This window comes from uncultured Arthrobacter sp. (assembly GCF_947493765.1).
Classification (GTDB): Bacteria; Actinomycetota; Actinomycetes; order Actinomycetales; family Micrococcaceae; genus Arthrobacter_D.
The window spans coordinates 113,286-228,628 of the sequence record NZ_CANLSZ010000004.1; the positions used below are offsets into that span (position 1 = coordinate 113,286).

Here is a 115,343-nt window from a genome sequence, read left to right on the forward strand (position 1 = left end):
GCGTGATGACGAGCCGGCCGGTCTTCCGCACGGAGGCCTCGACGGTCGCGAAGTCGATCGGGGCGAGGGAGCGCAGGTCGATGACCTCGATGGAGATGCCCTCGTCGGACGCCGCGACGGCGGCGTCGCGCGCCGTCGGGACCAGCGGCCCGTAGGTGACGAGCGTGACATCGGTGCCACGGGCGACCACGCGTGCCGTCCCCATGTCCGACGCCGAAGCGTCGCCGGTCTCGTCGACCTCGCCCTTGACGTGGTACCGGCGTTTGGGCTCGAAGTACAGCACGGGGTCGTCGCTGGCGATGGCCTGCTGGATCATCGTGTACGCGTCCTGCGGGTCGGAGACGCTCACCACGCGCAGCCCGGAGGTGTGGGTGAAGTAGGCCTCGGGGGACTCCGAGTGGTGCTCGGGTGAGCCGATGCCGCCACCGAACGGCACCCGGATGGTGATGGGCATCCTCACGGCGCCCTGCGTCCGGTAGTGGAGCTTGGCCACCTGGCAGACGATCTGGTCGAAGGCCGGGTAGATGAAGCCGTCGAACTGGATCTCCACCACGGGACGGTAGCCGCGGTAGGCCATGCCGACGGCGGTCCCGAGGATCCCGGACTCGGCCAGGGGGCTGTCCAGCACGCGGTGCGCCCCGAAATCCTTCTGCAGCCCGTCGGTGATGCGGAAGACACCGCCGAGCTTGCCGATGTCCTCGCCCATGAGGATCACCTTCGGATCGTCCTCCATGGCGCGTCGCAGGCCGGCGGTGATGGCTCGGCCGAAGGTCATGGTGGTCATCAGCGGGATCCTTCCTGGGGTGCCTGCTCGAACGAGGCGAGATAGCGCTCGTAGTGGTCCTGCTGGCGGTCGAGCCACGAGTTCGGCGCACTGTAGACGTGCTTGAAGACGTCCATCGGCTCCGGCTCGGGCATGGACAGGCAGCCCTGCCGCAGCTCGGCGGCGACGGCGTCCGCCGTGGCCTTCACGGAGTCGGTGTAGTCGGCGTCGAGCAGCCCGAGCGAGTCCAGGAGCGTGGCGAGGCGGGCCAGCGGATCGCGGGAGGCCCAGTCCTCGAGCTCGTTGGCATCGCGGTACCGCTTGGGATCGTCGGCCGTGGTGTGCGGGCCCATGCGGTAGGTCACCGCCTCGATGAAGGTGGGGCCGCCGCCCGAGCGGGCGCGCGCCAGTGCCTCACGCGTGACGGCGAGGCAGGCCAGGACGTCGTTGCCGTCCACGCGGACCGACGGGATGCCGAAGCCCGGTGCCCGGCGTGCGATCGGCACGTGGGCCTGCAGGCCCACGGGCTCGGAGATGGCCCAGTGGTTGTTCTGGCAGAAGAAGACCACCGGCGCCTGGTAGCTCGCGGCGAAGACCATGGCCTCGTTGACGTCGCCCTGGCTCGTGGCCCCGTCGCCGAAGTAGGTCATCGCGACGGCGTCGTCGCCGTCCTGCAGGATGCCCATGGCATACCCGGTGGCGTGCAGGGTCTGCGCCCCGATGATGACCTGGGGCGTGGCCATGTTGATGGAGTAGGGGTCCCAGCCGGAGGACGCATTGCCGCGCCAGACGCGCAGCAGGTCCGTGAGGTCGACGCCGCGGCAGTAGGCGACGGCGTTCTCCCGGTAACTGGAGAAGACGAAGTCGTCCTCGCGCAGCGCACGTCCGGAACCGATCTGGGCGGCCTCCTGGCCGAGGAGCGGCGGCCACAGCGCCAGTTCACCCTGCCGCTGGAGCGCCGTCGCCTCGGCGTCGATGCGCCGCACCACCACCATGTCCTCGTAGAGCTTCCGCAGGGCGGCGCCGTCGACGTCGGCCACCAGGGCGTCGTAGTGCTCGTGCGCGTGGCGGACACCGAGGTGATCGAGGAGCTGGACCGGCTCGTCCGCGCCGTCGTGGGCCGGCCCGGGCAGGACCGCACCGGTCGCCGTCCCGGCAGCCGGGACGCGGGTCCCGCCGTCGAACTCCGATCCTTGCAGGGCGTGGTCCTGGGTCATATCACTCAACCTTCACGTGGGAGCAGCTCCTCCGCCCGGAGGACGAGGCGCAGGTGGGCTCCGGACACCCTTGTCCGGAGTTGCTGTGACCCTACTCACACGGCGCAGGTAGCACAACCGTTTCTGCTTTCACTGAGCAGAGTGCCCTATCCGAGGAGAAGTACCCCTGCTAGCGTTGGGCACTATGCAACCCCTGGATCTCACCGACATGCGTCTGTTGCTGGCGATGGCGAAGGACCCCCGGCGTACCGTCGTCGCGCTCGCCCAGCGTCTGGGCCTGTCGCGGAACACGGTGCAGGCCAGGATGGCCCACCTGGAGAAGAAATCGGTGTTCCTCTCCTTCGAGCGGCGCATCAACACCGTCTCGCTGGGATATCCGCTCACTGCCTTCATCCATGTGCACGTCCAGCAGCAGAAGCTCGCCGCGATCGCCGCGAACATCGCCGCGATCCCGGAGGTCATCGAGGCGTTCGGCGTGACGGGTCAGGCCGACATCCTGGTGCGCGTGGTCGCCGTCGACGCCGAGGATCTGTTCCGCATCAACGGGACGGTCCTCGCCTGCGACGGCGTGGAGCGGTGCGACACCTCCCTGGCGATGGGCGAGCTCGTGCCCTTCCGCGTGGAACCACTGCTCGAACGAGGTCCCCTGCCCCCGAGGTGAGCACGCACTCCGCTCCCCGGACGCGACCGAGGCCGCCCCCGGGAGGGGACGGCCTCGGTGCGTGGAACGGGTCGGCGTCAGTGGTCGGTGGCCTTCTCGGCGCCGACACCCGTGAGCGAACGGACCTCCATCTCCGCCTGCTTCATGGGGTCCTCCGCGGTCCGCGAGAGCACCGTGCCCAGCCAGCCGAGGAGGAAGGCCAGCGGGATCGAGACGATGCCGGGGTTGCTGAGCGGGAAGACCGAGAAGTCGGCGCCGGTGATCATCGACTTCTCCCCGCCGGAGACCACGGGCGAGAGCGCGATGAGCAGGATGGCCGAGCCGAGACCGCCGTACATGCTCCAGACCGCGCCCTGGGTGTTGAACCGCTTCCAGAACAGCGAGTAGAGAATGGTCGGCAGATTGGCACTGGCCGCCACGGCGAAGGCGAGCGCCACGAGGAACGCCACGTTCTGGCCCTGGGCACCGATGCCGCCGGCGATGGACAGGAGCCCGATCACGATCACGGTGCGGCGTGCCACCTTCACCTCGCCGTCAGGGTTCACCTTGCCCTTGCGGATGACGCTCGCGTAGATGTCGTGGGCGAAGGAGGCCGCGGCCGTGATGGTCAGACCGGCCACCACGGCGAGGATGGTCGCGAAGGCCACGGCCGAGATCAGTCCGAGCAGGATCGAGCCGCCGAGTTCGTAGGCGAGCAGCGGAGCGGCCGAGTTGACGCCGCCGGGTGCCGCCGTGATGCGATCGGCCCCGATGAGTGCACTGGCGCCGTAGCCGAGCACGAGGGTGAAGAGGTAGAAGGCGCCGATGAGCCAGATGGCCCAGACCACCGAGCGGCGGGCCTCCTTGGCGGTGGGCACGGTGTAGAAGCGCATGAGGACGTGGGGCAGGGCCGCGGTGCCGAGGACCAGTGCGAGCGCCAGGGACAGGAAGTCCAGCCGCGTGATGGCACTGACGCCGTACTGCAGTCCCGGGCTGGTGATCGCGGCGTTCCCGGAGGTCTCGATCGCCGCACCGAGCAGGGTGGAGAGATTGAAGCCGTGCAGGGCGAGGACCCAGATGGTCATGATGAACGCGCCGGCGATCAGCAGGCAGGCCTTGATGATCTGCACCCACGTGGTGCCCTTCATGCCGCCGATCAGGACGTACATGATCATGAGCACGCCGACCACGGTGATGACGAGGGACTGGCCGAGGCGGTCGTTGATGCCCAGCAGGAGCGAGACCAGGCCGCCGGCGCCCGCCATCTGCGCGAGGAGGTAGAAGAAGCAGACCGCGAGCGTGGTGATGGCCGCGGCGATACGCACCGGGCGCTGCTTCAGGCGGAAGGACAGCACGTCCGCCATCGTGAACTTGCCGGTGTTGCGGAGCAGTTCCGCCACGAGGAGCAGCGCCACGAGCCAGGCCACGAGGAAGCCGATGGAGTAGAGGAAGCCGTCGTAGCCGTTGATGGCGATGGCGCCCACGATACCCAGGAAGGATGCGGCCGAGAGATAGTCCCCGGCGATCGCCGTCCCGTTCTGACCGCCGGTGAACGAGCGGCCGGCGGCGTAGTAGTCCGCCGCCGTCTTGTTGTTCCGGCTGGCGCGCAGCACGATCACGAGGGTGATCGCCACGAACGCGCCGAAGATGGAGATGTTGAGGACCGGGGAGCCGACACTCGTCGCCTCGGCGGTCTGGAGCGGTACGCGGAGCGCCGCACTGCCGATGGTGGTCATTTGGTTCCGCCTGCCGGATCGATGAATGCTTCTGGTGCTGCTTCCTCGAGCTCGTGGCGCAGCTCGGCCGCGATCGGGTCGAGGCGCCTGTTGGCGTAGCTCACGTACCACATGGTGATGATGAACGTGGTGGCGAACTGCAGCAGTCCGAGGATGATGCCAATGTTGATGTTGCCGACGACCGGTGTCGCCATGAAGTCGTGCGCGTAGTCGGCCAGCAGCACGTAGGCGAAGTACCACAGCAGGAAGAACACCGCCATGGGGAAGACGAAGCTGCGATGGCGCTTGCGCAACTCCCTGAACTGCTCGGTCTGCTGGACCTCGGTGAAGTCCACGGCAGCACCGGAGCCGGCCACCGGCTCTACTGGGTGGGAACCCATGATTGCTCCTTCGATTGGGACGTCACCCTCGCCGCGAGGGCGGCATCCCCGCCGGTCGGCAGGGTGCATCGGTGTGACTGTCATCACTCTGGGGTACGCCCCGGGTGGGCACCAGCAGCACCGGCCGTCACGTCGGTGAGCGTGCAGCACGCTGCGGTGAACGGTAGGACGAGCGGTCCGTGCGCGGCGACTAGTCTGGAGCGATGGTCAGCGCCGCCGTCGACACCGCCCTGGTGTTCGCCGTCGCCGTCATCACCCTCGCCGTCGTCGCCTCGCTCGGCTTCCGCCTCTCGCGCTCCTCGCGGGATCTCGGCTCCGACGCCGACCGCGCCACCTACGCGACCCTCCACACCGCGGCCCTGGCCTCCGAGCACCTCCGCGAGGGCCTCACCCCGTCCGGTGCCCGCAGGGCGAGCCGCCATCTGCGCGGGCTCCTGCGCTGCGACGTCCTGCTGATCAGCGACGACGCGGGCGTCCTGGCCTGGGAGGGCGCACGCGGGTCGGAGCCGGAGGTCATGCCGCTCGTGCGGCAGGTCCTCGAGAGCGGACGCACCCAGATCTTCCGGCGCCAGGCGGTGCGCGACGTCGGACTCGCCGAGCTCGGCGAGCTCGTCCTGTCGCCGGTGCGCGTGGAGAACCGGGTGGTGGGCACCGTCGGGGCGTTCGTGGGCGTGGTCGACGCCGGTCTCGTGCGTGCCACCAACGAACTCGCCGGCTGGGTCTCCACGCAGGTGGAGCTGGCGGAACTGGACTCGTCCCGACGCCTGCTCGCCGAGGCCGAGCTCCGTGCGCTCCGCGCCCAGATCAGCCCCCACTTCATCTACAACTCGCTGAACGCGATCGCCTCCTTCATCAACACCGATCCCCAGCGGGCCCGCGAGCTCGTGGTCGAGTTCGCCGACTTCACGCGCTACTCCTTCCGGCGCCACGGCGACTTCACCACCGTCGCGGAGGAACTGCTGAGCATCGACCGCTACCTCCTGCTGGAGCGTGCCCGGTTCGGGGACCGGCTCAGGGTCAGCCTGAACGTGGGGCCGGAGGTGCTCGGCACCGTGATCCCGTTCCTGAGCCTCCAGCCGCTCGTGGAGAACGCCGTCCGCCACGGCCTGGACTCGAAGGACGGCATCGGCAACATCACCATCACGGCGCACGACGCCGGCCCGTACGCCGAGGTGACCATCGAGGACGACGGCGTGGGGATCGACCCGGAGCACCTGCGCTCCGTCCTCGCGGGCCACACGGAAGGCGTGCACGTAGGACTGCGCAACGTGGACTCCCGCCTGCGCCAGGTCTACGGGGACGACCACGGACTCGTCATCGACACCGCCCCCGGCGCGGGCACGCTGATCACCATGCGCGTGCCGAAGTCGCAGCCCGGGCACCGCGTGTGAGGCGCGTAGCCTAGGTCCCATGGTCAATGTTGTCGTCGTCGATGATGAGCTCCCAGCCGTCGAGGAACTGGCGTTCCTGCTGGGGAAGGACCCCCGGATCGGCACCATCCACCGGGCGTCGAGCGGGGCAGAGGCCCTCCGGGCGCTCGAGCAGCATCCCGTGGACGCCCTGTTCCTCGACATCCACATGCCGACCCTGTCCGGACTGGACATCGCCCGCGTCATCTCCCGCTTCAGCCGGCCGCCCGCCGTCGTCTTCGTCACGGCGGACGAGGACCGCGCCCTGGAGGCCTTCGACCTGCGGGCCGTGGACTACCTGCTCAAGCCCGTCCGGGTCGAGCGGCTCGCCGAGTCCGTCCGGCGGATCAGCGAGCTGATGGACGGCTCGCCTGCCGCGCCGGAGGTCATCACGGTGGACCAGGGCGGGGTCAGCCGGATGATCAGGCGTGACGAAGTGCGCTACGTCCAGGCGCAGGGTGACTACGCCCGCCTGCACACCGTGGCGGCCAGCTATTTGATCCGCATCCCGCTGAACGACCTCGAGCGGCAGTGGGCCCGGTCCGGCTTCCTGCGCACGCACCGCTCCTATCTCGTGGCGATGGACCAGGTGCGCAAGGTCCGCATCAGTGCCGGGCGTGCAAGTCTCTTCGTCGGGGACGCGGAGCTGCCGGTCAGTCGCCGCCATCTCCCCGACGTCCGGGAGAAGCTGGAAGCCACCCGGCTCCGTCCGGGCCACTGACCGTGGGCCGGCGACAGCGCCTCCCGCCACCCCCGGTGGCCACCCGATGAGCGGAGAGCCACCGCAGGGTCCCCGGCGCGTCCGCGTGACGGCCCCCAGGACCGCCGCCCGCGCCACGGGAGCCTCCTTCCCGGTGGCACGCGAGATGGCCGAGCAGTCCGAGGTGGGTCAGCTCTTCGTCGCGTCGCTCATCAGATCGCAGCTGCGCCTGGCCCTCGTGGTCGCCGCGGGGTTCCTCGTGATCCTCATCGGCATCCCGGTCCTGCTGGCCGTGTTCCCGGACATCGACCGCGTGACCATCGCGACGATCCCCCTCCCCTGGCTGCTCCTGGGGCTCGGGGTCTACCCGCTCGTGATCGGGAGCGCCGTCCTGTTCGTGCGCAGCGCCACCCGCAACGAACGGCGCTTCCAGGATCTCGTGGACGATGACTGAGGCCGTGGTGGAGCTGAACCCCGCCGTCGGCTATACGGCGCTCGTGCTGGTGGCCCTGAGCACCGTGCTGATCGGGATCTACGGTCTGCGCGTCTCCCGCACCACGGACGACTTCTACGTGGCGTCGCGGACGGTCCCGCCGTGGTGGAACGCCTCCGCGATCGGCGGCGAGTACCTGTCGGCGGCGAGCTTCCTGGGGATCGCCGGACTGATCCTCATCTCCGGCGTGGACGCCCTGTGGTTCCCCATCGGCTACACGGCCGGCTATCTCATGCTCCTGCTGTTCGTCGCCGCACCACTGCGCCGGTCGGGCGCCTACACCGTCCCCGACTTCGCGCAGTCCCGGCTCGATTCCCTCCTGGTGCGCCGGGTGACCAGTGTGCTGGTCATCGTGGTCGGCTGGCTGTACATCGTGCCGCAACTGCACGGGGCCGCCCTGACCGTCCTCATCACCACCGGGCTGCCGTCCTGGGCGGGCCCGGTCGCCGTCGTCGTGGTGGTGTATCTCAGCGTGGTCACCGGAGGGATGCGGTCCATCACGTTCGTCCAGGCGTTCCAGTACTGGCTCAAGCTCACGGCCCTCGCCGTGCCCGTGGTCCTCATCCTCCTCCGGCTCGGCCTCGACGGCGGCCCGGTCACCGACGGCGGCGCCGCCTTCACCGCCGAGCTGGACACGACGGCGGACGCCTCCCTCTACGGGACCATCTCGCTGGTCATCGCGCTCCTGTTCGGTACGCTCGGCCTGCCCCACGTCCTCGTGCGGTTCTACACGAATCCCGACGGCGACTCGGCGCGCAGGACCACGCTGATCGTTCTGGGGCTCCTGTCCGTCTTCTACCTCTTCCCCACCGTGTACGGGATCCTGGGGCGCATCCACACGCCCGACCTGGCCTCCGGAGGGATGGCCGATGCCACGGTCCTCCTCCTGCCCGGGCGCATCCTGGACGGCGCGACGGGCGACATCCTCTCCGCCCTCGTGACCGCCGGGGCGTTCGCCGCCTTCCTCTCGACGACGAGCGGACTCGTGGTCTCCCTCGCCGGTGTGGTCAGCCAGGAGTTCTTCCAGGGCAGTGTCCTGGGCTTCCGCCGGGCCGCGCTCCTGTCCGCGCTCGTCCCGCTGGGCGTGGCGCTCCTGACGGACAGTTCGGCCCTGGCCGGCAGTGTGGGCTCGGTCTTCGCCTTCACGGCCTCGACCATCTGCCCCCTGCTGCTGCTCGGGATCTGGTGGCGGGGTCTCACCGATGCCGGAGCGGTGGCCGGCATGCTCGCGGGGGCGGTGCTGTGCGGTGGGGCGATCGCCGCGAGCGCCGTGCTGGGACCGGGGGCGGGATGGGTCTGGCTGGCACAGCCGGCCCTGTGGACGGTGCCGGCGGCCTTCGCCACGATGGTGCTGGTCTCCCGCGCCACCGCCCGACGGCGACCGGCCTCGGCCTCGCGCGTCCTCGCCAGGCTGCACACGCCCGAGCAGCGCTAGGCCCGGGGTCGAGCAGCCTCAGGCGATGGACTTCAGGAGATGGACTTCAGGAGATCGATCACGCGGTCCAGGAACGCGTCGACCTGGTTCTCCTCGTAGCCGTCCGCTCCCCGCGCCTCACGGAACACCGCACCACGGACGTCGTCCACGCCGAGGGGCACGTCGTGGTCGAGGTACTGCAGGATCTCCTCGCACAGGCTGTCGACGTCGCCGACGTCGTAGCTGCGGGTCCTCTCCTTCGCAGGGCGGCGGAAACGCTTGCCCGGGCCCCGCCGCAGACGTCGATGGAGCACGGCGACGGTCCCCTCGAGCTCGTGGAGCCAGGCGTCCGCCCCGCGCGCGGCGATGACCCGGTCGCGCTCGTTTCGTGCGAGCCCGTCCTCGATCCGATCCAGTTCGGCGTCGACGGCCTGCGGATCGTACCCTCCCCTCGCCGGGTCGAACACGATGGTTCGTACCTCGCTGCTCGCGAGGCCGCCGGTGTTTCCGGTGTCCCCTGTGTCCCCGGTGTCCCCGGTGTCCCCGGCGTCGTCCCGCCCCGCGGTCCGGTCGACCGGCACCCTCGCCAGGAAGCGCTCCACCTGGCGCGGCGCGTAGCCGAGCGTGGCCCGGTCGACGCGCGTGAAGGCGGTGCCGCGTGGGCGAGCCGTGACCATACTGTCCTCCTGCTGGTGGTGTCCTGGGATGTCCTGGGGTGTCCCGTGGGGTCCTGCCTGCTCCCGCATGTCCCTCGTCCCGTCCAGGGGCCGGAGCAGGGGTCAGATCAGTCCCGGGACGAGGGTGGCGGACAGCAGGTACGCTGTCGGCGCGGCGAAGACGATCGAGTCGAGCCTGTCCATGACCCCGCCGTGGCCGGGCAGGATGTTGCTCATGTCCTTGACGCCGAGCTCGCGCTTGATCATCGACTCGGCGAGATCGCCCGCGGTCGCGGCCGCCACGACGGCGACGGCCAGGGCGAAGCCGAGCCAGACGGGCTGCCCGAGCAGGAACACCGAGCAGAGCCCGCCGACCACGAGCGCCCCGCCGATCGATCCGCCGAAGCCCTCCCACGACTTCTTGGGACTGATCTTCGGAGCCATGGCGTGCTTGCCGAAGGACGCTCCGATCAGATAGCCGAACGTGTCATTCGCGACCACCAGCAGCAGCAGGGTGGCGATCACCAGGAAACCGCCGTCCGCGCGCATGAGGACCATGGCGAAGCTGAGCATGAAGGGCACCCACAGGAGGGCGAACGTCCCGGCGACGATGCCCTGGGCGCTCCCCGGAGCCGGGTCGAGGCACCGCCACAGGAACAGTCCGAGCAGCGCTCCCACCGTGGCCGCGGCGAGTCCCTCACCCCCGCCGGCGTAGGCCGCGAAGGGCATGGCCAGCGATCCCGCCATCGCGGGGACGAGCGGTATCCGGATGTGCCGGATCGCCAGGGCGCGGCGGAGCTCCCAGACACCGACCACCCCGAACAGGGCCACGATGCCCACGAAGACGAGTGGGAAGAACAGCAGGCCCACCAGGACCGGCAGCAGGAGCGCCACGCCGACGCCGGTGGCCGCGGGGAGATTGCGTCCCGCGCGCGACGTGCGCCCCGTGTCCCTCGTGAGCCTGCGACGGGGCGGATCGAGAGCAGGCATCAGACCTCGAGCAGCTCGGTTTCCTTGCGCTTGAGCAGCTCGTCGACCAGATCCACGCGCGACTTGGTCAGGGCGTCGAGTTCCTTCTCGGCACGCGAGCCCTCGTCCTCGCCCGTGTCGCCGTCCTTGACCGCGCGGTCGATGCCGTCCTTCGCCTTACGGCGGATGTTGCGGATGGAGATCTTGGCGTCCTCGGCCTTCGTCTTCACCAGCTTCACGTACTCCTTGCGGCGCTCCTGCGTCAGCTCGGGCAGGACCACCCGGATCACATTGCCGTCGTTGGACGGGTTGGCGCCGAGATCGGACTCGCGCAGCGCCTTCTCGATGTCGTTCATGGCCCCGCGGTCGAAGGGCGTGATGAGCAGGGTCCGCGCCTCCGGGTTCTGGAAGGAGGCCAGCTGCTGCAGCGGGGTCGGCGCCCCGTAGTACATCACCACGACCTTGGAGAACATGGACGCGTTCGCCCGCCCCGTCCGGACGGTCGCGAAGTCGTCCTTCGCCACCTCCACGGCCTTATCCATCTTGTCGGTGGCTTCCAGCAGGGTCTCTTCGATCACAATGTCTCCTTGGTACGCGCTCGGTCGCCGGGCGACCTCTCCAGTGCACAATCCTAGTTCACGGGCCCCTGCCCCCGGCCGTGTCCGGCCAAAGCCCCGGGGCCCCGGACCCGGCTACCGCGTGATCACGGTGCCGAGCTTCTCCCCGCGGATAGCGCGGGAGACATTACCGTCGCCCTCCATCCCGAACACCACCATGGTGAGATCGTTGTCCTTGCACATGGTCATGGCGGTCTGGTCCATGACGCGGATGTCGCGCCGCAGCGCGTCGTCGTAGGACAGCGTGTCCAGCTTCTCGGCCGTCGGATCCCGGTGCGGGTCCGCCGTGTACACACCGTCCACACCGCTCTTGGCCATCAGCACCTCGTCGGCGTGCACCTCGAGCGCGCGCTGGGCCGCCACGGTGTCCGTGGAGAAGTACGGCAGGCCCGCGCCGGCGCCGAAGATCACCACGCGGCCCTTCTCGAGGTGGCGGATGGCCCGCCGGGGGATGTACGCCTCGGCCACCTGCCCCATCGTGATGGCGCTCTGCACGCGGGTCTCCACGCCGGCCTGCTCGAGGAAGTCCTGCAGTGCCAGGCAGTTCATCACCGTCCCGAGCATGCCCATGTAGTCGGCCCTGGACCGGTCCATGCCGCTCTGGGAGAGTTCGGCGCCCCGGAAGAAGTTGCCGCCCCCCACCACGATCGCCACCTCGACGTCGTCGACCGTCGCCGCGATCTGTCCGGCGACCGCCCGGACGGTCTCCGGATCGACGCCCAGCTTGCCGCCGCCGAAGACTTCTCCGGAGAGCTTGAGCAGAACGCGCCGCCTGCTGCCGGGAGCACCTGTCGGAGCCGTGGTTGAACTGTCCATGAAGTGCCTCCCGGGCATAGTGCTGTTCACCGTTCCTCGTGGGACGGCGGAGGGGGTTCGGGTGCCGGACCCGTTACAGGATACGGCGTGCCGCGCGGGCGCACAGAAAGGGCGGCCACCCTGTCGGCGGCCGCCCTTCCCCGTACACCTGTGGATCCGGTCTCAGGCTCCGACGCGGAACCGTGCGAAGGCGGTGGCCTTCGCGTCGGCCTCGGAGAGGACCGTGGCGACGGACTTCTTGGCGTCCTTGGCGAACGCCTGGTCGAGCAGCACGCCCTCCTTGAAGAAGCCGGTGAGGCGCCCCTCCACGATCTTGGTCAGGGCCTGCTCGGGCTTGCCCTCGGCGCGAGCCGTCTCGTCCGCGATGCGGCGTTCGGACTCGACGAGCTCCGCGGGGACGTCCTCGCGGGTCAGGTACGTGGGTGAGTAGGCCGCGATGTGCACGGCGACGTCGTGCGTCGTCTGGGCGGCGGCGTCCCCGGAGCCTTCGACGGCGAGGAGAACGCCGACCTGGGCGGGCAGGTCCTTGGACGTCTTGTGCAGGTAGGCGTCCACGAGCTGGCCCTCCACGCGGGCGATCCGGCGGATGTCCACCTTCTCGCCGAGCAGCGCGCCGGCCTCGATGACGTGCTCGGAGACAGGCTTGCCGTCGAGCTCGAAGGACAGGAGCGACTCCACGTCGGTCGCTTCGGAGCGGATCGCCGCATCGAGGACCTTGTTCGAGAAATCGATGAAGGGTCCGGCCTTGGCGACGAAGTCGGTCTCGCAGTTGACCTCGACCATGACGCCCACGCCGCCGTCCACCCGAGCGGCGACGAGGCCCTCGGCGGTCGAGCGGCCCTCGCGCTTCGTGGCGCCCTTGAGTCCCTTGATCCGGATCAGTTCCAGGGCCTTGTCGGCATCGCCGTCGGCCTCGTCGAGGGCCTTCTTGACGTCCATCATGCCGGCGCCGGTGCGCTCGCGTAGGGCCTTGATGTCAGCGGCAGTGAAATTTGCCATTCGTACTCCTAAGTTGATGTGGTTCTACGAAGCGCCCCGCCCGGGCACAGCGGGCAGCGGGGAGGAGCTCTGCGGACATCCGTGCCGGGGGCGTCGTCGGACCCCCCCGGCACGATGGGCCTACTCGCCGGCGGGTGCTTCCCCGGTGGTGTCCGGGACGTTCTCGGCGGCACCGGGAACCTCGTCGGCGGGCACCTCGGCCGTCGCGGGGGTCTCTGCCGCGAGCGTCTCGGCCTCGGCCGGAGCCTGGTCCGCGGCGGGCGACTCGGAGGTGGCCGGTGCGGTCTCCTCGGCAGCCTTGCCCTCGAGCAGTTCGCGCTCCCACTCGGCCATGGGCTCCTCCGCCGCGGAGGCATCGGAGGAGTTGGAGCGGTTGTTGCGGGCGATCAGGCCGTCGGCCACGGCGTCGGCGATCACACGCGTGAGGAGATTCACCGCGCGGATGGCGTCGTCGTTGCCGGGGATCGGGAAGTCGACCTCGTCTGGATCACAGTTCGTGTCGAGGATGGCGACGACCGGGATGTTCAGCTTCTTCGCCTCGTCGATCGCGAGGTGCTCCTTCTTGGTGTCCACCACCCAGACGGCCGAGGGGGCCTTCGTGAGATTGCGGATGCCGCCGAGGTTGCTCTGCAGCTTGGTGAGCTCGCGGCGCAGGAGCAGCAGCTCCTTCTTGGTGTGGCTCGATCCGGCGACGTCGTCGAAGTCGATCTCCTCGAGTTCCTTCATCCGCTGGATCCGCTTGGAGACCGTCTGGAAGTTGGTGAGCATGCCACCGAGCCAGCGCTGGTTGACGTAGGGCTGGCCCACGCGGGACGCCTGATCGGCGATGGCTTCCTGGGCCTGCTTCTTCGTGCCGACGAAGAGCACCGTGCCGCCGTGCGCCACCGTGGCCTTGACGAACTCGTACGCGCGGTCGATGTAACCCAGCGACTGCTGGAGATCGATGATGTAGATGCCGTTGCGCTCGGTGAAGATGAAGCGCTTCATCTTCGGGTTCCAACGGCGGGTCTGGTGACCGAAGTGGACGCCACTGTCGAGCAGCTGGCGCATGGTTACTACTGGCATGTCATGCCTTTCTTCAGCCTCGGCTCGAGCGCAGGGCGCTGCCTGAAGCTTGTTGACGGTTCTCGTAGTAGGACCGGGGTGGCCGCTACATCCTGGTGCCGCCTCGTCGCGATGGACGTCCCCGTCCCCACCGGATTCCTCCGGACCGTTGGACGGGCACCCCGGCGCCATGGGCAGGCGACGGGCAGATGGCACGCGTAGTCAGCCTGCAGCTTCCGTGACCGATCTGCGCCGAAGCACACACAGGGGAAAGCAGCAGACTGCTGGTCCGAGTGTACTACAGCCGTGCGCAGCACTGCTGCCCGACGACGGCCGCCGATGCGGCTCCGCGCGGGTCGATGTGCGCCTGGCGATGTCCACATACCTCTGGGCGACCCGACGCCGATCGGAGGCCACCGGCTCAATGGGGTGATGGACGCTGCACCACTCATCCCGCGGCTCACGCCCGACTGCGGTCCGCTGCGCGACCGGGCACGGAGCCGGACAAGGAGCCCAGCTCGGCATCGAGCGCCGGCACGATGCGTGGTCGCCGTGCTCCTCCTGCTCCTCGGCGCTCAGGGCGTGTCCTCCGGCGCACCTGCGGTGGCAGGCCCCCGGGATCAGCCGGGTTCCCGGACCCATCCGTTCGTCGGGGATCAGGCAGTCGTCCGGGATCAGCCGGTCCTCCCGAGATGGTCCTGGCCCCTGCGGCCCACCCCCGGGGTGGTGCGTCCCTTCGACAGGCCTGCGCAGCGATGGGAGCGCGGGCATCGCGGGGTGGATCTCTCCCCCGGTGCGGGCCGGCCCCTCCCGGTGCACAGCCCGGACGACGGCGTGGTCTCCTTCGCGGGGACGGTGGTGGACCGGGGTGTGGTGTCGATCGATCACGGCGACGGACGGATCAGCAGTTTCGAGCCGGTCACCACGACCCTCGTCCGCGGAGACCGGGTGTCGAGGGGTCAGGAGGTGGCTGAGCTGACGACTCCGGGCGGTACGCACTGTGCAGACGGCTGCCTGCACTGGGGCGTGCGGGTCCACGGGGAGTACGTCGATCCCCTTCTCTTCGTCCTGGACCCCCGCCCCTCGGTACTCCTGCCCCTGCATGCGGAGTAGGAGAACCGGAGTAGGAGAACCGGAGTAGGAGAACCGGTGCGAATTCCTAGACGAAGGCGGCGATGCCCGTGATCGACCGGCCGGCCACGAGCGTGTTGATCTCCTGCGTGCCCTCGTACGAGTAGATCGCCTCGGCGTCGGAGAAGATCTTCGCCATCCCGTAGTCGGCCACGATCCCGTTGCCCCCGAGGACGTTGCGTCCCGCAGCGACGCTCTCACGCATGCGCGCGGTGGTGAACGCCTTGGCGAGCGCGGAATGCTCGTCCTTGGCCTTGCCCGCATCCTCGAGCTGGGACAGGCGCACCATCATGCCCATGGAACTCATCGCGTTCCCCAGGATCTGGACGAGCTGCTGCTGGACGAGTTGGAAGCTCGCGATGGGCCTGCCGAACTGCTCGCGCTCGACGGCGTACTTGCGTGCCACGTCGAAGGCCGCGAGCTGCTGGCCCACCGCCTGCCAGGCGACGGCCAGGCGGGTCACCTTGAGCACCTTGTTCGTGTCGCGGAAGCTGTTGGCCCCCTTGAGGTGGAAGTCGTCCGAGATGACGACGTCCTCGAGGACGATGTCCGCGTTCTCCACGGTGCGCAGCGCGATCTTGTTCTCGATCTTCGTGGAGGTGAACCCCGGTGTGGAGGTGTCCACCATGAAGCCCTTGACCTGGTTGTCCTCGACGTCCCGGGCGTAGATGACCACCCAGTCCGAGAAGGTCGCGTTCCCGATCCAGCGCTTGGCTCCGTTGAGGATCCAGGTGTCCCCGTCGCGGCGGGCCGTGGTCCGGGTCCCCCCGGCCACGTCGGACCCGCCCAGCGGTTCGGTGAGACCGAACGCGCCGATCTTCTTCATGGCGTAGATGTCCGGGAGCCATGCCTCCTGCTGCTCCTTCGAGGCCAGTGCCTCGATCGAGCCCGTGAAGAGACCGTCGTGCACACCGAGGAAAGTGGCGATCGAGGCATCGGCGCGGGTGAACTCCGCGTGGCAGATCCCGGCGAAGAGGTTCGAGTAGCCCTGCCGGTGGACCGGACTCATCGGGTCCAACTCGGCGATCTTCGGGATGAGCTCCTGCGGGAACACCCCCTGGTTCCACCAGTCGACGGCGTGCGGGCGGACCTCCCGTGCCAGCCAGCCACGGATCTCCTCCAGGCGCGCACGCTCCTTGTCGCTCAGGAGCTCCTCGAAGGCATAGAAGTCCCCGCCGGCGTAGGGGAGATTGTCTGCATCGATGTTCGTCTTGCTCATGGGAATTGCCTCACTCCGGTCGGCGGCCACCAGTGCTCCTCGATCACGCGGATCGCGTGAGAGGAGCACTGCACTCGTAGCCTCATGTTACCCACGAGTAACTTAGGGCGCCAGTACCGACCCGGCGAAGAGCGCGGCGCCGGTCGGCGTAGGGCTGCTGGGGCTTGAACCCAGGACAAACGGATTATGAGTCCGCTGCTCTAACCAGCTGAGCTACAGCCCCCGGGATGCATGACCCCTGGTGGCGCGGCTCGGGAGACCGTGGCAGCCGCACGCACGCTTCATTGTATGCGGAGCACGGGATCCCTCGTGCTCGTCGATGGCCCGCCGAGCACCTCGGTGCCGGAGCCGTCGGTCGCGCCGCCACCCGGGGTGTGCGCCCCGTGGTACAGGGCCTCGAAGGTCCGCAGGGTCGCCTCGATGCCGTGCCGGCCCACCAGCTCCCGACTCGCCGCCCCCATGCGTCGCCGCTCCTCGGCCGGCATTTCGATGATCTCGGCGATGCGGCGCGCCAGCGCATCCGCGTCGCCCGGCGGGAACAGGTAGCCGTTCTGGCCCTCGACGACGAGGTGGGGCAGGGCCATGGCATCGGCGAGGAGCACCGGGGTGGAGGCGGACATGGCCTCGAGCGTGACCAGCGACTGCAGCTCCGCCGTACCCGGCTGGCAGAACAGATCAGCGGAGAGATAGCGCCTGCGCAGCTCGGCGTCGCTGACCAGACCGAGGAAGGTCACCCGGTCCTCCAGCCCGAGCCGTGCCACCTGGGCCTGCAGTGCGGCCTTGACCTCGCCACCACCGACGATCTCGAGCTTGACCCGCAGCTGCTCGGGCACCCTGGCCACGGCGTCGATGAGCACGTCCACGTGCTTCTCCTCCGCCAGCCGGCCCACGAAGAGGACCGTCGGGTCGGGGTGCGGCTCGACCCGCTCCCCCGGCTTCAGTTCGTAGGAGGCCGAGTCGACGCCGTTCGAGACCGGCAGCACACCGGGGAGGAAAGCCTTCTCGAGCATGGCCTTCGCGGCGAGCGGGGTCGGCGTCGTGACGGCGGCGGCCCTGCCCATGAGCCTGCCCATGTCCCTCCACGAGTTCTTCGCGATGATCCTCTTCAGCCAGCGCGGGAACGGCAGGAACGGATCGAGATTCTCGGGCATGAAGTGGTTCGTGGCGATCACACGGATGCCACGCCGTACGGCCTCGTCCAGGGTGTACTGCCCGATCATGTAGTGGCACTGGATGTGGACGATGTCGGGCGCCACCCGGTCCAGGAGCAGGCCGATGTCGCGCCTGATCTCCCACGGGTAGCACAGGCGCCAGTAGTCGTGGGTGGGGACGCCGTGGGAGCGCAACCGGTGGACCGCCCAGTCGCCGCCCTGCTCGGTGAAGCTTCCACCGTTCGAGACACCCGGTGCCAGGACGTGCACCTCATGGCCCCGAGCGGTCATGCCCCTGGCGAGCCTGTAGCCGAACTGGGCCGCTCCGTTGACGTTCGGAGGATAGGTCTCGGCGGCGATCAGGATGGTCAGGGGCTTGGAATCAGCCGGGTCGCTCACGGGTGGATCCCCTACGTCGGTGGGTCTGGGGGCAAGGAATGCAGTGCGGTCAGCGCTGCCGCTGGACCACATGGGGGTGATGGCGGGACAGGGTGATGACTCCGATGATAGCAACGAGGGCCGCGACGCCCATGAAGAACGCCGTCAGCATGCTCACCTGGGGCTGCAGCTCGTCGAGGATGGAGATGCCGACCGCGATGCCGACGATCGGGTCGATCGCCGTCAGGCCCGCGATCACGAGGTCGGGGGGTCCCGTGGCATAGGCGTTCTGGACGAACCACGAGCCGAGCGCGGCCGCCACGACCAGCGCGGTCAGTGTCAGCGGGGGGACGTCGAGCAGGAGCCGGCCGTTCGATGCGAGCAGATGACTGGCGACGATCTTGGTCAGCACGGCGACGAAACCGAAGAGGATGCCGGCCCCTAGGATGTACACGAAGGCGCTCAGGCGGCGTCGGCCGAGAACCGCGAGGGTCCCGAGGAGAACGACGGCGACGCCGAGCAGGAGCACCACGGACTGCTCCTGCTCGGCGTCGATGGCGCGGTTCTCGCGCGTGACGGTGACGGCCAGCAGCACGAAGAGGACACTGCCGCTCACACAGGCCGCGATGGCGACGATGATCCCCCGGTTGATCCGGATGCCCTGGTCGCGGGAGTTGACGATCGTGGTGATCACGAGGGCGATGGCACCGAGCGGCTGCACGATCGTCAGGCTAGCGAGCGTCAGGGCCGCCACATTGAGCGCCGTGCCGATACCGAGCAGCAGCAGACCGAACAGCCATCGCGGGTTCCTCAGGAGCCGCGCGAGACCGCCCGGGCCGAGGGCCCGGCCACCCGTATCGGAGCGGACCGCTGTCCCCTGCCGCTGTGCCCCGAAGGCGAGGAAGAAGGCACTGAGGACAGCCAGTCCGATGGCTAGCAGTGGCACAGGGCCCCCTCCGTCGGGACCGGCCGGGAGCCGATCGCGGACGAGGACCCCGGATCGCGCGGCCGCGGATGGGCGCCGTTCGGGTGGGCGGTGTCCGGGTGGACGATCACGATCCTCACCCCGCGCTGGTCCGTGCTCATCGATGGCCTCCACCTCGCACCGGAGCGGCCACCGACCCGGTCCGTCAGCGGTCCATCGCGACGAACCGGCCGGTGGCCGCCCGTGGACGGTGCTATTTGCTGAGCAGCCGGCGCAGCATGACGATCATGGCGGCCACCGAGGCGGTGAGTACGCTCAACGGCTTCCACCGGTCGGCGAGGCTCGTGTTGTGCGGGACGACCCGGCGGACGGACACCGCGGCGACCTCGTCGCTCCGCGATGCCGCCGTGGCACCACGGGCGCGGCCGCCCTGCGAGGAGCGATGGCGGGCCTTCTCGATCCTGGTCTTGACGTCCACCTTCTCGCCGAGCGAGTCCCGTGCCTCGGCGATGTGGGCACGGCGCTCCCCCGAGCGTCCGCGCAGTTCCTCGTACGACGGCGTGGGCTCCTTCGGCTTGGAGTCCTTCTTGTCCTGCTTCTCCTTCTCCTTCTCCTCCTTCGACTTCTTCACCTCGAGGGTGGCCGGGTCGAACCTGCGTCCTTCCTTGAGGACACCGAGGTCGTAGCGCAGACCGTAGATCGCGTCCTCTGGGACCAGCGGCAGCTGCTTCTTGAGGCGGGAGACGCCGATGAGTGCCAGGATCCCGGCGATCACCAGGAAGAGCAGCGCCACAGCCAGGGCCGCGAGCCATGCGGGCATCAGCTCGGCGATACCCATGATGGCCGCGACCACGAGGGCCACGGCGAAGAAGAGGACGAAGACCAGGGCGACGACGAGGAACGCCGCCGCGATGCCTGCCTTGATGCCCTTCTGCTTCATCTGGTCGACGGCGATCGAGAACTCGTCGCTGACCTGTCGGGGCGTCAGGCGACCCAGGACCTTGATGAGTCCGAAGAGTGAGAGTGAAGCCGGGGATCGCTTCACGCGTGTACTGGCCGAGCTGTTCATAGGCCCTGCCTCCGTTCCTGAGAGTTGTGCCGAATTATCGCTGGATCAAAATTACCACTGGGAGCACGGCCCACCCGCCGGGCCCGTCCGTCCCCGCCGGGCCCACCCGCGGGAGGTGGACACGCCGGACACCCGCTGGGCACCCGCTGGACACCCGACCGACGACCGTCAGCGCGATCGGAGCTGGGTGTTCTCCTCGAGGTCCTTGTTCATGAACTCGGGGAGCCGGGTCCGCACGAAGACGAAGGAGAGCACGGCGAACGCCGTGAACGCCGCGTACATCACCCAGAGCCCGAGGTTCTCGCTCACCCACGGGAAGGTGACGGTGACGATGAAGTTGAAGACCCAGTTGACCATGGTGGCGACACCGAGGGCGATCGATCGGATGCGGTTGGGGAACATCTCACCCAGCGTGACCCACATGACCGGCCCCCAGGTGGCGGCGAAGAAGACCACGAAGAGATTGGCTCCCACCAGGGCGATCGGACCCCAGGCGCCGGGCAGAGTGATGTCCTCCCCGGAACCCTCGGCCTGGAGGAAGGACAGGGTCGCGGCCAGCAGACCGACCGTCATCCCGACCGAGCCGATGAGGAGCAGGCGACGGCGCCCGATGCGGTCCACGAAGAAGATCGCCACGAAGGTCATCGAGACATTGATCACGGAGGTGATCACCGACGTCGTGAAGGAGTCCGACTCGCTGAATCCGACGGACTTCCAGAGGGTGGTGGAGTAGTAGAAGATCGCGTTGATACCGACGAGTTGCTGGAGAGCCGCGATGGCCATGCCGATCCACAGGATGGGCTGCAGCCCGAGGGCGCTGCCCCGCAGGTCGCGGTACGAGGCCCGCTCCTCGCTCTCGAAGCTCTGCCGGATCTGCTCGATCCTGGTGTCGGTGTCGGCCACCCCGGACACCCGCGAGAGGACCCGGGCCGCCTCGGCGTCGCGGTCGGCGCGGATGAGGTACTGCGGCGACTCGGGGATCACCAGTGCCAGGATGCCGTAGATGACCGCGGGGGCAACGCCCACCAGGAGCATCCAGCGCCAGGCGGCGAGGCCCCACCAGAGCTCGTTCCCCGCACCGCCGGCGGCGTCGGCGAGTGTCGCGTCCGACAGGAGGGCTGCGAAGATCCCGACCGTGATCGCGAGTTGCTGGATGGATGCCAGACCGCCGCGCCACTTCGTGGGGGCAATCTCCGCGATGTAACCGGGCACGATCACGGACGCCGTGCCGATCGCGAGTCCGCCCACGAGCCGCCAGACCATCAGATCCCACTCGGACACCGCGTAGGCGGACCCCGCGGAGTTCAGGGCGAACAGGATCGCTGCGGCGATCATGACCTTCTTGCGACCGAAGCGGTCCGCGAAGCCACCGGCGAACCAGGCGCCGGCAGCACAGCCGAGGAGCGTGATCGCGACCGTGAATCCCAGCACGCCGGCGCTCAGCTCGAAGTCCGCCTGGATGGAGTCCACGGCTCCGTTGATGACGGCGGTGTCGAAGCCGAAGAGCAGTCCCCCGACCGCTGCGGCGACACTGATCGCGATGACCCGCGCGAGGTGCTTCGGTGATTCCGCTGCGCCCGCATCGACGTCGTTGTTCTCCATGATCGATCTCCCTGCTCGTGCCGTGGTCATCACCCTACGTCAGGGTGATGGAGGCGCGGCGGTCGACGGGTGACCCCTGCCGCGTCCGGACCGGGCGAGCAGAGCCAGGACATATCATCGAGAGGTCACCTGCGGGAGTCGTACCGTCGTACGCCCGTCGGCCGGCGACATCCCGTTCGTCGATCCTCCCGTGCCGAGGCGCATCCGCTGTGTCAGCCGGATCCGGTCCCCGGCACCCGTCCGATCCGTGAGGCACCACCGTGAGCACCCCACACCCCGGCGATCTGCTCTCGCGCCGGGAGAAGATCGTGTATGTGGTCATTCTCGGCACCCTGACGGCGCTGGGTCCCTTCACCATCGACCTCTACCTGCCGGCGTTCCCTGCCCTGCAGGCCGATCTGGGCGTCTCGGAGGCCGCGATCCAGCTCACGCTCACCGGGACCATCATCGGTTTCGCGGCCGGCCAGCTGCTCGTGGGCCCACTCAGCGACATGATCGGCCGGCGCCTCCCGCTCATCATCGCCACCACGGTGCACGTCGGAGCCTCCATCGGCGCCGCATCGTCCGACGACATCACCGTGCTGATGCTGTTCCGCGTGCTCCAGGGCATCGGCGCGGCCGGCGGCGGGGTGGTGGCCATGGCCGTGGTGCGCGATCTCTTCGGCGGGTACACCCTCGTGCGCATGCTCTCCTACATGGCCCTCGTCAACGGGATGGCGCCCATCTTCGCGCCGGTGATCGGCTCGCAGCTCCTGTTGCTCTTCCCGTGGCCCGGGATCTTCTGGTTCCTCGCCGGCTACGGTGTGCTGGTCATCATCGCCGTGTCCCTCTTCATCATCGAGACCCTGCCCCGGCAGAACCGTCGGCAGTCGCCGCTGACGGCGGCCCAGCGGTACCGGGTGGTGCTGGGCGACCGCATCTTCATCGGGATCCTCCTGGTGGGCGGCATGAACTTCTCCGGGCTCTTCTCCTACCTCTCCGCCTCGCCGTTCCTCTTCCAGGGGCCGTACGGTCTGGACGAGCAGCAGTACGGACTCCTGTTCGCCATCAACTCCCTCGGCATCGTCGCGGGGGTCCAGATCAGTGCCCGCGTGCTGCGACGCGCGGGACCGCAGTGGGTGATCGCGACGGCGACGGTCGTCCAGCTCGTCATGGCCCTGCTGATCGTCGCCTTCGACCAGCTGGGTCTCGGCTTCTGGGGGACGGCCCTGCCCCTGTGGTTCTACATCATGGCGACGGGCTTCATCTTCCCGTGCGTCCAGGTCCTGGCCCTCATCAACAACGGCGCGCAGGCGGGAACGGCGGCCTCCCTGCTCGGAGCGGTGACCTTCGGGACGGCCGGCATCATCTCGCCGCTCGTGGGACTGCTCGGCGAGGGCATCGACTCGGCGACCCCGATGGCACTGGTCATGGCCGCGTGCATCGCCGTCGGCGTGGTGTTCCTGTGGACCGTGGTCCGCCCACGGACGGTCCCGGCGCTGGAATAGCGCCCAGCAGTACAGCAGTGCAGTGACGCGGCAGTACAGCAGTGCAGCGGTGCAGTGACGCAGCAGTGCAGTGGTACAGGGACGCAGGGTGCCGTTCTACGGTCAGGCGCGCGCGGACTCCTGCCGCGCGGGCAGCGCCTCCGCCGCCTTCGCCACGTTGCGCGCCATCGCCTTGAAGATGAACCCGTGGAAGGGCAGCACCGCGAACCAGTAGAGCCGCCCGGAGAGACCGGAGGGGAAGAAGACCGCTCGCTGGTAGTAGGCGCTGCCGGAGCCCTCCGGTTCCACCCTGAACTCCAGCCAGGCCCTGCCGGGCACCTTCATCTCCGCGCGGAGCCTCAGCCGCTCCCCGTGGACGACCTCCTCCACCCTCCAGAAGTCGAGCGCCTCACCCGTGAGGAGCTCGTTCGCATCACGGCGTCCGCGGCGCAGGCCCACGCCGCCGGCGATCTTGTCCATCCAGCCGCGGGCGGCCCAGCCCACGGGCCAGGAGTACCAGCCGTTGTCGCCGCCGATCCCCTCGACGATCTTCCACACCCTGTCCGGTGACGCCGTCGAGCTGTAGGTCTGGACGTCCGTGTAGACCGTGTGCCCTGCCCAGAGGGGGTCGGACGGCAGGGGGTCCGCCGCGGTGTCGAGCTGGGAGGCACCCGCCCAGCTCGTCTCCACCTCTCCCCCGCGCATCTTGCCCAGGGCCAGGTCCACGGCGCGTCGGTATCCGGTGAGCCCGCCGTCCGGAACACCGATGTACCGGTCGATGTCGTGCTCCGCTGTGACGGCGTCGTGCTGCAGGGATTCGATGAGGGGCATGGCCATGGCCCTCGGGATGGGTGTCACGAGATTCACCCAGTGGCCGGCGAGCCGCGGCGTGAGCACGGGCAGGGCGAGGACGGTCCGTCCCGGGAGCCCCGCGGCCAGCGCGTACTGGTTCATCATCTCCGCGTAGGTGAGCACTTCCCTGGAGCCGATGTCGAAGGTCCGGTTGAGGTCCTCCGGCAGGTCCAGCGCTCCCACGAGATAGTGGATGACGTCCCGCACGGCGATCGGCTCGATGTGGTTGAGCACCCACCTGGGCGCGGGCATGACCGGCAGGACGTCCGAGAGATGCCGGATCATCTCGAAGGACGCCGATCCCGACCCGATGACCACGCCGGCCTGGAAGGCGACGGTGGGCGTACCGGAGGCGAGGAGGATCCTGCCCACCTCGGTGCGGGAACGCATGTGGGTGGAGAGCTCCACACCCTCGGGGTGGAGCCCGCCCAGGTAGACGATGCGCCGCACACCCGCCTCTGTCGCCGCCGTCGAGACCACGCGGGCGATCTGGGCCTCGCGCCGGTCGAAGTCCTTCCCGGACCCCATGGAGTGCACGAGGTAGTACACGGTGTCGACACCCTTGCTGACCTCGCGCATCGTGGCGGCATCCTGCAGGTCCCCCTGCACGATGTCCACCGCACCGGCCCACGGGACGTCCTTGAGTTTCTGGGGCGACCGCACGATCACCCGGACCGAGCGACCCTCGGCGACCAGCTTCGAGACGAGCCTGCCGCCGATGTAGCCCGTGGCTCCGGTGACCAGGATGAGCTTGCCCTCGTTGTCCATGGGCACAGCCTACGCCCGCCCACCGACCACCGACCGGGTGATCTCGGAGGCGCTCGCGACCGGACCCACGCCACCGGGCCCGCGCGACCGACGGGAGCGGACATTCGGGTCCCGGCTCCGGCTCGCATACGAAAGTGCCCCTGACCGGTGTCTCCACGGGTCAGGGGCACGGGAGCTCCTCCGACTGGACTTGAACCAGTAACCCTTCGATTAACAGTCGAATGCTCTGCCAATTGAGCTACGGAGGAAAGCGCAGGCCCAACATTACAGATCTTCCGGAGCGAAGTGAAATCGCCGGCGGCTCAGTCCTCGCGGAGCTGCCGGCGCTGCATCTCGAGCTCCATGAGGTCGCGCTGGACCCGGTTGTACAGCGCCGGATCGGCGTCCGGGTCCATGCGCTGCAGCTGCCCGAGCTTGTCCGCCTTCTGCTGGGTGATCCGCAGTTCGGTGAGCCGGTTGAGGATGTCCCGGCAGTAGCTCACCATCGCCTCGGCGTCCTTTGCGGGCAGCGGCCGCACGGCGAGTTCGCTGACGAGCGGACGCAGGACGTCGGGCACCCCCTCGCGGACCGATTCCACCCACCGTGACAGCTCCGTACCGGCCGCTCCGGCGGCGAGGACGGCGGTGTGCACCACCTCGTGGACGGGGGTCGTGAACCGGGAGGCCGAGAAGCTCTCCCACTGGGGTGCGGTGAGCAGCGTCGGTTGCTGGAGGACCACCTCCAGGGCCTCGCGCTCCATCCGGGCCACCGGGTCCCGGGGGTCGGGCCGCTCGAAGAACGGCTCGGCCGCGGCACCGTCGGCGCCGGGACCGCCCGACGCCCCGCCCTGCTGCGCGACGGCGGCGACCGCCTCGCGGCGGCCGGAGGCCGGTGTCCCCTCCCGCCGGGCCGCGGCGTTGACGGCGCGGGCCACCTGGTCCTCACCGACGTACTGCATGCCGAGCCAGCGGGAGAGCTCCCGCGTGTACGTGGAGCGCAGGGACACGTCGCGGATCTGCGCGACGATCGGGGCGGCGTGCCGCAGGGCCTTGACCTGCCCCTCGCCGGAGGAGAGGTCGTAGCTGGCGAAGGACGCCTTGATGGCGAACTCGAACAGGGGGCGCCGGTCGTCGATCAGGGCGCGGACGGCGTCGTCGCCCCGGGTCTGCCGCAGCTCGCAGGGGTCGGCACCGGAGGCCTCCACGGCCACGTAGGTCTGCGCGTTGAAGCGCTGGTCCTCCTCGAAGGCCCGCAGCGCGGCCTTCTGCCCTGCGGCATCGCCGTCGAACGTGAAGATCACCTCGCCCCCGGCGCCGTCGTCGGACAGGAGCCGCCGCGCGATCTTGATGTGGTCCGTGCCGAACGCCGTGCCGCAGGTCGCCACGGCGGTGCCGATGCCGGCGAGATGGCACGCCATGACGTCCGTGTACCCCTCGACGACGACGAGCTGCCGGTTCTTCGCGATCTCGCGCTTGGCCAGGTCGATGCCGTACAGCACCTGGGACTTCTTGTAGAGGGAGGTCTCGGGCGTGTTGAGGTACTTGGGGCCCTGGTCGTCCTCGTACAGCTTGCGCGCTCCGAAGCCCACCGTGTCGCCCGTGATGTCGCGGATGGGCCACATGAGGCGCCCGCGGAAGCGGTCGTAGTAGCGGGAGGCGTTGGTGGAGGAGGCGCTGAACATCCCGGTGAGCTTGAGTTCGTCGAGGGTGAAGCCGCGCCCGGTGAGGTGGTTCAGCAGGCCGTCCCAGCCCTGCGGGGAGTACCCGACACCGAAGTGCTCGGCGGCCGCGCGGTCGAACCCGCGGTCCTGGAGGAACTGGCGGGCCGTGGCGGCACCCTGCGTGAGGAGCTGGTCGCGGTAGAACTCGGCGGCGATCTTGTGGGCGTCCAGAAGGCGCTGACGCCTGCCGACGTCCTCGCGGCGCGGACCCGTGCCGCCGTCCTCGTAGTGCAGCTCGTGGCCTATCCTCGCCGCCAGCTTCTCCACGGTCTCGCTGAAGGACGTGTGGTCGAGCTTCTGCACGAAGGAGATGACGTCGCCACCCTCGCCGCAGCCGAAGCAGTGGTAGGAGCCCATCTGCGGCCGTACGTGGAACGACGGCGAGCGCTCGTCGTGGAAGGGGCAGAGTCCCTTCCAGGAGCCGATGCCCGCGGACTTCAGCGTCACGTACGCCTCGACGACCTCCTTGAGATCGGTCCGCTGGCGGATCTCATCGATGTCTTCGCGCTTGATGAGTCCGGCCATGCCTCCCAGCTTAGGCCCGCCCCGGCACTCAGGGGGCCGCCGTCGTCGTCCACGTGCGCAAGCCCACAGCTCGGGTCCACGCCGCGTGCACGCCTGCCTACCAGAGGGTGGGGACGGGCCCCACGATCCGCTCGTGGAGGCCCAGCGCCGAGACGTCCGTCAGGGACGCCACCTGGTCGATGACCACCCGCAGCCGCGCCGTGTCGTCGGGGGCCTCCCGCCAGTCGGCGGCGAACATCGGTTCCAGGAGGCGGTCCCCGGCGGCGTGGATCCGTGCGACGAGCGAGGCGAGGATCTCCCGCTGGCGTTCGTACAGGGGCTGGCGGTGCTCCGTGGTCATCACGTAGGTGGTGGCGAGGCCCTTCATCACCGCGATCTCCATGCTCGTCTCCTCCGGCACCACCATCTGCGCGTTGTACCGGGTGAGGGCGTCGGGACCGTAGATGGCACGGGTGGCCTGCATCGCGTCGAGGCAGAAGCGGCCGATCAGCTGGCTCGTCATGTTCTTCAGCGCCGCCATCGACCGCCGGGTACCGTCCGCCTCGCGGACCCACACCGGGGTGGCCTCGAGGCGGGCCAGCGCGGCGTCGACCGCGGCCGGGTCGCTGCCGGGGAGGTACCACTGCTGCGTGTAGCCCACCACCCGCGCCCGCGCGTCGGCACTGTCCATCCACCGCAGCTGCAGGTGCCCCGCGACGATCGCGTCCTCCACGTCGTGCACCGAGTAGGAGATGTCGTCGGCGAGATCCATGACCTGCGCCTCGAGGCACGACCGGGCCTCCGGGGCTCCCGTGCGCAGCCAGTCGAAGACCGGGAGGTCGTCCTCGTAGGCGCCGAACTTCGTGGTGCGCTGGCCGCTGATGACGGGCGCCGACGCCGCGGTCCACGGATACTTGCAGGAGGCGTCGAGGCTGGCGCGCGTCAGGTTCAGGCCGGCCGGGCCGCCGTCGGCCTGCGTGACCTTGGGCTCCAGCCGGGTGAGCAGGCGGAGCGTCTGGGCGTTGCCCTCGAAACCACCGATGGCGTGGGCGATGTCGTTCAGTGCCGACTCCCCGTTGTGCCCGAAGGGCGGATGACCCAGGTCGTGGGCGAGGCAGGCCGTGTCCACGATGTCGGGATCGCACCCGAGGGTCCTGCCCAGCTCCCGCCCGACCTGGGCCACCTCCAGCGAGTGCGTCAGGCGGGTGCGGACGAAGTCGTCGGTGTCCGGAGCCACCACCTGCGTCTTCGCCCCGAGTCGGCGCAGCGCCGAGGAGTGGAGCACGCGGGCCCGGTCACGCTCGAAGTCGGTGCGGTGCAGGCTCTTGGGCGGCTCCTGCACCCAGCGCTCGGTGTCGGTGGCGCTGTAGGCGGTCGCTGCTGGTTCGGGGAAGCTCATGGTGCCTTTCTGCTGAGACAGCGTGGCTCTCGGGACGGGCGGCGCGGGCAGGTCAGCCGCCGGACACGTCCACCTCGGCCGCGGCGATATCGGCCTGCTGCGCGCTGTCGAGCACACGCGCCTCGAGCCAGTGCTCGGGCAGGGCGGTCCGCTTCGGGGATCCGGCACGGCCTCGCGGCCCCTCGGCGTCCTGTCCGGGGTACGGCGAGTCCCTGTCGAGCTCGTCCAGGAGCCCGCGCAGCACCTCGAGCGTGGGCACGGCCGCCAGCCCGGCCCGCAGGTCCCCGCCCACGACATAGCCCTTGAAGTACCAGGCCATGTGCTTGCGGATGTCACGCAGGCCCATCATCTCGCTGCCGAAGGTCTCGACGAGGAGCTCGGCGTGCCGGTAGACCGTGTCGGCGACCTGCCCGAGCCCGGGCCGGAAGCGGTCCGAGCTGCCCTCGAAGGCATTCATGAGATCACCGAACAGCCACGGCCGGCCCTGGCAGCCGCGACCGATCACGACGCCGTCCACGCCCGTTTGATGCACCATGCGGACAGCGTCCTCGGCGCTCCAGATGTCCCCGTTGCCGAGCACGGGGATGTCCGGCAGGGCCTCGCGCAGCTCAGCGATGGCGTCCCAGTCGGCCTGCCCGGAGTAGAACTGCGACGCGGTGCGGCCGTGGAGCGCGACGGCGGCGACTCCGCTGTCGCGGGCGATCCTGCCTGCCTCCCGGAAGGTGAGGTGGTCCTCGTCGATCCCCTTGCGCATCTTGATGGTCAGCGGGACACCGCCCCTGGAGGCCTCCCGGACCGCGGTCCTGACGATGCCGGTGAACAGGTCGAGCTTCCAGGGCAGCGCTGCTCCCCCGCCCTTGCGGGTGACCTTGGGTACCGGGCAGCCGAAGTTCAGGTCGATGTGGTCCGCGCGGTCCTCCTCCACGAGCAGGCGGACGGCGGCACCGACGGTCTTGGGGTCCACCCCGTAGAGCTGCACGGAGCGGACCTGCTCGTCGTCGTCGTGGGAGATGATGCGCAGGGACTCGGGGCTGCGCTCCACGAGCGCCCGCGACGTGACCATCTCCGAGACGTAGAGACCGCCCCCGTACTCACGGCACAGGCGGCGGAAGGCCTTGTTGGTGATGCCCGCCATGGGAGCGAGGATCACCGGTGTGTCCACGGTGATGTTCCCGAGGGTCAGGGGCGGAAGGTCCAGCTTCAGGGCGCCCCCGGCGCCGGCTGAGGGGACTCCGGGGTCGGCGGGGACCGGGACGCCGGACTGGGCGGGAAGGGTCGATACTGCACTCACTCCTCCATTGTCGCAAGCAGCCGCAAATCCGTGGACCCCACCGCAGAAGGCGCCGGTGGCACGCGGGTGGCCGGCAGGAGGGTAGAAAGGACACAGGCGCACAGGGGACCACCGTGGGGCCGTCGAGGGACGAGGGAGCTGGACATGGGCTGGAAGCCGCAGCAGAACGACCGCATGTACCGATTCGTGGTGTACGCCGGCAAGGTGGTCTTCGGGGCCCTGCGCCTCCCCGTCCGGGCCACCGGGACGGAGCACCTGCCGCCCTCCGACCCGCTCGACGGCCGATCGCGCCGGGCGGTGCCCGGGCACGGCGCCGTCGTGGCCATCACCCACTTCGGCTACCTGGACTTCGCCTTCGCCGAACTGGTGCTCTGGAACCATGCACGCATCCAGGCACGCTTCATGATCTCGAAGCGCGCGGCCGACCACTGGTTCGTCAGTCCGTTCGTCTTCGGACTCGGTCACGTGGTGACGAACCGCTCGGACGGTGCCGAGGCCTACGACGGCGCCCTGGCCAAGCTGCGTGCGGGCGAGTACGTGGCGGTGGCGCCCGAGGCGGGCGTCTCACGCAGCTACACCGTGCGCACGCTGAAGACCGGAGCGGTGCGGCTCGCCGCGGAGGCGGGCGTGCCCGTAATCCCGGTCTCGGTGTGGGGTGCGCACCGGCTCCTGAGCCGCGGGCACGGTTTCTCGCTCCGGCGCGCCTGGAAGTCGCCCGTGCGCCTCCATGTCGGCCCGCTCCTGCACCCGGCGCCGGGCCTCGATGTCGCGGAGGAGACCGGGAGGCTGCGCCGCACACTCCAGGAGGGCATCGAGACCTGCATCGCCGACTTCCCGGTGACACCGCAGGCGGGCTCCTGGTGGATGCCGGCGCACCACGGAGGCGGCGCGATGACCGAGGACGAACGGGACGCCGCCGACATCATGGACAGGAAGGCAGGCCGGCACGACCGCGGCTGAGCGCCGTCGTGCCCCGACCGGGTCAGCCCGTGGCGACGACGAGCGTCTGGTCCCCCGCGACGTGGGCCGTGCCGGCCGCGAGCAGGGGGTCCACGACGGCGACGAGCGCCTCCATCGAATCGTCCAGTTCCAGCCGGACCGGGTACTGGTGGACGAGCATGGCGAGCAAGGTGGCCACCGCGCCCTGCTGTTCCGGTGCCGCCAGCGCCGTGTCGTAGCCGATGAGGACATCCGCGGGGTCGTCCGTCCGGGCCTGCGTGTAGCTCACGGCGAACGCGGCGATGGTCCCGCCGTCGGTCCTCGGCTTCTCGCGCAGCACGACCGCTCCCCCGGCGCCGCTCGTGTCGGCCAGGAAGAGCTGCTGGGCGCGTCCCAGACTCAGGTCCGCGCGGTCCCATGTGTGGACGGCCTCGTAGAAAGCGGCCAGCGCCCGTGTGAGCTCCACGGAGCCGGTGGCCGCTTCCTCGAGCTGGGGACCTGCGGCGTCGTCGAACGCCGAGGGCGCCAGGGCACCGGGTGAGACGACGACGTGGCGGGAGCGCTGCAGCGTCACCAGTCCCAGTGCCTCGGCGAACAGGGCGCCGCTGGTGTGGGGCGTGACCTTCGAGCGCAGCGTCGTGACACCGGTGGGCGAGCCGGCGGCCTCGTGCTGGAGCATCGCGAAGAGGGTGGACCCGATGCCGGTGCGCCTGTGGTCCGGGGCCACCTCGAGGTAGCACCAGAGCCGGTCGGGATGGAGTGCGGCTCCGTAGACGCAGCCCGCCGCGACGGGCACGCCCTGGTCCACCACGGTGATGCAGCGGTTCCACGGGGTCTCCGAGGAGGGCTGGAACGAGCCGCGGAACTGCTCCACCGTGGCCGATTCCGGACCACCCCAGAGTTGGATGAGCTCGAGCTCGTCGCCGTCCTGCCAGGGCCGGTACTCGAGTGCCATCAGGCCCCGATCAGGCGTGCGGCGAGGTATCCCTGCACCTGGTCGAGGGCCACGCGCTCCTGCGTCATGGTGTCGCGTTCGCGGATGGTCACGGCCTGGTCCTCGAGGGTGTCGAAGTCGACCGTGATGCAGAACGGCGTCCCGATCTCGTCCTGGCGCCGGTACCGCCGGCCGATGGCGCCGGCGTCGTCGAAGTCGATGTTCCAGCCCCTGCGCAGTTCCGCTGCGAGCTGCTTCGCCTTCGGGGAGAGCTCCTCGTTGCGGCTGAGCGGGAGGACCGCGGCCTTGACCGGCGCCAGGCGCGGATCCAGCTTGAGCACGGTGCGCTTGTCCACGCCGCCCTTCGAGTTCGGCGCCTCGTCCTCGGTGTAGGCGTCCACGAGGAACGCCATGAAGGAGCGCGTGAGCCCCGCGGCCGGTTCGATCACATAGGGCGTGTAGCGCTCGTTGGTCGCCTGGTTGAAGTAGCCCAGGTCCGTCCCCGAGTGCTTCGAATGGGTGGACAGATCGAAGTCGGTCCTGTTGGCCACGCCCTCCAGCTCGCCCCACTCGGAGCCCTGGAAGCCGAAGCGGTACTCGATGTCCGTGGTGCCCTTCGAGTAGTGGCTCAGCTTCTCGAGGGGGTGCTCGAAGAGGCGCAGGTTGTCAGGATCGATACCGAGGCCCGTGTACCAGGAGAAGCGCTCGTCGATCCAGTACCGGTGCCATTCCTCGTCGGTGCCGGGCTCCACGAAGAACTCCATCTCCATCTGCTCGAACTCACGCGTGCGGAAGATGAAGTTGCCGGGGGTGATCTCGTTGCGGAAGCTCTTGCCGATCTGGCCGATGCCGAACGGTGGCTTCTTGCGCGCGGTGGTCAGGACGTTGTTGAAGTTGACGAAGATGCCCTGTGCGGTCTCGGGGCGCAGGTAGTGCATGCCCTCCTCCGACGCGACGGGGCCGAGGAAGGTCTTGAGCAGACCGGAGAACTCCTGCGGCTCGGTCCAGCGCCCCTTGGTCCCGCAGTTGGAGCACGTGATGTCCAGCAGCCCGTTCTCGGGTGCGCGGCCCTTCTTCTCCTCGTACTCCTCCTCGAGGTGGTCGGCGCGATACCGCTTGTGGCAGGAGAGGCACTCCACGAGCGGGTCGCTGAAGACGTCCACGTGGCCGGAGGCCTCCCAGACCTGGCGCGGCAGGATCACGGCGGAATCGAGCCCGACGACGTCCTCGCGGCCCCGCACCATGGTCTGCCACCACTGCCGCTTGATGTTCTCCTTGAGTTCCGCGCCGAGGGGCCCGTAGTCCCAGGCCGAGCGGGATCCGCCGTAGATCTCCCCCGACTGGAAGACGAAGCCGCGCCGCTTGGCGAGGGAGATGATGGGGTCGAGTGCCGACTTGGCTGCTGCCATGGGTTGTCTCTCCAGTCCTGGGCAGGCCGCTGGGTGCGGTCCGCGGGGGTCGTGCGCTTCGGAAGGGCCCTCCGCGAGGGGCCGAAGACACCGGTCAATCCTAGCCGCTCCGTCCTGCGGCCCACGGCTGCCGGTGGGTCGCGGCTCAGGGTCCCGGCTCGGGGTCCCGGCTCAGGGTTCCTTTTCAGGGACGTCCGGGAGGCAGCAGGGACCGGCGCGGCCAGGGCAGGGTGGTGAGGACGATCGCCCCGAGGGTCAGCAGGGTCCCGGCGACGGTGGCGAACGCCACGATGGTGCCGGGTGCGGGGAACACCAGATCCAGCGCGAGCGAGCCGATGAGCTGCCCGCCGATCATGCACAGCCCGGTGAGCAGCACGCCGAGACTGCGCACGAGCAGCGCTCCGAGGCCGATGAAGATGCACCCCATGGGGCCTCCCAGGTAGTACCACCACTGGGTCGGCAGGGGATTCGCGGCTCCCGCGACGGCCGCCTTGATCAGCCAAGCGGGCAACAGGACCAGCGTGCCGGCGACGAAGTTCACGAGGGTCGCGGCGAGCGGGGTCCCGTAGTGCACAGACGCCGTCCCGTTCATGGCCTGCTGGAAGCTCAGCAGGACACCCGCGGCGATCGGGAGCAGCACCGGGAGCAGCCAGTCGGAGACCTCCCCGGCCGCACCGAAGCGTGGCGAGACGGCCCACACCACGGACAGGACCGTCAGGGCCACCCCGATCACCCGCATGGGGGTGGCTGCACGTCGGCCGCCGGGTCCGATGCCTGCCCGGTCCACGAGGATGCCGCTCAAGGACTGCCCCATGACGGCCGCCACGGTGAAGAGCGCCACCCCGAGCAGTCCGATGGTCAGTGACTGGGTGAAGACGAAGAACGCTCCGATCGCACCCGCGGCGACGTAGTAGGGCGGGAAGCGGCGTTCGCGGACGGACGGGAGGATCTGCCGCGCGCCGGCCCGGGCCCGCGGCAGCACGAGGGTGATGAGGAGCATGAGGACGAGCCCGGTACCGAAGCTGATCAGGGCCGCCGCCAGGCTGTCGTCGAGCCTGAGACCCAGCGCCCCGTTGATCCGGCCCTGGACGGGAATGGCCAGGCCCGCGACGAGGGCCAGGGGGAAGCCGACGGCGGGGGGAAGCGGGGACGCGGCAGACACCAGTACAGCCTAGGGCGCGGGCTCGGGCATCATGGACAGCATGAGCGACGACGCATCCAGCACAGACCTGTCCATCCGGGACGACATGATCCGGCTCGGCCAGCTGCTGAAGCTCGCCTCGCTCGCGGAGGACGGCGTCGAGGCCAAGGCCCTGATCGACAACGGCCTGGTGCAGGTCAACGGCGAGATCGAGGAGCGCAGGGGCCGCCAGCTCCACCCGGGTGACACGGTCGGCGTGAACGGCGTGACGGTACGGATCGTCCGCGGCTGACGGGCGCGGGATCGCGGCGGATCGCGTGATTCGACTCCGAATTCAACTCACGGATTCAGTTCCGGATTCAGCTCACGGATTCAGCTCACGGATTCAGTTCCGGATTCAGTTCCGGACTCAACTCCGAATTCAACTCCGGAGCGTGAGGGTCAGGAACTCCCGGACGTGGGCGAGCTCGCGCTGCGAGATGCTGTGGAACATGTTCGAGTAGAGGATCTTCGTGAGCCGGGTGTGCGCGGTCAGCCAGGCGTGCGTGGTCTCGATCATCTCGGCGGAGATCACCGGGTCCTCCTGGTCCCGTCCCCAGAAGAACGGCACCCGGGCGGCGGCCGCCTCGTCGTCGCGGAAGAAGCCGTGACCCGCGGCGGGGATGCAGTAGCCCGAGAGCCCCACGACGCAGGCGAAGTCCCGCGGGCGGTGGCGGAGCAGCGAGGTCGCCACCGCCATGCCCTGCGAGAAGCCCAGGAGGCTCACGCTCGCATGGGTACCGCGCACGCCGTCGAGCCATGAGGCCACGGCTCCCACACTCTCCACGACGCGCTCCACGGAGTAGTCGGGCTCGTCCGGGAGCGGGAACCAGGAGAAGCCCGGCCCGGCCGGCCGCGGAGCCCGCAGCGAGGCCACGGTGAAGTCCTCCGGCAGGTGATCGGTCAGGCCCATGAGGTCCTCCTCGTTCGCCATGTACCCGTGGAAGAGCACCAGCAGGGGCGTACCCGGGCGCTCCTCCTCGGGCCTGGACCAGAGGACCACCGGGTCCCGGGAACCGGAGGAGGACGCGGCCGTATCGCGGGTGGTATCAGTCATGCCACCCATCTTGGCATCCATCCCGACACACGGCAGGCACACGGCAGGCACACGCAGCGCCGACGCCGGCCGTGCGGGGGTGGTGCGGGGGTGGCCCGGAGAGCGGGCCGGGTCGGAGAATGGAGGCATGGAACCCTCGATCGCCCCGACACCCGAGCAGGACGACGCCGCGCCCGCCCCGGACCGCGGCACGACCACGGCGGAGCTGAACGCCGGATCGCACCCCTGGCACCGGTTCGTGGCCCTCGGCGACTCCTTCACCGAGGGCATCGGAGACCCCGATCCCGGCAGCACGGGCGGCCACCGGGGGTGGGCCGACAGGGTCGCGGAGGAACTGGCGCGGGGGCAGGAGGACTTCGCGTACGCGAATCTCGCCGTGCGTGGCCGGCTGCTGCACCAGATCGCCGACCAGCAGGTGGCACCGGCGCTCGCCCTCCGACCGGACCTGGTCACCATCTCGGCCGGCGGCAACGATCTGCTCCGCCCGGGCGGCGACCCGGATCTGCTGGCCGCCGGGCTCGACGACGTCGTCGCCACCCTCGCCGCATCCGGCGCCACCGTGGTGCTCCTGACGGGCCCGGACGTCCGCGAGACGGTCCTGGGCGGCCTCCGTTCCAAGACCGCCATCTACAACGAGAACCTGCGGACCATCGCTGCCCGCCACGACGCGGTGATCGCCGACATGTGGGCGCTGCGCCAACTCATGAATCCGCAGATGTGGGCTCCCGACCGCCTGCACTTCTCACCGCTGGGGCACCACACGATCGCCCTCATGGTGCTCGACACGCTCGCCGTGCCGCACACGCTCGACCCGCTCGAGCCGAACGAGCCGGCACCGCGGACCTGGCGTGCGGCACGCGCGGAGGACCTGGTCTGGGCCCGCGAGTACTTCGTACCCTGGGTGCTGCGGCGGATCAGGCGGAGGTCCTCCGGCGACGGCGTGCTCGCCAAGCGTCCGGACGCGACGCCGGTCTTCGGCCCCGGGATGCCACCGGGAACCGCGCACTGACCGACCCCGCCCCGCCGGCGAGACAGCAGAACGGACCGGTCGGCACTGTGCCGACCGGTCCGTTCTGCCGTCTCGAGGGGTCCGTCGAGCGGAATCCTCAGTTCCCCAGCGAGACCTCGTCGTTGGCGACGGCGTCGGCGCACTCGCTGAGATCGGGCCCGGGCTTGAAATCCACGAACTGCGGCTTCAGCTTCTCGAAGAGGAACTCGTAGACCTCGTCGCGGGTCTTCCCGTCCATGGTCTCGGCGGCCTCGCGGACGGCGTCCTGCAGCGCCCGGTCGGCGTCGAGCAGGATCTTGTCGCGGGCTTCCTGGTTCCAGCCAATGGTGCTCAGTTCCATGAACAGCTCCTCATGATCGCGGGTGGTCGGTCCGGTACTGCGGACCCGCCTGCCGTCCATCAGTAAGCAGGCTTAGCTCCAAGACTAGAGGCGGGCTCCGACAAACCCAACCGTCAGCGCTCCCGCGCGAAGAACGCGGCCCGCAGGGCGCCGTCGAGCTGGTGGATCTCGGTCAGGAACGCGTCGTGGCCCATGACGGAGCGGATCAGATGCACCGGCACCGTCCCGGGCAGCGCCGCCGCCAGCTCGCGGGACTGCTCCGGGACGTACAGGCGGTCGGTGTCCACCGCGGCGACGAAGAAGTCCGCTCTCGCCCCTGCCAGGGCCTCGGCCAGACTGCCCCGCCCGCGAGCGGCGTCGTGGCTCATGAGCGCTTCGGTGAGGACCACGTAGCTGTTCGCGTCGAAGCGGCCAGCGAGCTTCGCGGCCTGATGATCGAGATAACTCTCCACGCGGTAGCGGCCACGCTCCGCGGGCAGCACGGCGCCGAGGACCTTCTCGTCACCCTGTTCCGAGCGGCCGAAGCGCGCGTGGAGCTCCCGCTCCGACCGGTAGGTGATGTGGGCGATGCGCCGGGCGAGCCCGAGACCGCTGCTGGGGGGCGGGCCGCCGTAGTAGTCGCCGCCGTGGTACGCGGGATCGAGGCGGATCGCCTGCACCTGCGCCTGGGCGAACGCGATCTGTTCGGCCGAACTGGCGGAGGTGCAGGCGATCACGGCGCAGCGCCGGACGCGCTCGGGATACAGCAGCGCCCATTCGAGCGCGCGCGCTCCGCCCATCGACCCCCCGAGGACCGTGTGCCAGCTCCCGACGCCGAGCAGGTCGGCGAGGAGCGCCTCGGCGCGGACGGAGTCACGGATGGTGACGAAGGGGAAACGCGAGCCCCAGGGCCGGCCGTCGGGTGCCGGGCTCGAGGGCCCCGTGGAGCCGTAGCACCCGCCCAGCATGTTGACGGAGACCACGAAGTACTCGTCGGTGTCCACGGTCCGCCCGGGGCCGACGAGCGTGTCCCACCAGCCCTCCTCGTCCGCGGTACCTCGTGCCACGTGGGTGCTGCCCGTGAGCGCGTGCAGCACCAGGACCGCGTTCGAGGCGTCGTCGTCGAGCTTCCCCCACGTCTCGAAGGCGAGCCGGACGTCGGGCAGCTCGCCCCCGGTCTCGAGGGCCAGCGGTCCGAGCTGCGCGGTCCGCAGGTGCCCGTCCTGCGGGTCGCGCGGCCGGGGGGACCCGCGCCGCAGCGGCGCGGGCGGGTAGGTGGTCATGGCCTGCACCAGTCAGGCGCTCTTGGCTGCCCGGAACCCGGCGTCGAGATCGGCGAGGATGTCGGCGATGTTCTCCAGCCCCACGGACAACCGGACCAGCCCCGGCCGCACTCCCGCCGCGAGCCGGGCCTCGGCGTCGAGCTGGCTGTGCGTGGTGGACGCGGGGTGGATGACGAGCGAGCGGACGTCCCCGAGATTGGCCACGTGGGAGTGCAGTTCGAGGGCGTCCACGAAGCGCTTGCCCGCCTCGATGCCGCCCACGATGTCGAAGCCGACGATCGCGCCGATACCGTTGCGCCCGTAGGTCCTGCCGCGTTCGTACCACGGGCTCGAGGCCAGTCCCGCGTAGGAGACCCGCTCGACGTCGTCGTGCCCCTCGAGCCATTCGGCCACCGCGACGGCGTTCTGCACGTGGCGCTCCATGCGCAGGCTGAGCGTCTCCAGACCCTGCGCCACGAGGAAGGCGTTGAACGGCGAGAGTGCCGGTCCCAGGTCGCGGAGCAACTGGACCCGTGCCTTGAGGATGTAGGCGAGATTGGCGCCGAGCGCGCTGCCCACCCCCAGGTCCCTCGCGTACACCAGTCCGTTGTACGTCTCGTCCGGGGTGTTCAGGCCGGGGAACCGCTCCGGGTCCTGCGCGAAGTCGAAGTTGCCGGAGTCCACGATGACGCCCGCGATCACGGTCCCGTGGCCGCCGAGGTACTTGGTGGCCGAGTGGACCACGATGTCGGCACCCCATTCGATGGGGCGGACGAGATAGGGGGTGGCCAGCGTGTTGTCCACGATCAGCGGCACCCCGTGCTCGTGGGCGACGGCGCTGATGCCCTCGATGTCGAGCACGTCCTGCCGGGGGTTCGAGACCGTCTCGCCGAAGAACAGCTTGGTACGGGGCCGGACGGCCCGGCGCCACTGCTCGAGATCGTCCGGGTCGGCCACGAAAGTGGTCTCGATGCCGAACTTCCTCAGGGTGTGCTTGAAGAGATTGTAGGTCCCACCGTAGAGACTCGGGCTGGCCACGATGTGATCGCCCGCCTCGGCGATGTTCAGGACGGCCAGCAGCTCGGCGGCCTGCCCGGAGGCGACCAGCAGTGCACCCGCCCCGCCCTCGAGGCTGGCGATCCTCGTCTCCACCGCCTCCTGGGTCGGATTCCCGATGCGGGAGTAGATGGGGCCCAGCTCGGCCAGCGAGAACCGGTCCGCCGCACTCTCCGCACTCGGGAAGACGAACGACGTCGTCTGGTAGATGGGCAGCGCTCGCGCTCCCGTGGCCGCGTCCGGCTCCTGGCCGGCGTGGATCTGGCGGGTCTCGAACGACCAGTCGTTGCTCATGGTGCTCCCTGTCTCGAAGGGGCTCCACCTCGTCCGGGACCCGGGCCGGTGGACGCCGCTCCAGGAGACCGGACCCCGGAGGAGCCCGCGCTTGCCCGACGCCGATGGACGGCGGACCTGGTCCTCACCCGGGGCACCCCACCGCGGTTGGAGGGTTGCCGGCCAGCAAGCCGGGGCTGTGTGCTGGCACTCATGACCTGCCACCATGAGAACCCATGCGGCCCGATCGGGCAACACTGTGACGTCGGATGAAGACCGGGACCCGGCCGGAGGGCGCCGCCTCCGTTTAGGGCACCCTAAGTCGAGACGCACATCACTTAGTGCCAAGATGACGGCATGAGACTGGACCACGTTTCTTTTGCCTGTGAACCCGATGGACTTGCTGCAACGGCGGAGCGGATTGCGGCCAAGCTCGACATGGAACCCGTGAAGGGCGGTGTGCATCCGCGCTTCGGGACCCGCAACATGATCTTCCCGCTGGTCAACGGCCAGTACCTGGAGGTGGTGGAGGTCCTGAACCACCCGGCGTCGGACAAGGCGCCCTTCGGGCAGGCAGTGCGCGCCCGGTCCGAAGCGGGCGGCGGCTGGATGGGCTGGTGCGTCGCCGTGGACGATCTCGCCCCGTTCGAGGAGCGCCTGGGCCGCAACGCCGTCCCCGGCAACCGGAAGTTCCCGGACGGCCAGGAACTCTCCTGGCAGCAGATCGGCATCAAGGGCCTCATCGCGGATCCGCAGGTGCCCTATCTGCTCCGCTGGGACGACGGCACCGATCCGCTGCATCCCTCGAAGGCGCGTGACGCGTCCGTAAAGCTCGACTGCCTCACGATCGCCGGCTCGTCGGAGCGCGTCACCGAGTGGCTGGGCACGGACGTCGAGGAGACGCTCGACGGCGTCCAGGTGCAGTGGATCGCCCCGAACGGGACACCCGGCATCATGTCGGTGGTCTTCGAGACGGGTGACCGCCGCGTCGAGATCTGACGCGCGCTCGCCGTAGGGCCCCTCAGCCCCCGATGCCGATGGCCGGGCCGAGCAGGGCGAAGCCGACGAAGCCCGTGATGTCGATCAGCGCGTGCGCGATCACGAGCGGCAGCACGCGGCGGGTCCGCGTGTAGAAGTAGGCGAACAGGAGTCCCATCAGCACGTTGCCGATGAACGGGCCGAAGCCCTGGTAGAGGTGGTAGCTGCCCCGCAGGACGGCACTGGCCAGGATGATCGCCGGGGTGGACCACCCGAGCTGGCGCAGCCGGACGAACAGGTACCCCACCACGATCACCTCCTCGAGCACCGCGTGCCGGAGCGCGGACAGGACGAGGACCGGGATGGTCCACCAGTAGGAGTCGAGGGCCGCCGGGACGAGGGCCGTGGTGATGCCGAGGGCACGGCCCCCGCGTAGACCCCGAGGGTGCCGACGCCGACGATCGCCGCGAGCCCCACCCCGAAGGCGATGGTGCGCACGGGCCTGTCGAGGGTGAGACCGAGCCTGCGGACGGCCGGGGTCGACTGTCCGCTGAGCAGGAGCAGCACCAGGGCCACCGGCACGAGCGCGAACACGATCCCCAGGAGTTGATAGGTGAGATCGAAGTACGGGCGCTCGTCCAGCACGGGGTTCAGGGTGGTGGTCTGACCCGCCAGCGGACCGCGGGAGAGTTTCTCGAGGAGCCGCACGATCGCATAGACACCCGACTGCCCGAGGGAGAGCCCGAGGACGATCAGCACCTCGGCCGTGATCACCCGCCTCGGGATGCCTGTCCCCGTCGGTACCGGGCGGTCGCTGATCGGGGCGGGCTCGGCGGGCATGGCGCCATCCTGCCAGTGGTCGGCGGGGATTCCCAGTCACCCCGCCGACCGGTCTCCGTGGGCCGTGCGGCTAGCGGACACGCACCCCGGCTCGCCAGACGGCGTGCACGAGCGGCATCCCGGGACGGTAGGCCAGATGCGTCGCCGACGGCGCGTCCAGCACCTGCAGGTCGGCCCGGTGCCCCACGGCCAGGGACCCGACGGCCCGGCGTCCGTCGACGTCCTCACCGGTGTGCCGGCGGAGGGCGAGGGCACCCCCGTAGGTGGCTGCGCGCACCGCCTCGTTCACGGTCAGTCCCATCTGCAACACCGCCGTGGCCACGCAGAAGCCCATGGAACTCGTGAAGGACGTGCCCGGATTGCAGTTGCTGGCGAGCGCGAGCTGCGCTCCCGCCTCGAGCAGTCGGCGCGCCGGGGGGAAGGGCTGGCGCGTGGAGAGATCGCACGCCGGCAGGCACGTGGCGACGGTGCCGGTCCTCCCGCCCGACCACGATCCTGCGAGCGCGTCGACGTCGGCGTCGGAGAGGTGGTTAACGTGATCCACGCTGGCCGCCCCGTACTCCACGGCCAGGCGCGTGCCGGCTCCCGGTCCGAGCTGGTTGCCGTGGACCCGCAGGCCCAGGCCGGCCGCCGCGCAGGCCTCGAGGACCCGCCGTGATTGCTCCGGGGTGAAGGCGCCCGTCTCGCAGAACACATCGGCCCAGCGGACGTAGGGCCGCACGGCGTCGAGCATGGGCCCGCAGACGAGATCGGTGTATTCGTCGGCGTCCCAGCCTGCCGATACGAGGTGCGCCCCGAGGAAGGTGACCTCGTCGGCGACGCCGGCGGCGAGGCGCGCGCTGCGTGCCTCGTGCCCGACGTCGAGGCCGTAGCCCGTCTTCGTCTCGAGGTAGGTGGTCCCGCCTGCGGTGGCCTCCTCGACGCGGCCCAGCAGGAGCCGGGTGAGCTCGTCGTCCGTGGCGGCGCGGGTCGCCTCGACGGTGACGGAGATCCCGCCGGCGGCGTAGGACTCCCCCGCCATGCGGGCCTCGAACTCCGCCGTCCGGTCGCCGGCGAAGACGAGGTGCGTGTGGCTGTCCACCCACCCGGGCAGACCGGCCCGCCCGCCCGCGTCGAAGGACTGATCCGCGGCCGGCGCTTTCGCCGCGGGGCCGATCCAGCTGATCCGCTCGCCCTCGAGGACCACGGCGGCGTCACGGAGGACACGGTGCTCGGCGTCCTGTGTCAGGAGCTCGCCGAGGTTGGTGATGAGCAGTGACATCAGTGGTGCTCCCTCGTGGGGGTGTCGGCAGCGGACCGGTGGGTGCGGTCGCGGACGGCGGCGTCCAGCCGGGCGATCGCGGCGGCCAGCAGCGCGGCCGGCTCGCCGAGCGCGGCGTGGACACCGTCCCGGGCCGCGAGGACTCCCCCGACGACGACGGCCCGCACGTCCTGCGCCGTCGCCGTGTAGGCGAGCTGCTCCCGGGTGGACCCGGCGGTGCGCGTGGTGTGCGGATCGACGGCCATGAGATCGGCGACCGAGCCGGGACGGATGCCCGCCCCGCGGCGTCCCTGTGCCCTCGCGCCGCCGGACGACGCGATGTCGAGCAGGGTCTCCGGGTCGAAGTGGCCGCGCGTGCCGGTGCGGAGCCGTTCCCCGTGCTCGAGGGCCCGCATCTCCAGCCAGGGGTCGACGACGGCGTGCTGGTCGGTGCCGAGGGCGAGCGTCGCCCCGGCCAGGCGGAACGGGCCGGCCGGGCCGAGGCCGTCGGCGAGGTCCGCCTCGGTGGTGGGACACAGGACGACGCCGGCGCGGGCGTTCCCGAGGAGACCGATGTCCTGACCGGTGACGTGCGTGGCGTGCACCGCAGAGAGGCGCTCGTGGACGAGTCCGTGGCGGTGGAGCAGGCCGGTGGGTGTCAGACCGGTCGCCGCGAGGCAGTCCTCGTTCTCCGCGGGTTGCTCGGAGAGGTGGATGTGGAGCGGCAGGCCTTCCGGCAGGTGGCGCGCGATCACGGCGAGATCCCGCTCGGGGACGGCGCGGACCGAGTGCAGTGCTGCACCGACCGAGACCAGGTGCTCCGGGTACAGCGCGGCGACGGTGGCGCGCAGCGCGCCGAGCCGCTCGAGCCAGCGCTCGGCCGTGCCGTCGGAGAAGCGGCGCTGACCGTCCTCGAGCGGCTGCCCGAAGCCGCCGGCGAGATAGCACGTGTCCAGCACCGTGAGCCGGATGCCCGCCCGCACGGCCGCGCGGGCGAGGGCGAGTTCCATGGCGTGGGGTCCGCCGGTCCCCTCGCCGTACGGCGTGCCGTCCGCGAGGTGGTGGACGTAGTGGAACTCGGCAACGCTCGTGAAGCCCGCCGCGACCATCTCGGCGTAGACGGCGGTGGCGAGCTCCTCGTAGAGCTCCGGGGTCAGTGCTCCCGCTGCGGCGTACATGGTCTCCCGCCACGTCCAGAAGGTCCCGCCACGATCATGGGTCCGGCCGCGCAGGGCACGGTGGAAGGCGTGGGAGTGGGCGTTGGCCGCCGCGGGGAAGACGACCCCGTGGAGGACCACGTCGCCCTCCTGCGCCGGGACGCCCGGCAGCACACTGCTCACACACCCCTCGGCGTCGACCCCGACCCGCACGGCAGCTCCGATGCCCTCCGCACCGAGCCAGGCGTACTCGCACCAGACCGCCCGGCCCTCCGGGCCGGACTCCTCCGACCCTCCCGCCGGACCGATCACCTGCTGCGTCACAGCAGCTCCTCGAGCACGTCCGCGAGCGCGTGCGCCCCGGCGTCGGCGTCGCCGCGCTCCACGAACTCCTCGGGGGAATGGCTGATGCCGGTCGGATTGCGGACGAAGAGCATCGCCGTCGGGGCGACGGCCCCGAGGATCCCGGCGTCGTGCCCGGCGCCCGTGGGCAGTGTGGGGGCTCCCGGGAAGGAGCGCGCCAGGGCGTCGCCGAGGGTGCGCTGCAGGGCGCCGTCGAAGTGCACGGTGCCGCTGTGCGACTCCTCGGTCAGCGTGGCGCGGCAGCCCTCGAAGGCGCAGATCTTCTGGGCCTGGCCGTGGACCCGCTCGATCAGGGACGCCGTGACGGCGTCGTCCTCGTGGCGGATGTCGAGCCACAGGTCCACGCGGGAGGCGATGACGTTCGTCCCACCCGGGACCGGCTGGAGCCGGCCCACGGTGGCCCGGGCGCCCTCCTGCTCCGCAGCGATCCCCCGGGCCGCGAGGACCACCTGTGCCGCCGCGACCATGGGGTCGGCTCGATCGGCCATGAGCGTGGTGCCGGCGTGATTGCCCTGGCCGGTGATGGACAGGCGCCAGCGGCCGTGACCCAGCATGGTGGAGCCGATGGCCACCGCTGCATCCAGATCGATCAGTCCTCGGCCCTGTTCCACGTGGAGTTCCACGAAGTCGCCGATGCGCCCGATCGCCTCCTCGTCCCGGCCGAGATGGGCGGGGTCGATCCCGGCGGCGCGGGAGGCCTCGGCGAAGGTGGTGCCGTCGGCGTCCTTGAGGGAGCGTGCACGGTCGGCATCGAGGGTCCCGGTGAGCAGGCGGGAGCCGAGGCAGGACACGCCGAAGCGCGAGCCCTCCTCCTCCGGGAAGACGGCGATCGCCAGCGCGCGGCGCGGCTCGACCCCGCGCTCGCGTAGCAGATCCAGCGCCACCAGCGCCGAGGCCACCCCGAGCGGTCCGTCGAAGGCACCGCCCCCGGGCACCGAGTCGAGGTGGCTGCCCGTGACGAGGGCCCCCTCGCGCGTGCCGGTCGCATCCCACCAGGCCCACAGGATCCCGTTGCGGTCGGTCTCCACGGCCAGGCCCCGGCGGCCGGCCTCGGCCTGGAACCACTCGCGCAGGGTCGCCTCCGCCGGTGTGTGGACGCTGCGGGAGTAGCCGCCGCGGGCCGGGTCACGCCCGACGTCGTCGATGGTGTCGAGCAGTGAGCTGACGGTGGTGGTCGGCATCCGGTTATGCTCCGATCAGGAGAAAGGCGACAGGGGTGTTGGGAGAAGGGGTACGGACCCGGTGGCCGGCTCAGCCCTCGTCCATGGGGATCCGGACACCACGCTCCGCGGCGACCGCGGCGGCCTCTGGATACCCGGCGTCGACGTGACGGATCACGCCCATGCCGGGATCGTTGGTCAGGACGGCCTCGAGCTTCGCCGCGGCGAGCTCGGTGCCGTCGGCGACACAGACCTGACCGGCGTGGATGGACCGGCCGATGCCCACACCGCCGCCGTGGTGGATCGACACCCAGGTGGCCCCGGACGAGGCGGCGGTCAGGGCGTTCAGCAGCGGCCAGTCGGCGACGGCGTCGGAGCCGTCGGCCATCGACTCCGTCTCCCGGTAGGGCGAGGCGACGGACCCCGAATCGAGGTGGTCCCGTCCGATCACGAGCGGAGCCGACACCCTGCCCTCCGCGACGAGGCGGTTGAGGAGCAGCCCGGCCTTCGCACGGTCGCCGTAGCCCAGCCAGCAGATCCGGGCGGGAAGACCCTCGAACTCGACGTGCTCGGCGGCGGCGTCGAGCCAGCGGTGCAGGTGCGCATTGTCGGGGAAGAGCTCCTTCAGTGCGGCGTCGGTGACGCGGATGTCCTCCGGGTCACCGGACAGGGCCACCCAGCGGAAGGGGCCCAGACCCTCGCAGAACAGGGGCCGGATGTAGGCCGGGACGAACCCCGGGAAGTCGAACGCCCGCGTGAAGCCGCCCTGCCGGGCCTCGTCGCGGATGGAGTTGCCGTAGTCGAAGACCTCGGCCCCGGCGTCCTGGAAGCCCACCATGGCCTCGACCTGGACCGCCATGGACTCCTGCGCCTTCTTGGTGAAGCCGATCGGATCCGCCGTGGCCTCGTCGTCCCACTGGTCGGGGGTGTACTCCACGGGCAGGTAGCTCAGCGGATCGTGCGCGCTGGTCTGGTCGGTGACGATGTCGATGGTGAACTCCCCGGCGCGGTGGCGCCGCAGCAGCGCGGGGAAGACGTCCGCGGCGTTGCCCACGTAGCCCACGGAGAGGGCCCGCCGCTCGCTCTTCGCCGCCAGCACCTTCCGCATCGCGGTCTCGAGGTCCGTCTCCACCTCGTCGAGATAGCGCTTGCCGGCGCGACGCCGCAGCCGCTCCTCGGAGACGTCGATGATCAGGCACGCACCGCCGTTGAGGGTCACGGCCAGCGGCTGGGCCCCACCCATGCCGCCGCAGCCCCCCGTGAGCGTCAGCGTGCCGGCGAGGGTGCCGCCGTCGTCGGCGAACAGCTTGCGGCCGATCGCGCCGAAGGTCTCGTAGGTCCCCTGGAGGATGCCCTGCGTGCCGATGTAGATCCAGGACCCGGCGGTCATCTGCCCGTACATCATGAGCCCCTCCGCCTCCAGCCTCCTGAACTCGGGCCACGTGGCCCAGTCGCCCACCAGGTTCGAGTTCGCGATCAGCACGCGCGGCGCCCAGCGATTGGTGGTGAAGACCCCCACGGGCTTGCCGGACTGGATCAGCAGCGTCTCGTCGTCCTCCAGCGTCTCCAGCGTCCGCGTGATCGCGTCGAAGGCCTCCCACGAGCGGGCGGCCCGCCCCGTGCCCCCGTAGACCACGAGGTCCTCGGGGCGTTCGGCGACCTCGGGGTCGAGGTTGTTCATCAGCATGCGCAGCGGTGCCTCGGTCTGCCAGGACCTGGCGGAGAGTTCCGTGCCGCGCGCTGCGCGGATGGTGCGCGTGGGGTCGTGCTGGGTGAATGACTGGCTCATGCGATGTCCTCCTTGGCGGCGGTGCCGCCGGTCGCTGGGTACTCCCGGTCCGTCTGACGTGTGATGCTCCGGTGCTCCGGTGGTCCGGATGCTCCCCCCAGGACGGTCGATGCCTCGGCTCCGACCCGCCGTCCGATCCTCGCCACGAGGTCCGGGGTAACCCGGTAGGACGGGGCGATGACGGAGATGACGGCGACGACGCGCGTGCCCCCGCCGTGGCCGACCGTGACGGGGGCTGCGATGGCCGTGACATCCGCCTGCAGGCCGTTCCGTACGGCGACGAAACCCTCGGCCGGCAGCTCACCGCGGAGGACCGCCCCGACGGCGGTCCCCTCGAGCGGGATGCTCCTGCCCACCCAGCTCGCGTGGCGGACGGAGTGGGTGCCCTCGCGCATCGCCAGGTACACGGCGGCGCCGTCGTGCGACGGGACGCTCAGGTAGGCCGACTCGCCGGTCAGCTCGACCAGCCGGTCCAGTGCGGGCCCTGCCAGGGACACGAGCGATTCGTGGCCCAGTGCCTGTGCGCCGAGCTGCACCACGCGGAGTCCGGGGCGGTACCCTCCCTCGGCGTCGCGGCGCACGAAGCCGGTGCCCTCGAGGGTGCGCAGGAGCCTCAGCGCCGTCGACGCCGAGAGCTCGGCCTGCCGCGCGGCATCGGTGAGCGAGAGCGAGCCGGCGTCGCAGACTGCTCCGAGCAGCACGAGAGCGCGCTCCACGGTGCGGGTCGAGGATTCAGCCACAGCGACGTCCTTGCTTTCAGGTTCTCCATGTATTTCACTTATTGAAACTTGATTTTCATTCAATGGCAAGAGCGGCTCCGACCGCGGGAATAGAGGCTCAGAGTGCACCAGCAGACCGTGATCGTGGGACCGCATCCGCTGTCCCCCTCCGACGTCGTCGCCGTGGCCCGGGGCGGCGTGGCCGTCGAGCTGGCGGCCGAGGCGGTGGAGGCCATGACCGTCTCGCGCGCGGTCATCGACGCCCTCGTGGACGACGGCACGCCGCACTACGGCGTCTCCACCGGATTCGGGGCCCTGGCGACCAGGAGCATCCCGCTGCACCAGCGCAGCCAGCTCCAGCGCAGCCTCATCCGCAGCCACGCAGCGTCCTCCGGCGCGGCCGTGGACCGCGAGGTGGTGCGCGGGCTGATGCTGGGGCGGCTGTCCACACTGGCCACCGGCCGGACCGGCGTGCGGCCGCTCGTGGCCCGGGCTTATGCGGACCTGCTCAATGCCGGGATCACGCCCGAGATCGGCGAGTACGGTTCACTCGGCTGCTCCGGTGATCTCGCCCCGCTCTCCCACGTGGCCCTGGCCCTCATGGGCGAGGGCCACGTGCGGGACCGGTCAGGTGCCCGCGTGCCTGCGGCGGAGGCCCTCGCCGCGGCCGGCATCACGCCCGTGGAGCTCCGCGAGAAGGAGGGCCTGGCGCTCATCAACGGCACCGACGGGATGCTGGGGATGCTGATCCTGGCCTCGGCCGATCTGCACCGCCTGCTGGACACCGCGGATCTGGCAGCCGCCATGAGCGTCGAGGGGCTGCTGGGCACCGACGCCGTCTTCGCGGCGGACCTCCACGCCCTGCGCCCCCATCCCGGGCAGGTCACCTCCGCGGCGACCATCCGCGCACTGCTCGAGGGGTCACCGCTGATCGCGGAGCAGCTCACCTCGGAGACGGGCCGGCACCGCTTCACGCGCGTCCAGGACGCCTACTCGCTGCGCTGCGCACCGCAGGTCCACGGGGCCGCCCGCGCCACCCTCGCACACGCCGAGTCCGTGGCAGCCGTCGAACTCTCCTCCGCGATCGACAACCCGGTCGTCACCCCCGACGGCCGCATCGAGTCCAACGGCAACTTCCACGGCGCCCCGATCGGCTACGTCCTGGACTTCCTCGCCATCGCCGTCGCCGATGTGGCCTCGATGAGCGAGCGCCGCACCGACCGCTTCCTCGACCGGGCCCGCAGCCACGGGCTGAACGCCTTCCTCGCCGACGACCCGGGTGTGGATTCGGGGCACATGATCGCCCAGTACACGCAGGCCGGGATCGTCTCGGAGCTGAAGCGGCTCGCACATCCGGCCTCGGTGGACTCGATCCCGTCCTCCGCGATGCAGGAGGACCACGTGTCCATGGGATGGGCCGCGGGCCTGAAGCTCCGCCGGTCGCTCGACGGGCTCACGCGCGTCCTCGCCATCGAGATCCTCACCGCGGCGCGGGCGCTGGACATGCGCGACGGCGGCGCGGTCGGGGAGGCCGGGGGCACCGGCGGGATGCGCAGCTCCGTCCCGATCACCGCGGCACGGACGAGGCTCCGCGAGGACGTCGAGGGGCCCGGGACGGATCGCTACCTGGCGCCGGAGATCGAGGCGGCACGCCTCCTCGTGGACGACGGCTCACTGCTCGCGGCGGCTCTCGGGGCCCTCCCGTCCGTGCCGGGACAGCGGGTGCCCGGCTGACCGCGCAGGCTGCACGGACCCGCCCAGCGCCGCGGCTCAGGTGACCGGCAGCGGACCCGCGGCGCGTCCGGTCATGCGGTCGAGCAGTTCCATGCCCGGCTCGGCGAGCCTGGCCAGGACGGGGCCGATCACGGCCATGAGCAGCACGTAGGTGGTGGCCAGGGCCGCGAGGTCCGGCACCACGGCACCCGAGGCGACGGCGAGCCCGGCGATGACGATCGAGAACTCTCCGCGTGCCACGAGCGCCGTACCGGCACGCGCCCGGCCCATGCGCCCGATACCCTGCCGTCCTGCCGCCCACCAGCCGGTCATGATCTTCGTGATCGACGTCGCCAGCGCCAGCAGCAGCGCGAAGCCGAGGACCGGCGGGATGGTCGACGGGTCCGTGTTCAGACCGAAGACCACGAAGAAGATCGCGGCGAAGAGGTCCCGCAGGGGTTCGAGGACCCGCGCGGCGTTCTCCGCCGTCGCGCCCGAGATGGCGATGCCGAGGAGGAAGGCACCCACCGCCGCCGAGACCTGGAGCGCCGAGGCGATACCGGCCACGAGGAGGGCGGCGCCGATGAGCGTCAGGAGGAAGACCTCGCGGTCCTTGCTGTCGACCACCGCTGACACGGCGTTGCCCCAGCGCAGGGCGATGACGAGCACGAGCGTCACCACGAGGAGGGAGATCCCCACGGTCCCGAGCCCGCCGGCGAAGCTCAGCCCGGCGAGGACGGCCGTCAGGACGGGCAGGTAGACGGCCATGGCGAGATCCTCGAAGACGAGGATGGCCAGGACCGTGGGGGTCTCGCGGTTGCCGAGCCTCCCGAGGTCGCCGATGACCTTCGCGGCGATACCGGAGGACGAGATGTAGGTGACGCCGCCCATCACCAGGGCGCCCACGGGACCCCAGCCCAGGATCACGGCCACCAGCGCACCCGGCGTGAAGTTCAGCACCAGGTCCACGACTCCGGCCATCCACGACTGCCGCAGCCCGGTGACGAGTTCCTTGGCCGTGTACTCCAGGCCGAGCATGAGCAGGAGCAGGACCACGCCGATCTCGCTGCCCACCTGGCTGAAGGTGAGGACGCCCTCCAGCTCGATGAACCCGCCGCGCCCGAAGAACAGACCGCCGAGCAGGTAGAGCGGGATGGGAGAGAGCCCGATCCGGCCTGCGAGCCGCCCCAGGATACCGAGGGACAGGAGGATTGCGCCGAGTTCGATCAGCGTCAGGGCGGTCGAGTGCACGGGTCCTCAGCCGTTACGCAGGATGTCCGCCGCAGAGTCGAGGCCCTCGGACGTGCCGACCACCACCAGCAGGTCGCCGGCGGCGAGGACGAAATCGGGCGAGGGAGAGGCCTGGACCTGCCCGGAGCGCAGGACCGCGACGAGCGAGGCCCCGGAGCGGGTACGCATGCCCGTCTCCCCGAGGGTCCGGTTCTCGAAGGGGGAGCCACGCTCGACGAGGATCTGGCGCGTGGAGATACCGGGGAGGTCGCGGTGCTCCTCCGTCAGCTGCGCGACGAGCTGGCGCGAGCCGAGCAGGTTGCCGAGGGTCGCTCCCTCGTCCGCGGTCAGCGGGATCGACGCGATGCAGGCGTCGGGGTCGTTGGCCTTCGAGATGATCAGATCGAGCTCGCCGTCGCGCTGCGAGACGATGCCCACCCTGCGGCCGGAGCCGGTGACGATCTCGCGCCGCACGCCGATGCCCGGGAGCCGGGTTTCGATGACGTTCATGCACCCATCCTAGTCCGGCAGTGACCCCTCGTTCTCCGCTGCGGCCCTCGTGGAGCTCCCGTTCGCCACCGGCCTCGGGTCCGTCTCCGGCCGGTACAGATCGGGCTCCAGGTAGATGGCGGACGCGATGGGCACCGCCGCACGGATGCGGCGCTCGGCGTTGTTGATGTCGGCCGCGATCTGCGTGCCGTTCTCCTTGCTCTCGACCGTGATCTTGGCGGCGACGAGCAGCTCCTCCGGGCCGAGGTGGAGGGTCTTCAGATGGATGATGCTGGTGGAGCCGTCGCTCTCGATGGCCGCCTCGATCTTCGCGACGTCGGCCTTCGACGCCGACTCCCCGAGGAGCAGGCTCTTGGTCTCGATGGCGAGAACGGCCGCGATGATCACCAGGAGGATGCCGATCATCGCCGTGCCGAAGGCATCCCAGACGCCGTTGTCGGTCAGGAGGGTCATGCTCACGCCGAAGAGCGCGAAGACCAGGCCCACGAGGGCGCCCAGATCCTCGAGCAGGATCACCGGCAGTTCGGGAGACTTGGCGGTGCGGACGAAACGGACCCAGCCCATGGACCCGCGCACCTGGTTGGACTCCCGGATGGCGGTGCGGAAGGAGAAGCCCTCCGCGACGATCGCCCCGATCAGGACGGCGAGCGGCACCCACCAGAAGGAGCCCTCGATGGGGTGCGGGTCCTGGTACTTGTGGTACGCCTCGTAGAGCGCGAACAGCCCGCCGACGCTGAAGAGCACGATCGAGACGATGAAGGCGTAGATGTAGCGCTCCCGGCCGTACCCGAAGGGGTGCTCCGGACTTGCCTGCCGCTGTGCGCGTTTTCCACCGACGAGCAGGAGGACCTGGTTGCCGGAGTCGGCCAGGGAGTGGATGCCCTCGGCCAGCATCGACGACGACCGCGTGAGCGCGAAGGCCACGAACTTGAGGACGGCGATGGTGAGATTCGCGGCGAGGGCCGCGATGATCGCCTTGTTGCCTCCGTGAGCTGCCATGATTCGGTTCCGTTCCTTCTGCCCGCGTCGGTGGCGGGTGCGCCGTTGACGACGCCGGCCATCGATGCGTCCCGGCGCGGCGTCCGGCACTACTCTACGGACTCCCGGCGTCCCGATCGGCACAGCTCCGCACACTGATGGCCGAGCCGTTCACGCGGGCCGGAGTGCCTGGGCGGCTGTACCGAGTCGTGCAGGATCGGCGCCGAGATCCGCGGGGTCGACGTCGGTCAGCAGGCTCACGGCGAGTTCGGCGATACCCGAGGACGTCTGGAAGCCGTAGCCGCCCTGCCCCGCCAGCCAGAAGAAGCCCGGATGCACGGGATCGAAGCCCACCACCGGCAGACCCGACGCGCGCTGCGTCCGCAGCCCGGTCCATGCACGCCGGACCGCGGTGATCCCGAGCGTGGTGCGGGTCCCGAGGTGTGCGACCAGGCGATCGACGTCGCCGGGCCTGGGCTGCGCGTCACCGGGTTCGGCGAGCTCCGTCTCGCTCGGCGAGATGAGCATGCCGTCCGGATCGGGGCGGTAGTAGAACGAGTCGTCGGCGGCGGCGACCATCGGCGAGCCGGCCGCCGGGGCGTTCGCGGCGGTCACGACGGCAGCGGTGCGCCGGTACGGCAGCAGGTGCTGGGGTGCCACACCGCACAGGCGGGCGACGCCGTCCGCCCACGCCCCCGCGGCGTTCACGATCACGCCGGCGCCGATGCTCCGGCGGCCCGCCTGCACCGTCCACGTGATGCCGTCGAAGCGCGCGGCCGTGACGGGGGCGCCCGTGATGATCACGACGCCGTCGTCACCGGCCCGGCGCCGGTGGTACTCGAGGAGCAGATCCGTGTCGGTACCCACGCAGTCCGTGTCGATCGCCGCAGCGATGAAGGTCTCCGGCCGCACCTGCGGGCTCAGGCCGAGCGCCTCGGCGTGCGAGAGCTGCCGCATGGACCCGTGGGCCTTCGCTGCGACGTCGGCCTCGGACCCGATGAGCATGAAGGACCGCGGCGCGGTGAGGGCCAGCCCGGTGGACGCCTGGACGTCGGCGAGCAGATCGAGCGTGCGCCGGGTCAGGTCCTGGACCGGTCCCGGGCCGTAGCTCGGGATGAGCTGCCGGGCGGAGCGCGACGACGTGTGGTACCCCAGCGTCGGCTCGGACTCGACGAGCACGACGGCGGCGAACGGGGCCAGGGCGGAGGCCAGCGAGAGCCCGGCGATCCCGCCCCCGACGATCAGGACGTCGCAGTCGAGGGTCCTCATGCGCCTCTCCCCGACGCGGTCGGCTGCGCATCCATCGGCTACCTGGCGCCTCCGACGTGCGCGCCGGGAGTGCCGTCCGTGGTCGGTTCCTCATGCTCGCCTGCGACCTCGGTCCGTGCGATCTCGGCCCGTGCGGCCACGAACGCTGCCACGCAGGCCTCGATGTCCTCGGGGGTGTGGGCGGCGGAGAGCTGCACCCGGATGCGCGCAGCACCCTTCGGCACCACCGGGTAGCTGAAGGCCGTGACGAAGACCCCGTGGGCCAGCATCGCGTCGGCGGCGCGGGCGGCCTGCACGGCGTCGCCGAACATGACGGGGATGATCGCGTGTTCGCCCTCGAGGAGGTCGAAGCCCTCCTCGGTCATCCGGCGGCGGAACAGTGCCGCGTTGGCCGTGAGCGTCCCGCGCAGCTCACCGCTGTTCTGTACCAGGTCCAGTGCCGTCAGGGTCGCGGAGACGATCGACGGCGCGAGCGAGTTCGAGAAGAGGTACGGCCGCGCACGCTGCCGCAGGAGGGCGACGATCTCCGAGCGCGCCGCGACGTATCCTCCGGACGCACCCCCCAGCGCCTTGCCGAAGGTCCCCGTGAAGATGTCCACCCGGTCCGCGACGCCGGCGTGCTCCGGGGTTCCCGCACCGGTGGCGCCCATGAAGCCGACGGCATGGGAGTCGTCCACCATGACCATCGCATCGTAGCGCTCGGCGAGATCGCAGATCGCCTCGAGCGGGGCCAGGTAGCCGTCCATGGAGAACACGCCGTCGGTGACCACCAGTCGACGGCGGGCACCGGAGGCCTCCTGCAGCTTCGCCTCGAGATCGGCCATGTCCCGATTCGCATAGCGGAACCGCTGGGCCTTGGACAGGCGGATGCCGTCGATGATGGAGGCGTGGTTCAGTGCGTCCGAGATCACGGCGTCGTCGGCGCCCAGGAGAGATTCGAAGACCCCGCCGTTGGCGTCGAAGCAGGAGGAGAACAGGATGGTGTCCTCGGTCCCGAGGAACCGGGACATGCGCTGCTCGAGCTCCAGGTGCAGATCCTGCGTGCCGCAGATGAAACGCACGGAGGCCATCCCGAACCCGCGCTCGTCCAGCGCCGTCTTCGCTGCGGAGATGATGTCCGGGTGGTCGGCGAGCCCCAGGTAGTTGTTGGCGCAGAAGTTCAGCACCTTCGCGTCCCCGGCGTCCAGGGCTCCGGCCGTGATGTGGCTGGACTGGGGCGAGGTGATGCGGCGCTCGTGCTTGAAGAGGCCTGCGGCGCGGATGTCGTCGAGCTCACCGGCGAGCTGGTCGCGGACTGCTGTGTACATGGTGTTCCTGCCTCCTAGAACCTGGTCCAGTCGAGGACCACTTTGCCGCTCGCGCCGTCGCGTGCGGTGGTGAAACCCTGCTGCCACCGATCGGCGGGCAGGCAGTCGGTGACCACGGAGGAGACCGCGTCCCGCAGCGTCCTGTCGGACTGCAGCATGGCGCTCATCGCGTACCAGGTCTCGAACATCTCGCGCCCGTAGATCCCCTTGAGGGTGAGCATGTGTGTGACCATCTTGCCCCAGTCGATGGTGATGGGGCCCGCGGGGAGGCCGAGCATGGCGATCCGGCCGCCGTGGTTCATGTTGTCGATCATCTCGGGCAGCGCGGTGGCGTGACCGGACATCTCCATCCCGACGTCGAAGCCCTCCTTCATGCCCAGCTCGATCTGCGCGTCGGCGATGCGGGTCCGGGAGACGTCGATGGCGAGATCCGCTCCGGCGCCGCGTGCCAGGGCGAGCCTGGGTGCGGAGACGTCCGTGATGGCGATCTTCCGGGCGCCGGCGTGCCGGGCGACCGCGACAGCCATCAGGCCGATCGGTCCGGCACCGGTGATGAGGACGTCCTCGCCCACGAGCGGGAAGCTGAGCGCGGTGTGCACCGCGTTGCCGAACGGGTCGAACACGGCGCCGAGCTCGGGGGTGATCGTCGCGTCGTGGACCCAGACATTGGTCTCGGGGATGACGACGAACTCGGCGAAGGCGCCGTCGCGCTGCACCCCGACGCTGGAGGTCCGGATGCACATCTGGCGGCGGCCGGCCCGACAGTTGCGGCAGATGCCGCAGACGATGTGCCCCTCGCCGGAGACCCGGTCCCCCACCCGCACATCGCGGATGCCGTCCCCGAGGGCCACCACCTCGCCGTAGAACTCGTGGCCGGGGATCAGGGGGGCCTCGATCATGCCCTGCGCCCAGGGGTCCCAGCTCTCGATGTGGAGATCGGTGCCGCAGATGCCGGTGGTCATGACCCGGATCTTCACCTCGCCCGGGCCGGCCTCGGGCTCGGGTCGGTCCACGAGTTCGAAACCGGGGTGCGCCCCGGATTTGTACAGCGCCTTCACCGGACAGTTCCTTCCATAGCGCCTCCGGACCGTGGCGGGGTGGGCCCGGGCCGGGCGCTGCGAGTACCGGGCGGGATGTGCCCGGATGCAACGATAGCAGCGGGGCGCCGCGGACCTCCGTCGGGGGTCCGTCAGGTCCCGTCCTCGAGGACGGCGGCGAGGGTCTGCGCGCCGAGCTCGACCAGGGACGGCGCGTCGGACGAGGAGGCGAGCAGGGCACTGCCGATGCTCAGGGCCCACCCGCGGGCCCGTGTCCAGGTCGCTGCATCCGTGGGCCGGAGGTGTTCCAGCTCCGCGCGGAACGCCGCCCGGCCGGCGGCATCGAAGTGCAGCCAGGCCGCCGCGAGATCCGTGGCCGGGTCCCCCGAGCACAGATCGCCGAAGTCGACGACGCCGGCCAGCGCGCCGTCGGGGGCCAGGACGGTGTTCGCGGCATGGAGATCGCCGTGCAGCCAGAGCGGCGCAGCGGACCAGGGGGGTGCGGCGAGGGCCGCGACCCACACCTGGAGCAGACGATCGGAGGGCATCCCGCGCAGTGCCTCGACGCGCGCACGCACGACGGCGTCACGTGCCTCGAGCGGACCGCCGCGCCCCACCGGGCTCACGGGTGCTTCGGGCGGGGCGGGCCGCTGGAATCCGGCGAGGAACCGCGCGAGCGCCGCGGCCGCTGCCCTGCGATCGGCGCGCGGCACGGTGTTGCTGCTCGCACCCTCGATCCAGCGGCAGACGGACCAGTGCCACCTGTACCCGGTGCCCGGTGAACCGCAGGCCAGAGGAGCCGACGTCGGCAGGTCCAGCCCGCTCACGAGGTCCGGCAACCACCGCTGTTCCGCGACCATGAGCGGTTCCGCTGCCTCGCGCTGCGGCAACCGCACCACCAGATCATCGCCCAGCCGGAACAGGACGTTGTCCCAGCCGTGGCCCGCGTAGGTGAGCGGCAGATCCGCCAGCTCGGGGTGCTGGTCCGCGAGCAGCGCGGCGACGAGGGAGGGCGTGAGGCGGACCTCCGCCGGTGGCATCAGCGCCATCGCGCCCTTCCTCGGGTCGTGCCGCGGGGCGGTGTCAGCCCTCGACGCCGAGGCGCTGCAGGATGAGTTCGCGGACCCGTCCCGCGTCGGCCTGGCCGCGGGTGGCCTTCATGACCCCGCCCACGATCGCGCCGACGGCCTGGATCTTGCCGCCGCGGATCTTGTCGGCCACGTCGGGCTGGGCCGCCAGGGCACCGTCGATCGCGTCGAGCAGGGGACCGTCGTCGGACACGACGGCGAGGCCGCGCTGCTCCACCACCTCGGCGGGCGTCCCCTCCCCCGCGAGGACGCCGTCGAGCACGTCGCGCGAGAGCTTGTCGTTGATCTTCCCGGAGTCGATGAGGCCCTGGAGCTCCACCACCAGCTCGGGTGTCACACCGAGCTCGGACGGCTCGACGTCGGCGAGCTTCGCCCGGCGCGAGATCTCACCCATCCACCACTTGCGGGCGGCGACGGCGCCCACCCCGGCGGCGACGGTGTCCTCGATCGACGTCATCACGCCGGCGTTCACCACGTCGCGGAACTCGGCGTCGGAGTAGCCCCAGTCGGCCTGGAGCCGCTTGCGCCGTTCGGCGGGAGGCTCGGGCAGCGACGCCCGCAGCGCCTCGATCCAGGCCTCGTCCGTCACCACGGGGACCAGATCGGGCTCGGGGAAGTACCGGTAGTCGTCGGCGTCGGACTTGGGGCGTCCCGATGTGGTGGAGCGCGTGTCCTCGTGCCAGTGACGCGTCTCCTGCAGGATCGGCGTGCCGGAGTCGAGCACGGCGGCGTGCCGCTGGATCTCGTAGCGGACGGCGTGCTCGACGGCGCGCAGCGAGTTCACGTTCTTCGTCTCGGTGCGCGTACCGAACTGCTCGCGGCCGTGCGGGCGGAGCGAGACGTTCGCGTCGCAGCGCACGTTGCCGCGCTCCATGCGCGCGTCGGACACACCGAGATTCTTCACGATCTCGCGGATCGCCGCGACGTAGGCCTTCGCGAGCTCGGGGGCCCTCGCGCCCGCACCCTCGATCGGCTTGGTGACGATCTCGATCAGCGGCACCCCGGCCCGGTTGTAGTCCACGAGCGAGTACTCGGCACCCTGGATGCGACCCGTGGACCCGCCCATGTGCGTGAGCTTCCCGGCGTCCTCCTCCATGTGGGCGCGCTCGATCTCCACCGTGAACACCGTGCCGTCGGCCAGTTCGATGTCGATGGACCCGTCGTAGGCGATCGGGTCCTCGAACTGGGAGGTCTGGAAGTTCTTCGGGGTGTCCGGGTAGAAGTAGTTCTTCCGGGCGAAATAGCACTTCTCGGCGATGCTGCAGTTCAGCGCGAGGCCGATCTTGATCGCCGATTCCACGGCCACACCGTTGACCACGGGCAGCACCCCGGGCAGGCCCAGATCCACCGGCGTCACATTGGTGTTCGGCACGTCCCCGAAGGCGTTCGGCGCGGACGAGAACATCTTGGTCCTCGTGTTGAGCTCCACGTGGACCTCGAAGCCGAGCACGGGATCGTACTTCTCCATGGCCTCGTCGAAGGACAGGACCTCATCGGTACCAGCAGTCATTACTTCCCACCTGCAATCTGTGTGATCTCCGGGGCCCGGGACAGCAGCGGTCCGCCCCACGACTCCTCGAGCAACGCCTCGAGGACGGCACCCACGCGGTAGAGGCGCGCGTCCTGACGGGCAGGCGCGAGGAACTGGATCCCCACCGGCAGCCCGTCCTCGTCCGCGAGTCCGCCCGGTACCGAGAGACCGGGGACGCCCGCCAGGTTCGCCGGGATGGTGGCGACGTCGTTGAGATACATGGCCAGCGGATCTCCCAGCTTCTCCCCCAGCTTGAAGGCGGTGGTCGGCGCGGTGGGCGAGATGAGCACGTCGGCCTGCTCGAAGGCCGCGGCGAAGTCGCGCTGGATGAGCGTGCGCACCTGCTGCGCCGAGCCGTAGTAGGCGTCGTAGTAGCCGGCGCTCAGCGCGTAGGTGCCCAGGATGATGCGGCGCTTGACCTCGTCGCCGAAGCCGGCGGCACGGGTGGCGCCCATGACGCGCTCGATCGTCGGAGCGCCGTCGGGCACCACGCGCAGACCGAAGCGGACGCCGTCGTACTTGGCCAGGTTGCTCGAGACCTCCGACGGCATGATCAGGTAGTAGGCGCCGAGCGCGTACCGGAAGTTGGGGCAGGAGACCTCCACGATCTCGGCGCCCGCTGCGCGGAGGAGCTCCAGGGCCTCCTGGAAGCGCGTGAGCACCCCGGCCTGATAGCCCTCCCCCTGCAGTTCCGTGATGACGCCGATGCGCATGCCCTCGACCTCGCCCCTGCGGGCGGCCTCCACGAGCGCACCGACCGGGTCGGTGAGCGACGTCGAGTCCCGGGGGTCGTGCCCGCCGATCACCTCGTGCAGCAGGGCGCTGTCCAGGACCGTGCGCGAGACCGGGCCGATCTGGTCGAGCGAGGACGCCATGGCGATGGCCCCGTAGCGGGAGACACCGCCGTAGGTGGGCTTCACCCCGACCGTCCCGGTGACGGCGCCGGGCTGGCGGATGGAGCCGCCGGTGTCGGTGCCGAGCGCCAGCGGTGCCTCGAAGGCGGCGACCGCGGCAGCCGACCCGCCGCCGGAACCGCCGGGGATGCGGTCCAGGTCCCAGGGGTTGCGGGTGGGACCGTAGGCGGAGTGCTCGGTCGAGGACCCCATGGCGAACTCGTCGAGGTTGGTCTTGCCGAGGAGCGGCATCCGCGCGGCACGGAGTCTGCTCACGACCGTCGCGTCGTACGGGCTCTGCCAGCCCTCGAGGATCTTCGAGCCCGCCGTGGTGGGCTGGCCCCGGGTCACGATCAGGTCCTTCACCGCGATGGGCACTCCGGCCAGCGGGTGCAGGGGCTCAGCACCGGCCCGGGCGCTGTCGACCTCGGCGGCGACGCGCAGTGCCTCGTCCGTGTTGACGTGCAGGAAGGCGTTGATGGCGCCGTCCACGGCATCGATGCGGTCGAGATGGGCGCGGGTCACCTCGACGGCGGAGACCTCCTTCGACGCGAGCTTCCGGGAGAGGGCGTCGGCGGAGAACCGGGTCAGGTCGGTCACGGTCTACTCCCCGTCCAGGATGGCCGGGACCCTGAACCGGCCGTCGGCGTTGTCGGGTGCGCCCAGGAGCGCTTCCTCGTTCGTGAGCGTCGTGCCCACCACGTCCTCGCGGAACACGTTGCTCAGCGGGATCGGGTGGCTCGTGGCGGGCACGTCGTCGCCCGCCACCTCGCTGATGCTCCTGACGGAATCGACGATCACGGCGAGCTCCCCGGCCATGCGGTCGAGTTCGTCGTCGGTCATGTCGATGTGGGCGAGACGCGCCAGATGCGCGACGTCGTCCCGGTTGAGCTCGGCCATGGATCTCCCCTGGAAGTCGGAGTGGGTTTCTGCGTCCAGTCTAGTGCTGGCGCGGCGGGGCCCCGCACGCGCGGGCGCCCGGGGTGGCCCGGTCCGGGCCGGCGGGAGAGTCAGAGCGGGAGGCGGAACACCCAGAGCAGGATGTCCTCGTTCGGGACTTCCCAGTCGCGCTCGGGCACGCGGGTGAAGCCCATCGAGAGGTACAGCCGGTGGGCGCGCACCATGTCCGAGCCGCTCGTCAGGCTGACGGCTTCGATGCCGGGCAGCGCACGCGCGTGCTCGATGATGCGCTCCACCATCGCGCGGCCGATCCCGCCCCGCTGGACCGTCGGGTCGACGGCCAGCATGCGGAACTCCAGCTCGCCCTCGATGGCGATGTCCGTGTACCGCTGACCCGCGAACGTGAGCGCCACGGACCCGACGACGGTACCGTCCCGCTCGGCCACCCAGACCTCGGCGTGCTGGGCGCGGTGCTCGATGTCGGACAGGACCGAGACGTAGGGGTGGGCCGCATCGGTGAAGTAGCCGGCCTCGAGGTAGGCGTCGCGCGTGATGCGCCGGACGTCGTCGTAGTCCTCGGGACGGACGGGGCGGATGGTGGTGGCGGAGTCCGCCGGCGGCATGGGCGCTGTGGTCACCGGCTCATTTTGCCACGGCGAGCCGCAGGGACCGGTGCCCCGCGCATCACACCAGGACGGCGATGCCCGTGTTGAGCACCGTCAGCGCTCCGACCGACCAGAAGAGGATCGACGGGCTGGTGCCCTCACGCCGCTGACGGGAACCGCCGATCCCGAGCAGGGCACCGATGACGACCAGCACCACGAGCTTGGTGCCGATCTTCACGTAGTCGAGGTCGCCGTCGAGCCCCCACGGGGCGGCCAGGGTGAGACCGGTGGCGAGTGCCGCGACCATGCCCCACTGCATGGTCCGTGTGATCCGCTGCCGTGTGTCCACCACCTCGATGAGCCATGCCCCGAAGAGCGCTCCGAAGCTGAGCAGATGCAGGACGACGACGATCCCGCGCAGGGTTTCCATACTTCCTCGATCCTTTCCTAACCCGTTCGTGCACACGGCTGGGTGTGCACGCCGGGGAGTCCGCCCGACCTGTGCGGCGGTGCCCGTACAGCGGTGCCCGTACAGCGGTGCCCGTACAGCGGTGTCCGTACAGCGGTGTCCGTACAGCGGTGTCCGTACGGCGGTGTCCGTGAGCGGCTCCGCGATCCATGGAGCCCCGCGGCCTTGAGCCGATGATCGCACGTCCCCCTGCGTCCGTCGAACCGGCCAGCGCTCCTGCGCCCGTCGGTTCAGGAGGCTCGGCCCTCCGCCACCCGCCGATATCCCGTACCGTCCGGATAGCGCTCCACCAACCCGTGGTCGACGAGCGCACACCGGAGGGTGGGGATGTCCCGGGTGACGGTCGCGAGCAGTCGGTTGACCTCCGGCTCGGAGAGCTCCTCGTCGGACGGAAGGAGCCGCTCGGCGAGGTGGGCGAGCAGATCCGCGCGGTCCTGGCCGGCGCGTGGCAGCCTGTCGATCCGACCGTCGCGGAAGAACCTGTCGACGCCCCTCGGGGTCCCCGGAGCCGCGGCCGTCAGGACCGTTGTGAAGAGTTGCCCGTCCACGGTGAGGTCGGCGCCGAGCAGGCCGGCGTCGACGAGGCGCTGGGTCTCCTTGCGCGTCGCCTCCAGCGGCTGGTGCAGGACCGCCAGCGCGTACAACTCCCGCGCGCGGGTCCCTGCCAGGGTGGAGAAGATCTGCTGCCAGGACGGCGTGCTCATGGGAGCCTCTCGGAGGGTCGGGCGGAGGACGCGTCAGGGGCTGGCGGCGGGCTCGGCAGTTCCGCCGGGGTCGGCACGTCCGGCGGGGGCGGTGCTTTCGACGGGGTCGGCACGTCCGGCGGCGGCGCCGTCGTCGTCGTCCGCCAGGTCGGCCGTCTCCGTCGTGTCGGCCGTCTCTGCAGCGCTCTCCGCCGGGCCGTGCTCGAGGAGGTCGATGAACCCCTCCTCGTCCAGCACCGTGACGCCGAGCGCCTCGGCCTTCTCGAGCTTCGTCCCGGCGTTCTCACCCGCCACCACGTAGCTGGTCTTCTTCGACACCGATCCGGCCGCCTTGCCTCCACGCGCGATGATGGCCTCCTTGGCCTCGTCGCGGTTGTACCGGTCGAGCGAGCCGGTCACGACGACGGTGAGGCCCTCGAGCGTGCGCGGTGCGTTCTCGTCGACCTCGTCCTCCATCCGGACGCCCGCGGCGGCCCACCGGTCCACGATCTCGCGGTGCCAGTCCTCCTCGAACCACTCGGTCAGGGCGACGGCGATGGTGGGCCCGACGCCGTCGACGTTGGCCAGGTCCTCCTCGCTCGCCGCGCGGATACGCTCCATCGACCCGAACGCGGTGGCCAGCGCCCGCGACGCCGTGGGCCCGACGTGGCGGATGGACAGTGCGACCAGCACGCGCCAGAGCGGCTGGTTCTTCGCCTTCTCGAGCTCGGAGAACAGCTTGCGGGTGGTGGCGCTCGGCTCGGAGGGCTTCTTGGCCGTGCCCTTCGAGAAGAAATAGGGCACGAGCTCGCGGCCGGTCACCACACCCTTCACCTTCTTGTCCCGTTCGATGCGGACGTCGGCGAGCTTCTCCGGGGTGAGATCGAAGATGTCCGCCTCGGTGCTGATGGGTGGCACGGCAGGCTCGCTGGGCTGGGTGAGGGCGATCGCCGCCTCCCAGCCCAGCGCCTCGATGTCGAAGGCCCCGCGTCCGGCGAGATGGAAGACCCGCTCACGCAACTGGGACGGGCAGGAGCGGGCGTTGGGGCAGCGGATGTCGACGTCGCCCTCCTTGGCCGGTTGCAGTGTGGTCCCGCAGGACGGGCACTCGGTGGGCATGACGAACTCCCGGACCGCGTTCTCGTCGCGCAGGGCCATGACCGGCCCCACGATCTCCGGGATGACGTCGCCTGCTTTCCGCAGCACCACCACGTCGCCGATCATCACGCCCTTGGCCTTGACGACCTCCTGGTTGTGCAGCGTGGCCATGCTCACGGTGGACCCGGCGACCTTGACGGGCTCCATGAGGCCGAACGGGGTGACACGGCCGGTCCGCCCCACGTTCACGAGGATGTCCAGCAGCTTCGTGTTCACCTCCTCGGGAGGGTACTTGTACGCGACGGACCAGCGCGGTACGCGGGAGGTGTGGCCCAGCGCCCGCTGCAGCGCGAAGCTGTCCACCTTCACCACGATGCCGTCGATCTCGTGCAGCAGGTCGTGGCGGTGGTCGCCGTAGTGCTCAATGAACCGGACCACTTCGTCCTGGTCCGCGAGGACCTTGTAGTACGGGGACGTGGGCAGACCCCAGGAGGTCAGCAGGTCGTAGGTCTGGGACTGCGTCTCGGCCGTGAGCCCGGTGCGGGCTCCGATGCCGTGCACGTACATGTCCAGCGGACGCTCCGCGGTCATGGCCGGATCCTTCTGCCGGAGCGACCCCGCGGCAGCGTTGCGTGGATTGGCGAACGGCGCCTTGCCCGCGGCGACCATGCGCTCGTTGAGCTGGGCGAACTCCTTCGTGGGGAAGAAGACCTCGCCGCGGATCTCCACCTCCGCCGGATGCCCGGTGCCCGCGAGGTGGCGCGGGATCGAGGCGATGGTCAGGACGTTGTGGGTGATGTCCTCCCCCGTGACGCCGTCGCCGCGGGTCGCTGCCCTCACCAGCTCGCCGTCGCGGTACAGCAGATTCACGGCGAGACCGTCGATCTTCAGTTCGGTCAGCCACGCGATGGACGAGCCGGGACTGCGCTGCTCCACGCCCGCCGTCGCGCGCTCCAGCCAGACGGTGAGCTCGTCGAGGGAGAAGACGTCCTCGAGGCTGTACATCCGGGCGAGGTGATCCACGGGGGTGAACGCCGAGGAGACCTCGCCGCCCACCTCCTGCGACGGCGAGTCGTTCGACACCAGCTCGGGGTGGAGGGCCTCCAGCTCCTCGAGCCTGCGGAACAGGGCGTCGAACTCGGCGTCGGAGATCGTGGGCGCCGCGTCCTGGTAGTAGGCGGAGCGGTGCGCGCGGATCTCCTGGGCGAGCTGCGCGTACTCCTCCCTGAGCGCGTGGTCGGGGGTTCCGGACTGCTCCGAGGGAGTGGCTGCTACCGATGCGCTGTCGGGTTCTGGGGTCACTTTCCCATCTTGCCCTACCCCGCGGTACCGGGCCACCGGGTCCTCACCCGCGCGCCGGCCCGCGACACGACGGCTGGGCTACCCGGTCGGGTCGACGCCGTCGGCCGCGAAGAAACCGCGCACCGGTGCGGCTGGGGCCCCGCTACCCGCCGTCCCTCCGGACGTCGCGTCGACGACGATCACGGTCACGTTGTCCCGGGCCCCGGCGCCGAGAGCAGCGGTGATCAGCTCGTTGCAGGCGTCCTGCGGATCGCCTGCCAGACTCAGGATGCCGCAGATCTGCTCGTCCGTGACTTCTCCGCTGAGGCCGTCGGAGCACAGGAGGAGGCGGTCGCCCTGCTCCACCGGCAGCAGCCAGAAGTCGGCCTCGGTGTCATCACCCGCCCCCAGGGCCCGCGTCACCACATTCCGTCGGGGGTGGGTGCGTGCCTGCTCCTCGGTGAGCTGACCGGTGTCGACGAGTTCCTGGACCTCGGAGTGATCCACCGTGATCTGGCCGAACGTATCGTTGCTCATGCGATAGGCCCGCGAGTCGCCCACGTTGAAGAACAGCCAATGGGGCGCCGCGGACTCCTCGACCAGCACCACCCCCGTCAGCGTGGTCCCCGCATCGCCTCCCGCCTCGTCGCGAATGGCGTGATCGGCCCGCTCGATCAGTTCCTCGAGGTCACCCACCGTGACGCGGGCATACCCGCTGCCCGGGATGCCGCTCGCCGCGAGCGTGCGGACACAGATACTGCTCGCCACCTCACCTGCCTCGTGCCCGCCCATGCCGTCGGCGATCGCGAAGACCGGCTCCGCGGCGACGAAGGAATCCTCGTTGAGCTCGCGGAGCAGGCCCACGTCCGTTCCGAAGCCGTACCTGAGCCGCACATCGCCCGAGGTCAAAGCCCTGGTGTCCGCCGCCCGATTCCCTCCGGCCTCCGCGGGTGGGGCAGCGACCTCACCCGGCCCGGGACTCCCACCGGACTCTTGAGATGGGGCAGCGACCTTACCCAGCCCCGAACTCCCCCCGGCCTCTTGAGGTGCGTCAGAGCTGTCGATTGGCCCCGCCGGTGGAACAATAGGCGTGATGTCGACGGCGTGCGCACCGTGCACCTGCCGTTCACGCATGACTGATCCCGTGGTTCGAGCAGGGAGCTGGGCTGGTGCCTTCGGGGAAGGCTCGGCAGGCTGGCATGGTCCCATTCTGCCCTCCGCCTCCCCCGTAGACCGGAAAAGTGCGCCTCCATCCCGCTCACCGATGCCGAACGGAGGGAGAGAACTCTCGATCCCGCCCGACACGTCTCATTAGTGGGAGGGAGCAAGAAGGCACGCCCGCTCCCACTCGACGGGCCCGAACAGTGGGAGCGAGGGACGAATTCGACGAGCCGTGCGCTTCGCTCCCACCCCAGAAAGCCGATCGGTGGGAGGGAGTGGCCGATCCCACTGCTCGATGCCGACCATTGGGACTGAGCACACAGCCCGCTCCGATCCCACTGCAGAACGCCGATCAGTGGGATAGAGCTGATAGGAAGCTTCGATCCCACTGATCGGGCCTGACCAGTGGGAGCGACGGACGAAGCAGACGAGCCCTACGCTTCGCTCCCACCGCAGGACGCCGATCGGTGGGAGGGAGTGGCCGATCCCACCCTTGACAGCCGAACAGTGGGACGGAGGGTTGCTGCTCAGTCGAGAATGAGACCCGAACCCGTCCCTCGGGCCAGCGTCGCGGGCCTCACCTCACCGAATCCGCGCACGTTTCGAGGATCGTGGAAGGTGAGGACGAACTTCTCGTTCTGCTCGAGCGTCGCGGCCGTGACGGAGTCCACGAGCACCTGCCCCGGCTCCGCAAGTGCCGTCAGGCGTGCAGCGAGGTTGACCGTGGGACCGTAGATGTCGCCGAGTCGGGACAGGACCCGACCCCAGACCAGGGAACAGCGCGCCGACGGCAGGAACTCGTCGTCGGAGAAGGCCTTGGCGAGCGCCAGCGATATCTCCGCCCCGGCCTCGGGTGATTCGGCGATGTACAGGACCTCGTCGCCGATGGTCTTGACGAGCCGTCCGCCACCCACGGAGATGATCTCGGAGCTCTTGTTCTCGAACCGCTGCACCAGCTGGGCGAGGGTCCGTTCGTTCATCCGGCGCGACAGGCTCGTGTAGGAGACCAGGTCCGCAAAACCCACAGCGCGCGCCAACGGCAGCGGTGCGTCCTGTTCGTCGCCGTCCCGCCCGGCTTCGCTGGAGCGCAGGCCCGACTCCGCACGGAGCGCCAGGCGCTGAACGCCCGCATTCATCTGGCGACGCCACGCATAGACGAGCGTCTTCTCGAGCGGCTCGATCAGGTCCGGCAGCTCCGTGACGAGGGTCTTGCGCGCGTCGGAGTCCGAGAGGCCACGCTGTGCCACCATCTCCTCGACGATCGCCTCGATCTGCCAGACCACCATGCGGTCCGTCATCTGTCCCACCGCTCGGGTGATGGAGATGGCTGCATCCTCTGTGAGCTGCTCCTGGCGCACCATGTCGATGATCGTGGTGAGTGCGCCGAGGTCCTTCTCCGTGAAGGCCACATCGTCGTCCCCGATGTTCGGGAAGCCCATGGCGCGCCAGAGCTTGCGCGCCGACAGCAGCGACACGCCTGCAGCCGCCGCGATGTCTCGGCGCCTCAGGGTGCGCTCGGCCCCGAGGAGCTCGCGTTCGAGTCGGCGGATCGTCTCACGGTCGAGTTCGAGCGGGGCCGCGGCGTCCTCCCGCTCGCCGCCGGTCATATCGGGGTGCAACTGCCAGACCTCCTTCGCCGCTCCGGCGGAAGGCGGGCCACCCTGCTCGACCGGGCCCTGGTCACTCTGCTCGACCGACGCGTGGTCGCCCGCGCGGACGGAAGCCTGTCCGCCCGCTCCGACGGAAGGCTGGACGCCCTGCCCGACGGCGCTGCTGCCGCCCTGCCCGGCTGGCGCGGATCCGGGCAGCGGGGCCGTGGACGACGGGCTGGTAGGTGGCGAGGTAATAGGCATCGGGGCCGTGGACGAAAGGGCTGACGACGACGGGGCTGACGACGAAGGGGACGCAGCCATGGCGTCCGCGGGCATGGCGGCAGGACCGTCCGAGCGGCCTGGCTCGCCGGATCCGTACCGGTCCTCGACTGTCATGATTGCTCGGGTCTCCCTCTGTGCCATTCCTCCCACGGGCCGGAGGTCCCCTCACGGGAGTACTGCGGACCGCTGTCCCTGTCTACACCATCGACGCCCCGGATGGAGGGGAGCTCGCTGACCGTCAGGCCCAGGTATTCCTTGAACCGCGCAACCTGCGGCACGTCGCGGTACCGCTCCGCGTGGGCGGCATGGGCCCCGATGCTGAGCGTTCCGCTGCCGGTCAACCGCTGCAGCAGGCTCTGCTCCGTCCGCACCTGCAGGCCGGGCGACAGGGGGATGTCGTGCTCGGTACGACGGCCTGCACCATGCCGGTGGATGAGCCGGCGGCTCGTGAGGACGTAGCGGGTGCTGGACCAGCGGATCAGCGGCCGCACCACCACGATCACGAGCAGGAGCACGACGACGGCGATCGCGAGCAGCAGGAGCACCGGCTGCCAGTCGCCCAGCTCCGGCAGCTGCCTGCCGCCGAGGTAGCCGAGCCCGAAGCCACCGGCGGCGAGGACGACGAGGCCGCCGACCACCGGTCCCGCGAGCGGCAGGAGTGAGGGACGGGTCCGGACGATCACGCGCTCGCCCGGCAGCAGTTTCACCCGCACGGACTACACCAGTGGACGCAGATGCACCACGTCGCCCGCCGAGACCGTGTGCCGTTCGCCGTCGTCGTCGCGCACCACGAGGGCACCACGCGCGTCGAGGGAGAGCGCGCGGCCACTCAGCGTGCCGCCGTCCGGCAGTTCGGCCCGGACGTCCTGGCCGAGCGTGCCCATGCGGTCCCCGACCCGGTCCCGCAGCGCCGGACCGTCGGTCCAGGGAGCCGCGGCGTCGCCGTCCGCGTCGCAGAAACTCCGGTAGTGGTCCGCGAAGGTGCGCAGGAAGGACTTGAGCAGGATGTTGCGATCGGTGGTTCCGGCGTACTCCAGCAGCAGGCTCGTCGCGGTGGGGACCGGGAGCTCGTCCTCGGTGAGGCTGACGTTGAGCCCTACCCCCACGACGACGGCGGGAGGCTCGGCCCCGGCTCCGGGCACGAATGTGGCGAGCACACCGGCGAGCTTGCGTCCGTCCACGGTGACGTCGTTGGGCCATTTGAGCTGCGGCGCGATCTTCGTCCGGTCCTCGACGCTCTCGGCCAGCGCCAGCGCCGCCAGGAGTGACAACCAGGAGTAGGCGGTGGTGGGAACGGGGCGGCCCTGCCGGTTGACGGGTCGCAGGAGCACGCTCACGAACAGCGACGACCGCTCCGGGGCACTCCAGGAGCGGTCGAGCCGACCGCGTCCGGCGGTCTGCATCTCCGCCGCGACGACACTCAGATCGGGCCACCCGGCGGGCTCCCGCTGCGCGTGCTGTACCAGATCCGCATTGGTCGAGCCGGTCTGCGCCAGGACATCGAGCCGGGAGATGGGACCCGACGGCATGCAGACGGCTGCCCGCAGGACGCCCGTATCCAGGCCCGGGCGTTCGAGATTCGAGTAGCGGGAGGACATGTCACCGATCCTATCCGCCCCGGCCGGCGCCCCGGCAGGCGCCCGCCAGGACTTGCGGCGCCCAGCCCGGTACCGGCGCGGTTCCCGGCCGCCGCTCCCTCCGGACGCACGGCGCCGCCCGGCCGGGACGCTCCGGCAGGCGCCCGTCGACACCGTCAGAGGCCGGCACCGTCAGAGGAAGATGTCCGAAATGAGCCCGTCCTCCGGCGCACCGAGGCTGTAGCCGGTGAGGTCGGTGACCCCCTCCTCCCGCAGGACCTGCTCGTCGGTGAAGAAATTACCCGTGCAGGTCCGCGCACCACGGACCAGGACGGCGTGCGCGGCGTCGGCGACGATCCGCACGCTCCTGGCCGCCTGCACCAGCCGGTCGCCACCCGGCATGGCCCTGATCGCAGCGGTGTCGATCAGGGTCGCCGGCCAGAGCGAGTTCACCGCCACCCCGTCCTCGCGGAGCTCCTCCGCCAGACCGAGGGTGGTCAGGGACATCCCGTACTTCGCCATGGTGTACGCCAGATGGAGCCCGGCCCAGTGCGGATCGAGGTTCAGCGGCGGCGACAGGGTGAGGATGTGGGGATTCTCCGACCCCTCGAGCGCGGCGAGGGAGAACTTGCTGAGCATGAACGTGCCGCGGACGTTGATGTCCGCCATGAGGTCGTAGCGCTTCATGTCGACGTCGGGGGTCTTCGAGAGGTCGATCGCGGACGCGTTGTTCACCACGACGTCGATCCCTCCGAAGGTGCTGACGGTCGTGTCGACGGCGGCCCTGACGTCGTCGTCCCTGCGCACGTCCCCCACGATCGCCAGCGCCCGTCCACCCGCCGCCTCGATCTGCCCGGCGGCCGTGTGGACCGTGCCCTCGAGCTTGGGATGGGGCTCACCGGTTTTGGCCATGATGGCCACGTTCGCGCCGTCGCGGGCAGCCCGCAGGGCGATCGCCAGCCCGATACCGCGACTCCCACCCGACATGAGCACGGTGCGCCCGGCGAGTGATCGTGACGTACCGGGGGTGGATTCATGGTCTTCGGGGGAAGCTGTCATGGCTCCAGCCTAAGCACCGGGGGTGGAGCACGCTCCTCCGACCCACCGGGCGGCCCGGACGCAGCAGCGGTCCGGCCGCTAAGTGATGAACGACGAAACTGTAGGAGTCATACAACCCGCTGCCCGGAGAGGGTCACTAGACTGGACCGAATGCGCCGTCCGTTGTGGGAATCCTCCAGTTCGCACCGGCGCCCCATCCATCCGCCGACCGGAGTACCCATGCGCCAGGACCTGCAGCCCGATCTGACCACCACCGCCGGGAAGCTCGCCGACTTCCGGAGGCGCGAAGCGCTCTCCCAGGAGCCCTCCGGCCCGGCAGCCATCGAGAAGCAGCACGCACGCGGTAAGAACACCGCACGCGAGCGCATCGACCTGCTCGTGGACGACGGCTCCTTCGTCGAGTTCGACGCCCTGGCGGTACACCGCTCCACCGCCTTCGGCATGGAGAAGAAGAAGCCACTGGGCGACGGCGTCGTCTCCGGGTACGCCACCGTGGACGGCCGGCTGATCGCGATCTACAGCCAGGACTTCACCGTGTACGGCGGCTCGCTGAGCCAGGTCAACGGCGAGAAGATCGTCAAGGTCCAGGAGTTCGCGCTGCGCAACGGCTGCCCGGTGGTCGGCATCAACGACGGCGGCGGCGCCCGCATCCAGGAGGGCGTGGCCTCCCTGGCCATGTTCGCCGACATCTTCCGCAACAACGTCCACGCCTCCGGTGTGGTCCCGCAGATCTCCCTCATCATGGGTCCGTGCGCCGGTGGGGCGGCCTACTCCCCCGCGCTGACCGACTTCGTGGTGATGGTGGACAAGACCTCGCACATGTTCATCACCGGCCCGGATGTCATCAGGGCCGTGACCGGCGAGGACGTGGACATGGAGACCCTCGGCGGGGCCCGCCAGCACAACACGACCACGGGCACCTCGGCCTATCTCGCCACGGACGAGGCGGACGCCGTCGGCTTCGTCCGGGAACTGCTCGACTACCTCCCCTCGAACAATCTCGCGGAGGCGCCGCTGACCGAGTTCGTGGAGGAACCGGAGCCCTCCGACGAGGACCTCGCCCTCGACACACTCGTCCCGGACGCCGCCAACCAGCCCTACGACATGCACGCGGTCATCGGGGCGATCGTCGACGACGCCCACTTCCTCGAGCTGCAGGCCCTGTACGCGCCGAATCTGGTCATCGGCTATGCACGGGTCGAGGGGCACACCATCGGGATCGTGGCGAACCAGCCCCTGCAGTTCGCCGGCACCCTGGACATCAACGCCTCCGAGAAGGCCGCGCGCTTCGTCCGCCACTGCGACGCGTTCAACATCCCCCTGCTGACCCTCGTCGACGTGCCCGGGTTCCTCCCCGGCAAGGACCAGGAATTCCAGGGCATCATCCGGCGCGGGGCGAAGCTCCTGTACGCCTACGCGGAGGCCACGGTGCCCAAGCTGACCGTCATCACGCGCAAGGCCTACGGCGGTGCCTACATCGTCATGGGCTCCAAGAAGCTCGGCGCGGATCTGAATCTGGCCTGGCCCACGGCGCAGATCGGGGTGATGGGTGCCCAGGGTGCGGTGAACATCCTGTACCGCGCACAGCTCAAGGAGGTGGCCGACACCGGTGGGGACGTGGAGGCGGCCCGGGCAGACGTGGTGCAGCAGTACGAGGAGGAGCTGCTGAACCCCTACCAGGCCGCGGAACTCGGATACGTCGACGCCGTCATCGCGCCCTCCGAGACACGACTGCACATCGTCCGGGGGCTGCGGGCCCTGCGCGACAAGCGCGCGTCGAACCCCGCCAAGAAGCACGGGAACATCCCGCTGTGAGCAGCCGGGCAGGTACGGACGACGACGCATCATCCCGGGCGACCTTCTCGGTGGTGGCGGGCTCCCCGACCGCAGAGGAGCTCGCCGCCCTCACCGCCGTCGTCGTCGCACTGCAGGGAGCACCCCGGACCAGCGGCGATCCGGCGCCGGCCCGGTCGTGGGTGCGCCGCGCGCTGCTCTCCCTCGGTCCGCGACCCGGACCCGCGTCCTGGCGGCGCAGCGGCCGCTGAGCTCACGACGCGGGACGAGCAATGGTCCGGCTGCGTCCGCGGAACTCGGCGACGACCCTGTCACCGACGGTGACACGGACGTCGTAGACGCCGCTCCTGCCGGTCCGCGACACCAGGGCGCCGACCGCCGTGAGCGTCTCGCCCTGCCGGGCCGGAGCCACGAAATTGATGTCCGCGCCCGAGGCCACCGTGATGACGGCCGGATCACCGGCAGGATCGTTACACGCCAGGGCGAAGCAGGTGTCGGCGAACGCGAAGATGATGCCGCCGTGGGCGATGCCGAAGCCGTTGACCATCTCCTTCCTCAGCCGCAGGGAGATCCGCGCCGCCTCGGCCGTCGACTCCTCGACCACGATGCCCATCCACTCCGACATGTGATCCGCGGCGAGGATCGGATGGTCCTGGGAGGGCTGACGGAACTGTGGCACGGGTGTACTCCTCATCGGCAGGATGCGGGGCTGCGGGTGCAGGACCCGGGACCCACGCTACCGACCCGCCCCCCGATCGGTAGCCTCCGGCAACCGTGTGCCACTAGGCTCGGAACGTGACCCATACCACTGACGACTCCGCCCTGCCCTCCGCTCCGGCCCGGCAGTCCACCGCCATCGACGCCGTCGCCACCTCGTACTACGAGACCCTGCTCCGGCTGCTGCCCGACTACGCCACCCAGCTGGGACTGCCCGGCCACGAGACGGAGTACCGCGACTACTCCCCCACCGGGCTCGAGGCCCTCGCGGAGGCGGCACGCGAGACCCTCCTCCGCCTCGAGGACCTGACACCGGCCGACGACGTCGACACCGTGACCCTCGACGCGATGCGGGAACGCCTGGGCCTCGACCTCGAGATCCACGGGGCGGGGCTCGACTACGCCGACCTGAACAACATCGCCTGCCCGGCCCAGAGCATCCGCGCCATCTTCGACCTCATGCCGACAGCCACTGCCGAGGACTGGAGCCACATCGCCGGACGCCTCGCGAACGTGCCCGCCGCGATCGACGGCTACATCTCCTCGCTGCGAGCGGGCCGCGAGCGCGGACGCGTCGCGGCCCGCCGCCAGGTGTCCATCGTGATGGAACAGGCCGGCAAGTACGTGGAGGACGGCGGGTTCTTCGACTCCCTCGGCAGCACCACGGGCACGGACGACGGCGCCTTCCCCGAGTCGCTCACACAGCAGCTGCGGTCCGGGGCCGACGCCGCCCGGACCGCCTACCGCTCCCTCGCCACGTTCCTGGGCGAGGAGCTCCTGCCCGCCGCACCCGAGCAGGATGCCGTGGGGAGGGAGCACTACGCCCTCACGTCCCGCCTCTTCCTCGGCTCTGCCGTCGATCTCGAGGAGACCTACCGGTGGGGCGTCGAGGAACTCGACCGGGTCATCGCCGAGCAGGAGGCGGTCGCGGACGAGATCCGTCCGGGTGCCACGATCGAGGAGGCGATGGCTCTCCTCGACGCGGATCCCGCACGGCAACTGCACGGGACCGAGGCCCTGCAGGGATGGATGCAGGAGCTCTCGGACACCGCGATCGATGCCATGGCCGGGATCCACTTCGACATCCCGGACGTGATGCGGCGCGTCGAGTGCCGGATCGCGCCGACCAGCGAGGGCGGCATCTACTACACGGGCCCGAGCGACGACTTCTCCCGGCCGGGCCGCATGTGGTGGTCCGTGCCGGAGGGCGAGGACTCCTTCACCACCTGGAAGGAGACCACCACCGTCTACCACGAGGGCGTCCCGGGGCACCACCTGCAGATCGCGACGGCGGTCTTCCAGCGCGCCCTGCTCAACCCCTGGCGCCGCAACGGCATCTGGGTCTCGGGACAGGGTGAGGGCTGGGCCCTGTACGCGGAGCGGCTCATGCAGGAGCTGGGCTTCCTCTCCGACCCGGGGGACCGCCTCGGCATGCTGGACGCCCAGCGCATGCGTGCGGCCCGCGTGGTCTTCGACATCGGGGTGCACCTCGAGCTCGAGGTCCCCGAGCGCTGGGGCACCGGGACCTGGACGGCGGAGAAGGGCTACGTGTTCCTGCAGCAGAATCTGGCCATCAGCGAGGGGCAGCTGGACTTCGAGTACACGCGCTATCTCGGCTGGCCCGGGCAGGCCCCGGCCTACAAGATCGGGCAGCGGCTCTGGGAGCAGATCCGCGACGGGGTCAGGGCGGCCGAGGGCGAGGCCTTCGACCTCCGCGCCTTCCACACGCGGGCCCTGAATCTCGGCTCGGTCGGCCTCGACACCCTGCGCCGGGCACTCGTACCGGCGACGTAGAGGTTCGTCACGGGTGGACGGGGAAAATTCTCCGTCCGCCCGTGTGCGCCGGTCCCCGCGCGGATCCGTCGCAGCACCCTCGACGACGTCCACGACCACGCCCGTAATATTTCGCAACCCCACCTTCGACCAGATGCGCACCGGCCCCTAGTGTTCTGGGCGTGTCTACCGAAACCAGCCCTTCCTCGACCCGGCGCAGGCTACCCCGCTGGGTCACCTCCTTCGGACCGCAGATCATCGCTGCCCTCCTCGTCGGAGTGGCCCTGGGCCTGCTGGCGAAATACACCGGCCACACCGCGGAGGCGCCGAACGGTCTGGGCACAACCCTCGCCACGCTGGGTTCGAGCTATGTAGCCCTCCTGCGCACCGCCGTCGTGCCCCTGATCTTCACCGCCGTGGTCAGCTCCATCGCCAATCTCCGCGCCGTCACCAACGCTGCGCGGCTCGCAGGCCGGACGCTGCTGTGGTTCGCCATCACAGCACTGATCGCCGTCGTCATCGGCATCGGACTCGGGCTGGTCTTCCAGCCCGGCGCCGGCACAGGAGCCGCTCAGCCCGACGAGTACACGGGCACCACCGGCAGCTGGTGGGCCTTCCTCACCGGGCTGATCCCCGCGAACGTCCTCGGCCTCCAGGCGTCCTCGACCGTCGCCGACACGGGCGCTGTCGCCACCTCGCTGAACTTCAATGTGCTGCAGGTGCTCGTGGTCGCCGCAGCGGTCGGGATCGCCGCACTCAAGGTGGGCCCACCGGCCGAGGCGTTCCTCGTCTTCAACGCCTCGGCCCTCGCCGTGATCCAGAAGGTCCTCTGGTGGATCATCCGCATCGCACCGCTCGGCACCGTCGGTCTGATCGGCAATGCCGTGGCCGTGTACGGCTGGGACACCATCGGATCCCTCGGGAGGTTCACGCTGGCCATCTACGTGGGCCTCGCCCTCGTCCTGTTCGTGGTCTACCCCGTCCTCATCAAGGCCCATGGGCTGTCGGTCAGGCAGTACTTCTCCAGCGCCTGGCCCGCCATCCAGCTGGCCTTCGTCTCGCGGTCCTCCGTGGGCACCCTGCCACTCACCCAGCGCATCACGGAGCGCAATCTCGGCGTCCCCCGCGGGTACGCGTCGTTCGCCGTGCCCCTCGGAGCGACGACGAAGATGGACGGGTGCGCGGCCATCTACCCGGCCGTCGCCGCGATCTTCGTGGCACAGTTCTTCGGCATCGAGCTGGACCTCACGCAGTACCTGCTCATCGTGCTCGTCTCCGTGCTCGGGTCTGCGGCGACCGCCGGCACCACCGGCGCCGTCGTGATGCTCACCCTGACCCTCTCCACCCTCGGTCTGCCCCTGGCCGGTGTGGGCCTGCTGCTGGCGGTCGACCCGATCCTCGACATGGGCCGCACGGCCGTGAACGTCGCCGGTCAGGCTCTCGTCCCCACGATCGTGGCCCGCCGCGAGGGGCTGCTGGATCTTGCGCTCTACAACGCCGAGCGGACGGGTGACCCGTTCGTCGACGACAGCAGCGCGACCGGACCCGTGGACGCCGTCCCGGGTGGACGCATGACCACTCCGGCCCGCTGACCGGAACACAGCCTCCGCCCCACCGCATCACCCTCCGACGCTAACGATTCGGCGCCGATCGCCGAACGGCGGCGCTTTCGTCTTGCGGCAGGCGCATCATAGTGGCACCTATCCAGTACGACAAGGTGGTGCGACATGAACCAAACGCGCCTGACGGGGAAACTCTCCGCCACTCTCGCCGCCGTCGCCCTCACTGCAGGCCTCGGCCTCGCAGGGGCGCCCCCGGCATCCGCCGCCTACTGCGGCATCACGTGGGGATCGACCGTCAAGGCCGCCCCCAGCTACTCCTCCGCCCCGATCACCGACGTCCGGTCCGGCCGCCACGGCTGCTTCGACCGCATGGTCATCGATGCCCGTGGCCCCGTCTCCGGGTACCACGTGGCCTACGTGAACCAGGTGACCCGGCCCGGGTCGGGTTCCGCGGTCCCGCTGCGCGGCGGTGCGCGTCTGTCCGTGACGGTCAAGGCGCCGATCTATGACGGTTCGGGCAGGGCGACCTACTCCCCGTCCACCCCGAGCGAACTCGTCGACACCGCCGGATACTCGACGTTCCGGCAGGTGGCACTCGCGGGGAGCTTCGAGGGACAGACCACCATCGGCCTGGGCGTCCGCGGGCGGCTTCCCGTCCGCGTCTTCGTCCTGCCCGGCCCCGGCAACGGGTCGAGGGTGGTGATCGACGTCGCCCACTACTGGTGACGGAGCCGTGCCCGGTCCCGTCCTGACGGGATCGGGCACGCCCCCGCACGCTCGGACACCGGGGGACGCCGAGAGACGCCGAGGGACGCCGGAACATCGAGGCGTGCTCACTGCGCCTACGCTTGGTCCATGACGGCCCGCCTGATCCTCGCCTCCAAGTCCCCGGCCCGCACCAGACTCCTCACGGAGGCGGGGATCCGCCATGACGTGGTGGTGTCCGCGGTGGACGAACCGGCCGTCGTCGCCTCCTACGGTGCGATCGACCCGCACGAGACCTCCCTGCTCCTGGCACGGGCGAAGGCGGAGGCCGTCGCGGCGCTCGACGACGCCGGGGACGGACTCGTGATCGGGTGCGACTCCGTCTTCGAGTTCGACGGCGAAGCCCACGGAAAGCCCTACGATCCCGCGGTCGCGATCGAGCGGATCACCCGGATGCAGGGCCGCTCGGGCATCCTCCACACGGGTCACTGGCTCATCGACACACGTCGGGGCGGAACCGGCGGCACCCTCGGAGCGGTGGCGTCCGCGCGCGTGACCTTCGCGAGGATGACCGCCGCCGAGATCGGCGCGTACGTCGCCACCGGCGAACCCCTGCACTGCGCGGGGTCGTTCACCATCGACGGTCTGGGAGGAGCCTTCGTCGAGCGCGTGGACGGTGACCCGCACGCCGTCGTCGGCCTGAGCATCTCCACCCTGCGAGGTCTGCTGGGCTCCCTCGGCGTCCCGATCACCGAGCTCTGGTCCCCCGTCGTTCCGTTGTAGCTTCCCTACAACGGAACAGCACCAGACACTTCCATGGAGCACGATCCCTGGGTGGAACCGACAAAATCGGTCTAGGCTCCCAACGGAGAAGAAGGAGTCCCCGCCCCATGAGCCAAGCCCCTCCCACCCCATCCGGACCACCTGCCGAGACCGGAAGCACGCCGCACCACCCGGTGACGAAGGTCCTCGTCGCGAACCGCGGGGAGATCGCGGTCCGCGTCATCCGGGCCGCCCGGGACGAGGGGATCACCTCCGTCGCCGTGTACGCGGACCCGGATCGCGATGCCCTGCACGTCCGTATGGCCGACGAGGCCTTCGCGCTCGGAGGGAACACCGCGGCCGAGTCGTACCTGGTCATGGACAGGATCCTCCAGGCCGCCCGGCACAGCGGCGCCGACGCCATCCATCCCGGCTACGGCTTCCTGTCCGAGAACGCCGACTTCGCCCAGCGTGTCATCGACGCCGGCCTCACCTGGATCGGCCCCTCCCCCGAGGCCATCGCGCAGCTGGGCGACAAGGTCCGCGCGCGGCACATCGCCGCCCGCGTCGGCGCACCCCTCGTACCGGGTACCCAGGATCCCGTCTCCTCGGCCGCGGAGGTGATCGGCTTCGCGGAGGAGTTCGGCCTGCCCATCGCCATCAAGGCAGCCTTCGGCGGGGGCGGTCGCGGGATCAAGGTGGTGCGCAGGATCGAGGACATCCCGGAGATGTTCGAGTCCGCGGTCCGCGAGGCGACGGCGGCCTTCGGCCACGGCGAGTGCTTCGTGGAGCGGTTCCTCGACGCACCGCGCCACGTGGAGACGCAATGCCTGGCGGACGCCCACGGCAGTGTGGTCGTGGTCTCGACGAGGGACTGCTCCCTCCAGCGCCGCAATCAGAAGCTCGTCGAGGAGGCCCCGGCACCGTTCCTCACGGACGAGCAGAACGAGCGGCTGTACGAGTCGTCGAAGGCCATCCTCCGCGAAGCCGGGTACCAGGGCGCGGGGACCTGCGAGTTCCTCGTGGGTGAGGACGGCACCATCTCGTTCCTGGAGGTCAACACCCGCCTGCAGGTGGAGCACCCGGTGTCCGAGGAGGTCACGGGACTCGACCTCGTCCGCGAACAGTTCAGGATCGCCCGCGGCGAGGAGCTCGGCTACGGGGATCCCGCCGTCCGCGGCCACTCGTTCGAGTTCCGCATCAACGGGGAGGACGCCGGTCGCGGCTTCCTCCCGACCCCCGGAACGGTGCGGACGCTCCAGCTGCCCACGGGCCCCGGCGTCCGTGTCGACTCCGGGATCGAGGCCGGCGAGGTGATCGGCGGCAACTTCGACTCGCTGCTCGCCAAGCTGATCGTGACGGGCTCCACGAGGGAGCACGCACTCGAGCGTGCACGGCGGGCGCTGTCCGAGCTGATCATCGAGGGGATGCCCACCGTGGTGCCCTTCCACACCGCCGTCGTCGTCGATCCGGCCTTCGCCCCCGCCTCCGGAGCGTTCGCGGTCCACACCCGCTGGATCGAGACGGAGTTCGACAATTCCATCGAGCCGTGGAAGGGCCCCGGCGAGGCCTCCGCGGAACCGGGGCCGCGGCAGACCATCACGGTGGAAGTGGGCGGCCGCCGCCTCGAGGTCTCACTGCCGGCCGGACTGGGTGCGTCGGCGAACGGCAAGAACGGCAATGGCCAGAAGTCGAAGAAGTCCCCGCGGGCCCGGGCGGGGAGGGCTGCCGGCGGTGGCGACGAGCTCACCTCGCCGATGCAGGGCACCATCGTGAAGGTCGCGGCGGCCGAGGGTGACGTGGTGTCCGAGGGCGACCTCGTGGTGGTCCTGGAGGCCATGAAGATGGAGCAGCCCCTCACCGCGCACAAGGCGGGCACCCTGACCGGACTGACGGCTGCTCCCGGGGACACCGTCTCCGCCGGCGCCGTGATCGCCACGATCAGGGACTGACGACGCCGGGACGCAGGACCCGAGGAGGGGCACCTGACTGCCGGGACCTGAGTACGGGGTTCTGAATACGGGGACCGACCGCTGCCGCCGGGGACACCCCGTGGCAGCGGTCGGACCGGCTCAGGAGACGTTGTTCTCGTAGTCGTGGTCGCGGGTCTCGCGGGACAGGAACAGGGCGACGAACGTGGCGACGGCCGCGACGCTCAGATAGACCCCCACCAGGACGGTGCTGCCGCCGGCTGCCTGCCACAGCGCCACGGCGATGAAGGAGGCCGGGGCGGCGCCGATCATGCTCGAGACGTTGTACGCCACGGCCGAGCCGGTGTACCGCACATTGGCCGGGAAGAGCTCGGGGAGCACCGCGGCCATGGGGCCGAAGGTCAGGCCCATGAGGATGAACCCGATGATCAGCAGCGCCATGGCTCCGACGGTCCCCGCGCCGAAGAGCGGCGCCCAGAGGAGCCCGAAGATCCCGATACCCACCGTGGTGGCGAGGAGCATCCGGCGCCGCCCGAAGCGCTCGGCCAGCGGACCGGACACCAGCGTGAAGATCCCGAAGAAGACGACGCCGATGATGAGCATCCACAGGAAGTCGGGGCGGCTCATGCCCAGGCCCGGCACGAAACTGTCGATCTGCTCCTGGCCGAAGGCCTTGCCCGCGGCATCCGCCCGCTCCCTGGCCTGCTCCACGGTGGCGGGAGCCGTGCCGTACGTCAGCGTGAAGGCCGTCATGAAGTAGAAGAGCACGTAGGTCGCGAACATGATGAACGTCCCGAGGAGCAGTGGACGCCAGTGGCGGCTGAACACCGTGCCGAGGGGGAGCTTGACCACCCTGCCCGTCGTCTGCACCTTCTGGAAGGAGGCGCTCTCGATGAGCTTGAGCCGCACATACAGCCCCACGATCACCATGACGGCGCTGAGCAGGAACGGCACGCGCCAGCCCCACTGCAGGAATTCCTCCGGGGTCAGGAGGGTGCTCAGGAGCACGAACAGCAGATTCGCGAGGATGAAGCCGATCGGTGCGCCGAGCTGCGGGAAGGTCCCGAAGATGGCACGTTTGCCCTCCGGGGCGTTCTCCGTGGCCAGCAGCGCGGCCCCGCTCCACTCGCCGCCGAGGGCCAGGCCCTGCAGGAACCGCAGCACCACCAGGAGGAACGGCGCCCAGAACACCCAGCCCGCTCCTTCAGCGGTGGGCAGCACCCCGATGAGGAACGTGGCCACGCCCATGGTCAGCAGCGACGCCACGAGGGTGGCCTTCCTGCCGATCCGGTCCCCGAAATGGCCGAACAGGACGGACCCGAGCGGCCTGGCCACGAAGGCCACCCCGAAGACGGCGAAGGAGGCCAGGAGCTGATTGGCCGAGGTCTGGTTGGGGAAGAAGAGGGTGGGGAACACCAATACCGCGGCGGTGGCGTAGATGTAGAAGTCGTAGAACTCGATGGTCGTGCCGATGAGGCTGGCGAAGATCACCCGGCCCCGTGAGTTCAGGGGTGCGGTGGTCCCGGTGGAACCGGCGGAGGTCGAAGGCGTCATGTGGGACTCTCTGTGGTGGGGCGCCGGGTCGGCAGCCCACCCGGGCCGCCGGGCCCCGGGCGCCGGTGCAGCGAATATCACGCCCATCCGATCATCCGCGTCCATCATGTGGATAGCTGTGTCCACACTCCGGACAATCGTCGGCTGCCCGGCCGGGTCCCGCTAGAGGTGCACGTGAAGCCGGCGCGCCGCCTCCGAGATGGACCCCGTGAGCGAGGGGTACACGGTGAAGGTATTGGCCACGTCGTCCACGTGGAGCTTCTTCGTCACGGCGAGCGCGAGGGGGAAGATGAGCTCCGACGCCCGTGGCCCCACGACCACACCGCCGATGACCGTGCCCGAGCCCTTGCGGGAGATGACCTTCACGAAGCCGTCCTTGACGTTCATCATCTTCGCCCGCGCATTGGTGTGCAGGGAGAGCTTGACCACGTCGCCCTGGAACAGGCCCGATTCGAGATCCTCCTCCGTCACTCCCACCGTGGCGATCTCCGGTGAGGTGAAGATGTTCGAGGCCACCTGCTTGAGCTTGATCGGGGTCACCGAGTCGCCCATGAGGTGGGCGATGGCGATCCTGCCCTGCATCGCGGCGACGGACGCGAGGGCCAGGACCCCCGTGCAGTCGCCTGCCGCGTAGATGTTCGAGGCCGTGGTGCGCGAGACGCCGTCCACCTGGATGTGCCCCGACTCGCTCAGTTCGACCCCGGCTTCCTCGAGACCGATCCCGGCCGTGCGCGGAACGGCTCCGACCGCCACGAGGCAGTGGCTGCCCTCCACGCTGCGACCGTCGGCCAGCCGGACGATCACGCCGTCGTCGGTGCGCTCGACGGCGCTGGCCCTGGAGCGGGACAGGACGGTCATGCCGCGGTCCGTGAAGACGCCCTCGAGGACCTCCGCCGCGTCCGCGTCCTCGCCCGGGAGCACGCGGTCGCGGCTGGAGACCAGGGTGACCTTCGAGCCGAGGCCGTTGTAGGCGCTGGCGAACTCCGCACCGGTGACGCCGGAGCCGACCACGATCAGGTGCTCGGGGATCTCGCGCAGATTGTAGAGCTGCGTCCAGTTGAAGATGCGTTCGCCGTCGGGCACGGCGCTCGGCAGCTCGCGCGGCGTGGCGCCGACGGCGAGCAGGACGGCGTCGGCCTCGACGATGCTGGTCCCCCCGTCCGCCTCCACCTCCACCCGGAGCTCGTCGAGCAGCTTCCCGCTGCCGATGATCACGCGGACGCCGAGGCGCTCGAGGGTGGCCCGGATGTCCGAGGACTGCTCCATCGCCAGTTTCAGCAGGCGCTGGTTGACCTTGTCCAGGTCCGCGAAGACCGAGCTGTCGGCGGAGAACCGCACACCGAGGCCGCTCGCGTCCGTGAAGCGCGTCATGGTGTCCGCCGTGGCGATGAGGGTCTTCGACGGGACCACGTCGGTCAGGACCGCGGAACCGCCGAGTCCCTGGCGCTCCACGATCGTGACCTTCGCGCCGAGCGATGCGGCGACCATGGCGGCCTCGTAACCCCCGGGCCCCCCACCCAGGACGGTGAGGCGCAGTGAGCTGAGATCGAGTTGATTAGGCACGCCCCGATTATCGCGCATGCCACCGACAGGCCGAAACGAGGCTTCGGGCGGACCCTTCGACGTGCCCCCGCGCCGTGCCCCCACGCCGTGCCCCGCGCCCGGACCGCACAGGAGGTACGTTGGTGCGGTGACCTCAGAACCTTTCGAGCTGGCGCGTAACGCCGCTGCCCACATCGCCCGTGCCACCGGGATCGACCACCACGACACCGCGCTCGTCCTCGGCTCCGGCTGGGGCGAGGCCGCGGAGCTGATCGGCGAGACCACCCACACCCTCGACGCAGCGGACATCCCGGGCTTCTCCGCCCCCGCCGTCGTGGGACACACGGGAACCGTCCGCTCCATCCTCACGCCGGGCGGGTCCCGGGCCCTGGTACTGGGGGCCAGGACCCACTTCTACGAGGGCAAGGGCGTCCGGTCGGTGGTGCACGGCGTGCGGACCGCCGCCGCGACCGGCGCGACCACGATGATCCTCACCAACGGCTGCGGCGGTCTGCAGGAGCACTGGCAGCCCGGGACCCCCGTGCTGATCAGCGACCACATCAATCTGACCGCCGCCTCCCCCCTCGAGGGCGCCACCTTCGTGGATCTGACCGATCTCTACTCCGCCCGGCTGCGTGAGGTGGCCCGGCGGGTGGATCCCACGCTGGAGGAGGGCGTCTACGCCCAGTTCACCGGCCCGCACTACGAGACTCCGGCCGAGGTCCGGTACGCCCAGCGGATCGGGGCCGACCTGGTGGGGATGTCCACCGCGCTGGAGGCCATCGCCGCCCGCCACGCCGGGATGGAGGTCTTCGGCATCTCGCTGGTGACGAACCTGGCGGCCGGCATCAGCCCGGCCCCCCTCAGCCACGCCGAGGTCATCGAGGCCGGCGCACAGGCCGGGCCGCGGATCTCCCGCCTGCTGGCCGACATCGTCGGCTCGCTCTGACCACCCGGCTCCGCACACCCCTATCCGTCGCCGCTCCGGCCACCGTCGCCCACCGAGAGGGACCAGCATGACCACCCCCGACCTGCACGCCCTCCTCGCCACCGCCGACGCCTGGGCCGAGCACGACCCGGATCCGCACACCGCGGCCGAACTCCGGGCACTCCTGGCCGAGGTGCGCTCCGGTGGCTCCGGTGGCTCCGAGGGACCGGAGCAGGAGCTCCGCGACCGATTCTCCGGGCCGCTGGTCTTCGGGACCGCAGGTCTCCGGGCTGCCCTCGGCGCCGGGCCGAACCGCATGAACCGCGTAGTGGTGCGCCGGGCCGCCGCCGGTGTCGCCGCCCACGCACAGGACCTCGCAGCAGGCGCCTACGTGCCACGCGCCGTCGTCGGGTTCGACGCCCGCCACAACTCGCGCATCTTCGCCGAGGAGACCGCCGCGATCCTCACGGCCGCCGGCATCGACACGTTCCTGCTGCCGCGGGAACTGCCGACCCCGGTGCTCGCCTACGCCATCCGCGCCCTGGAGTGCGAGGTGGGCATCATGGTCACCGCGAGCCACAACCCGCCGCAGGACAACGGCTACAAGGTGTACCTCGGCGGCCGGGCGGTCGAGGAGGACGCCCGGGGGGTCCAGATCGTCGCCCCCCACGACGGGGCGATCGCCGCACACATCGCGGCCGTGGACACCGTGGACCTCGCCCCGGACGGCTGGACGGTCCTGCCCGGGAGTCTCGAGGACGACTACGTGGCCTCCGTGGCGGCCCTCGCCGATCCGGCGAGCACGGCCCGGGACCTGCGGATCGTCCTCACCCCGCTCCATGGGGTGGGCGGCAGGACGGCGCTGTCCGTGCTCGCCGCCGCCGGGTTCGACGATGTCACCGTCGTCCAGGCCCAGGCCGAGCCCGATCCGGACTTCCCCACCGTCGCGTTCCCCAATCCGGAGGAGCCCGGCGCGCTCGACCTCGCCCTGGAGACGGCCGCGCAGGTCGACGCCGATCTCGTGATCGCCAACGACCCGGACGCGGACCGTGTGGCCCTCGCCGCCCGCGAGCCCGCCAGCGGCGCCTGGCGGATGCTCCGGGGCGACGAGGTGGGGACGCTACTCGGACTGCACCTGGCGGGGCGCACGCTGGACGAACCGATGTCACCGACGGCGACCGGGGAGGACACGGGGGTCTTCGCGAACTCGATCGTGTCCTCGCGGCTCCTGGAACGTGTCGCCCGGGCGTCCGGCATCGAGCATGCCCGGACCCTGACCGGCTTCAAGTGGATCGCGCGCGTGCACGACCTCGCGTTCGGGTACGAGGAGGCCCTGGGCTACTGCGTCGCGCCGGAGCTCGTCCGCGACAAGGACGGCATCTCCGCCGCGCTGCTCCTGGCCGAACTCGCCGCGGCGACGAAGGCCGCGGGACGCACGCTGTTCGACCTGCTGGACGACGCCTACCTCGAGCACGGCCTGCACGCCTCCGACCAGCTGTCGGTGCGGGTCGACACGCTCGATCTGCTGGGGACCATGATGGGCGCGCTGCGGCAGGACCCGCCGTCGTCGTTCGCGCAGTCCCCGGTGGAGGTCGCCGAGGACCTCGCCGACGGGTCGGCGCAGCTGCCGCCCACGGACGGGCTGCTCTACCTGACCCGCGACCAGACGCGCGTCATCATCCGGCCCAGCGGCACGGAGCCGAAGCTGAAGTGCTATCTCGAGGTCGTGGAGCCCGCCGCGTCCGCCGCCGCCCTCGCCGAGGCGAAGGACACCGCGCGCCTCCGGCTCGACGCCGTGAAGCAGGACGTCGCGGCAGCCCTCGGCCTCTGAACCAGGACCCGACGCAGGACCCGACGCGGGACCGCCGGGGCGCCGCCCGGCGTCCACCCACGGGCGGCGCCGTGGAAGGATGGAACCATGACTACCGACGTCTCCCTCGCCACCTACATCGACCACACCCTGCTGAAGCCCGACGCCAGCCGTGAGCAGATCCTCGAGCTGTGCCGGGAAGCGGTCGAGTACTCGTTCAAGTCCGTCTGCGTGAATCCCCTCTGGGTCAGCACCGTGCGCACCGTCGTGAAGGACACCGAGGTCCTGACGTGCTCCGTGATCGGCTTCCCGCTCGGCGCCACGCCCACCGAGGTCAAGGTCTTCGAGGCCCGCGGGGCGGTCGCCGACGGCGCCGACGAGATCGACATGGTGATCGACATCGCGGCAGCCCGCGCCGGGGAGAAGGATGCCCTCGTCCAGGACATCCGCGCCGTGGCCGAGGCGGTCCACGAGCAGGACGCCGTCCTCAAGGTGATCATCGAGACCGCGCTGCTCACCGACGACCAGAAGATCCTCGCCTGCGAGGCCGCGGTCGAGGCCGGGGCGGACTTCGTGAAGACCTCCACCGGTTTCAACGGGGGCGGGGCCACCGTCGAGGATGTCGCGCTGATGCGCCGCACGGTCGGCCCGGACCTCGGCGTCAAGGCCTCCGGGGGCGTCCGCTCGCTCGCCGACGCCCGCGCCATGATCGAGGCCGGAGCCACACGTATCGGCGCGAGCTCGGGAGTCGCTATCGTTAGAGGTGAGCAGGGCACAGCGGAGTACTGAGCCGGACCCCGAACCAGTCGAACCAGTCGAACCAGTCGAACCAGTCGAACCAAGGAGAGCACATGTCACACGAAGCAGCCGTCCAGCGGGAACCCGAGCACGCGGGCAAGGGCCACCTCGTCGAGAACATCGTGGTCTTCGTGCTCATGTTCGGCATGTTCGTGCTGGGCGTCTACCTGCTGACCTGGTTCACGCCGCAGAACATCTGGCCCATGGGCGCGCTCGTCGTCCTCGCCTTCATCGCGTTCTTCATCCCGCAGGGCATCATCGGTCGGGCCGACACCGGCTACGACCTCGCGGAGGGCAGGCAGAGCGACGCGAAGCAGACCTCGGCGGGCGTCGGCTCCTGAGGCGTCGGCTCCTGAGGCGTCGACCAGGCGCCCGAGCGCCGCGAAGCACCGAAGGAGGCCGTCCCCGTCGGGGGACGGCCTCCTTCCTGTTTCCACCAGGTTGTACGTCTGTACGGCTGTGCTTCCCGGGCTGTGCTTCCCGGGCTGTGTTCCTGACGGGCTGTGTTCCTGACCAGCTGCATTCCTGACGAGCTGTGTTCCTGACGAGCTCCGGCCCCCTCGGGCCGGAGCCGCAGGTCACGGCGTGAAGACGGCGTCGAGGACGTTACCCGCCCACGCCAGGATGTCGGCGTCCACGAGGTCGCGTCCGCCGATCCGCGCGGTCTTCGGCTTGGGCACGAGCACCGCGTTGAGCGCGGGCTTGATGGTGGCCCCGGGGTACAGGCGGGCGAGCCTGAGTTGCTTGGACTCCGGCAGCTCCGCCGGCGAGAACTTGATGAAGTTCCCCTGTAGCGCCACGTCCGTCAGACCGAGCGCCCGGGCGGCCACCCGGAAGCGGGCGACCGCGATGAGATTGTCCACCGCCGCCGGAGGCTCGCCGTAGCGGTCCTTCAGCTCGGCGACCACCGCGTCGATCGCCTCGTCCGTCACCGCCGAGGCCAGCTTGCGGTAGGCCTCGAGGCGGAGCCGCTCCCCCGGCACGTAGTCGTGCGGCAGGTGCGCGTTGACGGGCAGTTCGATCTTCATCTCCGCCGCCTTCTCCTCGGCCTCCCCCCGGAAGGACGCGACGGCTTCGCCGACCAACCGGATGTAGAGATCGAAGCCGACGCCCTGGATGTGCCCCGACTGCTCACCGCCGAGCATGTTCCCCGCACCGCGGATCTCGAGGTCCTTCAGGGCCAGCTGCATGCCGGCACCGAGCTCGTTGTGCGCGGCGACGGCCTTCAGGCGCTCGAGGGCCACCTCGCCCAGCGGCTTCTCCGACGGGTAGAGGAAGTAGGCGTACGCCCGCTCCCGCCCGCGTCCCACCCGCCCGCGCAGCTGATGGAGCTGCGAGAGCCCGTAGGAATCGGCACGGTCCACGATCAGCGTATTGGCGTTGGAGATGTCCAGGCCGGTCTCGATGATCGTGGTGCACACCAGGACGTCGAAGCGCTTCTCCCAGAAGTCCACGATGATCTGTTCGAGCCGGGACTCCGTCATCTGCCCGTGCGCCACGGCGATGCGCGCCTCCGGGACCAGCTCGCGCAGCTGGGCCGCGGTGCGGTCGATCGAGGAGACCCGGTTGTGCACGAAGAACACCTGACCCTCGCGCATCAGCTCGCGCCGGATGGCGGCGGAGGCCTGCTTGTCGGTGTAGGGGCCCACGTAGGTGAGCACCGGGTGGCGCTCCTCGGGCGGCGTGGCGAGCGTGGAGGTCTCCCGGATCCCCGTCAGCGACATCTCGAGCGTCCGCGGGATCGGTGTGGCACTCATGGCCAGGACGTCCACATTGGTGCGCATCTTCTTGAGCGCCTCCTTGTGCTCCACGCCGAAACGCTGCTCCTCGTCGACGATCACGAGGCCCAGGTCCTTGAAGGCGACCTCCTTGGAGAGCAGGCGGTGCGTCCCGATCACGACGTCGACCGCCCCCGAGGAGAGGCCCTCACCGGTCTCCCGGGAGTCCTTCGCGGTCTGGAAGCGCGAGAGCGCCCGGACGTTGACGGGGAAGCCGGAGAACCGCTCGGAGAACGTCTCGAAGTGCTGCTGCACCAGGAGCGTGGTGGGTACGAGCACGGCGACCTGCTTGCCGTCCTGCACCGCCTTGAAGGCCGCGCGCACGGCGATCTCCGTCTTGCCGTAGCCGACGTCGCCCGAGACGAGCCGGTCCATCGGCACCTCGCGCTCCATGTCGGCCTTGACCTCGTTGATGGTGGTGAGCTGATCGGGCGTCTCCACGTAGGGGAAGGCCTCCTCGAGCTCGCGCTGCCAGGGGGTGTCGGCGCCGAACGCGTGACCGCGGGAGGCCATGCGGGCCGAGTACAGCCGGATCAGCTCACCGGCGATCTCCTTGACGGCCTTGCGCGCATGGCTCTTCGTCCTGCTCCAGTCGGATCCGCCCATCTTGCTCAGCGCCGGCGCGTCACCGCCGACGTAGCGGGTCACCTGGTCCAGCTGGTCGGTGGGTACGAAGAGCCGGTCGCCGGGCGCGCCACGCTTCGAGGGCGCGTACTCGAGCACGAGGTACTCCCGCGTGGTCCGCGTGGGACCGGCGCCGGTGGAGCGCTGCATCAGTTCGACGAATCTCGCCACGCCGTGCTGCTCGTGGACCACGAAGTCGCCCTCCTTGAGTTGCAGCGGATCGACGGCGTTCCGTCGCCGGGAGGGCATCTTGCGCATGTCGCGCGTGCCCGCGGCGCTCGTGCGCCCGAGCAGGTCCGCCTCCGTCAGCAGTCCCATCCGGAGCCCGTCCACCACGAATCCCCGGCCGGCACACGCCGTCGTGATCTCGATGATGCCCGGCTGCGGGGATCCTTCCAGGGAGTCGACGATCCGCGCGGGGATGTCGCTGTCCCGGAACAGTTCGGCGAGGCGCTTCGCCGGCCCGGGGCCCTCGGTGGCGACCACCACGCGCCACTGGTCCCGGACCCTGCTGCCGATGAAGTCCATCATCTCGGCCACGTCGCCCTGGTAGCCGCGCGGCTCCCGTGCCCGGAGGGTGAAGCTGTCGACGTCGCTGAGCTCCTCGTCCGCCCCGAACGAGGTGATGCCCCACCACGCGACCGATCTGGCGAGCATCGTGGCCCGGGTGTCGGTGAGCGAGCGGAAGCTGGCCTCCCGCAGATCGAGTCCCAGTCCTTCCCCGAGGTCGAGCGGCGCGGCCCCGCCGTCGGACGCCGTGGACCACGCGGCGGCCAGGAACTCCTCGTTCGTGGCCGCGAGATCGTGCGCGCGCGAGCGCACCTTCTCGGGTTCGACGACGACGGCGATCGACCCTGCGGGCAGCTGATCCGCGAACGGGACCATGGCGTCGACCAGCACGGGCGCGAGCGACTCCATGCCCTCGACGGCGATGCCGCCGGCGATCTTCTCCAGCATGTCCGCGGCCGCGGGGAGTTCGGTGCGCAGTTTCGCGGCCCGCGACATGACGGTGGGCGTGATGAGGATCTCGCGGCACGGCGGGGCGTACAGTGCGACGGGCGGTTCCCCCGAGGTCAGGGAGCGCTGGTCGGCGACGGCGAACCAGCGCATCTGGTCCACCTCGTCGCCGAAGAAGTCGATCCGGACGGGGTGGTCCTCGGTGGGCGGGAAGACGTCGATGATGCCGCCGCGGACGGCGAACTCGCCGCGGTGCGTGACCATGTCCACGCGTGCGTAGGCCGCGTCCGCGAGCGCCTGCACGACGGCGGAGAACGCCACCTCGTCGCCGACCTTCAGCGAGACGGGCTCGAGCTCGCCGAGACCCGCGACGAGCGGCTGGACGACGGCGCGGACGGGCGCCGTGATGACCCTGATGGGTTCGCCCTCGGGGTGGGCGAGCCGCCGCAGGACGGACAGGCGCCGGCCCACGGTGTCCGATCGGGGCGAGAGCCGCTCGTGCGGCAGCGTCTCCCAGCTCGGGAACTCCTCGATGGCGGCGTCGGGCAGATAGCTGCGCAGCGCCGCGGACAGGTCCTCGGCCTCACGGCCGGTCGCCGTTATCGCGAGGACGACGGGCGGGGCGGATCCGTCGGCGTCCGGTGCGAGCTCCGCCAGACCCTCGATCAGCTCGACGAGCAGCGGGGCACGCATCCCGGCCGGCGCCCCGATCTGGAGGTCCGCGCTGCGCTGGTCCACCGGTCGGGACGCGTTGGTGCGGACACGCGCGTAGGACGCGTCCTCGGCGAGCGCGGCGCGCAATCCGTTCAGGCTCATCTACTGGACTCCTCAGCCATGGTTCCTCCGCTGCCGGTCCCGGTCCGAGCGGATCACAGGGACCGGCAGCGGCAGGGAGGACAGCACGAAAACCCGGAAACGTCGATCGTCGCCGGGTGCTGCTCCACAGTAGCAAGCGGCCCCGACGCTTCGCCTTCGTCGGAGCTTCGAATCAACGGGCCACGTCGTAGGATGGCGAAAGACCCCGCGCCAGCGGCTGCCCGCCACCACCCCCGGAGGATCCATGGCACTGAATGCTTCCACCACCCTCCCCTACGACGCCGCCACCATCGTGGGGGTGTTCACCGACGAGGGCTTCGTGCGGCACATGAGCGAGCACGTCGGCGGATCGCTGGAGTCGCTCGTCGTCGACGGCGACACGGCCGGGGCCTTCACGGTCACGATCGTGCGCACCCTGCCCACGGAGCGCCTCCCGGACGTGGCGCGCAAGTTCGTGGGTGAGACCCTCTCGGTCACGCAGACCGAGCGATGGGACCCGCCGTCGCCGGACGGCGGCCGTCAGTCGACACTCGAGATGACGGTCGCGGGGGTTCCCCTCAATGTCACCGCCGTCCAGCGGCTGATCCCCCACGCCACGGACACGGTGGTCGACCTGCAGGGCGCCGTGACGTCGTCCGTCCCCTTCCTCGGGAGCAGGATCGCCGGGGCCGCCGAGCCGATGATCGGGAAGGCGCTGAACGTCCAGGCCGCCGAGGCCCGGACCTGGCTCGAGCAGCACTGACCCGCACCCACCCCGACCGCACCCGATCGCGAAAGACACCCCAGTGAACCTCCCCACTCCCCTGGCCCTCGTCCTGATCCTCTCCGGCGTCTGGTCGCTCGTCGTCTGGCCGCCGTTCCTGCGCCGTGTCCTCAGGGATCCGCGCTCCCGCGACGGGGACGGCAGGGGCACCCGGTTCCTGAAGGTCCACATCATGCTCGTCTCCACGTCCATGATCCTCGGCGCGGCGACCGCCGTCATCGGCGTACGCGCCCTCGTCGCCTGATCGTCCGTTCACACGAATCGCCCACCAGTGGAAGAGACCTGATGGCACACGACAAGTCCCCGGAGCCCGTCCGCGCACGCGCCGTCATCCTGCAGCGGCCCAGCTATCCCGAGTACATGCGCATCAGCGAACTCATGCGCAAGGAGACCGTGGGTGGCATCCTGCTGCTCATCGCGGCGGTGCTCGCGATCCTCTGGGCCAACTCGCCGTGGGGTGATGCCTACTTCGCCGTCCGCGACTTCGAGTTCGGCTACGAGCCGTGGCACCTGAAGCTCTCCGTCGGGACGTGGGCCTCGGACGGACTGCTGGCGGTCTTCTTCTTCCTCACCGGACTGGAGCTCAAGCGCGAGTTCGTCGCGGGGGATCTCCGGAAGATCAGCCGCGCCATCGTCCCCGTGGCAGCCGCGTTCGGCGGCGTCGTCGTGCCGGCCGTGATCTACACGGTGGTCAACCTGTCCTCGCCGGACACGCTGCGCGGCTGGGCCATCCCGACCGCGACCGACATCGCCTTCGCCCTCGCGGTCCTGGCCGTCATCGGCTCCCACCTGCCCGGCGCGCTGCGCCTGTTCCTGCTCACGCTGGCCGTCGTAGACGATCTCATCGCCATCGCCATCATCGCCTTCTTCTACTCCGAGGACGTCAGCCTCGTCTTCCTCCTGTGGATGCTCCTGCCGCTGGGCCTGTTCGCCCTCCTGGCACAGCGCAAGCCCAAGTTCTTCGGGAGGACCACGCGCGGTCCTTGGCTGATCCTGCTGCCGCTCGGGGCCGCCACCTGGGCCCTCATGCATGCCTCCGGGGTGCATGCGACGGTGGCCGGCGTGCTGCTCGGGTTCTGCGTCCCCGTGCTGCGCCGCAAGCCCAACGGCAAGCCCGCCCTGCCGCGCCCCAACAAGCCCGGTCTCGCCGAGGTCCTGGAGCATCGCTTCCGTCCCCTCTCCACGGGCTTCGCGGTACCGGTCTTCGCGTTCTTCTCCGCCGGCGTCGCGATCGGAGGGATGGAGGGTTTCGTCTCCGCGCTCTCGGACCCGGTCCTCATCGGGATCGTGCTCGGGCTCGTGGTCGGCAAGCCCACCGGGGTGCTGCTCACCACCTTCCTCGTCACCAAGACCACGCGGGCGAATCTCGACCCGGGCCTGAGCTGGTGGGACCTGCTCGGCGTGGGCGTCCTCGCGGGCGTAGGCTTCACGGTCTCGCTGCTCGTCAACGATCTGAGCTTCGGGGCGGGGTCCCCGCACGACGACCACGCCAAGGTCGCCATCCTCATGGCCTCCCTGACGGCCGCCCTCCTGGCCACCGTCGTCCTGCGCATCCGCAACAGGAGATACCGCGCGATGGCCGAGGAGGAGAAGATCGACTCCGACGACGACGGCGTGCCCGATGTCTTCGAGAACCGCGATTAGCGCGTTCTCCGAGGCCCGGGCCGAACGGCAGATCGCCGCGGAATCGGCCCTCGCCGATCCGTCCGGTCCGGCCCGCCGACGGTCGATCGTCCTGAGCCAGGTGGGGCTCACCGTGATCGTGACGCTGGCCGTGGTGCTCGGCCTGCTGATCCGGGACGCCACGGGTTCGCCCGGCGTCCTCCTGGCCGGCTGGATCCTGGGTCTCGTGGTGACGGTCGTCGCCCTGGTGACGCCCTGGTCGACGCTGCCTTCGTGGTCGCCGCTGGCCCTGCCGCTGCTGAATCTGCTGGTGATCGGTCTGGTGCGTTTCGGTGCGGGCGAGACCCTCTCGGGCACGGGCCTGCTGGCTGCACTCCCGGCGGTGTGGATCGCCGCGTCCAAGGTGCGGACGGCGGCGGCGGTCGCCCTGACCTTCGGTGCCACGACCCTCCTCGTCTCGTTGCCGCCGATCCTCGGGGGCGCTCCGCTGGTGCTGGGAGGTCTTCCCGGCCTGATCCTGCTGCCGGTGGTCCTCGCCGGCCTCACCTGGTTCGTCTCGAGCCTCATGAAGGACAACCGGCGGCGGCAGGCGGCACTCCTGGCCTCGGAGCGTGCCCTGCGGCAGAGTGCGAAGGAGGCCCGGGCACGCGAGCGACTGCTGGACACCGTGCTCGAGACCGTCCGCGTGGGGCTCCTGGCCGTCGATGCCGATGGCCACGACATCCTGATGAACGCCCGCCAGCGGGAGTCCCACCTCGCGGCAGCGCCGGAGGGCAACACCGACCCGAGCGAGAGCGACCTGCTGATCTTCGGGCCGGACGGCCGAACCCCGCTCCCGCCCGCGGAGCGCCCGGTCCGGCGGGCCATCGACGGTGAGGACCTCGAGTCCCTCCAGATCTGGGCCGGCACCCCGCCGATGCAGCGTGCCATCAGCGTCTCCTCGACCAGCCTGCGCGACGACGACGGGGCCTTCGCCGGGACCGTGGTGTCCTTCAGCGACATCACGGAGCTCATGCTCGCGCTGCAGGCCAAGGACCGTTTCCTCGCGAGTGTCTCGCACGAGTTCAGGACGCCGCTGACCTCCATCCTCGGCTATCTCGACGTCGCCCTCGAACTCGAGGCGGACCTGCCCGACCAGGCCCGGCACTATCTCCGGGTGGCACGGCGGAACGCGCTGCGGCTGGAACGGCTGGTGGAGGACTTCCTGGCCATCAACGCCGGGACCTTCGAGGTGAGCCCCGTCCGGACGGATGTCGGCGTGATCCTGGCGGAGGCGGCCGAATCGGCGCTCGTCCGCGCGACGCGTGCGGGGCTGCACCTCGTCAACCGGGCGCCGGCCTCCCTGCCCGCCGTCGTCGACCCCGACCGGCTCGGACAGGTCGTCGACAATCTGCTGAGCAACGCCGTGAAGTACAACCGTCCCGGCGGCAGGATCACCCTCGACGCCGCACTGGACGGCACCACCCTGCGGATCGAGGTGGAGGACACGGGCATCGGTATCGCGCCCGAGGAGGTGCAGCACGTGTTCGACCGCTTCTTCCGCTCGGCCTCCGTACGCTCCACCGGCGTGACCGGTGTCGGTCTGGGGCTGCTGATCACCCGGAGCATCGTCGGCGAGCACAACGGAGCCATCTCGGTGAGGAGCGATCTGGGTAAGGGGACCTGCTTCACCGTCCTGCTCCCCCAGGACTGAGGCGGGACGGGGTCCGACACGGCACGCTCTCTCCCGCCGGACCCGCCCGCCGTGCCTAGCTGTTGGCCGCGAGCAGCGACTCCTCGAGCGCGACCCAGCCGAGCATGGCGCACTTGACCCGCGCCGGATAGCGCGAGACACCGGCGAAGGCCGCGGCATCGCCGAGCACCTCCTCGTCGGCCTCGATCCTGCCGCGGGAGCGCAGCACCTCGCGGAACGAGTCGACCAGCGAGATCACCTCGTCCCGCGGCAGTCCCTGCACCAGCTCCGTCAGCACCGAGGCCGACGCCATGGAGATGGCGCAGCCGGCTCCGTCCCAGCTCAACGCCGTCACCACACCGTCCCTCACCCCGACCCGCAGGGTGATCTCGTCACCGCAGACCGGATTGAGCTGGTGCGACTCCCCCGTCGTGCCCTCGCCGGTGTGGTCCTGCAGGGGCGAACCGTACCGGGCCCTCGCGTGGTCGAGGATCACCTGCTGGTACAGCTGCTCGAGACCCGACCCCATCTAGCGCGCTCCGAAGAAGGCGCGGATCCGGGCGACGGCGTCGAGGAAGGTGTCCACCTCGTCGGTGGTGGTGTACAGGTAGGTGCTCGCGCGCGTGGTCGCCGTCAGTCCCAGCCGCCGGTGGAGCGGCTGCGCGCAGTGGTGGCCCACCCGGACGGCGATCCCCCGGTCGTCGAGGAACTGCCCGACGTCGTGGGCATGGACACCGTCGACGTCGAATGCCGCGAGGCCGATGCGCGGCAGGCCCGCCGCGGGGCCGAGGACGCGGACGCCCGCGATGGCGTCGAGGCCCGTCACGAGCCTTTCGCCGAGGCGCATCTCCCAGTCCTCGACACGCTCCATCCCGGTCTCGCGGAGATAGTTGGCGGCAGCACCGAGGGCGATGGCCTGGGAGATCCGCTGTGTTCCCGCCTCGAACCGGTTCGGGGCCGGCAGGTACTCCGCCCGCTCCATGGTGACCGTGGTGATCATCGATCCGCCGGTCAGGAACGGAGGCATCGCGTTCAGGAGCTCCGCACGCCCGTAGAGCGCACCGATGCCGGTGGGTCCGAGCATCTTGTGGCCGGAGAACACGAGGAAGTCGACGTCGAGCGCCTTCACGTCGACCGGGAGGTGGGGCACGGACTGGCAGGCGTCGAGGAGCGTCAGCGCGCCCACCTCCTGCGCGAGCCCGACGAGCTCGGCGACCGGGGCGATGGTCCCGAGCACATTGGAGGCATGGGAGAAGGCCACCATCCTCGTGCCATGGTCGATGACGGCAGCGGCGCTCTCCAGTCGCAGGGCGCCGTCGTCGTCGATCGGGACGAACCGCAGTTCGGCGCCCGTACGGGCGGCGAGTTCCTGCCAGGGGACCAGATTCGCGTGGTGCTCCATCTCGGTGACCACGATGTTCTCGCCCGGACCGACGGAGAACCGGCGGGCGGCCTCGCCCCCGCGTCCCAGCGCCGCGTTCGACATCGCGTAGGCCACCAGGTTGATGCCCTCGGTCGCGTTCGAGGTCCAGACGAGTTCGTCGGTGCGGGCGCCGATGAACCCCGCGACCGTTGCCCGCGCCTCCTCGTACGCGTCGGTGGCATCGACGGCGAGCGCGTGGGCACCCCGGTGCACAGCGGCGTTGCGCTGTTCGTAGAACTCCTGCTCCGCCTCCAGCACGCTCAGCGGATTCTGCGAGGTGGCGCCGGAGTCGAGGTAGACGAGCCGTGTGCCGTTGACCTCGGTGCCTAGGATCGGGAAGTCGTTGCGGATGCGGTGCACCTCGGCGTCGGTCATCGCGGCGCCGGCGCTGTCGGCACCGGTACCGGCACTGTCAGGGGTGAGTGTCACGGGCTTTGCGACCACGGTCACGCGGGACTCCTCGGATCGGGCGGTGGTCCCGGCGTCGATTACGCAAGGACTGCATGAGCTGATCCTCCCACTTCGGGGCGGCCCCCGGCAGCCCAGTGGAGCCTAACGAGGACCGGAGGAGCGTTCAGCATACGACGGGTTCCAGGGGCAGATCTTGACCCGGTTGTCCGGCACAGGCCAGGTCGGGCCCAAGCAGCCGAGTGGTACTGCTGCAAGGCACCTTTGAGCTGCAGATCCGTTGCAAACCGTAATTGCCCGGCACTGATCAGGGTTCGCGCAGATCTGTCCGGCGGTTGACGCCGAGCTTCGCGAAGATCCTGTAGAGATGACCTTCGACCGTTCGGACGGATACACCTCTGTCCTCGGCGATCTCCCGATTCGAGCGGCCTTCCCCGACCAGGGCGACGATCTTGCGTTCGGTGGGCGTCAACTGGGAACTGGTCATCAATGACAGCGCCGGGCCCGGCGAAGCAGAAGAGATTCCCGCGCTCCTTTCCCTGAGTTTGACGAGCCGCCGCTGAATCGCGCGAGTTTGCCGCGTGGAGCTTCGACCCTCCATCAGGTGCAGTGCCAGCCTCAACCCGGCATACTCCAACGAGACATCCCCGTCATGCCCCGCCGACGTTGCGGCGGTCACCACGGTGTCCGGGTCCTTCTCACGGACGGCGACGGCGAGATCGAGCAGACCCCGGGCGTCCCTACCCTGATAGCCGTCGAGGACGACGACGAGCGGATCGATGGCGTTGATGTCACCGAGCAGCAATGCCAAGCGCAGGGCGGTCACCGCCAGCTCCTTCAGGTGGACCTTCTGTACCCTCGCTGCGAGCCCGATGAGCTCCGCACGCGCCGGAGGTGCATCGTCCAGTCGCGCTGCTGCTGCCGTCACAAAGATCCTGCCGCACAGATGCATCGACCTCGATCCAGGCGTGGGGAGCCCTTCGAACTCGTCCATGAAAGCGGCCGCGCGCTCCGTCTCGCCCGCCAGGGCGCACGCATACGCGGCCATGCCGATCAGGACACTGCTCATATCGCCGTCGCCCGATGTCCTCAACCCTTCGGCGGCGAGGAGGAAGCGGTCACTCGCCTCCTGATGCCGTGCTGCTCGCAGGGCGGTCGTGCCGTCGACGAAGTCCTCCCACGCGGCGAGGAACACGACGCTGCGAGCAGCGGCACGGATATGAGTCCGGATCAGGGTCTTTGCCTCCTGCTCACGCCCACAGATCGTCAGCAGGACCACGTGTCGGCCGACGGCGCGTTCGCGGTCGGCCAGCAGGCGGGCGCCCTCGGCTTCGATGATACCCAGTGCTTCACCTGAGTGGGCGAGACCATCGACGGGTCGACCGAGCATACCGAGCAGTTCAGCCAGCAGGAGCAAGCATTGCACACGGTGTTCGGCCGTCGCGAAGGGATCGAGGAGGACATGTCGCAACTCCTCCTCAAGGCCCTCGAGTCGACCCTCGAGAAGGCGCACACGATATTCGAGGAGGGCACACGCGAGTCTGGCCCGTGCAAGATCCTCCGTCGCTGCAGCTGCGGTCGACAGCCTCTCGATCTCGGCGATGAGCGACTCCCAGCGCTCGACGATCCTGCGCAGGTCGTCGGACGAGGCTCCGGACTCGAGCCCGAGTTCGAAGGACAGCAGAGAACCGTCCTTGGCAACCTGCAGATCTTGACCGAGACCCAATGCCTCGTCGACGAGGCTCCGCACGCAGCAGTGGTGCGAGCAGCCGCGCCGGGCGCGGGCGATCTCGATGAGTGCCTGCCCACGAAGCTCGGGCGCCGATACCGCCCGTGCGGCACGCAGGGCGAGGGTGTGATCGCGCAGATCGTTTGCCAGGGATGCGGCGCTCAGAAGCGTCGGGTCGGCTGCGGGGGTACCACAGTCGAGTCCCCAGGCAACAGTACGAAGGAAGCCCTCCGGTGACGGCGGTATGGGAGGCTGCAGGCCGAGGATCGTGCGTCGCGTGAGCAGGCTCCGCGCTATGGGTATACGGCTGCGCAGCACCTCGCCGTACAGGGGGGGATCGAGGGAAACGACATGCTCCGGTCCCTGGCCGACAACGACCAGACGGTCGCCGCGTACCCGCTCGAACACGTCCTCGTCCACGCAACGCGACAGTGCTTCGAGGGAGACGGGTTCGACGAGGGCGATGAGTTCCAGCACGGCCATCTCGGCCTCGTCCCGCGAACCAAGCTGCGCACGCACGCGGTCATGGAGCCGTCGATTGACCATCGGCTTGTCGGGGACCATGCGCCACATCCGGTTGTGCTGCTCCACTCGGCCCTCCTCCTCCGCGTGGTCGAGGAGCGCCCGGAGCAACCTCGGATTTCCTCCGGTCGCCGAGGCCAAGGCATGCGCTGTACCGGACAGTACCGGCCCACCGAGTCGCTGCCTGCACAGGGCGGTCACCGCTTCGAGGTCGAGTGGCGCGAGGTCGATGCGCATCAGCAGGTCATCGGTGCTGAGGTCCTGGAACTCTGCCGACAAAGTCGGTGGACCCTGCATCGTCATGAACACTTTGGCCCGGCGAGCACTGACGAGTTGCGTGAGGAGGAGAGTCGAATCGTCGTCAAGCTCGTGAGCGTCGTCGACGACGATCAACGGCGGGTGCTGCTGCGCCCGATCCTTTCGTTCTCCTGCAAGGTGTGCCATGACGGCGCGGAGGACGGCAATGGGCGAGTCGGCGTCGACGACCGCGAGTGTGTGCAAGTAGGGCGCGAACGCGCCGAACGGTATTCCGCGAAGGGATGCGCTGCCGGTAACTGGAAGCACGGGGGCTGTCCAGTCGATCTCCTCCAGCACTGCCCGAGCAACAGCCGTCTTGCCCGTCCCGGCGTCGCCGACGAGCAGTGCACCGAAGCTGCCGGTGTCCTCGAGCGCGGCAATAATCTCCCTGATCACGCGGGAAGCACCGACCAAAGGCGGGGTGGATCGCGTACCACTCACCGTTGCCGCCCGAAGATGAGGGCGAGCTGCTTACGGCTGGACAGACCGAGCTTCGACATGATCCGGTGCACGTGGCCCTCCACGGTCCGCGTGGAAAGGTGTTCCTGGTCCGCTATCTGCCGGTTCGCCACACCGAGGGCCACCTGGCGAGCAATGGCGCGTTCCCGCTGGCTGAGGAGCTTCCGCCGCACATGGCGGCGCGCCGGTGTGGAGGTTTTCCGCAGGATCTGTTCGGCTTGCACGCCGATCATCGGGTCGTCGGTCTCTGCGAGGTGGTCGATGCTCAGGCTGGCGAGATCACCGGCGAGATTGTGGTTCCCGAGCTCGAGCGCCTCGAGCGCCACCTGTCGGAGAGCGCCGGGGTCGCGTGACGACAGCCCCTTTGCCACCTTCTCGGCCAGACGAGAGAATCGTCCCTCGGAGGCGAGGGCAGTAGCGGCAAGAGAATCCGCAGCCTCGTGACGCCCGAGCTGCACGGCCTGGCAGAGGAAGAAGAGTTCGGCGCCCCGGTTGCCGAGGTCACCGAGATGACGAGCATGCTCGAGGAACTCGGTGGAGACGACGTCGGTCGACTCCAGCCAGGCTTGGGTCAGGAGCCTGAAGTACAGCACTGCCTCTCTGAGGGACCAGGAGTACCGCCGAGCGGTGAGGTCGATCGCGCGCAGGTGATCCCGCGCACCGTCGGGGGTACCGTCGAGAACGCACGAATATGCTGCCGCCGCTTCCGCGAGCGGTAGGAGCCCCTGTCGATCGCGCACCCGGAGCTGACTGATCGCCGGGACAAGCCTGACCCTCGCCTCGCTGCTCCGCCCGAGAAAGGCGAGCAGGACGCCCTCGGCGACGTCGAGGAGCGATCCGCCGCAGTACGGTGTGGTCGGCTGGTCGCTCCACTCCCCGAGCAAGTGGAGGCATTCTTCCCAGGAACCGGCGAGGAACAGACCAGACAGCAGACACAAGGAGGCGGTCTCGTGCTCGAGCGGGTCCGACGGCGCGTCGGCCAAACGCGCGACGACGCTCTCCATTGTCCTGACGGCCTGGTTCTGTGCCCCCCGGCTCGCTTCGGCCATGCCGTGGACGCTCCTGATCCTGACGTTCCATCGGGTGCTGGCTCCCCGGCTACCGAGAAGCTCCTCCGCCTGCTCGTCGACGCGAGCGAACTCGCCCTCGAACATATGCGCCTGGGACCTGGCGAGAGCGAGTTTCCGTCGCAGGTCCTCATGCGCGCCCGTTCCATGCCGGAGGTGCGCGCTGACGTCGTCCAGCAAGGATTCCGCCTCCCCCTCCCGCCCATGTGTTCTCGCCAGGAGGCGAGAGGCGAGAACCCGCGCGTCGACCCACTCGCACAACCCGATGTCGTCGGCGGGACCGGGCACCATCAGTGGCTCGACAGCGGCGAGAGCGTCGGCCACGCTGCCGTCGATCCACGACCGGCGTGCGCGTTCGATCACCGCTCCAGGGGTGGTCCGCCTTGCCGGCAGCGCGTCCAGGAACCGGGATGCCATGTCGTCGAGCCCGTGGTCGTTGGCTTGACGAGCGAGGTCCACCAGCTCCGCGTCCGTGGGCCGCATCCCGTGGGTGAGGGCCCAGGCCGCGAGCGCCGTCCTCGCCCGCACGGGGATCTCCGGCTTGTCCCGGAGCCGATTCACCCGCTCCAGCGCCTGTCGGCCGGCAGCGGAGACGGATTGGTTATGGACGACGTCCGCGAGCACGTCGTAGCAAAGACCGATCAGGGGTACGTCGCCTCCGTGGAGCCGCAGCATGCCACTGGTCTGCAGCGCGTCGAGTGATGCTGCCCGAACTGCCTGCAGCAGGATGGTCGCCGGCAGGTGACCGGCGACGGCGAGGACCTCGATCACGGCACGGTCCCCGGGTGACAGCGCGGCGAGCTCGAGGAGCGAGAAGTCGTCCACCGTCGGTGCCGCTCGACGCGGGACATGCCGCACCACCCATACGCCGTCACGGACGAAGAGCTGGCCGGATGCCACGTCTGCCCTCGTCACCTGCTGGAGGTACCGCAGATTCCCGCCGCTCGCGGCCCATAGTTCCCGGACTGCGGACCGAGAGACGGGCGCTTCGAGCGCGTTGCAGAGCAGCTCGGTCGTGGCGTCCAGGCCGAGGGGCTGAACATCAAACCGGTCCAGCAGACCGTCCTGCCACAGTTCGACAAACGCGCCGGGCGCCCTCATCACGTCCTTGCACGTGATGAGGAGGCGAACTGCTCCCAAACGTGCCAGATGACTTATGACTGCCGCGGAGAGGTTGTCGAACTCCTCGACGCCATCGACGTGCATGAGGGTCCGCCGCCCTGAGTCGCTGCCGTCGAACCTTCGCTGCAGTGCACCGAGGACGAGCAGCGGACTCCTGGCTGTCTCCTCGTCGAGTTCGGCCAGGAGTATATTGAGTGCGGCGTAGGGAACGGTGGAATAAGCTGCTGCTCCCCGAAGATGGATATGATCGAAGTGATCGGGCAGGCCGTCGACAGTCTGCTGCGCCATTCTCGTCTTCCCCACTCCGGCACGGCCGACGAGGACGATTCCGCATCCGTCGTCTGCGACGAGCGAGGCTCTCACCGCTACCAGGTCGGCCCGGCGTCCCGAGAAGGGCCAGCGACTGCCCACTTCCCTCATCGGTCACGGCCAAGGGACGCTCCAGGTGGGCGAGACGCACACGGATGCAGCATCATCTCGCCAGCATGATTGTTCCTCATCTGCAATACCGCCCCCCGCAACGCCTGCATAATGGCCCTACTGTACCGCTCGTGTGCGCGGACCCATGGCCGACTTGCCGCCGGCACAACGGATCGTTTACCTGGCCGGGTGAAATCGCTGCTGCGCGGTGGGAAGGCCCTCGGTGATGAGGAGTTCCACGGCGTCTGCCGCATCGTTGAGCAAAAGGGGTAGATCCTTCTTCTCCGCAGCGCCGAAATCCTTGAGTACGAACTCCGCGGGATCCTGACGGCCCGGTGGACGTCCCACTCCCACGCGCACGCGGTAGTAGTCCTTCGTGCCGAGCGCCCTGCTGATGTCGCGCAGGCCATTGTGGCCCCCTTCACCCCCGCCCATTTTAAGTTTCAGGGTGTTGGCCACGATATCGATCTCGTCGTGGACCGCGACCACGTGGTCCGGGGCGATGCCGTAGAAGCGCGCCAGGGCGGCGACCGGGCCGCCGGTGAGATTCATGTAGGTCAACGGCTTGGCGAGCACCACTCGCGGCCCGTCGATGCTGAGACGGCCCTCCAGCGTGACGGCTCTCGCCTTCGAGGAAGAGAACCGCCCCTGCAGGCGTCCCGCCAGCACGTCGAGGACCAGCTGGCCGACATTGTGGCGATTACCCGCGTAGCCGGGCCCGGGATTCCCGAGCCCGGCGATGAGCCAGGTGTCCGACACCGTGGTGGTCCTGCTTACTGCTCGTCGGCGTCGGGGACCACGGCGTCTTGGTCGGCATCAGCGGCTGTCGCGCCTTCGGCGAGCGCCTCGGGGTCGACGTCAGTCTCCTCGGGCTCCCCGAGATCCTGGACCACGGGCGCCATGAGGTTCACGACGAGTGTTTCCGGATCAGTCAAGAGCGTGACCCCGTCGGGCAGCACGATGTGGGACGCGAGGACGTGCTCGCCGATCTGGCGCCCCTCGATGCTGACCGTGAGGGTCTCGGGAAGACGGGTCGCGTCGGCCTCGACCAGGACCGTGCTGGCCTCAAGATTGGAGACGACATCGGGAGCGGGCTCGCCCTCGACGTGGATGGCGACGTCCACCTCGACCTTCTCGCCGCGGCGAACCGTCAGGAGATCGAGATGCTCCACGATCTGCTTGATCGGATTGCGCTGGATGTCCTTGACCAATGCCAGGTGGTCCTCACCCTCGATGTCGAGGGTCAGCAGTGCGTTGGCCGTACGGACTGCCAGCGTGGTCGCCTTCGACGGGAGCAGGACATGGATGGGATCCGCGCCATGGCCGTAGACCACACCGGGAATCATCTGCGCCTGGCGGGCGCGGCGGGCGGCCCCTTTACCGAATTCGGTGCGGACGTGTGCTGCGAGCTTCTGCTCGGACATGGTTACTCCTTGGAACATTGCGGCTCGGCGCTCACGGCGCAAGCACTGGGACGGTGCTGGGCAAAAGAGTGTCCGCGTGGGTAGGCCGTCGTGAGTCAATCGAGACGCCAGCCACTGTCGATCACGGAGTCCGGCCAGGACGAGTGCTCCCGGCCCGCTCCCTCGCCTAGGCATGTGAACCTAACTGTACCGCAGAGCATCCGGCACCGCTCCACACCGTACGTACCGGACACCTCGGGAGCAGGAGGACCGAAGAATCAGCTGTCCGGCGAAGCCGGCGGATCTGATGACTTGCCCAATGAAATGAACGCCGGTTTACGCGTCATGGTGAAGCCATTTCAGCAGGCTAAAGGCCTATCGGCACACGCACCTACCAAGCACCGCTATCAGCAGGTGGCCCGCCCATCGATCCGGTTGCCGGACCCGGCGGTCACGTTAAAGGAACCGCTTCGGCAGGCAGTATTGCCAGCCAGGACTACCTGGCTCACCGCACCGAAGAAATCTACGGACCGGCCCGCGTTGTCGCGGAACGCGTTGTCCCGGACCTGGATGTTCCTCACGACCCCTCGTGCACCGTAGTAACCGGTGACCAGGCCCTTGGGCGATCCCCAGAACACGTTCCCCTTGATGGTCAGGTTGTAGGCGCCGGCGGCACCTGCTGCGATCTGCATAGCTGATCCGTGGCGCCCCCCGCGCACCTTATTGTTCAGGTAGGCCACGTCGTGCACCGGTTCCTCGATGCTGTGCGCCACCAGGCCGTCGTCGCCATCCGATCCTGATCCCTGATCCACGGTGTTGCCCTGCACCACGCCGAAGCTGGAATCGAAGATGTGGATGCCGTCGAGCTGGTTGTACTTGCCGCTAGTGGAGACGGACGTGACACTGTTCCGGACACAGAAGTTGGTGCTGGCCACCACGGCTATGGAGTAGGTGAAGGGATTGACCGTGGTCACGCGCTGCACCAGTGCATCGTCGGTGTACCGGACGTCGATCAGGTATTCGTGCAGGCGATGGGCGGTATTGCCGTTGAGGGTGTCGCCGCTCTGATCGGCGACCAGGTCCGAGATGGTCACCTTCGTGGCGCCGTTGGTGGTGATCAGGGGATGTCCGCCGAACGGACCCCGATTCTTGAGGAACAGCGGCCCAGCCTTCACTCTGGTGGACGTACCTGCTCCCTTGAGGGCCACGCCACTGCGGAGTAGAAGCGGTCGCGAGACCATGTAGGTACCTGCGGCCAACTGCACGGTTCCCCCGCCTTGGCGTGAGGCAGCATCGATGGCCTTCTGGATCACCACAGCGGAGTCGGTGGACGCGCCGCCGATCGGCGCTGCGACACGCCGAAGTGCTGTGGCTGTACTTCCTGTGGCCGTACAACTGATCGCCCTACTCCCATCGACAACCGTTGCTGTCTGCGCCTGCACAGGGCCGGCACCGAGACTTGACATGAGCATGAGAGCGATGAGGCATGAGATCGAGCGATTCATGGACCTCAGCGTAGAACCGAGCGGGTTACCCAGTGCTGCGATGCTTCAAGCCTATTGAAATCCTGCGCAACCCTTTCGGGATGTCTCCCCTGAACACCGAACCCGCCCCGTCCCGGTGCGCCTGTGCCCGAATGGTCCATCCTCCACGTCTAAGCTCAGCGGAAGTCTGTTCCATCGGGTCAGCTCGTCAGCTGCTGTCGCACCCTCGGCGTCGACATCGATCTCCTCGGACTCACCGACCTCCTGGACCACCGGCATGGCGGCTCTGGAAGATAGGACCTGGTGGGGAGATCACCGAGCACTGACCGCTCACCACTTCGAGAATCCCACTGCTTGGCCAACACTGGAAGAGCACTGCCGGTCACGCAACGCGTGACCGGCAGTGCTCGAACATGAGGGTCGGCGGCGGCTGGGGACGAAGTTCTGGTCTCAGGAGAACTCCTACGCCGCCGACCCGGTACGGGGGATCGGGGAGGGCACCCGCTACGGACGTCCCCTCGACAAGATCAACGGTAGGACTGAATTCGTACGTGGACACGAGTAGTCCGGACGCAAATGTCGGGAAGGAGTACTCGAATGCTCGCGGATGGAGTACCTGCGAACCCTCCTGCGTCCCTAGACACCTCTTGGAAGATAGTCCAGAATGCCCGTCAGGTCCTCTCGATGCGCGATGCCGAGCTTCGCGAAGATTCGGTACAGATGTCCCTCGACGGTGCGCGTCGAAAGCACCAGACGCCGCGCGATCGCCCTGTTGGAGAGGCCATCGGCCGCCAGGAGCGCAATCTCGCGCTCGCGTGAGGTCAGCGAGGGGACGGAGTGCGGATCAGACGGCTCGACGACCAGGACACCGTCGATCCGCGTCCGACGGCGTCGGGCTGCCGGGCCGAGCTCTCGCCGGCGGCCCTCGTCACGTGCGCCGGCGTAGAACTCGATCGCCCGGCAGGTGGCCTTCGCCGCGAGGAGATGCTTGTGCTGTCGTTCGGCCCCGTCCGCCGCAGAAGCCAGCGCCTTCGCGTCCCCTGACACCAGGCCCTCGGCGTATGCCTGCAGCACATCGGACTCATCGCCCTCCAGACCTGCCGCGACCACGGCGAGCAGGGACGGAGAGAGTTCGTCATCGAGAACGGTGGCGATTTCGAGGATGTCCTTCTCCGCGGTGTACCACCCGTGTTCCCGTGCTGTACGGGCGTGGGTGACCAACCGGGACGTGGTGACATCGGTGCTGAGCAGGACCCGTGAGGCGTCGATCAGGGCCTCTCCGAGCAGGGTGTACTGCGCGGCCCCACACGGCATGTGCGAGGAGAACTCAGCGGCCCATCGTTCGATCTGATCGGCCTCGCCCAGCGTCGCGGCCGCCCACGACGCGATACCCAGCGCGTACGGCAGGAGCGCGTCGTGGTCGGACCGGCGCAGGGAGACCAATGCGGGACGGATCTTCTCCAGCGCGCGTCGGAACTGTCCTCGCCGCGTGTCGATCGCCGCGTCGAGTACGGCGATACTTCCGCTGCAGAAGGTGTAGTCCACCTCGGTCCCCGACGTGTAGTGGTCGAGGGCGTCCTCGGCCATGGTCAGCTCGCCGCCGTGTACCAGAAGACTCACGTGGCGCAGAAGTAGACCCCGGTGAAGATCCGCCAGCACCTCTGGATGCTGGTCGACGAGCGCGAGGGCCGCAGAGCTGTGGTGGAGCCCCTGCACGGCCCTGCCGACGGCCCCCAAGGCCTCCGCGACGAGGGCGTGCGCCGTCGCGAGCCGGCGAGGATCACCCGTGCCGTCGTCGAGGATGCGGTCGAGGGTCGCGATCGTGTCGCCGTATCGCCCCAGAAGATTCCACTCAAGAGCTCGTTCGATGAGGAGATCGGGATTCGCCTCCAGGTGGTCCTTGGAGGGTACGTCCGTCAGATCCTCGAGCGCCCTGCACGCGCGTCCGAGCACACCGCTCCACGCTGGGTCGTCCCGCCCTGCCGCGACCGACTGCCGGTGCTCGAGGACAGCGAGTGCCGTCACCAGCTCCGGGGCCGTCGCGTGATCGAGGAGACCGGCGCTCCACTTCCGGGAGTCGTCCAGCCGCGACAGACCGAACAGGGCGTGCGCGCGGTACACGGCCGCTTCGGTCGCGCACGCCGGCGCTCGGATGTCATTCACGAGTCTCAGAGCCGCACGGGGGTCGTCGTTCCGCAGCGCCAGGGCCGCGAGTTCGAGCAACCGGTCGTCGGGTACGGTCTCGGCGCACTCGAGCGCCCACAGGCCACGGCGGATCTGGTGCCGGGCCGGCTGCGTCCGATCCTCAGGGATCGCGGAGTTCACCCTTCGCAGCAGGGAACACCGCCGCCCCGTGGGAATGATGGTTCGCAGGATCCGGCTGGGAAGCACGCGAGTCTCGAGGATTGCGGCGCGCGGTCCCGTGACGCTCTGGAGGAGACCGATCCGCAGCAGTGACGACACCGTCTTCTGGCTAGTCAGCCGGACCAGATCGGCAAGACCGAGCACCTCGGAGAGGGCGAGGATGTCGAGGGCCGTACGTTCGGGCGCGCCGAGCTGTACGAGGATGGACTCCACAACTTCCCCGAGGACCGCAGGCATCCTCACCTCCGTGTCGGCGAGCACCCAGACACCGTCGATGACGACGAGAGATCCGTCTCTGACGGCCTGGTCCAGGATCCCGGGTAGGAAGAGTGGATTACCGGCTGATTCACGACGCAATCTACCGCCGACGCCGCGGGCGATGGACGGGCCAAGGGTACGACGGCACAGGGACAGGACGTCGGGATCGGTCAGTGGCTCCATGACGTGCTGCTCGACGATCTCGTCCTTGGCGAGGATCGCGAGCTCCCCGGACAGCGCAGCTGCGCAGGGCGCGAAGCCCACGATCGTGATGGCCCCGTAACCCACCAGCTGTGTCAGAAGCAGCCCACTGTCTTCGTCCAGGAGATGGATGTCGTCGACAATGACGAGAGTTCGGCGATCGGCAGACCGGCATCGGACGAAAGACAGTACGAGACGCAGGACGGACCGTGGCGACAACACGTCGTATGGCGTCGCGTCGACCAGAAGGGGCGCGAGGGCTCCGTACGGAACAGTTTTCAGAATCGCCGTCGCGGTGAGGAGCAAGGGGACGAGGCTGTCCGTGGGTACGGCCATGAGCCCGCGGGCCATGGCGGTCTTGCCCATGCCGGGACCTCCGTACACGAAGGCGCCGCAGGTGGGTCGCTGCTGGAGTTCCGTGGTGAGCTTACTGAGCAGGTCCCGCCTGCTCGGATACGGGAAAGCGGGCAGTGGAGCGTGTGTCATGGCGCAGTGTCGGGCAGCAGGAGAGTAGTGAGTTCCGCCCTGGTGCTGATGCCGAGTTTCGAATACACCCGGTACAGATGTCCTTCCACCGTCCGCACCGAGTGGAACACCGTGCGGGCGATATCTCGCTTGGTCTGACCTGTCGACGCGAGCGCTGCGATCTCCCGCTCGCGGGCCGTCAGCGTCCAAAGTCGTTCATCGTGTTCCTGCCGTGCACTGCCCCATGGATCCTGATCGGGATTACGGCGACCTGGCCCGTTCAGCCTTTTCGTACCTCGCACGTCGCCTGCCATGAGACGTGCGAGTCGGACCTCCCTCGCAACTGCGGCCTCGGTCACGGCGTCCGCCAGCAACTTCGGATCCGATGACACGAGAGCTCGCGCATAGAGCCGCCATATTCGGGCCTCACGCCCCTGCAGGAATGCTGTGAGATCGTCGAGATCCGCGATCGCCTCCCTGCGTCCGAACCCTATGGCGGCAGCAAGGCCGATGAGGGCCCACGATCCTGCCCCTCGTTCGAGATCATCGGCGGCATCTCGGTGGAACCTGACAGCGCCATCGCGGCCACGTCGCGCGTGGTCGGAGAGCGCTGTCCGATAGAATCGGGTAGCGCGCCGCACCAGCCAGGAACCGCCACCCCGCGCGTCCGACAACGGAAGATGCGCGACCGTCTGCTGCGGGGAGCTCTTGTACTTACAGCTGTGCGTGAGCGCCGCGGCAGCGATGACCAGGACTCCATTCGGGTCCGCGACGCGAAGTTGCTGAACCACGGCCCTGAGGACGACCCTCGCCTCCGACCGTCGATCCTGCACCAGCAGGTCCACGCCCTCGGAGAGCTCGGCGAGCGACCTGCAACGGGAGGACCAGTGACCGTCCTTTGTGCTCAGCTGCCAGAACGCGGTATCGCTCCGGCAAGCCGTGAGCAGGCACGCGAGCTCGACCCGCAGGAGCGCAGCATCGGCATGTCGGTAGGAGGCCCCGGGATGAGTCAGGTACCGCGCAAGCAGGCGAGCCAGTACCCCTCCGTCGTCGTAGCCGGCGAGAATCCTTGCCTGGAGCAGGAGCGACTGCGCGGTGAGTTGCAGCCGACGCTCCTCCTCGTTGAGTACCTCCGGTGGATCTGTCCGGACTAGCGAGGGCAGCACTTCGAGGTTCTCGCGGAATCGTCCCTCGAAGGCGGCGAGTTCAGCATGTGCCTCATCGTTATGTCCCTCGCCGCAGGCGGCGATCAGTGCCTGCCGGCTGATCCTGGCCGCTATGCTGCTCTCTCGTCCGAATGACGCCGCCAGACGACTGGCCCGCCCGTATTCGCCGCCATCGTTCAGGAGACGGAGCGCACGTTCCGCCTGCTCCAGCGCCACGGTCCCACTTGCCCTCCGGCGCCACAGGACGTGGCGGGCAGGATCGAAGCGCAAGTCGTCCAGAGTACCGGCGCTGCGGGAAAGATTAGAGCACAGTCGCGCCGCATCGGTCGAGGACACCGAACTCGCAAGCGCTGATTCCAGCTCGTGAGAGGCAAGGCGCACGCGAGGTGGTCGTCCGCCGTCGACCCGGAGGAGTCTCGCGGTCTCCAGTACATCGATGTCCGCCGGATCGGAGAGCAGCGCCAGATCAGCCCACACCGAGGCTTCCAGAAGCGCCAGCAGAAGGATGATGTCCCGTTGATCCGGTGACAACGCCGGTACAGGGGCGAAAACGGTTCCGACGTCGATCCGGCCCGCGTCCCCGCCGAGCACCCAGAGCTCCTCCCGCCGGATGAGGGCTGAGCGCTGCACCAGGTCCCGCACCACAGCCCGGATCAGACGAGGCAGCCCCACCCCCCACCTGGTGACGGCTTCGGCGCCCTCCCTGCTGAGGCGGACGCCGAGCCCGACCTCTGCGAGCATCCAGGTCTCATCGAGAGTCAGAGCCGGGAGGAACGTCCGTTGTAGGGAACCGGAACGCCAGAACGCCAGGAGCGAGGGATCCAGTCGAGCGAGATCAGTGACCGTGAAGACTCCGCGTAAACATTCCGGAAGTGATCCGCGGTCCGGATCCATCCCGGCTCCGTACGAGGACTCGGCCGCCGACCACGTGGGCGGGATTGGGAGGGCATTCTGCAATCGCATTCGAGACCGACTTCCTGGCGTATGACGATTCTTGGGAAGAATCGTAGGAAGTCAGCGGCGATATGGCACGAGTGGACGCCACGGATCCGCGGCCGGGACCACTCGCGTCCCCCACGCGCGCCCGGCATCACCTACTCGTTTCTCCCCGCAGGAATCCGTGACCCTGCAGATCAGTCAGGCGATGCCGTCGAACGGTCATCGTGTCCTCATTGCGCCCGAGGATCCGTCGTCGACCGTCCGAGCAGAACCCGATCACACGTACTCGATCATGTTGCTCGGGTGCCCACCGCGCCGGACCTCGAACTGCGTCACCAAACCCGCTCGTCCGATGACGCCCAGCTTGCGGCAGATCCGGTAAAGGTGACCTTCCACGATGCGGACCGAGACGAAGATGGTACACGCGATGCTCTCGCCGGTCGCGGCAAATCGCGCGACGGTGTGCTCCTCCCTGTGAGATCGGAGACACCACGAGCTGCGCCGAGAACCTCGAACAGAGTGCGCGCGAAGAGAGCGCCATACTGGGTGACGCAACGGGAAGCCGAGCGCATCCCAGCGGAAGTGGCACCGTCCTCCTGCAGCGTCAGTGATTGCTTGATTGCCGGTCCGGTGACAGACAGCACGTCGGCCCGCCGAGGCAAGGCGTTCGAGGTCGTCCTCCGAGCGCTCCTGTGTGGCTCCGGGAGGTCTGGTGCGCGACGGCACGAAGTATCGCCGTCGTACCACTACCCAATTCCCCCGGAGGGTAGGGCCCGCCCGGCCCGGGGACAGGATGCGTCGAAGGGCGTCATCGGATAGTTGCGCTCGCGCTCCAAGAAACGCCTTGTTCGCCGCCGACGACCGAAGGGTCGGCGAACAAGGGTCTGCACGTACCGATGGGACCATATGATGGAGACTCCACGAAGTTGTCGTCCTGTTCCCCAGCCGGTGCTGCTGAAGACCAGTTTCCACACGAGGAACATGCCCTACCGGGTACACGAGTGGATGCCACTGGGCTGAGGTCGAACTACTCGGAAGGACAGCGGGGTACTACGCACAGCGAGCATCCTTCGCAGAGAACGCCGATCATCACCCGATCCTTTTGGACTACCCTGAGGGGACGTTCCACAGTGTTCCGGTGCGACCCGTGCACGCTGGTGAGAATTGTCCTACCCCTGTCGAGCAGTCAGAAGGCCGACCCATGAAGATCCATCCTCTCGAGGCGACGCTCCTGGCGGCCTTCGTGGTGGGCGTGGTCGTGACCGTCTTCGCGTTCGACACGAACGATGACGGCGGGTGCGTTGCCACGGGCAGTAGTTCCACGAACGTGGTGCGAAGAGATGTCTCGGATTCCGGCAACTCCGGGGCGCTCCAGGCGGCGATCGATATCGCTGAGCGTCAGGGAGGAGGGGTCGTCCAACTCACCGCGGGACAGTTCGATGTCGACCGCCCGCTGTTACTCAAGGACAACGTAGCACTCAGGGGCGTAGGACCGGAGACGGTCCTTAAGGCATCACCTCGTTTCCTCGACACGAAGGGCCCCCACGGCGGGCACCCCATCATCTCCACCGAGGGTGCCGATGACGTCACGATCGCCGATCTGACGGCAGACCAGAGCGGCGACCTGCTCGACGGAAACGTCGACGGCCGGCTCAACGAGTACCTGATCGACGTGCGACACTCGACCAACGCCCTCGTGGAAGGCGTGACGACCCGCAATCCCTTCACCTACTCGATCGCAGTGGTGGGCAGCCAGACCTTCTGCGTGCGCGACAATTCGACCGTGGCCGAATCATCGGGACGATACGACCAGCTGGACGGTGTCCACATCACGGACTCTCACTCGGGCGTCGTGCAGGGCAACCGGATCGACCAACGCCAGGGCGACGACGGCGACGACGGGATGGTCGCCCAGACGATCGGGAGGCCGGTATACGACGTCGTCTACCGCGACAACGACGTCCGCGGGGGGTCTCATGGTGCAGGTATGCAGCTGGCAGTGTCCGGTCACGAGATCCGGAACATTGTCATCGAGGAGAACCGATTCTGGGGCTCGCCCTCTGGCATTCGGACCGGCCGCTACGACGGCGGTACCCAACCTGTCCGGGACATCCTGATCGTCGGCAACACGTTCTTCGAAAACGACCGCGAGTCGGTGGTCTTCGGGGGCGAGCTGGAGAATGTCCGCGTCGAGCAGAACACCATCTGCCGCAGCGGTCCCATCAGCGTGGCTCCAGCAGCAGGAAACCTGGTCAGCGGTAATCAGGAGCGCTGCTGATCCCTCGCGGTACGACGCGCCCGGTCGAGGCCTCCAACGCGCCGCCACAGCCTCGTTCCGCGGATCACGTCCATCGGCCCACGCTCCCTGAGTTGAGCCAGAATCATCAACCCGGCAATGACGACGGTGGCGACCCAAAGAACCGGCTGCGCTTGTGTCACTTCGAGCAGCACGGCGAAACAGGCAGCCACGATGAAGCCCTTGATAGCCATGCGGCCCGACGTGGGCGGGAGAAGTGGAAACGCGATGATCGTCAGCACGCCCGCGGATGCGAGGGCACCCACGGCACAACCGATAGCGATACCCTCCACGCCTCCCCGATCCCACCCCAGGAAGATACTTCCGACGATCAGTGCCGACGCCGCCACCAGTCCGAGCTGGCATCGCCGGTAGGCACGCAACGCAAGCAGCACCGTGGCGAGGACCGTCAGCGCGGCGTACCCGAGTCCTGACAGCGCGAGGAAAGGCAGAAGAGTCAATGAGGCGTGGTACTGCTCCGGCAGTACCAATGCGACCAGAGCATGGGGAACTGTCGCGATCACGGCGCAGGCAACCAGTGAGAGCCGGCCGAAGGAACGCAGGGCATCGGTGAGGATGGCGGTCGCATCGGCACCCGGTTTGCGGAGCAGCGGAAACACGACGATCACCGTACCCGCTGCTACGTACACCGGCGCCTTGGCGATCGACGCGAGCGCCTGGAGTCCGGCCGCTGCTGTCGACCCACCATCGAGGAACGCGACGAGCACGACGTCGATCCCCACCAGCACCGACACGATGCACAGCGTCGACGCGATATCAGAGGTTTCGGCCCAGCGCCACCGCTGGCGCAACACCCGAGGTCTCCAGGTCAGGTCCTGGAGGAAGGACCGGGGCGTGACCAGGAGGGCGAGACCGCCCACGGCGAAGCCGAGAACGGCGCCAGGGGCACCCCACGCGAACACCACGACAAGGAACGAGAAGACCAATCGGATGAGGACCTCTCCGACGGACTTGACCGTGTACCGCACGAAGCGCAGGTCTCCCTGGATCCAACCCGACGGTGCCGCTCCCACGAACAACACGAAGGCGGACAGTGCAACGAATGCTGCCGTCGAAGCTGACCCGAGACCCGCCGTGATCGCCCCTGTTACCAGAGCTGCGAGGAGACCGACCAGGACCGACACCGCTACGCCGAAAGCCACGGCGTCACGTCGAGCTTCCGAACCGGGAGGGTGGGCGGTGACCGCTTGGGACAATGGTAGGGGGACGAGCGCTGAGGTTACGATTCCCACCATTCCCAGCATCACCTGGGCGGCGGCGAACTGGCTGAAGGCCGCGGGTTCGAGAGCATTCGCCATGACGATCGTGATGACGTAGCTCAGGACACCGACGACTCCAGCAGCCATGGACAACAGCGTCCCGTACCGGGCAACTCCCGCACTTGCAACAGACGCTTGTTCACTACCGGTCTGCGGACCGAGGCCAGCCTGCAACTCGGACATGGGACCGATCGTCACGAATTTCCCCCAGACGGAGTTCAGGCAGGGACAGAGGCAAGGCAGAACAGACTACAGACTACAGATGGGCGAGGGAGACAAGCACGAGTATTGCCTACTCGCATCATCCAGCAACGACTACTTGGAAGATCCTGCTTCGCATCGGAGGTCGTGGTGGGCGCTCAGCAGCTCGGAACGAGCCCTATACTGAGCGCGCTGGTCGGTTCGAAAACAGCGAGCCATGAACACCTGACCAGTGCGACGATAGGAGGATCTGCGTGGACTTCTTCGCTTCTGACGTTTTCTTGACGGCGTTGGCCAGGGATTACCATCGGGCGAAGACGTACGAGTTCAAGACGTACAGCATCGAGGGCGGTCAGGTGCGCTTGGCCGAAGCTTCCGGGGGCAGAATACTCACTACCGGGCCGTTCTATGACTACGTCAAGTCTGTTCCCGCTGATGATTCGAGCCACGGAACTGTGAAGTACCTTCCGAGGCTCGTGACCTCTGTGGTCACCCTCGACGACGAGAACCCGGCCGCCTCTGTCCCCACGAGCGAGGATGTCGCACCGCTCATCAGGTGGGACAGGTTCTCCACCTGGGATGACTACCTGGCCCTGCTCAGGACGAGAAGCAGGAACCTGACGTCTGCACGGCGCAAGAAGCTCAGAAAGACGACCGAACACTTCGGCGATCCTGTGTTCACCTTCCGTGACACCAGTGTCGAAGCACTCGACCTCTGCGTGAAGTGGAAGATCGAGCAGTACGAAGGCGGGCATGAGACCCTCGAGGATCCCAACGCTCTCGTCCTCCTCCGGCGCATGTTCGACGAGGGCCATCTGGTGTTGGCGACGTTGAAGGTCGCTGACAACTATGTCGCAGTACATGCCGGAGTCGTCTGGGAAAACGACTACCTGGACATATTGTCGGCATACGACCCGGCTTTCGCGGTGTACGGAGTCGGGAGGGAGCTTCGCCTGCGCCTGCTCGAATGCAGCTACCGTCAAGGACACAGGAGTTATGACCTCCTGTTGGGAGCCGAACCCTACAAGTGGGACTACGCAACCCACGTCCAACTCATCGAGACCTACGGACGCCCCCCACTGGTACTGCGCGCTCGTGACACCCTGGAACAGGCCTCAAAGCGATGGTTGGTCGCTCTGTCCCCGCGCCTGTTCTACCGCGTCAAACGGGTGGTGATCGCCGCGCGCAGGACGGTAGCGGAGACGACCAACAAGATCGACGCAGGGTCGAGGTAGTGGGGCGGTCGGTCGCCAGGATGTGAGGGGTCCGCCGTCACAGCGGTCGGGCCGCCGATCAGTGTCGGTGGAACGAGTAGGAAGAAGACAGATGCGATCTCCTGTCCCGGAGAGGAAGCCTCGACTCATCGCGGTCGATGGAGCACGAGGGCTTGCTCTCATCGGGCTGATGATCGTCCACGTTCTCCCACCACAGGATTACGATTTCGAGCCCACGGTGCTGTGGCGAATCTTCGCAGGCCATTCTGCTGCCTTATTCGCCCTGCTCGCGGGGGTTTCACTTGCTTTCGGCTCCGGTGGGCGGCAACCAGTGAAGGGCACAGCGCTGAGAGCCGCCCGAGCATCCGTCGCAGTGCGGGCGGCCTGCATCATGACCCTTGGGCTCGTGATCGGCTATGCCGATACTCCCGTTTCCATCATTCTGGCCTACTACGGGGTGATGTTCCTGTTGGCGGTGCCCCTGCTCGGCCTCTCCGCGAGGACGCTGGCTCTTGTTGCCGCCGTGATGGTAGTGGCGGGCCCCATCGTGGTGCAGGCGGTGCGGGATCTGCTGCCGAACCCCGGGTTTGATCCCACCTTCACCTCGCTGTTCACCGAGCCCGTGGTGCTGGTGAGTCAGCTGCTGTTCACCGGCGTCTACCCTGCCGTCCCCTACCTGGCCTACATCTGCGCCGGGATGTCAATCGGCCGGCTCGATCTGGGGTCCTGCCGCGTACAACTGAGGCTGGTGCTCGCCGGAATCATCCTCACCGGCACGACTTGGCTGCTCTCCGTCCTGCTCCTGGGTCCATTGGGCGCCAAGAACCGGCTTGGAGAATTGTCGCCTGACCTTGACCTCGAGGCAATCGACAGGATTCTGGTGTGGGGACCCGACAGCCGACTCCCCACGACCTCACTGTGGTGGCAGGTCGTCCTCGCTCCGCACTCGACAACCGTGCTGGAAAAGCTGAATACGGTCGGCACCTCCGTTGCCGTGCTGGGAGCAATACTGCTCCTGACGCATGTAGCCGCCTCTGAGCTGGCGCCGCTGGCCGCACTCGGCAGCATGACCTTGACCCTGTACTCGGCCCACCTGCTCGTCCTGGCGACCGGATTCCTTGCCAACCAACCCAGTGGGTCTCTCATCATCCAAGTCGCCGTCGCTGTCAGCTTTGCTTTCCAGTGGCATCGGAGCCACGAGAACGGGCCCCTCGAGGGCCTCGTCGCAAAGGCAACACGAAGAACACGGAGGCGAATTCTG

The 115,343-nt window shown here is 69.3% G+C and carries 95 protein-coding genes, 2 tRNA genes, 1 pseudogene and 1 riboswitch (2 of these 99 cut by a window edge); of the genes and pseudogenes, 30 read left to right on the forward strand and 68 right to left on the reverse strand.

Annotated features, from left to right (window positions below; genetic code table 11):
• Positions 1 to 784, reverse strand: partial view of an alpha-ketoacid dehydrogenase subunit beta gene (locus tag Q0747_RS07720; RefSeq protein WP_298253285.1) — the 5' portion only. It extends 239 nt beyond the left edge of the window; only the first 784 of its 1,023 coding nucleotides appear in the window; its start codon is at positions 782 to 784; its stop codon lies off the left edge, out of view.
• The gene (gene pdhA / locus Q0747_RS07725; protein WP_298253287.1) at positions 784 to 1,980 is read right to left on the reverse strand and encodes a pyruvate dehydrogenase (acetyl-transferring) E1 component subunit alpha; all 1,197 of its coding nucleotides are present in this window, start codon (positions 1,978 to 1,980) and stop codon (positions 784 to 786) included. The genes Q0747_RS07720 and pdhA overlap by 1 nt, the downstream gene beginning before the upstream one ends.
• A gap of 184 nt (positions 1,981 to 2,164) precedes the next feature.
• Between pdhA and Q0747_RS07730 the strand changes: the two genes are divergently transcribed.
• On the forward strand, positions 2,165 to 2,641 hold the full coding sequence (locus tag Q0747_RS07730; protein WP_298253288.1) for an Lrp/AsnC family transcriptional regulator: 477 nt from the start codon (positions 2,165 to 2,167) through the stop codon (positions 2,639 to 2,641).
• A gap of 77 nt (positions 2,642 to 2,718) precedes the next feature.
• Here Q0747_RS07730 and Q0747_RS07735 read toward each other — a convergent pair whose 3' ends face one another.
• Both Q0747_RS07735 and Q0747_RS07740 read right to left on the reverse strand, forming a co-directional pair.
• Positions 2,719 to 4,356 carry a cation acetate symporter gene (locus Q0747_RS07735; protein WP_298253289.1) on the reverse strand — a complete coding sequence of 546 codons (1,638 nt, stop codon included), beginning with the start codon at positions 4,354 to 4,356 and terminating at the stop codon, positions 2,719 to 2,721.
• Positions 4,353 to 4,736 (reverse strand): DUF485 domain-containing protein, encoded by a 384-nt coding sequence (locus tag Q0747_RS07740; protein ID WP_298253290.1) that lies wholly within the window; start codon positions 4,734 to 4,736, stop codon positions 4,353 to 4,355. The genes Q0747_RS07735 and Q0747_RS07740 overlap by 4 nt, the downstream gene beginning before the upstream one ends.
• 203 nt (positions 4,737 to 4,939) lie before the next feature.
• Here Q0747_RS07740 and Q0747_RS07745 point away from each other — a divergent pair, with 203 nt between their 5' ends.
• From Q0747_RS07745 to Q0747_RS07760, 4 genes are all read left to right on the forward strand, one after another.
• Positions 4,940 to 6,127, forward strand: coding sequence for a sensor histidine kinase (locus Q0747_RS07745; RefSeq protein WP_298253291.1), 1,188 nt, complete (start codon positions 4,940 to 4,942; stop codon positions 6,125 to 6,127).
• Positions 6,128 to 6,146: 19 nt separating this feature from the next.
• A complete protein-coding gene (locus tag Q0747_RS07750) occupies positions 6,147 to 6,866 on the forward strand; it encodes a LytTR family DNA-binding domain-containing protein (RefSeq protein ID WP_298253292.1) in 720 nt (239 codons plus the stop codon).
• An 85-nt stretch (positions 6,867 to 6,951) separates the two neighbouring features.
• On the forward strand, positions 6,952 to 7,299 hold the full coding sequence (locus Q0747_RS07755; protein ID WP_367277689.1) for a hypothetical protein: 348 nt from the start codon (positions 6,952 to 6,954) through the stop codon (positions 7,297 to 7,299).
• 13 nt (positions 7,300 to 7,312) lie between these two features.
• The gene (locus Q0747_RS07760; RefSeq protein WP_298253749.1) at positions 7,313 to 8,773 is read left to right on the forward strand and encodes a cation acetate symporter; all 1,461 of its coding nucleotides are present in this window, start codon (positions 7,313 to 7,315) and stop codon (positions 8,771 to 8,773) included.
• 32 nt (positions 8,774 to 8,805) lie between these two features.
• Here the strand turns inward: Q0747_RS07760 and Q0747_RS07765 are convergent, their stop codons facing one another.
• From Q0747_RS07765 to rpsB, 6 genes are all read right to left on the reverse strand, one after another.
• Positions 8,806 to 9,429, reverse strand: a complete 624-nt coding sequence (locus Q0747_RS07765; protein ID WP_298253296.1) for a DivIVA domain-containing protein — start codon at positions 9,427 to 9,429, stop codon at positions 8,806 to 8,808.
• A gap of 102 nt (positions 9,430 to 9,531) precedes the next feature.
• A complete protein-coding gene (locus tag Q0747_RS07770) occupies positions 9,532 to 10,398 on the reverse strand; it encodes a phosphatidate cytidylyltransferase (protein WP_298253298.1) in 867 nt (288 codons plus the stop codon).
• Positions 10,398 to 10,955, reverse strand: a complete 558-nt coding sequence (frr, locus tag Q0747_RS07775; RefSeq protein WP_148600845.1) for a ribosome recycling factor — start codon at positions 10,953 to 10,955, stop codon at positions 10,398 to 10,400. Before frr ends, Q0747_RS07770 begins: the two co-directional genes overlap by 1 nt.
• A gap of 114 nt (positions 10,956 to 11,069) precedes the next feature.
• Entirely contained in the window at positions 11,070 to 11,810 is a 741-nt protein-coding gene (gene pyrH / locus Q0747_RS07780) for a UMP kinase (protein WP_298253300.1), read from the reverse strand.
• 162 nt (positions 11,811 to 11,972) lie between these two features.
• Complete coding sequence (gene tsf, locus Q0747_RS07785) at positions 11,973 to 12,809, reverse strand: translation elongation factor Ts (RefSeq protein WP_298253302.1); 837 nt, start codon at positions 12,807 to 12,809, stop codon at positions 11,973 to 11,975.
• Between the two features lie 120 nt (positions 12,810 to 12,929).
• Positions 12,930 to 13,874: a 30S ribosomal protein S2 gene (gene rpsB, locus Q0747_RS07790; protein ID WP_298253304.1), complete on the reverse strand. Its 945-nt coding sequence runs from the start codon at positions 13,872 to 13,874 to the stop codon at positions 12,930 to 12,932.
• A 756-nt stretch (positions 13,875 to 14,630) separates the two neighbouring features.
• Between rpsB and Q0747_RS07795 the strand changes: the two genes are divergently transcribed.
• The gene (locus Q0747_RS07795; RefSeq protein ID WP_298253306.1) at positions 14,631 to 14,966 is read left to right on the forward strand and encodes a M23 family metallopeptidase; all 336 of its coding nucleotides are present in this window, start codon (positions 14,631 to 14,633) and stop codon (positions 14,964 to 14,966) included.
• Positions 14,967 to 15,012: 46 nt separating this feature from the next.
• Here the strand turns inward: Q0747_RS07795 and Q0747_RS07800 are convergent, their stop codons facing one another.
• The 7 genes from Q0747_RS07800 to Q0747_RS07830 all read right to left on the reverse strand — a co-directional run bounded on the left by Q0747_RS07800 (position 15,013) and on the right by Q0747_RS07830 (position 21,358).
• A complete protein-coding gene (locus Q0747_RS07800; RefSeq protein ID WP_298253308.1) occupies positions 15,013 to 16,203 on the reverse strand; it encodes an acyl-CoA dehydrogenase family protein in 1,191 nt (396 codons plus the stop codon).
• Positions 16,204 to 16,352: 149 nt separating this feature from the next.
• Positions 16,353 to 16,426: transfer RNA gene (locus Q0747_RS07805), tRNA-Ile, on the reverse strand.
• 58 nt (positions 16,427 to 16,484) lie between these two features.
• Positions 16,485 to 17,753, reverse strand: coding sequence for a glycosyltransferase (locus tag Q0747_RS07810; RefSeq protein WP_298253310.1), 1,269 nt, complete (start codon positions 17,751 to 17,753; stop codon positions 16,485 to 16,487).
• A 49-nt stretch (positions 17,754 to 17,802) separates the two neighbouring features.
• A complete protein-coding gene (locus tag Q0747_RS07815; RefSeq protein WP_298253312.1) occupies positions 17,803 to 18,678 on the reverse strand; it encodes a DMT family transporter in 876 nt (291 codons plus the stop codon).
• A complete protein-coding gene (locus Q0747_RS07820) occupies positions 18,666 to 18,818 on the reverse strand; it encodes a hypothetical protein (protein WP_298253314.1) in 153 nt (50 codons plus the stop codon). Before Q0747_RS07820 ends, Q0747_RS07815 begins: the two co-directional genes overlap by 13 nt.
• Positions 18,819 to 18,910: 92 nt before the next feature.
• Positions 18,911 to 19,726, reverse strand: coding sequence for a phage holin family protein (locus tag Q0747_RS07825; protein ID WP_298253316.1), 816 nt, complete (start codon positions 19,724 to 19,726; stop codon positions 18,911 to 18,913).
• 168 nt (positions 19,727 to 19,894) lie between these two features.
• Positions 19,895 to 21,358, reverse strand: a complete 1,464-nt coding sequence (locus Q0747_RS07830; protein WP_298253317.1) for a sugar porter family MFS transporter — start codon at positions 21,356 to 21,358, stop codon at positions 19,895 to 19,897.
• A 230-nt stretch (positions 21,359 to 21,588) separates the two neighbouring features.
• Between Q0747_RS07830 and Q0747_RS07835 the strand changes: the two genes are divergently transcribed.
• Positions 21,589 to 22,815, forward strand: a complete 1,227-nt coding sequence (locus Q0747_RS07835) for a multidrug effflux MFS transporter (protein WP_298253319.1) — start codon at positions 21,589 to 21,591, stop codon at positions 22,813 to 22,815.
• A 102-nt stretch (positions 22,816 to 22,917) separates the two neighbouring features.
• Here the strand turns inward: Q0747_RS07835 and Q0747_RS07840 are convergent, their stop codons facing one another.
• From Q0747_RS07840 to dusB, 5 genes are all read right to left on the reverse strand, one after another.
• On the reverse strand, positions 22,918 to 24,414 hold the full coding sequence (locus tag Q0747_RS07840; RefSeq protein ID WP_298253321.1) for an SDR family oxidoreductase: 1,497 nt from the start codon (positions 24,412 to 24,414) through the stop codon (positions 22,918 to 22,920).
• A gap of 175 nt (positions 24,415 to 24,589) precedes the next feature.
• Positions 24,590 to 24,662: transfer RNA gene (locus Q0747_RS07845), tRNA-Asn, on the reverse strand.
• Positions 24,663 to 24,716: 54 nt separating this feature from the next.
• A complete protein-coding gene (gene dnaG, locus Q0747_RS07850) occupies positions 24,717 to 26,639 on the reverse strand; it encodes a DNA primase (protein WP_298253323.1) in 1,923 nt (640 codons plus the stop codon).
• A gap of 97 nt (positions 26,640 to 26,736) precedes the next feature.
• Positions 26,737 to 28,017: a deoxyguanosinetriphosphate triphosphohydrolase gene (locus Q0747_RS07855; RefSeq protein ID WP_298253325.1), complete on the reverse strand. Its 1,281-nt coding sequence runs from the start codon at positions 28,015 to 28,017 to the stop codon at positions 26,737 to 26,739.
• Positions 28,018 to 28,069: 52 nt separating this feature from the next.
• Positions 28,070 to 29,221, reverse strand: coding sequence for a tRNA dihydrouridine synthase DusB (gene dusB, locus Q0747_RS07860; RefSeq protein ID WP_298253751.1), 1,152 nt, complete (start codon positions 29,219 to 29,221; stop codon positions 28,070 to 28,072).
• A gap of 231 nt (positions 29,222 to 29,452) precedes the next feature.
• Here dusB and Q0747_RS07865 point away from each other — a divergent pair, with 231 nt between their 5' ends.
• Complete coding sequence (locus Q0747_RS07865; RefSeq protein ID WP_298253327.1) at positions 29,453 to 30,268, forward strand: 1-acyl-sn-glycerol-3-phosphate acyltransferase; 816 nt, start codon at positions 29,453 to 29,455, stop codon at positions 30,266 to 30,268.
• A gap of 22 nt (positions 30,269 to 30,290) precedes the next feature.
• Here Q0747_RS07865 and Q0747_RS07870 read toward each other — a convergent pair whose 3' ends face one another.
• The 3 genes from Q0747_RS07870 to Q0747_RS07880 form a co-directional block, all read right to left on the reverse strand.
• On the reverse strand, positions 30,291 to 31,202 hold the full coding sequence (locus tag Q0747_RS07870) for a GNAT family N-acetyltransferase (RefSeq protein WP_298253329.1): 912 nt from the start codon (positions 31,200 to 31,202) through the stop codon (positions 30,291 to 30,293).
• Positions 31,202 to 32,590 carry a glycine--tRNA ligase gene (locus Q0747_RS07875; protein WP_298253331.1) on the reverse strand — a complete coding sequence of 463 codons (1,389 nt, stop codon included), beginning with the start codon at positions 32,588 to 32,590 and terminating at the stop codon, positions 31,202 to 31,204. Before Q0747_RS07875 ends, Q0747_RS07870 begins: the two co-directional genes overlap by 1 nt.
• 184 nt (positions 32,591 to 32,774) lie before the next feature.
• A complete protein-coding gene (locus Q0747_RS07880) occupies positions 32,775 to 33,752 on the reverse strand; it encodes a DMT family transporter (protein ID WP_298253334.1) in 978 nt (325 codons plus the stop codon).
• Between the two features lie 40 nt (positions 33,753 to 33,792).
• Between Q0747_RS07880 and Q0747_RS07885 the strand changes: the two genes are divergently transcribed.
• Complete coding sequence (locus Q0747_RS07885) at positions 33,793 to 34,023, forward strand: RNA-binding S4 domain-containing protein (RefSeq protein WP_298253336.1); 231 nt, start codon at positions 33,793 to 33,795, stop codon at positions 34,021 to 34,023.
• Positions 34,024 to 34,152: 129 nt separating this feature from the next.
• On the opposite strand, the gene Q0747_RS07890 is transcribed toward Q0747_RS07885, so the two are convergent.
• On the reverse strand, positions 34,153 to 34,827 hold the full coding sequence (locus Q0747_RS07890; protein WP_298253337.1) for an alpha/beta hydrolase: 675 nt from the start codon (positions 34,825 to 34,827) through the stop codon (positions 34,153 to 34,155).
• Between the two features lie 127 nt (positions 34,828 to 34,954).
• On the opposite strand from Q0747_RS07890, the gene Q0747_RS07895 reads away from it, so the two are divergent.
• Positions 34,955 to 35,836, forward strand: coding sequence for an SGNH/GDSL hydrolase family protein (locus Q0747_RS07895; protein ID WP_298253339.1), 882 nt, complete (start codon positions 34,955 to 34,957; stop codon positions 35,834 to 35,836).
• A gap of 97 nt (positions 35,837 to 35,933) precedes the next feature.
• On the opposite strand, the gene Q0747_RS07900 is transcribed toward Q0747_RS07895, so the two are convergent.
• The 3 genes from Q0747_RS07900 to Q0747_RS07910 all read right to left on the reverse strand — a co-directional run bounded on the left by Q0747_RS07900 (position 35,934) and on the right by Q0747_RS07910 (position 38,767).
• Positions 35,934 to 36,176 carry a hypothetical protein gene (locus tag Q0747_RS07900; protein ID WP_298253340.1) on the reverse strand — a complete coding sequence of 81 codons (243 nt, stop codon included), beginning with the start codon at positions 36,174 to 36,176 and terminating at the stop codon, positions 35,934 to 35,936.
• A gap of 113 nt (positions 36,177 to 36,289) precedes the next feature.
• Positions 36,290 to 37,438 (reverse strand): homoserine O-acetyltransferase, encoded by a 1,149-nt coding sequence (locus tag Q0747_RS07905; protein ID WP_298253342.1) that lies wholly within the window; start codon positions 37,436 to 37,438, stop codon positions 36,290 to 36,292.
• Between the two features lie 12 nt (positions 37,439 to 37,450).
• Complete coding sequence (locus Q0747_RS07910; RefSeq protein WP_298253344.1) at positions 37,451 to 38,767, reverse strand: bifunctional o-acetylhomoserine/o-acetylserine sulfhydrylase; 1,317 nt, start codon at positions 38,765 to 38,767, stop codon at positions 37,451 to 37,453.
• Between the two features lie 82 nt (positions 38,768 to 38,849).
• Positions 38,850 to 38,965, reverse strand: a riboswitch (SAM riboswitch).
• Between the two features lie 138 nt (positions 38,966 to 39,103).
• Here Q0747_RS07910 and Q0747_RS07915 point away from each other — a divergent pair.
• Positions 39,104 to 39,745 (forward strand): VOC family protein, encoded by a 642-nt coding sequence (locus tag Q0747_RS07915; RefSeq protein WP_298253345.1) that lies wholly within the window; start codon positions 39,104 to 39,106, stop codon positions 39,743 to 39,745.
• A 22-nt stretch (positions 39,746 to 39,767) separates the two neighbouring features.
• Here the strand turns inward: Q0747_RS07915 and Q0747_RS07920 are convergent.
• From Q0747_RS07920 to Q0747_RS07945, 6 genes and pseudogenes are all read right to left on the reverse strand, one after another.
• Positions 39,768 to 40,564: pseudogene (locus Q0747_RS07920) on the reverse strand (CPBP family intramembrane glutamic endopeptidase).
• A gap of 70 nt (positions 40,565 to 40,634) precedes the next feature.
• The gene (gene hutI, locus Q0747_RS07925) at positions 40,635 to 41,825 is read right to left on the reverse strand and encodes an imidazolonepropionase (protein ID WP_298253346.1); all 1,191 of its coding nucleotides are present in this window, start codon (positions 41,823 to 41,825) and stop codon (positions 40,635 to 40,637) included.
• Complete coding sequence (locus tag Q0747_RS07930) at positions 41,825 to 43,285, reverse strand: formimidoylglutamate deiminase (RefSeq protein WP_298253347.1); 1,461 nt, start codon at positions 43,283 to 43,285, stop codon at positions 41,825 to 41,827. Before Q0747_RS07930 ends, hutI begins: the two co-directional genes overlap by 1 nt.
• On the reverse strand, positions 43,282 to 44,505 hold the full coding sequence (locus tag Q0747_RS07935) for an allantoate amidohydrolase (protein WP_298253348.1): 1,224 nt from the start codon (positions 44,503 to 44,505) through the stop codon (positions 43,282 to 43,284). The genes Q0747_RS07930 and Q0747_RS07935 overlap by 4 nt, the downstream gene beginning before the upstream one ends.
• A gap of 70 nt (positions 44,506 to 44,575) precedes the next feature.
• Positions 44,576 to 46,273, reverse strand: a complete 1,698-nt coding sequence (locus Q0747_RS07940; RefSeq protein ID WP_298253349.1) for a urocanate hydratase — start codon at positions 46,271 to 46,273, stop codon at positions 44,576 to 44,578.
• Complete coding sequence (locus tag Q0747_RS07945; protein ID WP_298253350.1) at positions 46,270 to 47,013, reverse strand: IclR family transcriptional regulator; 744 nt, start codon at positions 47,011 to 47,013, stop codon at positions 46,270 to 46,272. Before Q0747_RS07945 ends, Q0747_RS07940 begins: the two co-directional genes overlap by 4 nt.
• 102 nt (positions 47,014 to 47,115) lie before the next feature.
• Here Q0747_RS07945 and hutH point away from each other — a divergent pair, with 102 nt between their 5' ends.
• Entirely contained in the window at positions 47,116 to 48,726 is a 1,611-nt protein-coding gene (gene hutH, locus Q0747_RS07950; protein ID WP_298253351.1) for a histidine ammonia-lyase, read from the forward strand.
• 36 nt (positions 48,727 to 48,762) lie between these two features.
• On the opposite strand, the gene Q0747_RS07955 is transcribed toward hutH, so the two are convergent.
• The 19 genes from Q0747_RS07955 to Q0747_RS08045 form a co-directional block, all read right to left on the reverse strand.
• Entirely contained in the window at positions 48,763 to 49,956 is a 1,194-nt protein-coding gene (locus Q0747_RS07955; protein ID WP_298253352.1) for a cation:proton antiporter, read from the reverse strand.
• 6 nt (positions 49,957 to 49,962) lie between these two features.
• Positions 49,963 to 50,445, reverse strand: a complete 483-nt coding sequence (locus Q0747_RS07960) for a cation:proton antiporter regulatory subunit (RefSeq protein WP_298253353.1) — start codon at positions 50,443 to 50,445, stop codon at positions 49,963 to 49,965.
• Between the two features lie 9 nt (positions 50,446 to 50,454).
• A complete protein-coding gene (locus tag Q0747_RS07965; RefSeq protein ID WP_298253354.1) occupies positions 50,455 to 51,444 on the reverse strand; it encodes a cation diffusion facilitator family transporter in 990 nt (329 codons plus the stop codon).
• A gap of 150 nt (positions 51,445 to 51,594) precedes the next feature.
• Positions 51,595 to 52,692: an FAD-binding oxidoreductase gene (locus Q0747_RS07970; protein ID WP_298253355.1), complete on the reverse strand. Its 1,098-nt coding sequence runs from the start codon at positions 52,690 to 52,692 to the stop codon at positions 51,595 to 51,597.
• Between the two features lie 38 nt (positions 52,693 to 52,730).
• Positions 52,731 to 53,999, reverse strand: a complete 1,269-nt coding sequence (locus tag Q0747_RS07975; protein ID WP_298253357.1) for a glycine C-acetyltransferase — start codon at positions 53,997 to 53,999, stop codon at positions 52,731 to 52,733.
• Positions 54,000 to 54,013: 14 nt separating this feature from the next.
• Positions 54,014 to 55,057 (reverse strand): L-threonine 3-dehydrogenase, encoded by a 1,044-nt coding sequence (gene tdh / locus Q0747_RS07980; RefSeq protein WP_298253358.1) that lies wholly within the window; start codon positions 55,055 to 55,057, stop codon positions 54,014 to 54,016.
• Positions 55,058 to 55,188: 131 nt separating this feature from the next.
• Positions 55,189 to 56,085 carry an aminoglycoside phosphotransferase family protein gene (locus Q0747_RS07985; RefSeq protein ID WP_298253360.1) on the reverse strand — a complete coding sequence of 299 codons (897 nt, stop codon included), beginning with the start codon at positions 56,083 to 56,085 and terminating at the stop codon, positions 55,189 to 55,191.
• 34 nt (positions 56,086 to 56,119) lie between these two features.
• Positions 56,120 to 57,634 (reverse strand): Asp-tRNA(Asn)/Glu-tRNA(Gln) amidotransferase subunit GatB, encoded by a 1,515-nt coding sequence (gene gatB / locus Q0747_RS07990; RefSeq protein ID WP_298253362.1) that lies wholly within the window; start codon positions 57,632 to 57,634, stop codon positions 56,120 to 56,122.
• The gene (gene gatA, locus Q0747_RS07995) at positions 57,634 to 59,148 is read right to left on the reverse strand and encodes an Asp-tRNA(Asn)/Glu-tRNA(Gln) amidotransferase subunit GatA (protein WP_298253364.1); all 1,515 of its coding nucleotides are present in this window, start codon (positions 59,146 to 59,148) and stop codon (positions 57,634 to 57,636) included. The genes gatB and gatA overlap by 1 nt, the downstream gene beginning before the upstream one ends.
• A gap of 3 nt (positions 59,149 to 59,151) precedes the next feature.
• Positions 59,152 to 59,448: an Asp-tRNA(Asn)/Glu-tRNA(Gln) amidotransferase subunit GatC gene (gene gatC, locus Q0747_RS08000; protein WP_298253366.1), complete on the reverse strand. Its 297-nt coding sequence runs from the start codon at positions 59,446 to 59,448 to the stop codon at positions 59,152 to 59,154.
• Positions 59,449 to 59,558: 110 nt separating this feature from the next.
• A complete protein-coding gene (locus tag Q0747_RS08005) occupies positions 59,559 to 60,071 on the reverse strand; it encodes a GNAT family N-acetyltransferase (RefSeq protein ID WP_298253753.1) in 513 nt (170 codons plus the stop codon).
• Between the two features lie 61 nt (positions 60,072 to 60,132).
• Positions 60,133 to 60,483 (reverse strand): Fe-S protein, encoded by a 351-nt coding sequence (locus tag Q0747_RS08010; protein ID WP_298253368.1) that lies wholly within the window; start codon positions 60,481 to 60,483, stop codon positions 60,133 to 60,135.
• Between the two features lie 269 nt (positions 60,484 to 60,752).
• Positions 60,753 to 61,226, reverse strand: coding sequence for a DUF2087 domain-containing protein (locus Q0747_RS08015; RefSeq protein ID WP_298253370.1), 474 nt, complete (start codon positions 61,224 to 61,226; stop codon positions 60,753 to 60,755).
• 33 nt (positions 61,227 to 61,259) lie between these two features.
• On the reverse strand, positions 61,260 to 63,605 hold the full coding sequence (gene ligA / locus Q0747_RS08020) for an NAD-dependent DNA ligase LigA (protein ID WP_298253372.1): 2,346 nt from the start codon (positions 63,603 to 63,605) through the stop codon (positions 61,260 to 61,262).
• A 78-nt stretch (positions 63,606 to 63,683) separates the two neighbouring features.
• Entirely contained in the window at positions 63,684 to 64,493 is an 810-nt protein-coding gene (locus tag Q0747_RS08025) for a PP2C family serine/threonine-protein phosphatase (RefSeq protein ID WP_298253374.1), read from the reverse strand.
• 779 nt (positions 64,494 to 65,272) lie between these two features.
• Positions 65,273 to 66,352, reverse strand: a complete 1,080-nt coding sequence (locus Q0747_RS08030; RefSeq protein ID WP_298253755.1) for an adenylate/guanylate cyclase domain-containing protein — start codon at positions 66,350 to 66,352, stop codon at positions 65,273 to 65,275.
• 377 nt (positions 66,353 to 66,729) lie between these two features.
• Positions 66,730 to 67,326, reverse strand: a complete 597-nt coding sequence (locus tag Q0747_RS08035) for a PH domain-containing protein (protein ID WP_298253375.1) — start codon at positions 67,324 to 67,326, stop codon at positions 66,730 to 66,732.
• Positions 67,327 to 67,335: 9 nt separating this feature from the next.
• Complete coding sequence (locus Q0747_RS08040; RefSeq protein WP_298253378.1) at positions 67,336 to 68,217, reverse strand: biotin--[acetyl-CoA-carboxylase] ligase; 882 nt, start codon at positions 68,215 to 68,217, stop codon at positions 67,336 to 67,338.
• Positions 68,218 to 68,388: 171 nt separating this feature from the next.
• Complete coding sequence (locus tag Q0747_RS08045) at positions 68,389 to 69,255, reverse strand: NAD(P)-dependent oxidoreductase (protein WP_298253380.1); 867 nt, start codon at positions 69,253 to 69,255, stop codon at positions 68,389 to 68,391.
• A 231-nt stretch (positions 69,256 to 69,486) separates the two neighbouring features.
• Here Q0747_RS08045 and Q0747_RS08050 point away from each other — a divergent pair, with 231 nt between their 5' ends.
• The gene (locus tag Q0747_RS08050; protein WP_298253757.1) at positions 69,487 to 71,070 is read left to right on the forward strand and encodes an acyl-CoA carboxylase subunit beta; all 1,584 of its coding nucleotides are present in this window, start codon (positions 69,487 to 69,489) and stop codon (positions 71,068 to 71,070) included.
• Positions 71,067 to 71,300: an acyl-CoA carboxylase subunit epsilon gene (locus Q0747_RS08055; protein WP_298253382.1), complete on the forward strand. Its 234-nt coding sequence runs from the start codon at positions 71,067 to 71,069 to the stop codon at positions 71,298 to 71,300. The genes Q0747_RS08050 and Q0747_RS08055 overlap by 4 nt, the downstream gene beginning before the upstream one ends.
• Before the next feature lie 2 nt (positions 71,301 to 71,302).
• Here Q0747_RS08055 and Q0747_RS08060 read toward each other — a convergent pair whose 3' ends face one another.
• A complete protein-coding gene (locus Q0747_RS08060) occupies positions 71,303 to 71,728 on the reverse strand; it encodes a hotdog fold thioesterase (protein WP_367277690.1) in 426 nt (141 codons plus the stop codon).
• A 116-nt stretch (positions 71,729 to 71,844) separates the two neighbouring features.
• On the opposite strand from Q0747_RS08060, the gene Q0747_RS08065 reads away from it, so the two are divergent.
• From Q0747_RS08065 to Q0747_RS08085, 5 genes are all read left to right on the forward strand, one after another.
• Positions 71,845 to 73,560 (forward strand): DUF885 domain-containing protein, encoded by a 1,716-nt coding sequence (locus Q0747_RS08065; RefSeq protein ID WP_298253384.1) that lies wholly within the window; start codon positions 71,845 to 71,847, stop codon positions 73,558 to 73,560.
• A 155-nt stretch (positions 73,561 to 73,715) separates the two neighbouring features.
• Positions 73,716 to 75,131, forward strand: coding sequence for a dicarboxylate/amino acid:cation symporter (locus Q0747_RS08070; RefSeq protein WP_298253761.1), 1,416 nt, complete (start codon positions 73,716 to 73,718; stop codon positions 75,129 to 75,131).
• Between the two features lie 135 nt (positions 75,132 to 75,266).
• Positions 75,267 to 75,827 carry a hypothetical protein gene (locus Q0747_RS08075; protein ID WP_298253386.1) on the forward strand — a complete coding sequence of 187 codons (561 nt, stop codon included), beginning with the start codon at positions 75,267 to 75,269 and terminating at the stop codon, positions 75,825 to 75,827.
• 129 nt (positions 75,828 to 75,956) lie between these two features.
• Complete coding sequence (locus tag Q0747_RS08080) at positions 75,957 to 76,589, forward strand: nucleoside triphosphate pyrophosphatase (protein ID WP_298253388.1); 633 nt, start codon at positions 75,957 to 75,959, stop codon at positions 76,587 to 76,589.
• A 107-nt stretch (positions 76,590 to 76,696) separates the two neighbouring features.
• Positions 76,697 to 78,520 carry a biotin carboxylase N-terminal domain-containing protein gene (locus tag Q0747_RS08085; protein WP_298253390.1) on the forward strand — a complete coding sequence of 608 codons (1,824 nt, stop codon included), beginning with the start codon at positions 76,697 to 76,699 and terminating at the stop codon, positions 78,518 to 78,520.
• Positions 78,521 to 78,640: 120 nt separating this feature from the next.
• On the opposite strand, the gene Q0747_RS08090 is transcribed toward Q0747_RS08085, so the two are convergent.
• Both Q0747_RS08090 and Q0747_RS08095 read right to left on the reverse strand, forming a co-directional pair.
• On the reverse strand, positions 78,641 to 80,053 hold the full coding sequence (locus Q0747_RS08090) for an MFS transporter (protein WP_298253392.1): 1,413 nt from the start codon (positions 80,051 to 80,053) through the stop codon (positions 78,641 to 78,643).
• 162 nt (positions 80,054 to 80,215) lie between these two features.
• Positions 80,216 to 81,616, reverse strand: coding sequence for an NAD(P)H-quinone dehydrogenase (locus Q0747_RS08095; protein WP_298253394.1), 1,401 nt, complete (start codon positions 81,614 to 81,616; stop codon positions 80,216 to 80,218).
• Positions 81,617 to 81,743: 127 nt separating this feature from the next.
• Between Q0747_RS08095 and Q0747_RS08100 the strand changes: the two genes are divergently transcribed.
• The 4 genes from Q0747_RS08100 (at position 81,744) to Q0747_RS08115 (ending at position 85,472) form a co-directional block, all read left to right on the forward strand.
• Positions 81,744 to 82,544: a purine-nucleoside phosphorylase gene (locus tag Q0747_RS08100; protein ID WP_298253396.1), complete on the forward strand. Its 801-nt coding sequence runs from the start codon at positions 81,744 to 81,746 to the stop codon at positions 82,542 to 82,544.
• A gap of 67 nt (positions 82,545 to 82,611) precedes the next feature.
• A complete protein-coding gene (locus Q0747_RS08105; RefSeq protein ID WP_298253398.1) occupies positions 82,612 to 84,354 on the forward strand; it encodes a phospho-sugar mutase in 1,743 nt (580 codons plus the stop codon).
• A gap of 87 nt (positions 84,355 to 84,441) precedes the next feature.
• Positions 84,442 to 85,122, forward strand: a complete 681-nt coding sequence (gene deoC / locus Q0747_RS08110) for a deoxyribose-phosphate aldolase (protein WP_298253400.1) — start codon at positions 84,442 to 84,444, stop codon at positions 85,120 to 85,122.
• 62 nt (positions 85,123 to 85,184) lie between these two features.
• A complete protein-coding gene (locus tag Q0747_RS08115) occupies positions 85,185 to 85,472 on the forward strand; it encodes a hypothetical protein (protein WP_298253402.1) in 288 nt (95 codons plus the stop codon).
• 237 nt (positions 85,473 to 85,709) lie between these two features.
• Here the strand turns inward: Q0747_RS08115 and mfd are convergent, their stop codons facing one another.
• Positions 85,710 to 89,306 (reverse strand): transcription-repair coupling factor, encoded by a 3,597-nt coding sequence (gene mfd / locus Q0747_RS08120; RefSeq protein WP_298253404.1) that lies wholly within the window; start codon positions 89,304 to 89,306, stop codon positions 85,710 to 85,712.
• Between the two features lie 244 nt (positions 89,307 to 89,550).
• Between mfd and Q0747_RS08125 the strand changes: the two genes are divergently transcribed.
• From Q0747_RS08125 to Q0747_RS08140, 4 genes are read left to right on the forward strand one after another with little or no spacing between them, the layout of a single operon-like run.
• On the forward strand, positions 89,551 to 90,048 hold the full coding sequence (locus Q0747_RS08125; RefSeq protein WP_298253406.1) for a DUF2505 domain-containing protein: 498 nt from the start codon (positions 89,551 to 89,553) through the stop codon (positions 90,046 to 90,048).
• 43 nt (positions 90,049 to 90,091) lie between these two features.
• Complete coding sequence (locus tag Q0747_RS08130) at positions 90,092 to 90,313, forward strand: SCO4848 family membrane protein (protein WP_298253408.1); 222 nt, start codon at positions 90,092 to 90,094, stop codon at positions 90,311 to 90,313.
• Positions 90,314 to 90,354: 41 nt separating this feature from the next.
• Complete coding sequence (nhaA, locus tag Q0747_RS08135) at positions 90,355 to 91,713, forward strand: Na+/H+ antiporter NhaA (protein ID WP_298253410.1); 1,359 nt, start codon at positions 90,355 to 90,357, stop codon at positions 91,711 to 91,713.
• The gene (locus Q0747_RS08140) at positions 91,691 to 93,385 is read left to right on the forward strand and encodes a cell wall metabolism sensor histidine kinase WalK (RefSeq protein ID WP_298253412.1); all 1,695 of its coding nucleotides are present in this window, start codon (positions 91,691 to 91,693) and stop codon (positions 93,383 to 93,385) included. The genes nhaA and Q0747_RS08140 overlap by 23 nt, the downstream gene beginning before the upstream one ends.
• 55 nt (positions 93,386 to 93,440) lie before the next feature.
• On the opposite strand, the gene sufU is transcribed toward Q0747_RS08140, so the two are convergent.
• From sufU to Q0747_RS08185, 9 genes are all read right to left on the reverse strand, one after another.
• Positions 93,441 to 93,893 (reverse strand): Fe-S cluster assembly sulfur transfer protein SufU, encoded by a 453-nt coding sequence (gene sufU / locus Q0747_RS08145; protein ID WP_298253415.1) that lies wholly within the window; start codon positions 93,891 to 93,893, stop codon positions 93,441 to 93,443.
• Positions 93,894 to 95,162 (reverse strand): SufS family cysteine desulfurase, encoded by a 1,269-nt coding sequence (locus Q0747_RS08150; RefSeq protein ID WP_298253763.1) that lies wholly within the window; start codon positions 95,160 to 95,162, stop codon positions 93,894 to 93,896.
• 340 nt (positions 95,163 to 95,502) lie between these two features.
• Positions 95,503 to 98,184 carry a LuxR C-terminal-related transcriptional regulator gene (locus tag Q0747_RS08155; protein ID WP_367277692.1) on the reverse strand — a complete coding sequence of 894 codons (2,682 nt, stop codon included), beginning with the start codon at positions 98,182 to 98,184 and terminating at the stop codon, positions 95,503 to 95,505.
• On the reverse strand, positions 98,181 to 100,679 hold the full coding sequence (locus Q0747_RS08160; protein WP_298253419.1) for a helix-turn-helix transcriptional regulator: 2,499 nt from the start codon (positions 100,677 to 100,679) through the stop codon (positions 98,181 to 98,183). Before Q0747_RS08160 ends, Q0747_RS08155 begins: the two co-directional genes overlap by 4 nt.
• Before the next feature lie 309 nt (positions 100,680 to 100,988).
• Positions 100,989 to 101,570, reverse strand: a complete 582-nt coding sequence (pth, locus tag Q0747_RS08165) for an aminoacyl-tRNA hydrolase (RefSeq protein WP_298253421.1) — start codon at positions 101,568 to 101,570, stop codon at positions 100,989 to 100,991.
• Positions 101,571 to 101,584: 14 nt separating this feature from the next.
• The gene (locus tag Q0747_RS08170; RefSeq protein ID WP_298253423.1) at positions 101,585 to 102,235 is read right to left on the reverse strand and encodes a 50S ribosomal protein L25/general stress protein Ctc; all 651 of its coding nucleotides are present in this window, start codon (positions 102,233 to 102,235) and stop codon (positions 101,585 to 101,587) included.
• Between the two features lie 386 nt (positions 102,236 to 102,621).
• Positions 102,622 to 103,719 (reverse strand): glycosyl hydrolase family 28-related protein, encoded by a 1,098-nt coding sequence (locus tag Q0747_RS08175; RefSeq protein ID WP_367277693.1) that lies wholly within the window; start codon positions 103,717 to 103,719, stop codon positions 102,622 to 102,624.
• 615 nt (positions 103,720 to 104,334) lie between these two features.
• The gene (locus tag Q0747_RS08180) at positions 104,335 to 107,007 is read right to left on the reverse strand and encodes a LuxR family transcriptional regulator (protein ID WP_298253425.1); all 2,673 of its coding nucleotides are present in this window, start codon (positions 107,005 to 107,007) and stop codon (positions 104,335 to 104,337) included.
• Positions 107,004 to 108,743: a LuxR C-terminal-related transcriptional regulator gene (locus tag Q0747_RS08185; protein ID WP_298253427.1), complete on the reverse strand. Its 1,740-nt coding sequence runs from the start codon at positions 108,741 to 108,743 to the stop codon at positions 107,004 to 107,006. Before Q0747_RS08185 ends, Q0747_RS08180 begins: the two co-directional genes overlap by 4 nt.
• A 1,549-nt stretch (positions 108,744 to 110,292) precedes the next feature.
• On the opposite strand from Q0747_RS08185, the gene Q0747_RS08190 reads away from it, so the two are divergent.
• A complete protein-coding gene (locus Q0747_RS08190) occupies positions 110,293 to 111,369 on the forward strand; it encodes a right-handed parallel beta-helix repeat-containing protein (protein WP_298253429.1) in 1,077 nt (358 codons plus the stop codon).
• Here Q0747_RS08190 and Q0747_RS08195 read toward each other — a convergent pair.
• On the reverse strand, positions 111,354 to 112,850 hold the full coding sequence (locus Q0747_RS08195; RefSeq protein WP_298253431.1) for a lipopolysaccharide biosynthesis protein: 1,497 nt from the start codon (positions 112,848 to 112,850) through the stop codon (positions 111,354 to 111,356). The genes Q0747_RS08190 and Q0747_RS08195 overlap by 16 nt on opposite strands.
• Before the next feature lie 272 nt (positions 112,851 to 113,122).
• Here Q0747_RS08195 and Q0747_RS08200 point away from each other — a divergent pair, with 272 nt between their 5' ends.
• Both Q0747_RS08200 and Q0747_RS08205 read left to right on the forward strand, forming a co-directional pair.
• Positions 113,123 to 114,103 carry a GNAT family N-acetyltransferase gene (locus Q0747_RS08200; RefSeq protein ID WP_298253433.1) on the forward strand — a complete coding sequence of 327 codons (981 nt, stop codon included), beginning with the start codon at positions 113,123 to 113,125 and terminating at the stop codon, positions 114,101 to 114,103.
• A 91-nt stretch (positions 114,104 to 114,194) separates the two neighbouring features.
• On the forward strand, positions 114,195 to 115,343 hold the 5' portion of the coding sequence (locus Q0747_RS08205) for a heparan-alpha-glucosaminide N-acetyltransferase domain-containing protein (protein WP_298253435.1). Its footprint extends 12 nt past the window's final position; the window shows 1,149 of its 1,161 coding nt (coding positions 1–1,149); it begins with the start codon at positions 114,195 to 114,197; the stop codon falls past the right edge of the window.

What these genes read in the sequence shown, in the direction of transcription:
- pdhA (WP_298253287.1), bottom strand. Translation starts at nt 1,980, where the DNA reads ATGACCCAGGACCACGCCCTGCAAGGATCGGAGTTCGACGGCGGGACC.
- Q0747_RS07730 (WP_298253288.1), top strand. Translation starts at nt 2,165, where the DNA reads ATGCAACCCCTGGATCTCACCGACATGCGTCTGTTGCTGGCGATGGCG.
- Q0747_RS07735 (WP_298253289.1), bottom strand. Translation starts at nt 4,356, where the DNA reads ATGACCACCATCGGCAGTGCGGCGCTCCGCGTACCGCTCCAGACCGCC.
- Q0747_RS07740 (WP_298253290.1), bottom strand. Translation starts at nt 4,736, where the DNA reads ATGGGTTCCCACCCAGTAGAGCCGGTGGCCGGCTCCGGTGCTGCCGTG.
- Q0747_RS07745 (WP_298253291.1), top strand. Translation starts at nt 4,940, where the DNA reads ATGGTCAGCGCCGCCGTCGACACCGCCCTGGTGTTCGCCGTCGCCGTC.
- Q0747_RS07750 (WP_298253292.1), top strand. Translation starts at nt 6,147, where the DNA reads ATGGTCAATGTTGTCGTCGTCGATGATGAGCTCCCAGCCGTCGAGGAA.
- Q0747_RS07765 (WP_298253296.1), bottom strand. Translation starts at nt 9,429, where the DNA reads ATGGTCACGGCTCGCCCACGCGGCACCGCCTTCACGCGCGTCGACCGG.
- Q0747_RS07770 (WP_298253298.1), bottom strand. Translation starts at nt 10,398, where the DNA reads ATGCCTGCTCTCGATCCGCCCCGTCGCAGGCTCACGAGGGACACGGGG.
- pyrH (WP_298253300.1), bottom strand. Translation starts at nt 11,810, where the DNA reads ATGGACAGTTCAACCACGGCTCCGACAGGTGCTCCCGGCAGCAGGCGG.
- tsf (WP_298253302.1), bottom strand. Translation starts at nt 12,809, where the DNA reads ATGGCAAATTTCACTGCCGCTGACATCAAGGCCCTACGCGAGCGCACC.
- rpsB (WP_298253304.1), bottom strand. Translation starts at nt 13,874, where the DNA reads ATGCCAGTAGTAACCATGCGCCAGCTGCTCGACAGTGGCGTCCACTTC.
- Q0747_RS07800 (WP_298253308.1), bottom strand. Translation starts at nt 16,203, where the DNA reads ATGAGCAAGACGAACATCGATGCAGACAATCTCCCCTACGCCGGCGGG.
- Q0747_RS07820 (WP_298253314.1), bottom strand. Translation starts at nt 18,818, where the DNA reads ATGAGCACGGACCAGCGCGGGGTGAGGATCGTGATCGTCCACCCGGAC.
- Q0747_RS07825 (WP_298253316.1), bottom strand. Translation starts at nt 19,726, where the DNA reads ATGAACAGCTCGGCCAGTACACGCGTGAAGCGATCCCCGGCTTCACTC.
- Q0747_RS07830 (WP_298253317.1), bottom strand. Translation starts at nt 21,358, where the DNA reads ATGACCACGGCACGAGCAGGGAGATCGATCATGGAGAACAACGACGTC.
- Q0747_RS07840 (WP_298253321.1), bottom strand. Translation starts at nt 24,414, where the DNA reads ATGGACAACGAGGGCAAGCTCATCCTGGTCACCGGAGCCACGGGCTAC.
- dnaG (WP_298253323.1), bottom strand. Translation starts at nt 26,639, where the DNA reads ATGGCCGGACTCATCAAGCGCGAAGACATCGATGAGATCCGCCAGCGG.
- Q0747_RS07855 (WP_298253325.1), bottom strand. Translation starts at nt 28,017, where the DNA reads ATGAGCTTCCCCGAACCAGCAGCGACCGCCTACAGCGCCACCGACACC.
- Q0747_RS07865 (WP_298253327.1), top strand. Translation starts at nt 29,453, where the DNA reads ATGGGCTGGAAGCCGCAGCAGAACGACCGCATGTACCGATTCGTGGTG.
- Q0747_RS07870 (WP_298253329.1), bottom strand. Translation starts at nt 31,202, where the DNA reads ATGGCACTCGAGTACCGGCCCTGGCAGGACGGCGACGAGCTCGAGCTC.
- Q0747_RS07875 (WP_298253331.1), bottom strand. Translation starts at nt 32,590, where the DNA reads ATGGCAGCAGCCAAGTCGGCACTCGACCCCATCATCTCCCTCGCCAAG.
- Q0747_RS07885 (WP_298253336.1), top strand. Translation starts at nt 33,793, where the DNA reads ATGAGCGACGACGCATCCAGCACAGACCTGTCCATCCGGGACGACATG.
- Q0747_RS07890 (WP_298253337.1), bottom strand. Translation starts at nt 34,827, where the DNA reads ATGACTGATACCACCCGCGATACGGCCGCGTCCTCCTCCGGTTCCCGG.
- Q0747_RS07895 (WP_298253339.1), top strand. Translation starts at nt 34,955, where the DNA reads ATGGAACCCTCGATCGCCCCGACACCCGAGCAGGACGACGCCGCGCCC.
- Q0747_RS07900 (WP_298253340.1), bottom strand. Translation starts at nt 36,176, where the DNA reads ATGGAACTGAGCACCATTGGCTGGAACCAGGAAGCCCGCGACAAGATC.
- Q0747_RS07905 (WP_298253342.1), bottom strand. Translation starts at nt 37,438, where the DNA reads ATGACCACCTACCCGCCCGCGCCGCTGCGGCGCGGGTCCCCCCGGCCG.
- Q0747_RS07910 (WP_298253344.1), bottom strand. Translation starts at nt 38,767, where the DNA reads ATGAGCAACGACTGGTCGTTCGAGACCCGCCAGATCCACGCCGGCCAG.
- Q0747_RS07915 (WP_298253345.1), top strand. Translation starts at nt 39,104, where the DNA reads ATGAGACTGGACCACGTTTCTTTTGCCTGTGAACCCGATGGACTTGCT.
- hutI (WP_298253346.1), bottom strand. Translation starts at nt 41,825, where the DNA reads ATGTCACTGCTCATCACCAACCTCGGCGAGCTCCTGACACAGGACGCC.
- Q0747_RS07935 (WP_298253348.1), bottom strand. Translation starts at nt 44,505, where the DNA reads ATGCCGACCACCACCGTCAGCTCACTGCTCGACACCATCGACGACGTC.
- Q0747_RS07940 (WP_298253349.1), bottom strand. Translation starts at nt 46,273, where the DNA reads ATGAGCCAGTCATTCACCCAGCACGACCCCACGCGCACCATCCGCGCA.
- Q0747_RS07960 (WP_298253353.1), bottom strand. Translation starts at nt 50,445, where the DNA reads ATGAACGTCATCGAAACCCGGCTCCCGGGCATCGGCGTGCGGCGCGAG.
- Q0747_RS07965 (WP_298253354.1), bottom strand. Translation starts at nt 51,444, where the DNA reads ATGGCAGCTCACGGAGGCAACAAGGCGATCATCGCGGCCCTCGCCGCG.
- Q0747_RS07970 (WP_298253355.1), bottom strand. Translation starts at nt 52,692, where the DNA reads ATGAGGACCCTCGACTGCGACGTCCTGATCGTCGGGGGCGGGATCGCC.
- Q0747_RS07975 (WP_298253357.1), bottom strand. Translation starts at nt 53,999, where the DNA reads ATGTACACAGCAGTCCGCGACCAGCTCGCCGGTGAGCTCGACGACATC.
- Q0747_RS07985 (WP_298253360.1), bottom strand. Translation starts at nt 56,085, where the DNA reads ATGGCGCTGATGCCACCGGCGGAGGTCCGCCTCACGCCCTCCCTCGTC.
- gatB (WP_298253362.1), bottom strand. Translation starts at nt 57,634, where the DNA reads ATGACTGCTGGTACCGATGAGGTCCTGTCCTTCGACGAGGCCATGGAG.
- gatC (WP_298253366.1), bottom strand. Translation starts at nt 59,448, where the DNA reads ATGGCCGAGCTCAACCGGGACGACGTCGCGCATCTGGCGCGTCTCGCC.
- Q0747_RS08005 (WP_298253753.1), bottom strand. Translation starts at nt 60,071, where the DNA reads ATGCCGCCGGCGGACTCCGCCACCACCATCCGCCCCGTCCGTCCCGAG.
- Q0747_RS08010 (WP_298253368.1), bottom strand. Translation starts at nt 60,483, where the DNA reads ATGGAAACCCTGCGCGGGATCGTCGTCGTCCTGCATCTGCTCAGCTTC.
- Q0747_RS08015 (WP_298253370.1), bottom strand. Translation starts at nt 61,226, where the DNA reads ATGAGCACGCCGTCCTGGCAGCAGATCTTCTCCACCCTGGCAGGGACC.
- Q0747_RS08030 (WP_298253755.1), bottom strand. Translation starts at nt 66,352, where the DNA reads ATGACCGGCGGCGAGCGGGAGGACGCCGCGGCCCCGCTCGAACTCGAC.
- Q0747_RS08040 (WP_298253378.1), bottom strand. Translation starts at nt 68,217, where the DNA reads ATGTCCTCCCGCTACTCGAATCTCGAACGCCCGGGCCTGGATACGGGC.
- Q0747_RS08045 (WP_298253380.1), bottom strand. Translation starts at nt 69,255, where the DNA reads ATGACAGCTTCCCCCGAAGACCATGAATCCACCCCCGGTACGTCACGA.
- Q0747_RS08075 (WP_298253386.1), top strand. Translation starts at nt 75,267, where the DNA reads ATGAACCAAACGCGCCTGACGGGGAAACTCTCCGCCACTCTCGCCGCC.
- Q0747_RS08080 (WP_298253388.1), top strand. Translation starts at nt 75,957, where the DNA reads ATGACGGCCCGCCTGATCCTCGCCTCCAAGTCCCCGGCCCGCACCAGA.
- Q0747_RS08085 (WP_298253390.1), top strand. Translation starts at nt 76,697, where the DNA reads ATGAGCCAAGCCCCTCCCACCCCATCCGGACCACCTGCCGAGACCGGA.
- Q0747_RS08090 (WP_298253392.1), bottom strand. Translation starts at nt 80,053, where the DNA reads ATGACGCCTTCGACCTCCGCCGGTTCCACCGGGACCACCGCACCCCTG.
- Q0747_RS08105 (WP_298253398.1), top strand. Translation starts at nt 82,612, where the DNA reads ATGACCACCCCCGACCTGCACGCCCTCCTCGCCACCGCCGACGCCTGG.
- deoC (WP_298253400.1), top strand. Translation starts at nt 84,442, where the DNA reads ATGACTACCGACGTCTCCCTCGCCACCTACATCGACCACACCCTGCTG.
- Q0747_RS08115 (WP_298253402.1), top strand. Translation starts at nt 85,185, where the DNA reads ATGTCACACGAAGCAGCCGTCCAGCGGGAACCCGAGCACGCGGGCAAG.
- mfd (WP_298253404.1), bottom strand. Translation starts at nt 89,306, where the DNA reads ATGAGCCTGAACGGATTGCGCGCCGCGCTCGCCGAGGACGCGTCCTAC.
- Q0747_RS08125 (WP_298253406.1), top strand. Translation starts at nt 89,551, where the DNA reads ATGGCACTGAATGCTTCCACCACCCTCCCCTACGACGCCGCCACCATC.
- nhaA (WP_298253410.1), top strand. Translation starts at nt 90,355, where the DNA reads ATGGCACACGACAAGTCCCCGGAGCCCGTCCGCGCACGCGCCGTCATC.
- Q0747_RS08140 (WP_298253412.1), top strand. Translation starts at nt 91,691, where the DNA reads ATGTCTTCGAGAACCGCGATTAGCGCGTTCTCCGAGGCCCGGGCCGAA.
- sufU (WP_298253415.1), bottom strand. Translation starts at nt 93,893, where the DNA reads ATGGGGTCGGGTCTCGAGCAGCTGTACCAGCAGGTGATCCTCGACCAC.
- Q0747_RS08150 (WP_298253763.1), bottom strand. Translation starts at nt 95,162, where the DNA reads ATGACCGACGCCGAGGTGCACCGCATCCGCAACGACTTCCCGATCCTA.
- Q0747_RS08160 (WP_298253419.1), bottom strand. Translation starts at nt 100,679, where the DNA reads ATGGCGCAGCAGACTGTCGACGGCCTGCCCGATCACTTCGATCATATC.
- Q0747_RS08170 (WP_298253423.1), bottom strand. Translation starts at nt 102,235, where the DNA reads ATGTCCGAGCAGAAGCTCGCAGCACACGTCCGCACCGAATTCGGTAAA.
- Q0747_RS08175 (WP_367277693.1), bottom strand. Translation starts at nt 103,719, where the DNA reads ATGAATCGCTCGATCTCATGCCTCATCGCTCTCATGCTCATGTCAAGT.
- Q0747_RS08180 (WP_298253425.1), bottom strand. Translation starts at nt 107,007, where the DNA reads ATGACACACGCTCCACTGCCCGCTTTCCCGTATCCGAGCAGGCGGGAC.
- Q0747_RS08190 (WP_298253429.1), top strand. Translation starts at nt 110,293, where the DNA reads ATGAAGATCCATCCTCTCGAGGCGACGCTCCTGGCGGCCTTCGTGGTG.
- Q0747_RS08195 (WP_298253431.1), bottom strand. Translation starts at nt 112,850, where the DNA reads ATGTCCGAGTTGCAGGCTGGCCTCGGTCCGCAGACCGGTAGTGAACAA.